This window comes from Paraburkholderia largidicola, assembly GCF_013426895.1.
In the GTDB taxonomy this organism is placed as follows: Bacteria; Pseudomonadota; Gammaproteobacteria; order Burkholderiales; family Burkholderiaceae; genus Paraburkholderia; species Paraburkholderia largidicola.
The window spans coordinates 1,722,634-1,837,976 of the sequence record NZ_AP023174.1; the positions used below are offsets into that span (position 1 = coordinate 1,722,634).

A 115,343-nucleotide genomic window follows, 5' to 3' on the forward strand; every position below is an offset into this window, starting at 1 on the left:
CCCTGACAGTCAACATGTATGCGCTTGATGGCGCTCCTCGCATCACGCACATCTGGCCGTGGGAAAGTCTCGATGAGCGCATCGCGATCCGCGCGAAGTCTTACGCTGACGGCGTCTGGCCGCCCAAGGGAGGACCAGATCAGTTTTTTGACGCGACATCGACGATCTGGATCCCGACAGATAATTCGCCACTTAGCTGAATCTCGTATGCTGGTCTCGGCGGGGAGCGAGCATGCTTGCGTTGAGTTCCGCCTTTTGACCGAGATTGGCCGGCTGCCGTGAGTCGATCGTCGACAACTCAAAGCCGTTTGCGACGCTTGCGTCACTCACGCAATTCACAAGCGTGCTAGGCGGGAAGTAGTCCGGTAGCGCGATAGCCGTCGATCAGTGTGTCGTAGATGGAGACATCCGAACGGCTCCTCGCAATGAGCTGTGCGCCAGCTACGGCGGCGAAGATAGCGCGGGTCCATGGATCACTCCCTTTTGAATCAACAACCCCTGCCGCTGAGAGAACCTTGCTCAGCCAGGCGATATGCACCTCAGCGAAGGTTTGGACTTCCTGCATCATTTCACCGGGGAGGTCATCGCTTTCGGCAGCCATGAAGCTGCACAAGCAGATGCGATTTGCGTTTTCCAGCGCCTTGCGAAACGTTTCGGGATAGCGGTGCAGGCAGTGCAACGGGTCCGGGGATTCTTCCTGAAGACTTTCAAGAACCGCTGCCGAGTCCTCCCAATACCGCCGTGCCACCGTGCCACCGTGGCACCGAGGTCGGCCTTGTTCGTGAAGTGGTGATAGATGCTAGCGGGTCTGATACCGATGTCTTCCGCGAGATTCCGAAAATTCAATCCGCTGTAGCCGTGGGCCTGAGCAGTCTTCGTGGCCGCCGCCAGGATCCGCTCCCTGGAGCCGGAGTTCGATTCGTTCCGCATTTGTGCGGTTTTCCGCACAACTACTCAGTGTTGACAACCAAGACTGTTAACGCATATTGTTAAACTAACAAACGATAGGTAGGTAGAATTGCTGTTCGCCCGGACACCATTTCGAAGGGAAAGCCAAATGAGTGCTACTGCAACGAGTATCAATGACAATCAGTTGTCGACGATGACGGTTTATGACTTTCCGCAAGGGCCGTATCCGACGCGTGTGCGCATTGCGTTGGCGGAAAAAAATCTGCACTCGCGAGTGCGGTTCGTGCTGGTCGATCTGTACGCGGGCGAGCACAAGAAGCCCGAATTCATGGCAAGCAAGAACTACTCGGGCACGCTGCCGGTGCTCGAACTCGAGGACGGGACCTGTATTGCCGAGTGCACAGCCATAACGGAGTACCTTGACGGACTCGATGGCGTGCCGACTCTGACTGGCAGGGCGCCGCTCGAAAAAGGGTTGATCCACATGATGAGCAAGCGTGCCGAACTGGAACTGCTCGACGCCATAAGCGTTTATTTCCATCATGGAACGCCGGGATTGGGGCCGCACGTTGAGCTGTACCAGAACGCCGAATGGGGATTCAAGCAGCGTGACAAGGCCCTGCGCGGAATGTATTACTTCGATGCAGTTCTTCGAAACCAGCCATATGTCGCCGGCAAAGAATTTTCAATGGCCGACATCACGGTAATCGGCGGCCTGGTCTTCGCAGCTATCGTCAAGCTGCCAGTGCCGGCTGAGTGCACCGCGCTCCTGGCGTGGTACGAAAGAATGCAGGAGCGGCCCAGTGTAAGCACGCAGCCGGCGTTCTCCGTACCAGAGGCTGCATGAAAAATTTCATTTTCTGAAGATAAGTATTCCTACCAGGTGACGAAGAACCCGCCGATTTGTTGCGGGATTCGCGACTGCAGCACTTCAGCCCTCCATACCTCGGAGAACAATTCATGTCTGCATTACCTCGAGCAGTTCAGTCCGGTGGTATTTTCCACGGCCCGTATTACCTCAGCATCGCTGGTAATCTTTTGCCGTCGCTCGATAGCTTTGGCGTAATCAACCCGGCTACTGGTGAAGTATTCGCCAAGACTCCGATCGCGCCAATAACAGCCCGTTTGGCCTCGGCGGTTCGGTCTGGGGCCGCGATACTCAAGCCGTGGTTGCGGTAGCGAACCGTCTGGAAACGGGAATGGTCTGGGTGAACGAGATCCATACCCAAGGCGTCGACATTCCGTTCGGCGGGCACAAGCAATCAGGCCTCGGTACGGAACACGGTGCGGAAGGTCGTCAACTCTTTACCAATCCGAAGACGGTGCTGATAAGGAAATCCGTCAGGCAGCCACGAGTGGCTGCTAGTGAAGGGGGCGAGAGCGTGACTGATCAGGTGGAAATAAATAGCTACGCCTGGTCCCGACCGCTCTCAGGAACCCGCCACTTTGAGGTCTGACAATCTACGGCCTGCTGGAAGGAGCGTTGATGAATCGCCGCTAACGGCCGGGCCATCCGAGTTGCTGTGCCCGGTCGAGCGAGGCTCGCACTACGAGGCGATGGAAAGGAGCGATAAGGCCAAGATAGGCCCGACCCAGCAGACGATTGTAGAAGACAAGCGTAGTGACTATCAGGCGCTGGGGGCAGTCCTCGGATGCAGGCTGCACGAGAACCGACACGCGGAAATCAAGATGCCTGTCGTCCTCGCCTAGAATGATCTCGTCTTTATGCCGTTCGAACACGCGAAAAATGCTTAGCCGGTCGCCCCTCGCGACTTTCAGATCGACTGTTCTTTTAAGTCCGAACGGCCATACGGCAATGTCGCGAACTCCCTGTAGCATCGCGATCCACTTGGGTTGCTCGGCAAAGATGTATCGAGCGAGAGACTCTGCGTCGTTGCAGGCAGTCGCTGGCAAGTCCACCGAAAATGCGTCGACAAAATCAGCCCTGCCGTACGACCGGCTCAGCCGTGAGGTCGCCGGCAGGCCGACCTGTTCGGCTTTCTTCGAATTCGTCTGCATGCCCACTCTCCATGCGTTAGGATTTCCTTGCTGCCCCCGTGCGACTCAAGCGAACGCAGTCGAGAGAAATAGCGTGACAGATTCCTGCTAAAGCCGAGGTCAAACCGATTGTGGCGGTCCAGCAATGGACAAATGCCAAGACATTCATCCGGCGGCTGCGCGTCTGCGAGCAGACATTGGCGAAAGACGGACGGTCTTCAAATGAGGATCGGTGCCGATTTCGTCCGACCGAGAACATTGGACAGGATCACCCCCCTGGGGCAGCCCACCTCTTGATGCTAACCTCTGCCAGCACCTCGAATATAGCCGGCGTGCGTTCAAGGCGGGCGACCGTCCGTGTCCCTTCGAGGGCTGCAACCAATGCGGCCGCGGTAGTGAACGCGCGCTCGGGAGCGAAACCGCACCCCCTAAAATGCTCCGCAATAAGCTCGGTCGACTCAACAATCTGCGCGCTACCGTTTGGTCAGCTCAGCGTCGAGCGCGAGCAGCTCATTCGCCAGATTTTGCATTAGACATTCGTACTGGAAATCGGAGTCGACCATTTCGGCCGCGAATGCCCTGAAAATCTGAAGAACAAAATTCAGCGCATCACCCGACGTACTCGCCGAGAAGTGCAGCGCCATCAGCCGGCTGGTGGCGTCATCGACATACACCAGCAGCGTGCAGGCCGGCGCCCGGTCCTCGAACCAGCGGTGATCGCTGCCGTCGATCTGGATCAGTTCGCCCAGGCAGGCGCGCCGCGCCCGTGGCTGGTAGATCTTCGGCGGACGCTGCCGGCGCGGAATCCACAGTCCGGCCTCGGTCATCAGCTGCCTGACCGTCTCCTTAGTCAGCCGTGACATTCATCGAGCTTCTCGCGCGCCAGCGTCGGCCCAAAATCGGCATAGCGCTCGCGGATGATCGTCAGGGCCTGCAATGCCAGTCCTGCGTCGAGCTTGCGGTTGCCCGGTCGGCCACGTCTGCCGGACGCGACGCCAGATGGCCCGTGCTCGCGATACCGGGTCACCAGACGTTCGACCTGGCGCACGCTCAGGCCCAGCCGTTCGGCGGCACGGCCGGGCTTCAGACCGATCTCAACGATCGCCTGGATGACCTTCAGCCTGTCCAGTTCGCGCATGCTCAGACTCACCAGTGTCGTGTCCGGCTTCATGGCTGGCTCCTGCAAGATGCAGCACGGTGCCAGCTTGCCAGCGTTCAGAAACCCGACATCTGTAAATAGCCAGAACACGACATTCTCACATTGCTGCTACAGACAGTGTCAAAGCCAGATCCAGATGTCCGGGTTTGGACTTTTTAGAGATGTCCGGTTCTGAGGTTCAGAAATATCTACTTTTAAGGGGCTTTAAAGCACCGAGCCTGCCCGCGCTCCGGCAGTTCCCAGGATCGCCTCATTCAGGTCCTCACGCGTCAGTTCACGCTGCGTGCGAGTGCCCACCTTGCGCTGCTTCGGACGCGGCGCTTGCCCCTGATTGGTCCTCAATGGCGAGCCTGACGCACGCCGTTCATCGCGCTGCGCCTGGATCACCTGCGCCATCTGCAACGTGTGTCCCAGCCGCTTGTTGTCGACCACCGCGGCCCGGTCAATCTCCGAGAGCCGGTCGTAGCGGACACAGGGCAGGGCAGCGCCATTGGCCCGGATCTCGATGCGCCCGTCCGGATACTCGAACACATCCAGATAACGGTGAACGAGGCTGCGGTTCGCCACCGTATCCTCCAGCAGATAGATCACGCGGTCGTACTGCACCGTCAGTACCTTCGATACGCGCCGCGGCACGCGGACCGTCAGGATCAGGTCGAGATCGTCGTCAGCGCGCAGCGGCCGGTGTGCATCGAATGTGCTCCTGGGCACCTTGCCGAACCGGCCGTTGAAGTCAGCGATGAAGTGGGGCGCATAAGCGTTGGCCGCCTCCCTGGTACTGATCCCGCGTAGCCGCAGTTCCTTCACGAGACGATCCTGCAACGTCAGATTCGCGCGCTCGATCCGACCCTTCGCCTGACTGCTGTTGGCGCAGAACGTATCGACATTGAGCTCGTACAGCGCGCGCCCAAACTGCGTCACGCCCTTGCCAGGCGTCACCGAATGGCTGTTGCAATGAAAGACGCTGGCCCTGTCGCTATACAGCGCAACCGGCTTGCCATGCTGTTCAAGGTACATCCGCATCGCCTCGAAGTAGCTGAAGGTCGATTCGGTCGCCGTAAAATGCAGCGCCATCAGCCGGCCCGTTGCATCGTCGATGAACACCAGCAGCGTGCACGCCGGTGCGCGCTCCTCGAACCAGCGATGATCGCTGCCATCGATCTGCACCAGCTCGCCCAGACACGCGCGGCGGTTTCTCGGCTGATGGAGCTTCGGCGGACGCTGCCGGCGTGGAATCCACAGCCCGGCGTCACGCATCCAGCGCCGCACCGTTTCCTTCGCCAGCACCACGCCGTGACACTCCCGCAGCTTCTCGCAGGCCAGTGTCGGCCCAAAATCGGCATAACGCTCACGCACCAGCGCCATCGTGCGTGCACGGACATCGACCGGCAGTTCGCGGTTACTGGGCTGACCCCGTCGCGCCGAGATGAGCCCGGCCGGTCCCGCGGCTTCATAGCGGCGCACCAGCCGGCTGACCTGACGCTCGCACAGCTGCAGCCGTCCTGCTGCCAGCACAATCGTCAGCCGGTGCTGGACGACCGCCTCAATGATCTTGACCCGCTCGAGCTCGTGCATGCTGATCGTGATGAATCCACGTGCATTCATGTCCGGCTCCCAGGGCGATCACCATGGCGCAGCATGCGCGCAGCGCGTGGCCCAGGGGCGCCAAACCGGACATTTCTAATGAGCCAGAACCGGACATTACTAAAAAGCTCTGACAGACAGTATGTTGATAATTAAGATTATGTCAAATCATAAACAGGCAGCAGCAAACCAGCCACCGCTCCCTACAGCCTCAATCCTCAACAACCCGTCTGACCGACCTGCAATCGATCAACCCTGCGCCTGATCCGCAGCCGGCGCATTTCCTTCACCGTCCGTCTGCGCCGCAGCCGCATCATCCGCAGGCTTCGCAGCCACAGCCGCACCCGCATCTTCACCCGTCTTCGCAGCAGGCTTGTTGCGTCCACCCGAACGGCGTCGCGCGAACGCGGATTCCGATGCGGTGACCTTACCCGTTTCCGCGCCATTCAGATCCACGCGCGACGCGCCTTCCGTCAGGCTTGCCCAATAGCGGCTGCCACGGCACCAGGTGCTCACGGCATCGCGGACTTCCTGCTCGGTCAGTTTCAGTTCGCCGGCCTGCTTGAGCAGATCGTCGAGAATGCCGATTTTGAGTGCCACCTTCGGCGCAGGATTCTTCGGAAACGCCAACGGGAAACGCTTCTGCAGCTTGCCGATCGTATGCACGACGGGATCGACGGGATTCTGCTGCGGTTTTGCCGCCGGACGCGCCGAGGCTGGCTTGCCGTGCGCCTTCGCGTCCGCAGGCCTGGGCGCGCGCCGAGCGTCCCGAGGCTTCGCGTCGCGCGGAGCGTCCTTCGCCTTCTGATCCTTGCCGCCCGCGTGAGGAGCCGGCTTGTCCGCAGCCTGCTGTTCCTTGCGCTGCGCTTTTGCCTGCTTGGCGAGTTCGTCCCTCAGCTTCGCCAGTTGTTCAAAGCCCATGTGTTCACCTTCATTGCAATGACGCAGGATTGTAGCAGCCGCTGAGCACCTTCATGCCCGGCGACTTCTCGCTGCCGTCCGCCAATCTTGCACCCGCAGATGACCGTTTCCTGTCATCGGGTCATCTGGACGCAACAGGCAACCGAATCCGCCAGCCGAAGCGAGCAGCAAGCGACGGCCCCGCATCGAATGCGCGCGCAGCGCACGTCGCCACGCATCAAACGAAAACAAGACAAAAAAAGCGCCGCAAGCGCGGCGCCCTGTCTTGCCTGAAAAACTTCGAACAGCGTCAGAACCGGTGCACCATGCCGACGCCGACACCAACCATGCTGCGCGATGACGAAGGCGTCGAATTGAAGCCGTCGCCGATCGTCGCCGTCGCGTTGATGATGCTGCGGCCGTTCGTGCCGAGCGTCTGGCCGTTCGCGCGCTGATACGCCTGCAACGCATACAGACCGGTACGCTTGGACAGCGAGTAATACTCGGACAGGTTGACCTGCGAATACGACGCGTTGCTCGAGATGCCATTGGCCTTCGTCGCGCGCGTGTATGCGTAGCCCGTCGCGAAGTCCCATGCGGCCGTCGGCTTCCAGTGCAGCACGACGCCGCCCGAATTCCAGATAGACAGGTCGTGGAAAGCCGAACCGATGCCGGGAATGTACTGCACGTTCGAATACGTCGCCGTGATGTCGAACTGGCTGTTGAACGTGTAGCCCGCGCCGACCGCGAAGCGCTGCTGCGCGCGCGCCGACTGGTAGCCATTGGTCACGGCCGACACGCCTGCCTGCGCGCCTGCGTTCGAGGTCGTCGTATCGGTGCCGAACGTGCCGCCATTGACGTTCGAGTTGTTGATCTTCGAGAAGCCCACCGCAATGCCGATCGGGCCTTGCGCATACTGGACCGCCGTGCTCCACGTCGAGCCCTGATACGCACTGCCCGGCACGCCGCCGAACGAATACGAGCCGCTGAACTTGAAGCCGTAGATCTGCGGCGACATGTACAGCAGCGTGTTGTTCGCGCGATAGATCGTATCGAGACCGTCGACGTCGCCTGCGTGCGCGCCGTAGAAGCCGGTGAGCCACGTGGTCGGGCTATACGGCGACAGCAGCTGGTAGTACGACGCGTACTGGCGGCCAGCCGTCAGCGAGCCGTAGGTGGCGTTCGACACGCCCACAAACGCCTGGCGGCTGAACATCAGGTTGTTCGTCGACATTGCGCCGTTGTTCGCGCTGAAGCCCTCTTCTAGTGTGAAGATCGCCTTCGTACCGCCGCCGAGGTCTTCCGCGCCCTTCAGGCCGAAGCGGCTGCCCGCCCACACGCCCGTCACCATCTTGAAGGCCGAGTGACCATTCGCGGTCGAACCAAGCGTCGTCGAACTCGACTGATAACCGATGCCGTTATCGATGATGCCGTACAGCGTCACGCTGCTCTGCGCGAACGCAGGCAGCGTGGCCAGCATGGCTGCGCCAGCCAGGGCCGCTTTGACTTCGGGGTAACGTCGTTTCATCTCCTGATCCTTTGTCTTTGAGTGTTATCACGATGCGTCGCATCGTTTTGTCGGCGGCGGGACAAACGCGTGCCGTCGCCGCCGGTGCTGCGGGTAGTACGAAAAGCTGAAGTAATGCGGGAAAATCCGGATGCCGTGAGGATTACTACGGGTAACTACCACTATCGTCCCGCGCGATCCTTCACTGCATGCCGTTGCGCCTAGCCGTGCTTGCGCTGAGCCTGCGCTGCGAGTCTCACAGGCGCATTGACCGCGCCGTATCCGTCGTAACCGCCCTTGCGCTGCACGACCTCCAGAAAGAAGCGGCCATCCATCTGCTCGGTGTACACATGGAAGAACTCGCCGCCCTGCGCGTCCCTGTCGTAAAGGACGTGGGCTTCTTTCATCCTCGTCACCACGCCGTCGGCGAAATCGTAACGCGCTTCAAGGTCATCGTAATAGTTCGACGGGATTCGCAATAGCTGAACGTCGCGTGCGCGCAACTGTTCGACCGCCGAGAAAATATTGTCGGTGTCGAATGCGACGTGATTGAGGCCCGATCCGCGATACGTGTGCAACGATTGCGCCGTCGACGTCCGGCCGTCCACCGATGCATTGAGAACGATCCGCACCGATCCGTCGGCGCTACGTACCGCGCGGCTGCGCACCAGTCCATACGGATCGGGAAGCAGCCAGGCGGGCTCCGCGTCGAAACCGAACACGGCCTTGAAGTACAGAATCCACGTGTCGAGTGTGTCGGCGGGCAGATCGAGGCATACGTGATCGATGCGCTTCAACTCGCCCTGCACTGCCTGAGTGCGTTCGCCCCCTTGCTCGCTCAGCACGAAGTCGGCTTCGTAGAGCGTCGGCTCGTCGGGGCGCGCATCGACGAAGTAATGCAGGCTGCCATCGGGCGCGCGCACGCCCGGCACGACGCGCTCGTTCGGACCGACGCGGCCCGAAAACGGTGCATAACCGAACGACGTCGCGCGCTCGAACACGCGCTCGGCATCGTCGACCTGAAACGCCGACGCGCACAGCGACAGCCCGTGCCGATGGAAGAACTCGCTGGCGAACGAATCGGTCTCCGCGTTCAGCACGATCGACGCCCCACCCTGCTGATACAGCGTCACGTCCTTCGAGCGATGCTTGCCCGCCGCATGGAAGCCCGCTTCGGCAAAGCGCTGCGCAAGGCGCGGCGCGCCGCTCGAATCGACGGCGAACTCGATGAACTGGAAGCCCGAATGCGCGGGCGGCGCAGGCGGCGTGAAAAGCGGCTGACCATCTTTCGAGCGGGCGCCCTTCAGCACGGCCTGCTCTTCGAGATACAGCAGCGATCGATAGCCATCGGCGGCCGTCGCGGCCGTCGGTGCGGCGCGAAAACCGTCGTTGAAAATTTCGAGTGAGAACGGGCCTTGGTAGCCCGTCGCGAGCACGCGGTCCGCGAAGCCCGCGACATCCAGATCGCCTTGCCCCGGGAAGCATCGATAATGTCGGCTCCATTCGAGCACGTCCATCTTCTGCAGCGGTGCATCGGCGATCTGCACGAAGGCGATGCGATCACCCGGAATATCGGCGATGGGTTCGATCGGGTCGTCGATCGACAGCGTATGGAAGCTGTCGAGTATCAGGCCGAGCGCCGGATGATCGACGGCATCGACGAGCCGCCACGCGTGACGATACGAGTTCACGTACTTGCCCCACGCCAGCGCTTCGAAGCCCACCCGCACGCCTTCGCGTTCGGCGAGCAACGCAAGCTGGCCGAGCTGATCGACGATCAGCGCATCGTCCGCGATCACGTTGGGATTGACGTTGCTGCACACGAGCACGAGATCGGTGCCGAGTTCGTGCATCAGTTCGAACTTGCGTTGCGCGCGATTCAGATTTTGCGTGAGCCGCTCCTTCGACACCCCCTCGAAATCGCGGAACGGCTGGAACAGCGTGATCTGCAGGCCGAGATCGGCGCAACGCTTGCGAATGTCGGCGGGCGAGCCGTCGAAGTACAGCAGATCGTTTTCAAAGATCTCGACGCCGTCGAAACCCGCCGCGCGTATCGCAGCGAGTTTCTCGACGAGCGTGCCGCTAACCGACACAGTGGCAATGGAGCGAAGCATGATAGGGCTTGGGTTCGGAATCGTGTTTATGCAGCGGGCTTGAGCGCCAGCAGCTCGCGCGCCTGCTTCGCCGTCGCGACAGGACGGCCGTATTCGCCGCACAGTTTCGCGACGCGCTCGACCAGTTGCGCATTGCTTTTTGCGAGCGTGTCCTTGTCCCAACGCACGTTGTCTTCGAGTCCCGTGCGGCAATGGCCGCCCATTTCGAGCGTCCAGTAGTTCACTTCCAGTTGATGCCGGCCGATGCCCGCTGCCGTCCACGTCGCGCTCGGCAGCAGCTTCTGCAATTGCGCCACTTCGAATTCGAGAATCTCGCGGCGCGCGGGCAAGGCGTTCTTCACGCCCATCACGAACTGCACATGCACGGGCTCTTTCAACAGGCCTTGCTGCACGAGATCGACGGTGCTGTACAGCATCGCCAGATCGAAAATTTCGATTTCGGGTTTGACGTCGTGATCGAGCATCGTCTGCGCGAGCGTGCGCACGAAATCAGGCGGGTTCTCGTAGACGGTGGTCGGGAAGTTCACCGAGCCCGTGGCCAGCGACGCCATGTCGGGCCGCAAATCGAGCATCGCGCCGCGTTGCTCGAACGACCGTCCGCGCCCGCCCGTCGAAAACTGGATGATGATGTCCGGGCAATGCTTGCGGATGCCTTCCTGCAGCACCGCGAAGCTGTTGCGGTCCGAACTCGAGCGCTCCTCTTCGTCGCGCACGTGCAGATGCACGAGGGTCGCACCGGCTTCATAGGCTTCATGCGTGCTCTCGACCTGCTCGGGTATCGAGATCGGCACTGCCGGGTTGTCCTTCTTGCGCGGCACGGAACCCGTGATCGCGACGGAGATGATGCAGGGCTGATTCGTGGCGTGACTCATGGCAGAACCTTTCTCGATGAAACGCGTGATGCCGCTGCGCGACGCATCCGATGTACCCATCCGGTGCGGCGCGGCCTGAAGCGCTGAGGTGGCTCAAGAATAGGCAAGCGGCATGAGGCGGGCAATGCTCCTGGTACCCGAAACGTGCGTTAATCGCACGTTTCTGTGCGATTAACGCGCGCTTCGCGGGTTAGCACCAGGCCGGGTGTCGTGTGGCGCATACAGTGTCGGCAAGGTTTTCCGGCCGATCCGCGAGCGATCGAGGCGGCGTTCCGCCCCACGCCCGGCGCTATCAACAAACGCGGCATGGTGAGCGATAATCGCGCGTACCGATACGTTAGCCGCGCAATATCAGGGGACGATTGCCATGAACCGACCGCCATTGGACAAACGCGACTGGATCGCCGGCCTCGAAAAAGGCCTCGCGATCCTGGAGTCGTTCGACAGCGAACACGCGCGCCTCACACCGAGTCAGGCCGCGCAACTGACGGGCATGACGCGCACCGCAGCACGCCGCTATCTGCTGACGCTCGAACACCTCGGTTATGTGCAGGGCGACGGCAAGCTATATGGGTTGACGCCGCGCGTGCTGCGCGTCGGCTGGTCGTATTTCGACTCGGCGCGGCTGCCGAAGACCGTGCAGCCGTACCTGCAGCAACTGAGCGCGACGATCAACGAATCCGTCTACGTGAGCGTGCTCGACGACTGGGAACTCGTGTTCATCGCGCGCAACGGCACGTCGCGCGTGATGACGACGGGCTTCGTGCTGGGCGCGCGCGTGCCCGCCCCGCTCACCTCCCCCGGCGTCGTGCTGCTCGCGTATCACCGCGATCAGGAAGCGATGCAGACGTGGCTCAACGACGCCGAACTCATGCCCTTCACGCCGCACACGGTCACCAACAAGACGGGGCTGCTCGAAAAGGTCCGTCGCGCGCAGGCCGACGGTTTCGCGGTGATCGAGCAGCAGCTGGATATCGGCGTGCGCGGCGTGGCCGTGCCGATGAAGAACCGTCATGGCGAAGTCGTCGCGGCGCTCAGCACGAACATGCCGATGGGCAAGGAAAGCTCGGAAGCCGCGCTCAACCGCGTATTGCGCGCGCTGCAGGAATCGGCACTCTCGATGCTCAACGTCCTATAGTGAATGACGTAGAGGTAGCGGACGTGGGAGCGAATCATGCACCGTCGATTTGCGGATCGCGCCGACGCGGGCCGTGCGCTCGCCGATCAACTGAAGCATTACGCGCAACGCGACGATGTCGTCGTGCTCGGGCTGCCGCGCGGTGGCGTGCCCGTTGCGTATGAAGTGGCGCGCGCGCTCGGCGCGCCACTCGACGTACTCGTGGTTCGCAAGCTCGGCGTGCCGTGGCAATGCGAGCTCGCAATGGGCGCGATCGCATCGGGCGATGCACTGTATGTGGATGAAGAATTGATGCGCGAGACGGGCGTTTCGCAGCCCGAATTCGAACGCGTGCTGGCAGACGAGAAAGCGCAACTGGCGCGGCGCGAGGCCATGTTTTGCGACCCGCAGCGCGCGAGTGCCGACGTGGCGGGCCGCGTCGCGATCATCGTCGACGACGGGCTTGCAACGGGCGCTTCAATGAAGGTGGCCGCGCGCGCATTGCGCGCACGCGCGCCGGCGAAGATCGTTGCCGCGCTGCCCGTCGCGCCGTACGACGCGGCTGGCCGCATTGGCGACGACGTCGACGAATATGTCTGCGTCGTCGCGCCGGAACTCTTCTTCAGCGTCAGCCAGTTTTATTCGGACTTCAGCGAAACCACCGACGACGATGTGTGCGCAATACTCGCACGCGCATCGTCGGCCAACGGGCCCGCGTCGTGCGGATGACGCGCGCGCTTGCACCGACTGACCTGCAGCAAGACGGCCGGTAGACGCGCCGTCGCTGCCGCAGGCGGGCCTTTCAGGCAGCGGCGGCCGTCAGATGCAGCGGCAGATAGCTTTGCAGATAGTCCTCGAACTCGCCGCGCACTTCCGGGTGACGCAGCGCGAACTCGACGGTCGCCTTCAGATAGCCGATCTTGCTGCCGCAATCGAAGCGCGTGCCGAAGTAGCGATACGCGAGCACCTGCTCTTCCGTCAGCAGCGATTGCAGCGCGTCCGTCAGTTGCAGTTCGCCGCCCGCGCCCGGCTTCAACGCGCGAATGTGCTTGAAGATGGTCGGCATCAGCACGTAGCGGCCGACCACGCCGAGATTCGACGGTGCCTTGTCGGGCGCCGGCTTCTCGACGATGCCCGACAGCTTGATGACGTCCTCTTCCCACTCTTTGCCGTCGACCACGCCATACGAACGGCTTGCTTCGCGGGCGATGGTTTCGACGCCGACCACGGAGCTGTGATAGTGGTTGAACACGTCGACCAGTTGCTTCATCACGGGCTGTTCGCTGTGCAGCAGGTCGTCGGCGAGAATCACGGCGAACGGGCTGTCGCCGACCAGCTTTTCGGCGCACATCACGGCATGGCCGAGGCCTAGCGCTTCTGCCTGACGCACGTAGAAACAATCGACGTTCGCCGGCTTGATGCTGCGCACGAGATCGAGCAGTTGCTCCTTGCCGCGCGCTTCGAGTTCCGCCTCGATTTCATAGGACTTGTCGAAGTGATCTTCGATCGCGCGCTTGCTGCGGCCAGTGACGAAGATCATTTCGGTGATGCCTGCTGCGATCGCTTCTTCGACCGCGTACTGGATCAGCGGTTTATCGACGATGGGCAGCATCTCCTTCGGGCTCGCCTTCGTGGCGGGCAGAAAACGTGTGCCGAGGCCCGCTACAGGAAAGACGGCTTTGGTGACTTTCAGCATGGTATGCATTTCCACTCGGTTGATTGAATGTATGCAATCGCCGTGAGAGGCGGCGCATTGTCGTGCCGGAAAAGACTAGCGCAAAATTATTTGAAAGAACGGATGGCGCCCCGTTGAAATTAATTCAAATTGTTCTTTTGCCGATCAGCTGTTCCGGTATTTGAAAATCGTGCGGAAAGAATGACATCGACAATTTGAATTGATATACGGCGTCGCGTAAATTTTGCCAATCACGCCTGGGCGGCGGGTGCCGCCCGCGCGTTCAGTCGTTCTCTTCGAACTGCGGCATCTTTTCCGGATTCATGCGGATACGGCTGATCGGCTCGTTGCGCAGTGCTTCGCGATACGCGGACACGGCGACGAGTAGCAGCAACACGGCGATGCCGGCGATCAAATGCAGGTTCATGACCCCACCCCTGTCAGAAGTTTTCCCCGCATGAACGTAACATGAAAAAAACATCAAATAATTCAGAGGTCTATTTGAATTTGGATTTGCTTCGGCTATGCATTGGCAATATGACAACCTGAATAATTCCAATCATTTCTTGTCGATTTTTTTGCACGCCCTTTCACCTAGGATACGCAAGCGGGCGTGCTGCGCGTTGGATGCTGCGCGTCAATTTATTCATCAACGATCAAGGACCGCGAATGAGTGACACAGCACTGGACGCCACCGGCTCGTCCCTGTCCTTGCCGGCGGCGCGCAGCGATGCGAAGGTCGCCGGGAAGGAACATGTCATCGACGCGATGCGGGGTTTTGCCGCGTTGCTGGTGGCGTATTTTCATTGCCGCCAGGTGGAATGGGTGGGCATGCAGAGCTTTCACCATGTGGCGGGCAAGTCGCTCGATCTGAATACGATCGTTGCGTACCTGACGCTGCCTATTGCGTGGGGCTCGGCAGGGGTGCCGATTTTCTTCGTCATTAGCGGGTATTGCATTCATCGTGGCGCGGCGCAGCGTCTTGCGAAGAATCCGGCTTATCGGCTGGATGCGATGAATTTTTGGGCGCGGCGGTTTGCGCGCATTTACCCTGTGCTGTTTGCTGCGCTGCTGCTCACGCTGGCGCTCGACTGGACTAGCCTGCACTTTCCGCCTGTCAATCACAAGATTCTCGATATCGGGCCGCAGGCGTTTCTCGTCAATCTGTTTTCACTGCAAGGCGTGGGTGGCAAGACGTATGGATCGAATGGCGCGTTGTGGACGCTGTCGCTGGAAGTGCAGTTTTATGCGGTTTATCCGCTGGTTTTTGCTTTGCGGCGCCGGCTTGGGATGATGCCTGTGCTCGCGATTGTTGCGCTCGTTAATGTCGCTTCGGTTTTTGTTTTCGAGCGGCATGACTTGCAGTTTTTTACGTCGTTCTGGTTCTCGTGGATGCTTGGGGCGTGGATCGCTGAATTGCAGCTGGAGCGTGGTGATGGGTCTTCTTCGCGTCAGCGCATGCCCTGGCTGATGTATGGGGCGGCCGTCCTCCTGACAGTTCTAGGGTGTGTTGCGTTTCGCTTTGGGCAGTATCTGGCGTTTCAGTTCTGGGCTGTTGGGTTTGCGTGCTATCTGAATGAGGCTCTCAAGAGCCGGCGGCAGAACGATACTGGAGTGATTCGGGTGCTGTCTCGCTTTGGTGACTTTAGCTTCTCGCTTTATTCGATTCATCTGCCTATTTTTGTGCTGCTGTCGTCGGTGCTCTATCGTTCGGCGTTGCAGATGTCGATCTTGCCGAGTTTTGGTTTTATGCTCGTCGCGGTTGGCGTTGCTTGGGTGTTTTATCGGTGTGTTGAACTGCCGGCTATGAAATGGTCTGGTAGTTTGAAATCTACTCCGCGGTGAGTTGCTGCGCAGGCTTTTGGGTTGTGTGCCTGGTTTATTCGCTTGCATCCGCGATTTGTTATCTAGCTTCACGCGTCGCCCCTGTGCGGGGCGGCACCTACTTTTCTTTGCCGCCGCAAAGAAAAGTAGGCAAAAGAAAGCGGCTCACACCGCCAGTTCTAGTATTTGCCTGAGGGCCCCCGAAGGTTCTTACGCTTCACACGGCAACCACGTGACCCACGTTCGTTGCCAGCGTTCTCTCTGTACGCCTCACCCACTTCATGTGCCCGCGTCGCGGCACGCGCTACGAGATAGTCCACCGCCGCCCAGGTGGCAAACTGTGTGCAGGCTTTTGTGCCCTACACGCATCACTCCGGACTGGGTAGCAAGACTGGTGTTTCTGGTAAGAGCACTACCCTGTACGGTACGTCAGCCTACACACAGTTTGCCACCTGGGCGGCAGAGACCATTCGCTGTCGCTAGCTCTTGTTCGGGTGTTTGAGGCGGGTGAGGCGTAGATTCGAGGCGTTGGCAACGGGCACAACCACGGCAGTGCCGTGTGAAGGGCGGGGACGTTGGGGGCCCGTGGATAAGAACATGGGCTGGCGGTGTGAGCCGCTTTCTTTTGCCTACTTTTCTTTGCGGCGGCAAAGAAAAGTAGGTGCCGCCCCGCACAGGGGCAACGCTTGAAGCACGAAGGCAAATCGCGGATGCCAGCGCAGAGGCAAAACTACCGCACACAGCGACGCCCACACCACGAAGGCAAAACCAAACCACCACCCCGCGTCGCAGACAAAAAAAACTCAAACCCCACTCGCTACAGAAGCAAGAATCCTCTCCACTCCTTCGACATACGCCTGCGTCCCAAACTTCCGCACAGCGGTTTGATACCCATGCGCAACAAGCCGGTCGCGCAGCGCCTGATCCGACCTCAACTCAGCAAGCGTGTCAGCCAGCGCATGCGCGTCACCTGGCGTACACATCACCCCATTCACACCATCGTCGATAATCTCGACCACACCGCCCGCGCGCGCGGCCACGACCGGCCGTCGGGCCAACATCCCCTCAACGATCACGCGACCAAACGGCTCCGGCGTAATCGACGTATGCGCAACAACGTCGACCGCACACATGCACGCAGCCACATCGTCCTGAAACCCAAGAAAATGCACGCGCCCTTCGAGCCCGTTCGACGCAACGAACTCACGCAACCGGGCCTCGTAAGCATCTTCACCAAACAGCGGCGCCCCGACCAGAACCGCATGCATCTGCGGATTCAGCACCATCGCCTCCAGCAACACATGCTGCCCCTTCCACTGCGCGAGACGACTGAACGAGCCGACCAGAAACGCATCCTGCGGCAGCTTCAGCCGCGCACGCAGCACGCTCTGCGGCGTATCCCGCAACGCACTGAACGGCGCAGCAGATATCCCGTTGAACACCACATCGATACGCTTGTCGCCAAAATTGGTCAGCTCGGCAAACGCGCGCGCCGAAGCCGCCGAATTCGCAATCACATGCGCCAGACCGAATTTCGCACACCATTTGATGATCGCCAGCTGCCGGCTGCCGAAATGCTCGGGGCTGACGATATCGCGCAGATGCCAGACCACAGGACGCCGTGCAAAGCGCCCCGCTATCGCGCCAATCACCATCGCGCGCTGCGTGTTCGCATAGATCACGTCGCTCTGCCGGGCCCGCGCCACCGTCGCGCGCACCAGCGATGCCACGCCCTTCACCGCCTTGGCGATCGGCGGCGTGCCGCCCTGCTTGCGGATATCGCGCGTCGCGCCGGGATCGAGCACATCGACGGCCACGCCTTCGCGATGCAGCGCCATGCGAAACGGACCGTCGTCGAACAGCACGACCTGCACGCGCGCCTTGAGCGCCTTCACGATTTCCAGCAGCGACAGTTCGGCGCCGCCCAGCACGCCGCTCTGATCGATCGCCAGCACGCGCAAGTCGCTCGATGCCGGCTTCGCTTCGCTCACCTTCGCGGGCGGTTCATCCACAGGCAGCGTCGCGCCCTGCAACGCCGGGACCGTTTCGCGTACGAAGCCGAAGAAGCGCTCGCGGAAATGCCGGATCGAAAAACGCTCCGCATTCGCGCGGCAGTCGGCGGGCCGGAAGCGCGTGGGATCGTCGGCGAAATCCTCGATCGCGCCGATGATCGAATCGGCCGTCTGCTCGTTGAAGAAAATCCCCGTCGGATGCGATTCGTACTGATCGCGCACGGTTTCGAGCGCCCCGCCCTTGCCGTACGCAATCACGGGCGTGCCACACGCCTGCGCTTCCACCACGGAAATACCGAAGTCTTCTTCCGCCGCGAACACGAACGCCTTCGCGCGGCGCATGTGATCGCGCAACACGTTGAACGGCTGATAGCCCATGATCTGCACGTTCGGCGTCGCCTTCGCGCGCACCTTCTGCATGTCGGGGCCGTCGCCGATCACCACCAGCTTGCGCTCCGGCATCTGCGCGAATGCCTCGACGATCAGGTCGATCTTCTTGTACGGCACCATGCGCGAGGCCGTCAGATAAAAATCGTCCTTCTCCTCGCATAGCGAGAACGACTCGACGTCGACGGGCGGAAAGATCACTTCGGAATCGCGCTGATACACCTTGTGGATGCGTCGCGAGATGAACTCGGAGTTCGCAACGAACGCATCGACGGAATTCGACGTGCGGATATCCCAGTTGCGCATGTAATGCAGGATCATCCGCGCCAACGCGGACTTCGGTCCGCTCGTCAGCTTCGACTGCTGCAGGTACTGATGCTGCAGATCCCACGCGTAGCGGATCGGCGAATGCACGTAGCTGATATGCACCTGGTCCGGACCCGTCAGCACGCCCTTCGCGACGGCATGACTGCTCGAGATCACGACGTCGTACGCGGACACGTCGAGCTGCTCGATCGCTAGCGGCATCAACGGCAGATAGCTACGGTACTTGGTGCGCGCCTTCGGCAGCTTCTGGATGAAGGACGTCGTCACGGACTTGCCGCGCAGGAACGTGCGGTCATCGAGAAAGTCGACGAGGCTGAAGATGTCCGCGTCCGGAAAGCACGCGACGATCTGTTCGAGCACGCGCTCGGCGCCCGCATAGGTGACGAGCCAGTCGTGAATGATCGCGACACGCACCGGGCCGACGCTGCGTGCGCCACGCCGTGTCGCGGGTGGCCTGGCAACGGGCGTGATCGCGATGAGATCGTGACCCGCATCGCGCGTCACGGCAGTGGGACGCAGGAGGTCTTCTTCAACGATATCGTGGTTCATGCGCTATTCCTCGGATTGAGTCGCAACTTCAGACGCACAAGCAGCGAACGCGCAAGATCGCGCAATGCAGGGGTCATCGTGAGCGACCACGCGACGTTCGCGCTCACGATGAGCGCGCCCGCGGCAATGGCCATCGGCAGGCTGGTAAGCAAGGTGGCGAGCCACAAGGTGCCCACCAGAAAAGCGAGGTGCGCGAACATGTCGAGCACGATCGGACGCGCGTGAATGGCCGACAGTTTCAGCAGCGCGACGTAGTCGAACAGTCCGCGCGCGGCCACGACGACGGCGGCGCCCGTCAGCCCGAAATGCGCGATGCCGAACCACAGCGCACCCGCAAAGAAAGGCAGCTCGAACAGGCCGAGGCGCGCGGCGGTCGCCGGATGCACCTGCGATTGAATGAGAATGCGCGCGAGGTTGGCCTGGCCGACGAGCCACACGGAGATGATCAGGATGCGTCCCACAGGGCCGCCCGCGTCCGCGACTTCGTTGCCCACCCACGCATGCAGGAACGGTTCGAGCACGATGATCGCGACGAGCGCGATGGGCGTGAACACGCCGTTCAGGAATTCGAGCGACTGCCGCATGATGACGTCGGCGTCGTCGCGGCCCACGGCCGACAGTCGCGGAAACAGCGTGCGCTGCAGCGCGGTCGGCACGATGTTCAGGCGCGTGACGAGGTTCTGCGGCACCGTGTAGTACGTGACGAAACGCGCGCCGAGACTCGTGCCGAGCATCACGCGGTCCAGCGACTCCGCGACCATCCCCGAGATGCTCGCAATCAGCATCCAGCCGCCGAAGTTGAAGAGCCCCTTCGCGACCTTGAACTGCGGCGCGCGGATATGGCGGATGCCGAGCACATTGAGCGCCGAGCGTCCGAGCAGAATCGCCGCGAGCAGACGCGCGACCACGGCCGCGGCCAGCACGTTCTGCAAGGTCGGTCCCATCATCCATGCAGCGGCGAGCGGCAGCAGCTGGAACAGGAACGTGCCGAGCGTCTGGTTCGTGTTGTAGATGCCGAAGCGTTCCGCGCCGTTGATCGCGCCAGCGAACACCCACGACACGTTGGCGAGCGGAATCGCTACCGCGAGCCACGGCAACGCCATATAGACCTCGTGCTGCAACTCGGGCGACACTTTCGAGAAATACGCGGTATAGAGCGCCGCGCCGAAGTAGATGACGAGCCCGCCGACGATGCCCGTCGCCAGGTTCAGCCACGTCGCGCTCCAGAACACCTGCTCGCAGGCCTGCTCATCGTTAGACGCCCGCGCCTTCGAGATGTGGTTCTGCGCGGCCATGCTCATGCCGAGATCGAGAATGCTGAAGTAGCCGATCAGCGTCCAGACGAGGCTGATCACGCCGTAGCGCTCGACGCCCAGCAGCTTGATGTACGACGGCACCGTAACGAGCGATACAAACGTCGGCAACACCAGCCCGATCAGGTTGATCACTACGTTTCTGAGGATGCCTTTATCCATCGGATGCCTTTCTGGTCAGTCATAGGTTTGGGTAGCGTGTGGGTGGAGAAGCGTCGTATTTATGTGTTCGATGCGGGTTTCCAGCGGTACATCAGGACCTTGCCGCGTGCGTCTTCCTCGACGAATACGAGGTACTCGCCGTCGTCGCGGCGATAGGCGCTGATGCCGTTGGGCACGTCGACCCAGCCCGATGCATGGCCCACTTCGGGCCCCGGCTGCATCGTGCCGACGGGCGTGCCCGTGTCCTTGCTGTAGACATGCACGGTGCCGACGGGCTCGACGGCGAATACGTATTTGCCTTCGACGGTGAGGCCGATCAGCGTCGAGACGGGCTTCGCCTTCGTGTCCCACGGCAGCGGCAGCGTGTAGCGCGCAACGGGGTTGCCGCTCGACCACTTGTCGTAGCGCACCAGCACGCGGCCCACTTCCTTCCAGAAGCCGCGGTCGAACGGCGCTTCGGCTGTGTAGCCCGTCACGTACATCGAATCGGTTTGCGGGTCGTAGATCGCGCGTTTGACTTCGCTGAACGGCGGCGGCACCGGGTATGACGTCATGTCCGCGTACGAGTAGACGGGGTTGCCCTTCGCATCGAGACCACCGAACCTGAAGCGGTTGATGCCCTTCGAATCGCGAGCGCGCCAGATGTCGCCGTTGGTATCGACCCACCAGCCCCAGCCGCCCGCGAGGTGCGTGCCTGTGGTATTCGGCGTGAACTCGTCGGCGTCGAACTGACCGTTGCCGTTGCTGTCGCGCCAGATCCAGTCGCCGCCCTTCGGTGCGTTCGGCACCTTCAGCACGGCGCGCTCGCGGCCCGCGATAAAGCCCGAAGGCGTCGCCGTCTCGCCGTCGCGGCCGCCGTCGAAGCGATAGATCTTCAGATGGTCCGCATACATGTCCGTGAGGAACAGGAACGTGCGGCCCTTCAGCTTGCGGGCGATGGGCAGGCCCGGCCACTGGTCGGTGTTGAATACGGGATCGTCGGGATACCTGAAGCGGTTGGTCAGGAAGCCCGCGTAGGTCCACTGCTGGCCCGCCGGCTTCGACAGATCGAGCGTGAAGCGCTTGTTGCCCGTATAGACGCTGTCGGGCCGCGATGGGTCCATCCACGCGCCGTCGACGAACAGCAGTCCTTCGACCTGCCACACGCGCTTGCCATCGGGCGCGTAGCTTTCGAGCGTCGCGCCGAGCCCCGCGCCCGTCGGTTCGAAGCGCGGGCCGATGCCGTTGGTCGACACATAGACATTGCCGCGCGCATCGACACCCACGCCGGTGAGTCCGTTGAAGCGCTGCGGTCCGGGCTTGCCCGCGACGCCGGAGAAGATGCCGCCGCGTTCGCCGAGGGTCGAGCTGAGCGCATAGCCGCCGTCGCGCTTGCTGAAGAACAGCACCTGCTGACGCGGGCCGTTGTCGGCGATCAGCACGCGGCCTTGTGGGTCGACGGCGATATCGATGGCGACCGTGTCGGCAGGCAGCGGCAATCCGTCTTTGAGGCGCTGACCGCTCGCATCCAGGTGCGCGACTGTCGGCTTGTCGCCGAGCGTGTCCGTGAGCACCCATAGCGAGCCGTCGCCCGCGCGCGCGATGCGGCCCGGTGCCGGCACGCTCCATTGCGCCTTGCGCTGCATCGATTCGGCGTCGTACACCTCGATGCGGTTCTGCGATGTGTTCGATGCGTAGAGCGTCGTATCGCTGGCGGCAAGCCCGTTGATGTCGCCGCGCGTGCCCGTGGGTACGTCGTTGACCATCGCGAACGCGGCGGCCGCTTTCGCATGCGGATCGATGCTGCTCACGGCAGCCTGGAAAGCCGCGACGCGCTTCGTATCGCCGATCTCGCGCCGTGAGATGCCGTACCACTGGCGGCCCTTGTCCGGCCACACGCCCTGACCGACGAGATGCCCCTTCTCGTTGCCGACGCCCACGGCCACATACGCATAGCGTTTGTTGATCGCAATCGCGTTGCCGCCGCTATTGCCCCAGCCATGCGTGCCGCCCGCAAAACCGAGCATCTTGCCGTTCTGATAGACGCTCGCTTCCGCGCCGCTTTCGTCCCACGGCGAGTTCGTATAGACCTTGCCATCAGGCGATACCGCGAGCGCCGTGATGTTGATCTGCGTCCACGCACCGTCGCCGAAACCGAACGTATTGCCGATCCATGACGTCTGCACGTTCAGCGCAGGTTCGGCGAACGCATGCAGTGTCGCGAGAAGGGCAAACGCGCACATCGCGCGGGCAAGCGTGAGTCGGGACAACGCGGATTCTCCAGTCGAGGCGAAACGAAGGCAGGCGATGACGATGCGTTTTCGCCGGATGCCATGCGGAAATTCGAAAGGCAGCGCAATGCGCGCAGTGGCGTTAATGCGCATTGATCCAATCAGCGCTTAACGGTAAGTGCAAAGAATGAAGGACGAAATTCGCAAATAATTCAAAATTATTCGTCGGTTGAAACGCACCAAAAGAAAACGGAAAAAAATTGCCTCGCGAATTTTTCAGGCAATTTTGCGTGCGAAAGACGCCTTAATTTACCGATTCCGTCATCCGGACTGAAATTCTTACCTGCTGCGTGCGCGAGTCTGTATCGAGGTGTAACCGGGCGTATGCAGATATAAAAACGCGCTTTTTATTATTCAAATCAATTCGTTTATTTCATTCGTGTTTTTTAGGGTTTTTATTTACCTAGAATCAAACCCGCTTTACGTCTTCATGGTGATCGCCTCGCGACACCGTGCATGGCCCATTGACTGCCGCATCAGGCGCATACACGGACGCTCATGACAGCCAGCACTCTGCCCGCCACGCCTATTCATCACCGACGCATCGTCCAGCTCGACGGCTTGCGCGCGATCGCCGTGCTCGCGGTGTTCGCACAGCACGCGCTGAAAGCGCCGCTGTGGATGGGCGTCGACCTGTTCTTCGTGCTGAGCGGCTTTCTGATCACGGGCATCCTGCTGGATCGCAAGGCGCGTCAGCAGTCGTATTTCAGCTACTTCTATGCGCGCCGCGCGCGACGCATCCTGCCCCCGTATCTGCTGCTGATGGTGGTGTCGTCGTTGCTGTTCGGGTTCGGCTGGGCGCAGCACTGGGAGTGGTATGCGTTCTTCGCGACGAACATCGGCGATGCGCTCAACCAGAGCGGCCATGACAGCCTCAATGTGCTGTGGTCGCTCGCCGTCGAAGAGCAGTTCTATATTGTCTGGCCGTTCGTGATCCTGCTGGTGCCCGAGCGGGCGCTCGGCTATGTCGCGGGCGCGCTGATCGTGCTCGTTCCCGTGCTGCGCGCCGTCGCGACGCCGTGGTTCGATTCGTTCTGGCCGATCTATTACCTCACGCCGTTCCGCATGGATCTGCTCGCAGCGGGCGCACTGCTCGCCGTCGCCGTGCGGCGCGATGCGAACGCGCTCGCGCCGTTCAGGCTGCTGGCCGTGCTCGGCGTGTTCGTCGCGCTGGCCGTGCTCGCGTGGCTGCATCTGCACTATCCGCGTTTTCGTGCGGCCAATACGCCGCTGTCGAACGCGGGCCTGTATAGCGTGTCGCTGTTGCTGTGCACGTCGGTCGTCGTGATTGCGCTGCAGAGCAAAGGCATCGTCAAGCGGGTGCTGTGCAATCCCGTGCTCGTCTATATCGGCACGATCAGCTACACGATCTATCTGATCCACCTGACCGTTCTCTATGCGCTCTGGCCGCTGCATTACAACCGCTACGTGACGGCCGCGCTAGCGCTCGCGATCACGCTGGTCTATGCGAGCGCATCGTGGTTCGGCTTCGAGCGCCGCCTGATTCATGGCAGCGCGTCGCGTGGCCAACAGTCCGACGCCGCGTTGCATGCGGCACGCGAAACATCGAGGACGAGCGCATGACGCGCGCGCCGATGTTGCGTGCCGCGCGGTCTGCGCTCGTATGCGTGCTCGTAAGCGCAGGCATGCTCGCGCACGCGCAGGAGCGCGCGCAGCCGCAAGTGCTGATCGAGGCCTACGGCGACTCGACCACGCTCGGCATTTCGTGCAGCGACGGCCGCTGCGGGCCGCGCGCCGATAACGCAGTGACCTATCTGCAAGATGCATTGCGCGCGAAATACGGCGTGCGCGTGTCGGTCGTCAATGACGGCATCGGCGGCACGATGGCGACGCAATTGCGCGACGGCATGGGCCCCGGCCGCAACGGCCCGTGGAAAGACCGCCTGGCGTCATCCAGTGCGCAGATCGTCACGATCAACTACGGCATCAACGAAGTGATGCACAACCAGACGCCCGAGCAGTTTTATCAGGCCGAAACCGATCTCGTGAAAACGGCGCAAGCGCTCGGCAAGCTGCCCGTGCTGCAGACCTCGAACCCGATGCCCGATGGGCGTCTGAATGCAAGGCTCGCGGAAATGGCCGCCATGACGCGGCGAGTCGCGGCCGAGCAGCAGATCCCGCTCGTCGACCATTACGCGGAAATCTCCGCCATGGCCGACTGGAAAACCCACATGTCCGACGGCGCGCATCCGAAGCCCGAACTGTATCGCGTGAAGGCGCAGCAGGATTTTCAGGTGATCGATCCGCTCGTGCGGCGTCTGTTCGGCGTTGCAGCCGACTCGCCACGCCAGCCGTCACGCGCAGCATCCCCGCTTCACTCCACTTCCGACAACCCGACGAGAGGCAACTCATGACCACACAACGCAAAGCTATCATCACGGGCGTATCCGGCCAGGACGGCGCCTATCTGACGAAACTGTTGCTCGGCAAGGGCTATCAGGTCACAGGCACGTATCGCCGCACCAGTTCCGTCAACTTCTGGCGGATGGAAGAACTCGGCGTGATGGACAATCCGAATCTGCAACTCGTCGAGCACGATCTCACCGACGCCGGCTCGACGCTGCGTCTGCTCGACACCGTGCAGGCCGACGAGCTGTACAACCTCGCGGCCCAGAGCTTCGTCGGCGTGTCGTTCGACCAGCCTTCGACGACGGCGCAGGTCACGGGCGTGGGCGTGCTGAACCTGCTCGAAGGCATCCGCACGGTGAACCCGAAGATGCGCTTCTATCAGGCGTCGACGTCGGAGATGTTCGGCAAGGTGCAGGCCGTGCCGCAACGCGAAGAGACACCGTTCTACCCGCGCAGCCCGTATGGTGTGGCCAAGCTGTTCGCGCACTGGTCGACGATCAACTATCGCGAGTCGTACGGCATGTTCGCGACGAGCGGCATTCTGTTCAATCACGAGTCGCCGCTGCGTGGCCGCGAGTTCGTAACGCGCAAGATCACCGACACCGTCGCGAAGATCAAGCTCGGCAAAGCCGACGTGCTCGAACTCGGCAATCTCGATGCGAAGCGCGACTGGGGCTTCGCGCTCGAGTACGTTGAAGGCATGTGGCGCATGCTGCAGGCTGACGAACCCGACACCTACGTGCTGGCGACGAACCGCACGGAGACCGTGCGCGATTTCGTGAAAATGGCCTTTGCCGCTGCGGGCTACCAGCTCGAATGGTCGGGCCGCAACGAGAACGAAAAAGGTATCGACGTGAGGACGGGCAAGACGCTGATCCGCGTGAACCCGAAGTTCTACCGCCCTGCCGAAGTCGATCTGCTGATCGGCTGCGCGGACAAGGCACGCGACAAGCTCGGCTGGAAGCCGGAGACCACCCTCGAGCATCTGTGCAAGATGATGGTCGAGGCGGATATCGCGCGCAACCAGAACGGCTTGTCGTGCTGATAGCGGCGTCGAACCGCTGACACAACAAAGGGCGCGTGAAGCGCCCTTTTGTTTTTCTAAAGCAGCTTGCGGTTGACCTGAGGCACCATCGGCGCGAAATGCAGCAGGCGTTCGGCCTGCACGCCGATGAAGTCCGAGATCATCTGCACCAGCGCACGTTCGTCGCCGACATAGACCTCCGAGCGCGCCAGCTCCGGCGCGAGCGCCTTCGCGGCCTGCGCCATGCGCGTCATTTCACGGCCAAGAAAGCGCGGCAGCGTGCCCGTGCGCTGCGCGAAGTCCGCCAGCGCGAACGGCGTGATTTCCTCGAGCCGGAAGACGTCGCCATACCCCATCGCCATGTCCTGCTCGACACGCTCGCCATAGGCATTGACCGACACGAGGTCGTAAAGCGGTGCGGGGTCGAGGCCGCCGCCATGCATGAAAAAGGACAGGTTTTTCCCATGCGCGTCGCTGTTGCCGATCAGCAGTTGAAACAGCGCCCAGCGGATCATGAAGGTGCGCGCGGCAGCGGGATTGTCGAGATGCCGCTGAAGCGCAAACAGCTTCTGGAAGCTCACGCCCTCGCGTATGTTGCGCACGTCGGGCGTATTGCCGAAATTCCGCTCGTATTTGAACGTGACGGGCAAATCGAGCGCCTGGCAGCCGTCGATCACATGCCGGCGGCGCACCGCCTGAACGGATTCGCCGTCCGCCGGGTCGAGTTCGACGGTCCGGTCGAAGCGCCCGATCAGCAGGATCGGCTCGGGAATGCGCCGGATCGCGACCGGTGCCGCGGGCAAACCCATGCGCGATGCGAGCGTCATGCAGTAGTGCTCGTTGGCGACCATGCACGGCGTGACGGGGCTGCGGGATTCGGGTTTCAGGATGTGCGTCGAACTGAGCGGCCCATCCGCGAGCGCGATGCGCTCACCTTCCACCAGCACTTGCAGCTTGTCCTGATAGCCCGCCACCGACAACCGGACTTTGCCGTCCCATACAGGGAACGGAATCACGTCGCGCTCGCGGATGCGCTGGCTCAGTTCATCGGTTGAAATCTCCCGGCGCGCGGGCGGCCGTTCTTCCGCGTGAATGGGCCTGCCGTCATCGTCCGCGGCAAGAAAGCTCAATGCGCCGACGGGCTCCTTGCCGAGCATCCGGATAAGCCCATACGTGTTGTCCTTCGACACCTGATAAACGACCGACGCGACATCGAGCGCCCGCCCCTCCGGCAACAGATTGGCGATGAACCGATGCACGGCGCCCGCTGGCGGTTCGTCGCCAGACAGGGGGATATGCGGAGACAGCGGAAAAGCATGCCGGCGTCCAGGCCAGTTTGCGTCGTACGCGAAGCGGTACAGGCTGTGTTGCCCGTCGAAGTCCAGACGGCCGACGGCGCCTTGGTGAGCCGTTACATGGAGGGCGTGAGCCATCAGGACGGCTCCGACGGGCTGCCGGACGCCTGCGCGTTGAGCGTCCCGACGGAATCGAGCACCGCGCTGGTTTCCTGGTTCGTGAACACCAGCATGTTGAGGCCGAGGCCGTTCAACACCTTGAACAGCTTGTCGAGACTGACCGACCGGCCGTTTTCCAGACGCGATAGCACGTCTTTGGAGATGCCGAGCATGTCGGCGGCGTCGTCGATACGAAGCTCGCTTTGCGCGCGCCGGTTGCGCACGAGCCGGCCCAAGGCTGCCATGTCGCCAGCCAATGGATTGACGGAGGTGGGTCGAGGCAAGGTGCGGGCCATAGTTCCGGAATTTCAGGAATAAACCGTCCTACGGAAGCGCGAGACGGATAATTACGAGAATATCAGAATTATGTGAGAAAAAGCGAGTGTGTGTCAATAGTTCTGATATTGTCGTAATTATAGCTGTCCGGCGCTGTCAAACGGCTATAGTTCCTGAAATGACGGAATTATCATGCGTGTACGGCTTACAAGTCACCTCCGTTGGGCAACGCAAAAGCAAAGGGACGGCTCATGGCCGTCCCTTTCCCTGGCTGCGTGACCCGCCCTACGCCGCCGCTTGAATGGCCTCGTTGTACACGGCCGCGACCCGCTTCGCGATTACCGGGTTATCGAAATTGGCCCGCGCGTAGGCCCGGCACGCATCCGAATCCGGCAGCCGGATCGTTCCATCCAGTGCCTTGCCGAGACCATCGGCGATCGCGTCCGCGCCCGTCGAAGGCAGCACGAGATCCTGCGACAGCCCCGCCACCGCTTCCGGCAGACCGCCCACGGGCGTCACCAGCACGGGCGTTCCCGACGCCAGCGATTCGACGGTGATCAAACCGAACCCTTCGAGCGCCACGGTCGGCACGACGCTGATCGTGGCCGCGCGATACAGCGACGCCAGATGCTCGTCCGGCACGAAGCCGAGCAGTTTCACGTTGTCGCCGAGACCGGCGTCGTCGATGCGCTGCTGCAATTCCACCTGCAAGCGCCCCTTCCCTGCGATCAGCAGCAGCACGTCCGGATTGCGACGCTTGACGATCTTCACGGCATCGATCAGATCTTCGAGACCCATGCGCCGCACGAGACGCCGCACGGCCAGCACGATCGGCCGGCCCAGCGGCAGCTGCAGACGCAAGCGGGCTTCGTTTTGCGTCAGCGGCAGATTGAACTGATCGACGTTCACGCAGCCCGGCACGACGCGCACGCGGTCGGCGGGAATGCCGTAGCGCGACGTCAGAATGCGGCCGAACGCGTCGGACAGCACGATCAGCCGCGACGAGCGCGCATACACCGTCTGCTCCAGATAGCGCTTGGCGCGCTGGCCGAGCGAGTCCGCGCCTTCGACGTGACTCTCGTCGGCCCACGGTCCCTGAAAATGCGACACCTGCGGAATGCCGCGCATCGCGTCGAGGCCCGGAAACGTGTACAGCGCGAAGTGCGACGAGATCACGTCGGGACGCTGCTCGCGAATCTCGCGGCGCAGCGCGCGGCGCGCGGCCATCAGGCGCAGCGGCAGCGATTGCGCCGCGGAGCCGAAGCCCTGGATCGCGCCGTTGGTGTCCTGCGCGACGCGCTCCGAGCCCGCGACGACGCCGCGCACTTCGACGCCTGCGCCGGGCAGCGCGCCGATCAGCGAGTAGTACATGCGGTCGAGACCGCCCGCGCGCTCGGGAAACCAGTGCATGCCGATCTGCAGCGATTTGATGGAACGAGTGGTCATGGTGTGTGCTTTCCTTGTCGTTGTCGATGTGCGCTTCAGCCGCGAGGCGTCACGCGTGTCACGCGCGATCCGCGCCTTGAGGGCCTGCGAGCACGTTCGCCGCCAGCGGTTCGGCGTCGTTGTCATTGAGGTTGTTCGCGCGGCGGCGGTCTTCGCGCTGCCCCGCAATCTGCCGGTACAGCGCGATGTACTGCTGCGCCATGCGCGCCCAGCCGAAGCCCGTCGCGAGTTCGTTGGCCGCGCGGCCCATCGCGAGCCGTTGCGCGTCGTCCGATGCGAGACGTCCGACGGCTTGCGCGAGCGCCTGCGGATCGTCGGGATCGTCGAGCACGATGCCGCATTCGGGCGTGATGATCTCCGCTCCGCCCGCCGTGTGCGCCGTGACGACGGGCAGACCCGCCGCCATCGCTTCGAGCAGCGACAGGCTCATCGCTTCGTAGCGCGACGGAAACACGTACGCATCGACGGAATGCATCAGCACGGGCATCTCCTTGACGAGGCCGAGAAAGTGCACGCGATCCGCGATGCCGAGTGCTTTCGCTTCTTCCGGGTACGGACTGCCCGGCAGGTAACCGGCCACCGCCATATGCACGTGCTCGGGCAGATGCTTCAATGCCTTCAACACCGTGCCGAGGTTCTTGCGCGGCGTGCGCAGATCGCCGACGAACAGCAGCAGGAACTTGTCTTCGGGCAGCTTGAAACGCGCACGGTCGCCATGCGCAGCCGCGAAGCCCTGCGTATCGACGCCGTTATAGATCACGTCGAGCCGGTTGCGCGGCGTGAGACCGATCGCCGCGATCTCGGTCGCGACCTTCTGCGAGACGGCCGTGATCACACGCGAACGTCGATACGCCCAGCCTTCGAGCACGGCATTCACGCGCGTATAGACGAACTGATACGCGGACCACAAACCCTTGCTCAAACCGAACGGGTAGTACTTGCTGTTGAACCAGCCGCTATGGACGAAGTGTGCGGTGTTCACGTCGGCGGGCATCCACGTGATGAAGCCGTTGACGTGCAGCACGTCGTATTCGGCGCGGTGCTTGCGCAGCCACCACGCGCTCTTCAGCGCGAACACCTGCTGGCGCAACAGATTGGTCGGCCAGAAGCGGCCGATTTTCACGGGCGCCCAGCGCACCAGCGGATGTTCGAGCAGCTCGGGCGCGACATGCGAGGCGACCAGCGTGACCTCGATGTTCTCGTCGAGCGCCGCGCGCGCGATCTCGTGATTGACGCGGCCCTGCCCGTCGTTATGACGCACTACGTGCGTGACGATGGCGACTCTCAATCAGTGGCCTCCAGGAAAGAATGATTGGCGGCGCCGGTTCAGCTTCTGCCAGTGCGCCGCGGAAATAATCGAAAACACGCCCATGAAGAGCAGCAGGCCGCCCGTACCGACGAGCGAATTGGTGAAGACGAGCATCGCGAAGATCGCCAGCGCAAGCGACAGCGAAGCGGAGGCGAATTTGTCGTCGCGCAGCTTGAACGACGCGCGCAGCGCGCGCAGCAGCAGCCAGATCACGCCCGACATGTACAGCAGCGTGCCCGGCCAGCCGAGCACGAACGGAATGTTCATCACGCCGCTGTCGAAATTGCCGTACTGGCCGAGCTGGCCGCCGTCGTTCGAGAGCTTGGTCGAGGTGCCCGTCGCGCCGAGCCCTTCGCCCGTCACGTCGGTGAACGCGGTTTTCGCGAAAGTTGCGTAGAACTCGTTACGCGCCGCGTAGCTCTGGTCGTCGTGCAGATTGACGATCGTGTCGAGGCGCGCCTGCATCCGTTCAGCGACCGGGCCGATGGCGAGCAGCGGCACGCACAGGCCAACCAGCAGCACCGCGCTTGCGACGATGCGGATGCGCACCTTGTTGTTCGACTTGGCGAGCTGGATCAGCATCGCGATGACCCAGCCGCCCCACGTAGAGCGCACCAGCGAGAGACAGAACGACAGGAAGCCGAGCGCGCCCGCGACCCAGCGCACGCGATGGTTCGCGGCCATCACGTAGACCATCGCGCCCATCATCGCGAGCGCGAACGGGCCCGACGAATTCATCGTGCTGAATACGCGCACGCCGAACGGCACGGGGTCGCCCTGCGAGTTCATCTGCGAGCCGAGCATCCACAGCGCGTCCCACTGCGGCATGATGAAGAACTGCACGAGGCCGTAGCCGCCCATCAGCAGCATGCCCCAGATGAAGGTGTTGATGATGGTCTCGCGGAACTCCGGGTACTGCCGCGAGTGCGCCATGATGTGAAAGCCGATCAGGATCGGATAGACCCAGTTCGCGAGGTCGTACAGGGCCGCCAGCGGGCCGCTGGAGACGACGCCGATCATGAAGGCATACCCGAGCCCTGCCAGCACCAGCAGGACGGGCAGGCCGCGTCTCTGTGCGAGCACGGGGTAGAAGCGGATCAGCGACAGCCCGCTGATCATCGTCACGGCGAGCGGCGCGACCTGAATCAGGCTGGTCGGCGTGAACGCGCCCTTCGACCAGTCGGCGAGACGCCGCACTTCCGGGCTCAGAAACCACAGCCACCACATGTAGCCGACGTACTTCGCGGGCGCCTTGAAATACAGCCAGAAACCGACGGCGATCGACAGCACCGGGAACGCGAGCGTCAGCACCGTGCCCTGGTGCGCGACGATCAGCATGACCGTGACGAGCCACAGCAACGCGGGCGGCAGCCATTCGCGACGGTCGCTCTTGACGACGCGCGTGGCGCTCTCGATTCCGGCTCGTGCAATCGACGACATCGCCTACATCCCTCCCCGGCTCTGCGACGCCACGCGGGCGTTGGCATTCTCTGGCCGTGCCGTCGTCGCGTGCTGCGCTCGCCGGCGCAGCAGATCGCGCGTGATCTTCACGTGCTGCTGCGCATAGTGCTGGGTCGTGTGGTCGCGCGACACGAGCTGCATCGACGCCGCCTGCGCCTGTTGCAGCGCCTGGTCGGGCGATGCGATGAGACCGAGCAGCGCCTCGCGCAGTGCGTCGGCGTCGAACGGCGGCACATACGCTGCCGCGCGTGCCGAAAAATAGTCTTCCAGCCCGCCGACATTCGTCACGACCATCGGCTTGCCGACGGCCGCCGCCTCCAGCATCACCGTGATACCGGACGCATGCGTGTTGGGACGCAGCGGCACGACGACCACGTCGGCCCAGTCGTACAGTTCGCGCTGCTTTTTCAGGCCCGCTGCGGGCGCGACCTGCACGTTCAGCGAGCGCAGTGCGCGCGGAATGCGACGCCGCGTCGCGAGACGCACCGCGAAGCGCGGATCGTTACCGACGGCTTTGATCAGCGTTTCCCAGTCGCGGTCGCGATCGTTGCCGATGGCCGCGATGCGCAGCGGCGTATTCGGTTGCCATGCCTTCGGCTGCTGCACGGGGAAATCGCGCGTGTTGAGGCCGTAGAAAAGCTGCGTCGCCTCACGGCCGAAGTACTCGCGGCACAACTCGGCGTTATCGCGCGCGAGCGTCGTCAACAGATCGGCGCGCCCAATCAGCTTGCGATAAAACCAGCGGCGCAGAACCCCATAGTTCGGCCACTTGTCGATCAGCCACACGCTTTGCGCGAGCAACAGCGGTTGGGTGTCCCGCTTGCCGTTCATCAGCAGCATCAGCGCGGCGGACAGCCATTCCTGTTCGGTGTGCGTCCAGATCACGTCCGAGCGCAACATCTCGTCGCGGTTGCGCAGCGTGTGGATCAGGTCGAAGCCGAGCAGCGTCTTCAGCGCGCGGCGCACGAGGCGTACCGGCTTGCTCTCCTTCGCGTCCTGCGAATAGCTCAGCTGGAACTCGTCGGACTCGGCATGGTGATAGCCGTACAGGCAGCCGATGTTCTCGCCCGGGCGATAGAAACGCGGATCAGCGCCGTAAAACAGATGCACGTGGACCTTTGTCGTCATGCGTGCACCCCCGTGCCGGTACCCGTGCCCGTGCCGGGCTGTTGCGCGAACGCGCGGCGCGCTTCACGTGCGCCCGTGCGCACGGCATGCCAGCGCGCGAGCTTCGTGCGTGCGCCCTTCGACGTCAGCGCAAGCAGCGCATGCACCGCGCCCGGATAGACGCGCGTGCCGACCAGCGCATACCACCACCATGCGATTTCGCGCTGCCCGGCGGGCAGCTGCTCGCGCAGGATCAGATGCAGGTTGTACGCGGCATTGCGCACGGCCGTCAGCGACTGCGCATCGCGGCGGTCTTCGTCGAAACGTTCGGCGGGGTAATGGTCGACGGCAACGCGCGGATCGTAGACCAGCTTCCAGCCCGCGTTCTTCACGCTCATGCTGAACGCCATGTCGTTGTGGACCTGCGCGCCCGCGCCGCGCAAGCGACCGTCGAAGCGGATCGTGCGCACGGCATCGCGCCGGTAGCTCATGTTCGCGCCCTTGAGCAGATCGACTTCGCGCGCTTCGCCGACACCCAGATGGTGATTGCCGATGATCTTGCCCGACTTCATCATCTTGCCGACCAGAAAGCGCGAGCCGTCGAGCACGCCGCCCTTCTGATGCACCCAGTCGCGCCCGCCGAGCGCGCCGAGGCGCGCATCGCTTTCGAATGCGGCGCCGATGCGGCGCACCCAGTCGGCGTGCGGCGCGGCGTCGTCGTCGGTGATGGCGATCACGTCGCCCGTCGCGGCATCAAGGCCGCGATTGAGCGCGGCCACCTGGCCCGGCAGTTCGACGGCGGCGACGTTCAGCGGCAACGCGCCGACCACGAGGGGATCGGCGAGGCACGCGTGCGTCGCTTCATCATCGGGACGCGCGACCACGACGACTTCGTCGGGCACGCGCTCCTGCTTCTGCAAGGCCGCGAGACAGCGCGCGAGATCCTGCGGGCGGCGATACGTCGGCACCAGTACCGTTATCTTCATCCTGTACTCTCCGTGGCTTGTTGACGGCGCATGGGCCTCGCCTCACGGCAAGACCCAACGCGCGCATCAGGTGCTCAGGTATTCCTGCACGGCCGCATAGCTGCGGTCGTAATTGCCGCGCGCGCGCGGCGGCATCGCGTTGAAAATCGCGCCCTGCACGTGCACGCCGGCCGAATGCAGACGCTTCAACGCATCGGCGATCTCGCCTTCGCTGTGCATGCCCGAGCGCACGACGAAGAACGTCGAGCCCGCATAGCCGCCGATGATCGATGCGTCGGTCACGGCCAGCACGGGTGGCGTGTCGATCAGGATCACGTCGTAGCGCTTGCCCAGCCCTTCGAGGTACTGCGGCAGACGCGGCGACATCAGCAGTTCGGACGGGTTCGGCGGACGGCGGCCGCACGAGATGAACGACAGGTTGTCGATTTCCGTCGCGCGCACCGCTTCTTCCAGCGAAATCTGCCCGCTCAGCAACTCCGACAGGCCGTTGTCCTGCGAGCCGCCCAGGTGCTTTTCGAGCGCGCCGCGCCGCATGTCGCCGTCGATCATCAGCACACGCTTGCCCGAATGCGCGAGCAGCACGGCAAGGTTGATCGTCAGGAAGCTCTTGCCGACGCCGGGCAGCGGGCCCGTGAACATCACGATGTGGTTGCGCGAATCCTGCAGCGTGAACTGCATCGACGTGCGCAGGCTGCGCAGGCTTTCGATGCACACGTCCTTCGGCTTCGCGTTCGCGAGCACCGCGCGCTGGCGCGTGCCGCCACGCACGGCGGCGTTCTCCAGCAGCGCCTGTTCGGACGACAGCGGCACGAGGCCGTAGACAGGCAGATGGAACGTGCGCTCAACCGTTTCGGGGTCGTCGATGCCCTTGAACATATTGCGGCGCAGGAACACGAAGCCCGTGCCGATGATCAGCCCGAGAATCGTCGCCGCCGACAGGATCAGCGCCTTCTTCGGCTTGATGGGCGAACCGGGACGCAGCGCGGCGTCGACGATATGCACGTTGCCGCCCGTGCCCGCTTTCTGCACGGACAGTTCCTGCACGCGGTTGAGCAGCAGCACGTAGATGTCTTCCGCCACTTTCGCGTCGCGCTGCAACTGCACGGCCTTCACTTCCGTAGCAGGCAGATCGCGGAAACGGTCCGCGTATTTCGTGCGCTGCGCCTGGAGTTCAGCCATCTGCTGCTGTGCGGCCTTGATCATCGGGTGATCGTCGCCGTAGCGCTGTTCCAGCTGCGAGATCTGCAGACGCAAGGCCGAGATCTGCTGCTCGTACTGCACGCTGCCTTCCAGATAGACCTTCGCCTCGTCGCTTGCGTTGATCGAGCCGCTCTTGCTCTGATACGCGGTCAGCGCGGCTTCCGCGCGTTCGAGATCGGACTTCAGGCGCGGTTCCTCGCTCTTCAGGAAGTCGAGCATGCGGCTCGCGTCGGCCTGCTTGGTGCGGATGTGCTCCAGCAGATACGACTGCGCGAGCGCATTGGCGACGGCGGCCGCGTGCTCGGGGCTCTGGTCTTCCAGCGAGATCGAGATCACACCCGTCTGCTTGCCCTGCTCCTGCACGTTGATGGCCGACTGGAACGCAGCGATCGCATCGAGGTCGTTCGCGCGCATCACCGTGAACTGCGTGCCGGGCCGCGCGACGAGCTTGTTGACCGTCATCGTGACACCGCCGCCCTGCGCCGGCTCGCCGGCCTGGCCGCGCAACAGCAACTGGCCGTCGGGCGTCATCAGTGTGTAGTGTTCGTTGTCGAGCGCCGTGAGAATCAGCTTCTGGCCTTCGAGCGCGGGCGTCACGTTCAGTGAATCGACATCGGCCACTTCGCCGCCCCACGCATACGAGCCGAGGCCGAGCCACGGCTTGGCGGGCTGGCCCGGCGTCGCGAGACGCGCAGCGAGGCTGCCGAGCACGGGAATCGTCTTCGGCGCGATCGAGAAGTTCAGCTTCATGTCGTGAACCACGGGCGCAACCACGCCGCGGCTCTTGATCATTTCGATCTCGGCGTCGGTGGGGATCGTCGATTGGCCCGTCGAAATCGTTGCGCCCGTTTGCGTCTGCGTGAGCGCTTGCGACGTGTTGTCCGACGTTTCCACGCGCACGTGCGCATCGGCCGAATACACTGGCTTCGCGACATAGCAGTAGAAGCCGGCAATCGCAACGATGGTCGCGGCGATGCCGATCAGCCACCAGATGTCGTCGATGATCACCTGCAGCAGTTGGCCGAGGACCACGTCCTCTTCTTCGGTTCTGGCCTGCATGGCCAGATGGGGATTGGCTTGAGTGCTCACTTGGATACTCGCTTGAGTGCTCAGGGTTGACCCGGGTCGGGTCGCCGGCGGCATCCGGTGCGTTGCATCCGTTCGTGTTCCGGATGCGAAGCGCCGGGATGCCGGCAGCGGTTCAGGCATTGCAACTGCAATGAGACGTCAGGACATCAGCGCGTCAGCTGCTTCAGGTAGAACAGCGTCTGTACCGTCGGCAGGACCTGCTGCAACACGCGGTTGAACGTCGTCGAGGCGGCCGTGCCCACGTACACCACGTCCATCGGCTGCAACTGGAATTGCGACGACAGCATGATCGCATCGGGCTGCGTCATGTCGAGGCGATACACGTCGGGCGTGGTCGGCTTGTCCTTCATGCCGCGCATCACGTAGATCTGGCGCGGGTTCGCGTCGGTGTCGAGAATGCCGCCTGCCTGCGTGAGCGCATCGGCGATGGTCAGCTCGCCCTTGTTCATCGGCACGGGGATCGGCGTCTTCACTTCGCCCATCACGAAGATGCGGGTGTCGCTGCGGTCCGGCACGTTGACGATGTCGCCGGGTTCGAGCATCACGTTCTGCGTGGTGTCGCCCTTGTCGAGCATGCGGTTCGCGTCGAGCACATAGAGCTTGCCCTTGCGCGTGAGGCGCACGCGCTGCAGATCGGCGTTGTCGGACGAACCGCCCGAGCGCGTGATGGCGTCGACCAGCGTGAGCGGCACGTCGGACAGCGCGAGCGGTCCCGGCGTCTTCACGTCGCCCGTCACCTGCACCTTCTGGCTGCGGTACGACAGCACGCGTACGTCGACCTGCGGATCGCGGATATACGGAATCAGCTTCTTGCCGAGTTCGTCGCGGATCTGCGCCGTGGTCCGGCCCGCCGCGCGGATGCGGCCGACAAACGGGAAATAGATCGTGCCGTCGGGCGCGACCGTCTGTCCGTACGGATCGGCCTGGCCCGGCAGCGCCTGCGTGTAGGGCTGCTGCAATGCGCCGCCGATCGACTGCGTCGTGTTGCCGCCCGAGGACAGCGTGCTGCCGTTCGGCGTCGTCAGTTCCGGGTGGTCCCACACGGTGATGCCGAGAATGTCCTGCGGCGCGACGTGATAGACGTACTGCGTCGGATCGGCGAACGGGCCCGGCGGTGGCAGGACCTGCTTCGCAATCGTCTCCGCCGTTTGCGCCTGCTGCTTCTGGATCACCTGGGCATCGATCAGCGTCACCGGATACGTCTCAGCCGGCTTGTTTTGCGAGTCTTCCTTCAGGCGCGACGTGTCGAGATAATTCCCCGGTGCGGTCGCGCACGCCGACAGAAAAGTCGTCAGCAGAATAGATAACGTGATATTTCGTTTCAGCATATTTTGTCCAGCCATCCCATGACGAGGTGTTCGATGTGCGCGAGGCTGTCGCGATACGCGCCTTCGTCGCGTCCATGCGGATCGACGACGTCGGCGCTTCCCCACTTGTTCCACTTGCCGAGCGGATAGACCTTGCCGCGCGAGGTGGGATCGAGCGCTTCCACGTCCTTCACTTGCCGCTGTTCGGTCACGAGGATCAGGTCGGCATCGCGCACGAGCTTGCCGTCGAGCCGCCGTGCGCGATGCGTGCCGCTTTCCACGCCGCGTTCTTCGAGCAGACGCCGCATCACCGGGTCCATGCCGTAGCCGTCGATCGCGCGCAGGCCCGCCGAGCGAAACGCGATGGGCTGCGCGCCGCGCGCGTCCTGACGCGACTTGAACAGTCGCTCGGCGGCGGGCGAGCGACACACGTTGGCGTGGCAGACGATCAGGACGTTCGCGAACATGGGCGGCCTCTTTGCAGTCGATGACGCCAGGGGTTACAGCGCGGCAGCCGTGGCAAGCGAAGCGACAGCGGCTTCGGATTGCGCCGGTTGACGGCCGATCGCGTGGTACTCGATGCCGAGTTCGCGCATCGTGTCCGGCTCGTACAGATTGCGGCCGTCGAAGATCAGCGGCGTTTTCAGCAGCGTCTTGAGGCTGTCGAAATCCGGGCTCTTGAAGACCTTCCACTCGGTGAGGATCACCAGCGCGTCGGCCTGCGCGGCTGCCTGCATTTCTTCGTCCGCGAACGTGAGGCGCGCGAGATGCTGCGGCTTGCCTTGCAGATCGAGCGCAAACACGCGCTTCGACTCGTCGATCGCGACCGGGTCATAGGCCACGACCTTCGCGCCGCGCGCCAGCAGTTCGGCGATCAGCGCGCGGCTCGGCGCTTCGCGCATATCGTCGGTGTTGGGCTTGAATGCGAGACCCCAGACGGCGAACGTGCGGTCCGACAGGTCCTCGCCCAGACGCGCGACGATCTTGTGCGCGAGGATCTTCTTCTGCGTTTCGTTGACGGCTTCGACGGCTTCGAGAATGCGCAGGTTGTGACCCATTTCGCTGCCCGTGCGGATCAGCGCCTGCACGTCCTTCGGGAAGCACGAGCCGCCATAGCCGCAGCCCGCGTACAGGAAGTCGTAGCCGATGCGCGGGTCCGAGCCCATGCCGCGGCGCACCGCTTCGATATCGGCGCCGACGCGGTCGGCGAGATTCGCGAGGTCGTTCATGAACGAGATGCGCGTCGCGAGCATCGCGTTGGCCGCGTATTTCGTGAACTCGGCGGAACGCACGTCCATGTAGAGCGTGCGCTCGTGATTGCGGTTGAACGGCGCATACAGGCGCTTCATCAGTTCGCGCGCCTTTTCGCCGGGCACGTCGTCGTCGCAGCCGAGGATGATGCGGTCCGGGCGCGTGAAATCGTCGACGGCGGCGCCTTCTTTCAGGAACTCCGGGTTCGAGACGACGGAGAACATCTGCTTCAGGCCGCGCTGGTTCAGTTCGTCCTGCACGGCCTGCGCGACGCGGCGCGCGGTGCCGACGGGCACCGTCGACTTGTCGACGATCACCTTGAAGCCCTTCATATGGCGGCCGATATTGCGCGCCGCGGCCAGCACGTATTGCAGGTCGGCCGAGCCGTCTTCGTCGGGCGGCGTACCGACGGCGATGAACTGGATGTCGCCATGCGCGACGGCCGCTTCGATATCCGTCGAAAACTTCAGGCGCCCCGCCTTGCGGTTGCGCGCGATGATCTCCAGCAGACCCGGCTCATGGATCGGCACGCCGCCGTTGTTCAGCACGTCGATCTTGCGCTGATCGACGTCGAGGCAGAATACGTCGTGCCCGATGTCTGCCAGACAGGCACCCGTCACGAGGCCCACGTATCCGGTTCCAACGATCGTCAGGTTCATGAATTACACCTCGGAGATTGAATGATTCAGTGAATGAAGAACGCCTGGCGTTCTATCCGATGGACGCCACGCGCGTCAGTACGCGTTGCTGCCCACGAAGCCCTTCCAGAAAGTCAGGCCCACGATCTTGATGTCGAGCCAGAAGCTCCAGTGCTGCATGTAGTACAGATCGAGCTTCACGCGGCCCATCATCTTTTCGATGCGGTCGGTTTCGCCGCGATAGCCGTTGATCTGCGCCCAGCCGGTGATGCCGGGCTTGATCCGGTAGCGGTGCATGTAGCCCTTCACCAGATCCTTGTAGATGTCGTCGTGTTCGAGCGCATGCGGACGCGGACCGACCACCGACATCTCGCCGCGCAGCACGTTGATGAACTGCGGCAGTTCGTCGAGGCTCGTGCGGCGCAGGAACGCGCCGACGGGCGTAATGCGCGGATCGCGGCGCGTCGCCTGGGTGATCCTGCCCGACTCTTCCTTGTGGACCTTCATCGAACGGAATTTGAAGATCTCGAATTCGCGTCCGTCGATGCCCTTGCGCCGTTGCCGGAAAAACACCGGGCCCGGCGACGACACCTTCACGGCCACGGCGATCGCGAGCAGCAGCGGCGCGAGCGCGGTGAGCGCGGCGAGCGCGAACAGGCGGTCGAAGATCCGCTTGGGCAGAACGCGCAGATCGGTGATCGGCGACGCGGCGAGATTGATCGCGGGCACCCCGAGCAGATCGACCATCGGCTGGTTGAGCAGTGTCAGGCTGCGTACATCCGGGATGAAGCGGATGTTCACGAAGTCGTTGCGGAACTCCATCACGAAACGATGGATGATCTTCTCTTTCGACATCGGCAGCGCCATCCACAGCTCGCGCACCGAGCGGCGGCGCATCTCGTCGATCATCGCCGCGTAGTCGCGCTGCACGGGCACGCCTTCGATCGTTTCCGGCTCGTCGATGTCTTCGTAGTGGCTGCGGTTATCGTTTTCGTCATAGACGAGCACGGGGCTGAAGCCGGCTTCGGGACGGCTGCGCATCTGCTCGATCAGAAACTTGCCGTAGGGCGCGCCACCGACGATCGCCACCCTCTTCTGGTTGTAGCCCTCGCGGCGCAGGCCACGCAGCACGGCGTGCACGAGCGCCTTCGTGACGATCAGCAGCACCACGCTCGCGCCGGCCCAGTATGCGAGCCACAGGCGCGACAGCATGTCCGAACGGTGCAGGCTGAAGCTCATCAGGATGCCCGTCACCTCGACCATCATCCAGCCCATCGACACGCGCCACAACAGGTCGTACAGCGGCTTGCCGCGCCACGACTGATAGATGCCGAGGGCCGGAAAGAACAGGATCACGAGCAGGCAGTCGAACGCCAGCGACACGCTTTGCATGTCGTCGAGCCATACGAAACGCCCTGCGTGCATGGCAGCCGCAATCAGCGCGCCGAGCGCGACCATGCCGATGTCGATGATTCTCGATAGAACGCTCAGCATCTGCTGCCCCTCGCCTTGTCTGTCAGTTCAATCAAGTTCTATCCGCGATCCGTTGAAAAGCGCGCTGCGTGAATCGCGCGCCGGGTTGTCGGGAAATTCACAAACGGCTTCGCGTTTTGCAAATGGAAAAGCAATTCGCTTCGCATTCGGTGCATTGCGGTTTTGCTAGCGATCCGAATGCGGATGAATTGAGCCGGTGAGTGAATACCCTTGTACAAGGCTAGATAAAGCGGCATTAAAATTCGCGGTGCAAGACGGCAAAAAATCTCAAAATGTATCGGCACGATTTACGCTATTTTTTCTGCTTTTATTCGGTAACTTTTCCCGAATTATGCGTATTCAGCCCACACTTGGCGCCACCCACACCTCCTTTGCCGTGCTTTTTTTCGTCTGCACTGTCAGTTGATGCCGTACGCGTGCCGGTCAGGCTCCGCATTTCGACGGCGCGAATTGTGTCGTGTCAATTTTTACATAATTTATTTTCTATTTTTATGTTATTGCGAAATTATTCGTTAATGCATGCCGAGCATTTTGCATTGGAATTATTCGCCAGAAATTCAATGTCGATTTATTGACGCATTACGACGTGATAAAAACGAAGGCATTCACCCCGCTTCGAGGAGTTATCACCATGACTGCTACGGCGTCAGCCGTCGACAATCGACAGGCGAATCAAACCCGGCTCAACGTCAAGCTCAAGGTTCATCCCGTGATACTGGCTGGCGGCTCGGGCACACGGCTGTGGCCGATGTCGCGCGAACAGCATCCGAAACAGCTGATCGGCCTGCTAGGCGCAGACTCGCTGCTGCAATCGACGACGCAACGGCTCGATGGGCTCGATGCCGGTTATCCCGTCGCCGAGCAACTGGTCGTTGTCTGCAATGAAGAACATCGCTTCACGACGGCCGAGCAATTGCGCGTGAGCGGCAAGCAGAGCCGCCTGATTCTCGAGCCCTGCGCGCGCGACACTGCACCCGCCTTGACCATCGCCGCGCTTTCCGTGCTTGCGGAGGACCAGGACGGCATCATGGTCGTGATGCCCGCCGATCACGCGGTGACGGACAGCGAAGGTTTTCACGCCGCTGTTGCGGCGGGCGTGCAGCACGCGGCAAACGGCCAGATCGTGACGATGGGCATCGTGCCGTCGCGCGCCGAAACGGGCTACGGCTATATTCGCATCGGCGCTTCGCTGCCCGCAGTCGAAACGGCGAGCGAGCGTGTGATCGACGCGCATCAGCTCGACCGCTTCGTCGAAAAGCCGCATATCGAACTCGCACAGCGTTACGTCGAATCGAAAGAGTATTGGTGGAACAGCGGCATCTTCATTCTGCGTGCGTCGACGTGGATCAAGGCCGTGCGCCACTTCCAGCCGGCCATTTACGAGGCCTGCGAAGCCGCGCATGCGCAAGGCACCACCGACGGCGACTTCTTCCGCGTGCAGCGCGACGCTTTCGGCGCATGCCCGTCCAATTCGATCGACTACGCGGTGATGGAACGCCTCGGCGGCGACACGTCGGTGTGCACGGGCGTGGTCGTGCCGCTCGACGCCGGCTGGTCCGACGTCGGCTCGTGGGACGCGATCTGGGACATCCTGCCGAAAGACAGCGAAGACAACGTCGGCCGCGGCAACGTGATGTTCGAAGGCGCCGGCTCGACCTTCGCGCATTCCGAAGGCCGCCTGATCGCCTGCGTCGGCACACATGATCTCGTCGTCGTCGAAACCGACGACGCGATTCTCGTCGCCGACAAGAGCCGCGTGCAGGACGTGAAGAAGGTGGTGGGCCGCATCCGCGAAGCACACGGCGCGGAAGCCGTGAACCATCGCAAGGTGCATCGCCCGTGGGGCCATTACGATTCCGTCGACACGGGCGAGCGCTTCCAGGTGAAGCGCATCGTCGTGAAGCCGGGCGCGCAACTGTCGCTGCAGATGCACCATCATCGCGCCGAACACTGGATCGTCGTGCGCGGCACGGCGCTCGTCACGCGCGGCGAAGAGCGCTTCATCGTGTCGGAAAACGAATCGGCGTATATCCCGCTCGGCGTGACGCATCGCCTCGAAAATCCGGGCAAGATGCCGCTCGAAATCATCGAAGTGCAATCGGGCTCGTATCTCGGCGAAGACGATATCGTGCGTTTCGACGACACGTACGGCCGGCGCTAACCCACGTCGGACACGTCGATAACGAACGCGGCAGAGACGGACGCGGATGATTGCGCCCGTCTCTGCCGCTACGTGTTTGCTGATGCTTCAGATTGAATTGGCGAAGTGAAAGCGCGCGATGCGTGAAGCACCGCTCCGCACGACAACGAAGACGAAATGAACGACTAGACAGCAACGACGCGCCCGCCCGCTGCGCGCCTGCCCAGGTAACCGGTTCCAGCCGGAGTCAAACGATGGCGTACCTACGCCATCGTCGTCATCCTGCGTGCGAAAGCAGATTCAACGGCAACGGGTAGCGTTCGCCCGTTTTGTCCTTGGCGACTTCGGACGGATAACGGCGCAGCGGCATCAGACGCGGATTCAGATGCTGCGGCAGATGCGGATTGCCCGCTGCGCCGCCAACGTTTGCGGCGGCGAGCGCAGGCGTCGGCGTGAGCTCGGGCATGGTGCGCGTGACCGGCCGTACGGCGACCTTCGGCGTGTGCAGACCCACGCTCGACGGACTCGCGTGCACGCCTGCCGCCACTTCCTGCGTACGGCATTCGCGGTCGATCCATTGCCGCGCCCAGTCGAGCGCAAAACGGTGCGCCGCGTCGACATCGGCGAAACGCGGACCGATCAGGCCGGAGCGCTCGACGCGCTTGCCGTCCTTCATGATCTCGGCCCACGCACGGAATGCGTTGGGCACCTGCTCCGCCTCGACATAAATCGTATAGCCCTGGCGGTCGGCGACCTGCAGGCCGCGCGGCGCCGTGAGGCTCATCCACAGCGGCGTGTGCTGGCTATCCGCCGTGGTATCCGCCGAAGCGCTCGCGGTGGACGCGTCTTCCCTCTGCGCGTCGGCTTGCACCGACGCGACATGAGAGTCGACGATAACGGCGAGCGCATCGGCACGCGGCGCGTCGTCGAAGACGACACCGGCATCGAGCGCGCTCGCAGCGGCCAAAGCGCCCACGGCGTTTGCTCGCGGCGCCTCGACGAAGCCCGTCTCGACGGCAGCCGAGCCCGCCAGCTGACGCGTGATGTCGGCCATCGGCGCGAGCGCGCGCCAGCCGGAAGGCGCGCCGTTCGGCACGCCGGACTCAGCAGGCGACGCTTGCCACGTCTCCGGACTCTTCCAGAACACGCCGCGCGCGAGTTCGTCGCGCGGCTTCGGCGCTTCGACCACGGGCGCCGGCTTCGGCGCAGCGGGCGGCGTCGGTTCGGGAATGTACGCGAACGCGCGGCCATTCAACGACAACAGACGGATCACTTCTGCCAGCGTGCCATCGGCTTGCCACTCCTCGAAGCGGCGGCGGCACGTAGGGCCTGACGGATAGCGGCCGGGAAGCTTCGACCACGGTTCACCCGTCGTCAATATCCACAGAACGGCATTGGCCACGATACGGGGTTCGGCGCGGGGCCGTCCGCGTCGGTTCAGGCGGACGGCTGGCTCGTCGGAAACAAGCGCGGATACCTGCGCCCATTCGTCATTGCTTAGCTCATCGAAAAACATTGAGTTCTCCACGCAGCCTGGCCCGGCTGCGGCGTTGGGCTCGCACGAACTTCATTCTGGCGGTTCGCGTCGGGTCCTCGGTTGCACAATATGCTTATACGTTCGTGCGCCGGGATTGAGAAAAGCACATCGATAGTGCGCTGATTCACCGGGACGACGCACAAAACGTGGTCTCACTCGTGCATGGGAGAATTTGTGCACGAAGCATACCATTGCTAGGGTTTGTCTGAATATGACGGAGACAAGTGTTACGGATAGAAACAAACTTGTCCTTTTTGCTGCGTCGTTTAGTTCATGACTGTCACAGAAATGACGTCGGTTGCAACGCGTCGAACATTGCGCGAGCAGCGGGACACAGCGCGCCCATGCCCGCGTCGTTGCGATGACGAACGCGTGTCGCGTGAACGGCGCACAACAGAATTGACGCGGTTACATTCGCGTTGATGTGCGACGCATAAGGTGTGGGCGTGCAGCGGCGTTTTTATTTGTGATGCATCGTTGCCGCTGCATGCAACAGATAGTGCAATGTGTCGATGTGGGGTTCAGCGCACGGGAGTCGCCGCACGTTCGCCGACCACAGTGGTCCACGGCCGCACGCGCCATTTCGTGACGAGTCCGTTGAGCACATACGGGTCGGCTTGCGCGAACGATTCGGCGACGGCGGGCGAATCGCCTTCGAAGAGCAGCACGGCTGTATCGACGGGATCGGCGAGTGCACCGCCGAGATGCAGTTCGCCGCGTTCGGCGGCCGCCCAGGCGAGCTTCAGATGCGCGCCGCGAAACTCCGCGCGACGCTCAAGATAGTCCGGCGACACATCGTAGATCAGTAGATAGTGCATGGCGAAAACTCCTGGATGGCGATGACAGTAACGACTCAAGCATAACGTTTCGGGCGTTCAGGGTAAGCGATCTTAGGGAAAGACCTGTGCAGTCTTAACGCGGCGTGCGTCAACCATTTGTATTGTCCGCTCGTTCTGACAGCACCATGCCTAGCAATGGTGACGGCGATCACAGCGAAAGCTATCTGCCCGAGGCTGCCCGCCCCGGCTGGATGCCCGTCTCGCGATAACCAACAACATTCACAACCCGTGATGGAGTGTCCCATGAAGATCCAAGCCGCTCTCGCTGCCCTCGCCCTGACGGGTCTGCTCGCGTCGCCTGCTTTCGCCGCGAACAGCCAGCAATCGAAAATGACCGACTGCAACAAGCAGGCAGGCGACAAGAAGGGAGACGAACGCAAGGCGTTCATGAAGAGCTGTCTGTCGGCAGCGCCGGCGGCGGCCGCGTCGGGACCGATGACGCAGCAGGACAAGATGAAGATGTGCAACAAGCAGGCAGCCGACAAGAAAGGCGACGACCGCAAGGCATTCATGAGCACCTGCCTGAGCAACAAGGGCTGAGATCCGGCTTGCGTTTGACTGCGCGGCGCGTCATGCAAGTTCGCGCGGCGCGGGATGCGGTATCGACGGGCGGCGTCCAGTGCGGACGCCGCTTTTCTTTTGGGCGTCGTGATCGTGCAGCGGCCGGGTCGTGTCGAAGCTGAAGCATCGCGCATGCGCTTTCCATCCCGCCTGCGACATGGCACACACAAGCCGTGCATTCGCGTCATCACACCCTGCACTTCTCCGGCCGTTTTCTTCTATGATGGCGGCACAGACGGCCCATGCCCCACACAAAACAAGTCCCACGGGCCGCCAGCTTGTCGTTGATGCCGCAAGCGCATCGCACGGAGGCAAGGATGGTTGGGAGACACAAGAATCGCTGGTTGCGTCGCTGGCTGGTGGTGATCGTATTCTGGGCCGTGCCCGTGGCGATCGTCGCCGTGCGCGAGATTCAGGAGGAGATGGCCTATAACCGGGTCGACCTGAACAACGCGCTGACCACCTGGCAGCTGACCGACGCGCAACGCGCCGCAGGCGCTGCTGCGCGCTGCCACGGCACGCCCGACGTCGCGCGCGAGGCTGGATGCCCCGCCGACGTGCTGAGCGCGAACGCGCCGCGTCAGCAGGACGCGATCAACGAGTACGCGATCCGCAAAAGCACCTTGGCCGGTTATCTGTGGCATGCGTTCGTCGGCTACTGGGTCGTGCCCGCCGCAACTATTTTCGCGATCGGCTTCATCATCGGCATGGTGCGCCGCGCGTTGAGGCGGCCGCCCGTCAACAAGAGTCCGGCGAATCATTAGCGCTCGGCGAGTGTGCTCGCGCTGCCAGGCGTCGCCCGCGAGTTCGCGTACGGCATACGTGTCCGGCCGATGCGCCGCTGCAGCTTTCCCGCAACACTTTCCGTTCGCTTACAGCGAGTTTTGACGCAACGCAAAACCGGTAAATACGACTGCTTTCCGCGGAGGCTCAGGCGGCTCGAATCCGGCCGGACGACGCGCATTGCCATCTCCGCGCGCGCGCGCCGGACAGCACCCGGACAGGCTTCCCATCCGCGCAACCGACCGGCCAGAATTACCCAACAGATCGCTGACGATCGGCGGAGCGCCCGTCACACAAGGGTTTGCGCGGTGTCCCCAGAACCCTTGCATTACGGGTTGGTGTGATATAACTAAACAGGCAACCCGCGTGAACTGAGGCTGCACCCCGGAACCACGATGGAGAAAAACGATGCAAAGACGAAACTTCATGCTGAAGAGTACCGCCGCGCTTGCTTTCGGAACCCTTGCACTGGCCGGCTGCACCACCACCAAGAGCAGCGGGGAGTCTGCCGCTACGGACATGTCGAAGCGACAGTCGATCGACGCTAGCGTCGACGGCACCATGTCCCGTCTGTACACGACGGTTCAAGGCTCGCGCGAGCTGGTTGCGAAGGCGCGCGGCATCCTCGTTTTCCCGTCGGTGCTGCAGGTCGGCTTCGTGGTCGGCGGGCAGTATGGCGAAGGCTCGCTGCGCGTAGGCGGCGCCACGGCCGGCTACTACAGCACGATCTCGGGATCGTTCGGTCTGCAGGCCGGCGCGCAGTCGAAGGCGATCATCTTCCTGTTCATGACGCAGGACGCGCTCGACAAATTCCGCAGCTCCGACGGCTGGTCGGTCGGCGCCGATGCGTCCGTCGCGCTCGTCAAGATGGGCGCGAACGGCGCCGTCGATACGACCACGGCTACCGCGCCCGTCGAGGTGTTCATCCTGACGAACGCTGGCCTGATGGCCGATGTGTCGCTGGCGGGCACGAAGGTGTCGAAGCTCAAGATCTGACGGCATGGCGGCCTCGATGCAGGCCACCGCGCCGCAGCGCTACGGGACGCGGACGCGAGTCCGCCTTGCGGTTCCGGCAGGTCGTCGATGGCGGGGGCGCGGCAACGCCGCCCTCGCCCATTGACGGCAGATATGACGAACACGCTGAATGACGGGTGAATGACCAAGGGCGACGCAATCGTCAGATTGCGTCGCCCTTTCTTTATACAGTTTTGCCGCGTGGCTTCAGGTGGACGAAGACGCGTCGATCACCTTGAAACGCGAACGCTTCTGCGCGCGGATCACCGACTGATACGCGTCCACGTATTGCTGCGCCATCCGGTGCGATGTGAAGCGCTCTTCGAAACGCTGACGCACGCCCGCGCGCGGCAGCTTGTGCAGACGGTTGACGGCGGCCACCGCGCCGATCTCGTCCTCGACGATGAAACCCGACACGCCGTCGTCGATCACTTCGGGCACCGAGCCGCGATTGAATGCGATGACAGGTGTGCCGCATGCCATCGCTTCGATCATCACGAGGCCGAACGGCTCCGGCCAGTCGATCGGAAACAGCAGCGCATGCGCGCCCGACAGAAACTCGGCCTTCTGATGATCGGCGATCTCGCCGATGTACTCGACGTACGGCAGATCCAGCAAGGGCTTGATGTCGCGCTCGAAGTATTCGGCGTCGGCGGAATCGACCTTCGCGGCGATGCGGATGGGGATGCCACAGCGGCCCGCGATGCGGATCGCCGTATCGACGCGTTTTTCCGGCGAAATGCGGCCAAGAAACGCAAGGTACTTCTGTTCGACGGGCTGCGGCGTGTAGAGCGTTTCGGGCAGGCCGTGATAGACGGTGCTGAGCCAGCGCGCCTGCGGCAGCGGATGACGCTGCGAGTTCGAGATGGAGATCACGGGCGCGGTGTTGAACGTGTCGAACACCGGCTGCTGCTCGGGCAGATCGAGACGGCCGTGCAAGGTCGTGACGAACGGCGTGTCCTGGCGCTTGAACACCGAAAACGAGTAGTAGTCCATGTGAAAATGAAGCACGTCGAATTCTTCGGCCTGACGGCGCACCAGTTCCATCAGCAGCATGTGCGGCGCAATGCGGTCGCGAATGCCAGGGTCGAGCCGCAGCGCGCGCGGCCATACGGGCTCGAGCTTCGCGCGCGTGACGGAATCCCCGCTTGCGAAGAGCGTCACGTCATGGCCCAGGTCGACCAGCGCCTCGGTGATGTACGACACGACGCGCTCGGTCCCGCCATACAGCTTCGGCGGCACCGATTCGGTCAAAGGAGCGATCTGCGCAATTCTCATCTGTGTCTCCAGGGGCCGCATGGAAGCGGCTGCAGCGAGCGGTGGCGAACGAGTATGACAGCAGGCAGGCACCCGATCAAACGTGCTTCGGCGATTTCATGCGCGTTGTGGTGCAATCTCGGGTTTATCCGTACGCGGCGTCTGGACGACATCCGAACGACGGCTGCGCAACGCTTCTGGGCTCCGTAAAAGACATGCGCGCCCGACCGTCGGGCCGCTCGTGTCCTATGCAACGATTATTGCCCGGTGTCCGCCGAAACGCCGCAGGTATTTCAATTGCATTACGCTGTTACAGTCGGGAAACACTCGCTGAGGGCAATCCCTTCTTGCCCTTTCTCGCGATTTGCTGCGGCATACGAAGCGCTTCGCCTTGCTGGTGGCTGAGCTTCGCGTCACATTGCGCTAGCGGGCGGGCCACTTCCACGCGGGCAGATCCCGCGAGTCGGCGTCGCCAATGCGCGTCGCGCCCAACTGCTTTTCGAGCACGACGGATTCGCTGCCGTCCTCGCGTTCCAACGCCGCGATGAGGCGCGCCGCATGCGACACGACAATGACCTGCGAACGCAATGACGCCCGCGCGATCAGCCGGGCGAGCGCCGGCAGCAGATCGGGATGCAGGCTGGTCTCCGGCTCGTTCAGCACCAGCAGCGCAGGCGGCCGCGGCGTGAGCAGCGCGGCGACGAGCAACAGGTAGCGCAGCGTGCCGTCCGACAATTCGGCGCCCTTCAGCGCGCGCAGCAGGCCCTGCTGCTGCATCGTCACCTCGAAGCGTCCCTCGATATTCGTGATCGCCACGCGCGAGCCGGGAAAAGCGTCGTCGATCGCGGCATCGAGCGCGGCCGCGTCGCCGATTTCGCGGATCGTCTGCAGCGCGGCGGCCAGGTCCGCGCCGTCGTCGCCGAGCACGGGCGTATGCGTGCCGATTTGTGGCAGCCGCACGGGCGACTCGGCATCCGTTCTGAAATGATCGTAGAAGCGCCAGGAACGGATCTGCTCTCGCACCGAAATCATCTCCGGGGCGCTACGCGGGTCGGAAAACTCCGTCATCATGCTGTCGAAACTGGCGACGGTGTGCGGAATGGTCTGCCATTCGCCGTCGTCGTCACGCGTGCGGATCGCCGCGCCATGCCGGTCGACCAGCAGCGCCGACGGACGCAACACGGGACCGCTCCAGATGCATTCGCGCTTGATGACAGGGTCGAGTCCGAACTGCGTTTCGCCTGGAATGGGCAGACCGAGATCGATTGCATAGCCGAATTCGTCGCCCGCAAAACCGAGCCGCAGATTGACGGGCTCGCTACGGCGCGTGCCCTGCACAGGGGTGTCGCCCGCCAGCATCGCGCGGGAAAAGCGCTCGGGGCCTGCCCATAGCGTGGATTGCAGTCCGCCCTCGCGCGCCAGCGACGGGATGACGCCGCCGCGCGCCGTCACGGCCAGCAGCCGCAACGCGCGATACACGCTCGACTTGCCGCTGCCGTTCGCGCCCGTAATCACATTCAGACGCGCGAGCGGCACGATCAGATCGCGCAGCGAGCGATAGTTGGCGATGGCGAGCGTCGTCAGCATTCGGGCTCCGCGCGTAGACCGGATAAATCGGACAAGACAGGATTGTTCTGGATTTCGAAGGAACGCCCACGCCGCATCAGCCGCGCCCCGCCTTCTTTGCCGGTGCCCGCCCTTCGGACACGCTATCCGGCAACGGCGCAGGTGTGGGAACGCTGCGCAGATCGCGCAGGAACGAATCGCGCCACACGCCGAGATCATTTTTGCGCAGTGCCTGCATATCTATCTCGTGACGCCGCTTGCGCTCGTCGAGCGGCATCGCGAGCGCGCGCTGCAACGCGTCGCACATGCCGAGCGAATCATGAGGATTCACAATCAACGCGCCTTCCAGTTCGGCCGCCGCGCCCGCGAACATCGACAGCACCAGCACGCCGGGATCGTCCGGATTCTGGGCCGCGACATATTCCTTTGCGACGAGGTTCATCCCATCGTGCAAAGGCGTGACGAACCCGACCTGCGATTCGCGGAACAGCGACATCAGCTTCCAGCGGTCGTACTGCTGGTTCAGATAGCGGATTGGTGTGTAGTCGAGACCTGAGTACTTTCCGTTGATGCGCCCTGCTTCGTATTCGAGCTGCTGGCGGATATCCTGGTAGGTCGTGACGTCGGAGCGCGTGGGCGGCGCGATCTGCACGAGCGTGACGTTGCCGCGCCATTCAGGCGAACGCTCCAGCAATGCTTCGAACGCGCGAAAGCGCTCGACCAGCCCTTTCGAATAATCGAGCCGGTCGACGCTCATGATCAGCTTGCGCCCTTCGAGACTCTGCTTCAGATCGAGCACATGCTGACGGCTCTCGTACCGCTTCGCCTGTTCGGCGATGTCGTCGGGAAACACGCCGATCCGGTAAACGCCCGTGCGCAGTTGCCGCCCGAATGCCTCCGCGTGGCCATCGCTCGACACCGTACCGCGCGCGTGGCGGCGCAGATAGTCGTGAAAAGCCAGTTCGTCGTTGTCGGTCTGAAAACCAATCAGGTCATAGCAGCAGAGCGACTTCACCAACTCTTCGTGCGGTGGGATGTTCAGCAGAATCTGTGGCGACGGAAACGGAATGTGCAGGAAGAAGCCGATGCGGTTCTTGACGCCCTCCGAGCGCAACGCCTCGGCGAACGGAATCAGGTGATAGTCATGCACCCAGATGATGTCGTCCGGCTTCAGCAGCTTGATCAGCTTGTGCGCCAGCCACGCGTTGACGCGGCGATAGCCCGCGTATTCTTCGCGCTCGTAACGCGCGAGGTCGTTGCGATAGTGGAACACGGGCCACAGCGTCGCGTTCGAGAAGCCGCGGTAGTACTGGTCGTAGTCCTTGCGCGTGAGGCCCGTGGTCGCGAAGGTCACGGTGCCGTCCACGTCGAGCGTCGGCCCGGCGTTCGCAACCGTTTCGCTGACGACGTCGCCGCTCCATCCGAACCACACGCCGCCTGCGTCCTTCAGCGCGCCGAATACACCGACCGCGAGCCCGCCCGCGGAGCCTTTGGTCTCCGTGGGTGTTGCCACGCGATTCGACACGACGATCAGTCGGCCCATGTTGCTGTCCCTCCGCTCTGGTTTCGCGCGGCCGGTCTGACGTGGCCGGCGCGCATTGTTCAGTGCTGGTTCGACCGCGGTTGCACCGGATCAGTTGCACATTTGTGCGGGTCCGGACGGCATAGGCCAAACGACCGGTCTGGAACCGTGTCTACAACGCGTCTAAAGCGGGAAAAAGCAGAAAACGCGCGCGGTGCAGCGAGCACGGCGCGCGTCGACATGAACCGCAACGAACGAGCCGAAGCGCCGCTCAGCTACCCGACTTGCAGGGGAATGCCTTGCCGAGTCCCAGCGAGACGGCCGTGCTGGCGTTGTAACCCGCCACGTTCGGATTGTCGGCGATGTACTTGCGCACGGCGTCCGTCAGCTGTTGCGAGCGCGCTTCGGGCGGCAGGCAAAAATACTGGCCGACGCGCGGGCCCGTCGTCCCGCCGATCGCGTCGATCGTGTTGAACACGCCGTCCGCGGCGCCTTCGATATAGGCTGCACACGCGCTACGCGACGCAACGTCGGTCTTCGTGCACAGCTTGTTGAGGTCGCCCCCCGTAAACGCGGCAGCCGTCAACGGCACAGCGAGCGCGCTGGCGCAAATCAAAACCCGCAGCATGTTTTTTCCTTCCTGGTGTGAGCCCGGTACTAAACGGTGTCCGGCGGTCTGTGCCGCGCGGTTTTGGCCACCCGTCCCGGCTGCAATTCGGGCGCGTGGTGACCCGCGCCCAAGCTACTATTTTGCACTGTTTTGCGGCGTTACTGGGGCGCCTGCGGGGTCTGTTTCTGCATTTGCTGGAGGCGTGCCGTCAGCCCTTCGACGACATCGGGCTCCTTGTACTGCTTCGCGAAATCGAGCGCCGTCAGGCCGAGCTGGTTTTTCACGTTGAGGTCCGCGCCGCTGTCGAGCAGCAGCTTCACAGTCGAAACATGTCCGCCGCGCGCGGCCATCATCAGCGGCGTGGTGCCGTTCGGCGAGCCGGCGTCGATGTACGCGTCATGATCGAGCAGCAGCTTGACGATGTCGTCGTTGCCGTTCGCCGCCGCGTAGTGCAACGGCGCCCAGCCCTTCTTGTTGACTTCCGCGTCCTTGGCGATCAGCTGTTTCACGATGTCGATGTCGCCGTTCAGTGCGGCCATCATCATCGCGTTTTCGCCTGCCTTGTCGAGAATCTCGATGTCCGTCTTCGGATTCTCGATGAGCGCGGCGACCACCTTGTCCGACTTTTCGCGGGCCGCGATCACGAGCAGCGGGATGCCCTGGTTGTCGGCCATGTTCGGGTCCATGCCGTTCGCCAGCTGCTTCTTCACTTCCTTTACGTCGTCGAACTTGACGGCCTTGATCATCGTGTCGGCGGGTGCGGCGTGCGCAGGCAGCGCGCCGAGCGTCGCGAGCGCGACCCCCGCTGCCAGCGTCAGTTTCGCCAGGCCACGGCGCAGGCCAACTGCGCGGGCGGGAACGGCGCCATGGTAGCTCTCAGTCAGATAATTTTTCATGTATTGCTTTAGGAGAATTTCCTATCCTATTGATACTACTTATTTTTCACTTCAAACGCCTGCCGGCGCCGGAATCTTGAACAGCCGGAAAAAGTTCTCGCTGGTCGCTGCTGCGAGTGCTTCGTCAGGCATCTCGCGCTGCTGCGCGATGAAGCGTCCGACATAACTGACGTACGCAGGTTCATTCGGCTTGCCGCGATACGGCACGGGCGCGAGGTACGGCGAGTCGGTTTCGATCAGCAGACGCTCGAGCGGCACGCGGCGCGCGACGTCCTGAACGTCCGTCGCACTCTTGAACGTGACGATACCCGACAGCGAAATGTAGAAATTCTGCGCGAGCGCCTGCTCGGCGACGGCCCAAGGCTCCGTGAAGCAGTGCATCACGCCGCCCGGCACGTTTGCGCGCTCCTCGGCCATGATCCGCAGCGTGTCGGCCGACGACGCCCGCGTATGCACGATCAGCGGCTTGCCTGTCTGGTGCGCGGCGCGGATATGCACGCGAAAGCGCTCGCGCTGCCACTCCATGTCGTCGATCGAACGGCCTTCGAGGCGGTAATAGTCGAGCCCCGTCTCGCCGATTGCGACCACCTTCGGATGCTGCGCCAGTTCGACCAGTTCGGCGACCGTCGGCTCCTGCGCATCCTCGTGGTCCGGGTGGACGCCCACCGACGCATACACGTTGTCGTACGAACGCGCGATGTCCAGCACGGACGGCAGCGTTTCGAAGTCGACGGACACGCACAGCGCGTGCGTGACCGAATGCGAGCGCATGTTTTCCAGCACTTGCGGCAGACGGTCGCCGAGTCCTTCGAAGTTGATATGGCAGTGGGAGTCGACAAACATGGTGAAGTCCTGCGAAAAATCCGGTGATGATTGAGGCGTGGCCTGTTGGGCGGCTTACTGCGCGCCGTCCAGACGCTTGCCGAGGATGACCAGATCGCGCTCGACGCCATCCAGCACCGCGACGCGCGGCAACGTGCCCCATGCCGCGAAGCCGAATGCCTGGAACAGTCGCACGCTGGGCTCATTGTGGCCGAATACAAAGCCGAGCACCGTGTCGATACCCAGTTTCGGCGCGGCTTCCAGCGCCGCTGCCAGCAGTTTCTTGCCCAGACCCTTGCCGCGCGCGGCTTCATCCAGATAAATGCTGACTTCGGACGTGCGCTGATAGGCCGGGCGCCCGTAGAAATCAGAAAAACTCAGCCACGCGATCACCCGACCCTGATCCTCGACCACCCATAACGGACGCTTCTCAGGACCGTGCGCCTCGAACCACGCGCGGCGGCTGTCGATGCTTACCGGCTCCAGATCGGCCGTAACCTGCCGAGACGGCACGGTCGAGTTGTAGATGGCGACGATGGCGGGCAGATCGTCGAGCGTAGCGTCGCGGTATTGAAGAGTCATGTCGATGTCGTTGATAGGAATGAACTAAAGACGGGTGTGCTTCGCGCGCTGCGAACGGATTGGGGCTACTGGACGAACAGGTCGCGGTAGCCGAGAAACAGTTCTTCGAACACGAGTCGCGCGTTGAGCGGATGGTTTTCGACCGCGCGTTGCCGCGTAACCGTCCGCATGAAGCGCGCGAAGCCGTTCGCGTCGGCCTGCGACGCGCAACGCGAGAGCGCCGCCGACGCCGCCGGGAAGTAGCGCGGCGTGCCCGCTGCGCCCACGGTGGACTGGGCGAGCAGATCGTACATCCAGCGCTGCAGCCAGCCGAGCACGAGCGGCACAGGCAGCTTCTGCAAGGTTTCGCCGCACGCGAACGCGTCGCAGTTGGCGCCGGCCGCCAGTTGCTTCAGCGTCCAGTCGCGCAGCGGGCGGTTTTCGTCGCTGGCGAGCGCCAGCGCGGCGAGCGGCGCGCCGCCTGCTTCCGCGAGCAGGCCCGGCGCATCCGCCACGCCTTGTTGCGCGAGCCACGCGGTAGCAGCCTGAGGAGACGGCGTCGTCATCGGCCACTGGCGACAGCGGCTGATGATGGTCGGCAGCAACCGGTCGATCCGCGCCGACACCATCAGGAACACGACGCCCGCAGGCGGTTCCTCGAGCGTTTTCAGCAGCGCATTGGCTGCCGCGACGTTCAGCGCCTCGGCGGGATACAGCACGACGACGCGCACGCCGCCGCGATGCGAGCCGACGCCGCAAAAGTCCAGCAGCGCCCGCACCTGTTCGATCTTGATTTCCTTGCTGGGCGTGCGCGTCTTCTTGCCGCCATCGTCGGCATCGGCGCTCGCTTTTTCGGCCTTTTCATCGGTGGCCGCGCTGGTGAAACCCGCTTCAGCGGCGAGCGCCTCCGGCAGCACGATCCGGTAGTCGGGATGATTGCCCTGTTTGAACCACGTGCACGCGGCGCAGGTGTCGCACGGCTGGCCGTCCGGCAGCGCCGATTCGCACAGCAGGCCCTGCGCCAGATGCTGGGCAAAGCGCAGCTTGCCGATGCCGGCCTGCCCATGAAGCAGCAGCGCATGCGGCCAGTGGGCGCGCAACTGCTGCAGGCGGTTCCAGTCGTCGGTTTGCCACGGATAAATCATCGTTTGTCTTTTGATTCAATAGGTTGAAGAATTTTTTTGATGTATCGGCCGAGCATTGTCCGTTGTTATAGGGCGAGCTTATATCAACATTAATTCAAAGAGATATGATCAAATCTTCAAGGTGTTTCTGAATTTCGGCAATGCTGCGCGTCGAGTCGATGATATCGAATCGATAAGGCGCTTCCTCCGCACGGCGCAGGTATTCGGTGCGGGTGCGCGTGAAAAACGCATCCGATTCGCTCTCGAAACGGTCCGGCGCGCGCGCCGCGCTGCGCCGCTCGCTCGCCGTTTCGGGTGGCACGTCGAACAGCACGGTCATGTCCGGCTGGAAACCGCCCTGCACCCAGCGCTCGAGCGTTTCCAGCTTGTCGCGCGGCAGGCCGCGTCCGCCGCCCTGATAGGCGAAGGTCGCGTCGGTGAAACGGTCGGACAGCACCCAGTCGCCGCGCGCGAGCGCCGGCTCGATGACCTGTGCGAGATGCTCGCGGCGCGCGGCGAACATCAGCAGCGCCTCGGTTTCGAGGTCCATCGCCTGGTGCAGCAGGATGTCGCGCAGCGACTCGCCGAGCTTCGTGCCGCCCGGCTCGCGCGTCATGACGACGGAACGCCCCGTCGCCGCGAGCTTCTGCTCCAGGCGGTCACGGAACCAGCCGAGATGCGTGGTCTTGCCCGCACCGTCGATGCCCTCGAACGTGATGAATTTTCCCCGAGCCATCATTGACCTCGAATGTATTTGTCGACGGCCTTGTTGTGATCGCCGAGCGTGTCAGAAAAGATGCTGCTGCCGTCGCCGCGCGATACGAAATACAGCGCGCTGGTCTGCGCCGGATTGAGCGCGGCCTGCAGCGACGCGATGCCCGGCAGCGCGATGGGCGAAGGCGGCAGGCCCATCCGCGTGTAGGTATTGTAAGGAGTGTCCGTCTGCAGATCCTTCTTGCGCAGATGGCCCGAATAGCTCTCACCCATTCCATAGATGACGGTCGGATCGGTCTGCAGCGGCATGCCGACGCGCAGACGGTTCGCGAACACGCCCGCGACCATCGGGCGGTCGGACGCCTTGCCCGTTTCCTTTTCGATGATCGACGCCATGGTCAGCGCATCGTACGGCGTTTTGTACGGCAGCCCCGGTGCGCGTGCCGCCCATGCTTCGTCGATGCGCAGCTTCATCAGCCGGTACGCGCGTCGATAGACGTCGAGGTCGCTCGTGTCCTTGTCGAACAGGTAGGTATCCGGGAAGAACAGCCCTTCGCCATTGCCTGTCGGTGTTTCGGGCGCGCCGATCGCCTTCAGGATATCCGCGTCCGACATGCCCGCCGTATCGTGTTTGAGCGCCGGGTTCGAATCGAGTTCGGCGCGCATGTGCCGGAAAGTCCAGCCTTCGATGATCGTCGCCACGTACTCGTTGACGTCGCCGCGCGCGATCTTCTGCAGCACGTCGTACGGCGTGATGCCCTGCTTGAATTCATAGTTGCCCGACTTCAGCGCCGACTGCAGTCCGAGTACGCGCGTCATCATCACGAACAGTTCCGGCTCGACGGGCACGCCGCCACGGTTCAGTTGCGTCGTGACGCTGCGCAGGCTGCTGTGCGGCTTGATCGTGACATCGAGTTGCGGGGTGGCGAGTTGAACGGGCGTGGTGGCCCAGTGGTACGCGCCGTACGCCGCGGCGGCGAGCAGCATCGCGAGCACGACGCAGGCGATGAGGCATTTCTTCAGGAGGGACATGGAAACGTGGTTCGGGTGAAGCCAATATAATACTTGCTTGCCTCCGCCAAAGTCAGAATTGACTGTTCCCCGAATCCATGAACGCACCGCTTGCTACCGCTCCTGGCACTGCTGTCCCCACTCCTGCTGCTTCTGCTGCTGTTTCTGCCGCACTTCCCGCGTTTCCGCGTCCCGCACGCGACGAGTTCGACGCCGTGCTGTCGGGCGGCGCATTCATGCCGCTGCCGCAGTTCGGCGTGATCGACGCGACGGGCGATGACGCAGCCGCCTTCCTGCATTCGCAGCTCACCAGCGACACGCAGCACCTCGACGCCGCGACGGCACGCCTTGCCGGCTACTGCTCGCCGAAAGGCCGGCTGCTGGCGTCGTTCCTCGTATGGTGCAGCGGCGAGTCGATCCGGATGCTGGTGTCGAAGGACGTGCAGGCCGCCGTGCAGAAACGCCTGTCGATGTTCGTGCTGCGAGCGAAAGCGAAACTCAGCGACGCATCGGCTGACACGCTCGCCATCGGTCTCGCCGGTGACGTGCGAGGCGCGCTGTCTGGCGTGTTCGACGCGATCCCCGACGGTGTGCACGTCAAGGTGGACGGGCCGGCGGGATCGCTGGTACGCGTGCCCGATGCGGCAGGCCGCCTGCGTTACGTGTGGGTCGGCCCGAAAGCGGAAGTCGAAGCGCGCCTGCCCGTGCTCGAAGCCAAACTGCGCCGCGTGTCGCCCGCCGTGTGGGACTGGCTCGACATCCGCGCCGGCGAACCGCGCATCACGCAGCGTGTGGTCGAGCAATTCGTGCCGCAGATGATCAACTTCGACGTGCTCGGCGGCGTCAATTTCCGCAAAGGCTGTTATCCGGGCCAGGAAGTGGTCGCGCGCAGCCAGTATCGCGGCACGATCAAGCGGCGCATGTCGCTCGCGAACGTCGCGGGCGAAACGGAGAGCGTCGTGCCGGGCGCGGAGCTGTTTCGTTCGGACGATCCGGGCCAGCCGTGCGGGATGCTCGTCAACACGGCGGCCGCGCCTGACGGCGGCGTCGATGCCCTCGTCGAGATCAAGCTGGCCGCGCTCGAAAACGGCAGCGTGCATCTGGGCGCCGCCGATGGCCCCGCGCTGACCTTCCTGCCGCTGCCTTACGCGCTGCCCACGGAAGTCTGACGCGCCAGCCACATCCGCGCCGCGCCTTTGTTTTCTGATTTCCGGCGCGGCGTGTTCCTGCCGTATCCACGCCTTCTCGTTACCAAGACTTCTGCCGATGTGTCTGATCGTGTTCGACTGGCGCCCCGAAGCGTCTGACGGCCTGCTGTTCACGCTCGCAGCGAATCGCGACGAATTCCTCAAGCGCACGGCCGAACCGATGCATTGGTGGGACGACGCGCCCGGCTTGCTCGCGGGCCGCGATCTGGTCGGCGGTGGCACCTGGCTCGGCATGACGCGCGACGGGCGCTTTGCCGCGCTGACCAACTATCGCGCGCCAAAAGAGATGCGCGCCGATGCGCCGACGCGCGGCACGCTGGTCAGCAACTGGCTGTCGGGCGATCACGGTATCGAAAGCGGCGCGCCGCTCGACTATCTGTTGCAGGTCGCGCAGGACGGCGACATGTACAACGGCTTCAATCTGCTCGTCGGTGACTGGACGCGGCGCGAACTCGCGTGGTACTGCAACCGCTCGCCCGCCGAGCCCACGTTGCTTGCGCCGGGCACGCACGGCATCTCGAACGCGGTGCTCGACACGCCCTGGCCGAAACTCGTGCGCAAGCGCGCCGAGCTTGCCCAGGCGCTCGCCGGCGAAGCCCGTCCGCCGCTCGCGACGCTGATCGGCCTGATGCGCGACCCGCATGTCGCGCGCGACGACGAACTGCCGGCGACGGGCATTTCGCTAGAACGCGAACGCGCGCTGTCGGCGGCCTTTATCGATACGCCCGATTACGGCACGCGCGGCACCACGGCCGTGCAGGTGTTGGCGCAGAACGGACGGCTGAGCGTCTCGGCACTCGAACGCAGCGACGACAACGGCTCGCATCGTGTCGTGCGTCCCGGGGATTTCGAGCGCAGTTTTGCGTTCGATATCGCCTGACAGCGAAGCGTCTTTACATCCCGCTCATTCGACGCCGAACGCGGCGCGCAATGCCGCCGCCGCGTCCGCATGCGCGATGGCTACATCCGGCACGTAGCCGCCCATCTTGAAGAACTCGTGGATCATGCCCGCGTAGCATTTGAACGCGACAGCATTGCCCGCCTCCCGCAACTTGTGCGCATACGCTTCGCCTTCATCGCTCAACGGGTCGTACTCGGCCGTCGCGATCCATGCGGGTGCCACGCCGTGAAACCCCGGCGCGCCGCGCGTGCCGTCGAGCGGCGCGAAACGCCAGTCGTGACGATCGTCGGCATCGCGCACGTACTGCTCGAAGAACCATTGAATCGTGTCACCAGACAGCAGATAACCATCCGACAGACGTTCGTGCGAGTCTGTCTGCTGATGGCCTGTGGTGCCCGGATAGATCAGCAGTTGCAGCACGAGCGCAATGCCGGCGTCGCGCGCGAGCACGGCGCACACGGTGGCGAGCGTGCCGCCCGCGCTATCGCCGCCGACGGCGATCCGGCTCGCGTCGATGCCGTAAAGCGGCGCGTTGTCGTGCAACCACTCGAGCGCGTCGAACGCATCGTCGACGGCGGTGGGAAATGTGTGCTCCGGCGCGAGCCGGTAGTCGACCGACATCACGACGCACTGCGCGTCGCGCGCCAACATCCGGCAAAGCGCGTCGTGCGTGTTCACGCTGCCGACCGTGAAACCGCCGCCGTGATAGTAGACGAGCGCGGGTGCGGGATTCGCCCATTGCGGCTCGGCGGGATGATAGAGACGCACGCGTATGGACGCGCTGTCGCGCATCGGCACATCGATGTCCTCGACGGAAAACATCGGCGCCGAGGGCACTTCGAGAATCGGCGCGCTCTTCTCATACGATGCGCGCGCCGCTTGCGGCGTCAGATCGTGATACGCAGGGCGCTTTGCGCGCGCGATCATGTCGAGCACCTGCTCGATCTTCGGATTCAGCGGCATGGTCGGACGACGGCGCCCATGCGCCGCACGGTTGAATGAGCGCGCCATGATGCCACGAACGCGCGTCGAAACGCTTGCGTCGGCGCGCTAGCGCGCTTCCTTGACCTCCGGCTTGAGCGACAGCGGATCAGTGGGATTGCGCTGCTGTTCGATGTCCTCGTGCCGCAGCCGCACCGTTGCAAGAATGGCGGGATGCGTGAGGATATAGAAACGCCGCGCGGCGATGGCTTCGAACGTTAACGCCGCGACCTCCACCGCGCCCAGCTTGCCGGAACGCACCGCGCGCTGCAGTTGCTTGTCGGCGGCGAGTTGCGAGCGCGTGGGCCCGGCGCTATTGCGCAGCGATTCCGGACGCGCGCGCTCGGCATCCGCGATGCCCGTCGGCACGAACGCCGGACACAACAGCGAGCAACCAACCTCTCCGCCCGCGTTCTGCAGATCGTGATACAGCGTCTCCGTCAGCGAGACGACTGCGTGCTTCGACGCGTTATAGATGCCCATCGACGGAGGCGACAGGAGCCCCGCCACCGACGCCGTATTGACGATATGCGCGGGTTCGTTCTGCTTCAGCATGATCGGCGTGAAGATACGCACGCCGTGAGCTACGCCCATCACGTTGACGCCGAACACCCACGCCCAGTCGTTCGCCGAGCTTTCCCATAGAAAGCCGCCGGAGCCGACGCCCGCATTGTTGAACAGCAGATGAACCTTGCCGAAGGCTGCGAGCGCGGCATCTGCGAGCGCCTGAACCTGCGCGGCGTCGGACACATCCGTTTTCACGCCGATCGCCTCGGCGCCCGATGCGCGCAAGTCATCGACGGTTTGCGCGAGCGCGTTCGCGTCGATATCCGCCAGCACGAGCTTCATGCCGAGCGACGCGCCCTTTTCCGCGAACGCACGGCCGAAGCCGCTCGCCGCGCCTGTGATCACGGCGACCTTGCCGTCGAACTCGAACATGCCGTTTTCCTCGTTCAGCAGTTGCGCGTGGCGCGTTGTGCTATGCGCCAACTCAGATCAGCTTGACCAGCTGCTTGCCGAAGTTGTGCCCCTTCAGCATGCCGAGAAACGCTCCGGGTGCGTTTTCCAGACCTTGCGCGATGGTCTCGCGATACTGCAGCTTTTTCTGCGCGACGAGCGTGCCGAGTTCCTTCAGCGCATCGGGCCATACATCCATATGCTCGCTGACGATGAAGCCCTGCACGAGCAGACGCTGCGTGAGCAGCAACGCCGGATGCTTGAGCGGCAAAGGCGCGCCGTCGTAACCCGCGATGAACCCGCACAACGCGATGCGGCCGTGCGCGTTCATCCGCGCGAGCGTCGCGTCGAGCCCTTCGCCGCCGACGTTCTCGAAGCAGCCGTCCACGCCGTCCGGCGTCGCCGCCTTGAGGTCCTGATAAAGATTGCCCGCCTTGTAGTCGACGCATGCGTCGAAGCCGAGTGTCTCGACAACATAGCGGCACTTGTCCGGGCCGCCTGCGATGCCGACGGCGCGCGCGCCCGCCTGCTTCGCCAGTTGCCCCACGACGCTGCCGACCGCCCCGCTCGCCGCGCTGACGACGACCGTCTCGCCAGCCTTGGGCGCGATGATCCGGTTCAGGCCGTACCACGCCGTCACGCCGGGCATGCCGACGGGTCCCAGATACGCGGAGAGGGGCACATGTGTGTCGTCGATCTTGCGCAGGTTCTTGCCGTCCGACGTGCCGAATTCCTGCCAGCCGAACATGCCGACCACCTTGTCGCCCGGCTTGAATGCCGCGTTCTTCGATTCGACCACTTCGCCCGTCGTGCCGCCGATCATCACTTCGTTCAGCGGCTGCGGTGCGGCGTACGACTTCGCGTCGCTCATGCGGCCGCGCATGTACGGATCGAGCGACAGATAGTGATTGCGCACGCGCACCTCGCCATCGGCAAGCGGCGCGAGCGGCGTTTCGACGAGCTTGAAGTTGTCGGCGGATGCCGCGCCCTGCGGACGCGACACGAGCAGAATCTGGCGATTGATCTGGCTCATGACGGGTTTGTCTCCGGAGATCTGGTGTGAAGTGTCGAAAGCGGTTGCGAGGCGACGCTCAGCCGTCGCTCGGCCCCGGCTTTGCCGATGGATCGCTGCGCAGTCGCTGCTGCCGCACTTCGCGGCCAACGGCGAGACGCCGCATGTACTTAAATGTGCCGAGCGCCTTCGCGACGAAATGGCCTTCGCTATCGCGGATCTCGCCTTCGCAATAGGCCATGGTGGTGGAGCGGTGCAGCACACGGCCCGTCGCGCGCAACTCGCCGCTGCCGGGCTGCATGAAGTTCACCTTCATTTCGACCGTGACGACGCCGACACCATCGGCAGCGAGGCTGCGCGCCGCCATCGCGAGCGCGACGTCGGCGAGCGTCATCGTGATGCCGCCGTGCGACACGGCCCATGTGTTCAGATGTTCGGGACGCAGCGGCAGCAGCATTTCGCTGGCGCCGTCCCCCGCCGAAATGAGTTGAACGCCGAGGTGATCGATAAACGGGCTTTCGATCACCAGCTGGTTGCTGGAAGAGTCGGTCATAGGCTTTCAGAGTTCGTAGTCGACGGCCTGACGCGCCTCGCGGATCGGCGCGAGAAACGCCTTCACGTCCAGATGCGTGGGATGGACCTGATACGCGTCCAGCGCTGCCTTGTCGGTGAAATCGGATACGAGCACGACGTCATACGTCGAGTCGAGGCCCGGCGTCGCGATACCGACTTCGAGATGCACGATACCCGGCACGGCATCGCGGCAGGCCTCCAGTTTTTCTTTCAGCACCGACGCGTTCTGCTCGCGCGTGCGGCCTTCCCCCTCTCTCAACTTCCACATCACGATATGACGAATCAAGACGTTCACCTTTGCTGTTGACCTTGCGCCGCGGCCCGCGCGGAACGCATGCAGGACACACATGAAACACGCTTCGCCAGATGATACCTGCACTGCGCGAGACGATAAATCGAGCTGCACGGCATAGAACAAACGCACAGGCCGCTCACGCAATCGGTTCCGTCATCGTGCGCAGCGTCGCCTATACTTTTCAGGCACTCAGCCCGGCCGTGCGCGCCAGCAGCGGTGACGCGCAACGCGAAACCGGGCACCGTCAACCTGCGGCCAATCCCTCTCCCGGGCGCGAATTCGCCACGCGCCGGCCGCCTTGTCTTCCTTCCTCTTTGCCGCCTTATGCACGCATGGAAAACGGCCCGCGCCGTGGATGCGTTCGCCCCTCTAGCCACGAGCCGCCGTATCTCGCGCGGATCATCTGCATTCACTTCACGAGGACAACATGGCCACTTACCTCATGCTGGTCAACTGGACCGATCAGGGTGTGCGCACCGCGAAAGACACCGTCAACCGGGCGCGCGCGTTTCGCGAAGCCAGCAAGGCGATGGGCGTGACGGTCGGCACGGTGAACTGGACGCTCGGCGCATACGACCTCGTGATCTCGTTCGAATCGCCCGACGACGAGACCACGACCCGGCTCGGCCTCGCGCTCGCCGCGCAAGGCAATGTGCGCACGGCGACGATGCGCGCGTTCAGCGAAGCGGAGATGGAAAAGATCGTTGGCGGCTTGAAGTAGCCGGTCGTCCCGCGCGGCGCGTCCGTAGCTTGCTGTCGCGCGCTGCAATCAGATTTGCGCGCGCGGCAGATGCCATCCATGCGTCGCCGCGGCCACGCGCAATACGAAGCACGCGACGCCGCCTGCCACGCCCGCCAGCGCCGGCGACAGGCCGAAGCGCCGCGCGACCAGCACTACGATCGCGCCGAAGCATGCCGCAGTCGCGTAGATATCGGTGACGAGCACGGACGGAATGCGCGCGAGCAACACGTCCTTGATGACGCCGCCGCCGACTCCCGTCACCGTTCCCATCAGCGCCGCGACGAACGGGCGGATCCGGTACAGCATCGCCTTTTCGACGCCCGCGACGGCGAACAACGACAGGCCCGCCGCGTCGAGCACCATCAGCCAGAACTCGGGGAAGCCTTGCGCGTTGGCGTGGAAGAGAAACATGAGCAGGCCCGCAACGAAAGTCAGCGCGGGATAGCGCCAGTCTCGGATCGCGTTGGGCGGCGTCGCGCCGATCAGCAGGTCGCGCGTGACGCCGCCGCCGAGCGCCGCGACGAACGCGATCACCATCACGCCGAGCAGGTCGAGGCCGCTGTGCATTGCGGCCACGGCCCCTTCGATCGCGAAGATGAACGTGCCCGCGAGATCAGCGCCAAGAACGATAGTTTCGATTTTCGGTTTCATGCGGAGTGTTGCGCGCTGGTTGAACGCCCGTTTGCGCCTCGGACGAGCCGAACGGTACAACGAAACGGCGCGCGCGGGCATGCGTGCGGACCATGCTTGTTCCGGCGGGAATGGGCCGCGCGCCGAGGGCGCCGCGATTGTCTCATCACCGTGGCGACGGGCAAAGCGTGCCAGGCAACCCGCGAATGCACACGCTTCCGGGCCCTGCGCCGCTATAGTTCATACGACGCGCGTCCGTTCACGCGTTCCCTTGAGAGGACCCTAACCATGATCGCCGACCGCGCCGCGCGCTTCACCCGCCTGCTGTTCTTCGTTGTCGTGCTGCTGTCGCTTGGGGGTTGCGCGAGCATGTTCGGCGGCGATCCGCTGCGCGTGACCGTCGCCGGGATCGAGCCGCTCACGGGCCAGGGGATGGAGATGCGCTTCAATCTGAAGCTGCGCGTGCAGAACCCTAACGAAACGCCGATCGACTTCAACGGCGTCTCCGTCGAACTCGACCTGAACGGAAAGCAGTTCGCGAGCGGCGTCAGCGATCAGAGCGGCACCGTGCCACGCTTCGGCGAGGCCGTGATCGGCGTCCCGTTGACGGTGCCCGCGTTCACTGTCGTCCGCCAGGCATTCGCATTCGCCGACAGCGCGCAGACGGGACAATTCCCCTACGTGCTGCGCGGCCGGCTCGCAGGTGGCATCACGGGCGGGACGCGCTTCATCGACCAGGGCACGCTAGCGCTGCCGATGGGCGATCTCAGCGGCGGCCTGTAGCGCATCAAAGCGCTACGCGATCAGTGATTCGTGCCCTCGTTGCCATGTCCTGAAGGCGCTGGCGGCCGGGCGTTGCCACCGCCGGACGGCGGTGGCCCAGACGGATGTCCTCCGCCCTGGCCGGGCGGCGGTCCTGACGGACGCTCCGCTTGCGCTCCAGCGGGTGGGCCAGCGGGACGGCCACCGCCTTGCGCGGGCGGCGGCCCGGGTGGGCGCCCTCCTTCATGCCCAGGCGGCGGGCCAGAAGGATTGCCACCCTGACCCGGCGGACGGCTGCCTTGCTGCGGAGGCGCCTGGGGCGGACGACCGCTCTCCTGCGGCTGTGCTTGTGGCGGGCGACCGCCTTGTTGCGGCGGCCCAGGCCGGTGTCCATGCCCAGCACCAGGCGGCCCGGGCGGAGGCGGCGACGCAGGCGACGTGGACGGCGGCCGGTTCCCACCGGGTGGCGGACGGTTACCGCCAGGCGGCGGCGGTGGTGGACGGTGCGGCGGCGGCGGATGATTCGCCCAGCGTCCGCGCTCGGAATACCACGGTCGCCCGCGATAGTAGTGATCCCAATACGTGCCAATCGAAAACGTAACGAGGGGCAGCCCGATCGCCGTCCCGTACGTCATGATGGGCACATTGCTGCCCTGATACGGATAGGTCAGGTAGCCGCCATACACCCACCCGCGGGCCTGCGCGATCGCCACGTCGCACCATGTGTAGCCGCTCACGCAGCCGTACACGGCCACCGGTTGCCCGGCAGGCAATTGCGCGACGACCGGGTAATCCTGCGCAGGTCCCGCGTACAGGTAGACAGGCTGATTCGTATAGGCCTGCGATTGGGCCGACACCGGACCCGATGCGACCGACAGCGCCGCCGTCCCAATGGCGGCAACGCAAGCAACCCGCATTCGCATGATTGTTCTCCTTATCGTCCTGGCGGATGTGTCCTGCGGACGTAACAGCGAATTGTGTGCCTGACAGGCATCTGTCATCCAGGCGCTGTCGCAGGAATGACGCGGCCATGGGAACAACGGATGCAGCATTCGTCCGCACTCAACTCTCGGGAGCAACGACATGAAGCATCATCTGAAACCGGGCGACCGCGTCGACTGGAACACGCCGCAGGGCATGACGACGGGCAAGATCGTCCGCGCGATCACCACGCATATGGAACTGGACGGTCATACCGTGGCCGCGTCGAAGGACGATGTGCATTACGAAGTCGAGAGCGAAAAAAGCGGCAAACGGGCGGTCCATCGCGCGGAAGCTTTGCACAAAACGCCGAAGCACTGAAGCGTGGCAAAGCCAGTGTAAGGCAACGCAGACGCAAAAAAGCCCGCGTGCTTTCGGCACGCGGGCTGTCATTTCCGCAGACAGACGGTATGCGCACTCGCGCTCAGACGACTTCGAACAAGCCCGCCGCGCCCTGCCCGCCGCCGATGCACATCGTCACCACGACGAACTTCGCGCCGCGCCGCTTGCCTTCGATCAGCGCGTGCCCCGTCAGACGCGCGCCCGACACGCCATACGGATGGCCGACGGCAATCGCCCCGCCGTTGACGTTCAGACGTTCGTTCGGAATCCCGAGCTTGTCGCGGCAATACAGCACCTGCACGGCGAACGCCTCGTTCAGTTCCCACAGATCGATATCGTCGACCTTCAGACCCGCCTGCTTCAACAGCTTCGGCACGGCGAACACGGGACCGATGCCCATTTCATCCGGTTCGCAGCCCGCGACCGCGAAGCCCCGGAAAATGCCGAGCGGTTGCAAGCCTTCGCGTTCCGCAACCTTCGCGTTCATCACGACGCACGCCGACGCGCCATCCGAGAACTGGCTCGCGTTGCCCGCCGTGATCACGCCGCCCGGCAGCGCCGTGCGGATCTTCGATACGCCTTCGAGTGTCGTGTCGGCGCGGATCCCTTCGTCGGCGGCGATCGTCACTTCCTTCGTGAACAGGCGGCCGCTTGCCTTATCGGCGACGCCGGCGAGCACCGTCATCGGCACGATCTCGTCGTTGAAGCGCCCCGCTTCCTGCGCGGCCGCCGCGCGCTGTTGCGACTGCACGCCGTATTCGTCCTGACGCTCCTTCGAAATCGAATAGCGTTTCGCGACGGTTTCGGCCGTTTGCAGCATCGGCCAGTAGATTTCCGGCTTGTGCTCCATCAGCCAGCCTTCGCGCAGCATGTGCATGTTCATCTCATTCTGCACACACGAGATCGACTCGACGCCACCCGCGACGAACACATCGCCCTCGCCGACCATCACACGTTGCGCGGCGAGTGCAATGGTTTGCAGGCCCGACGAGCAAAAGCGGTTCACCGTCATGCCCGGCACTGTCACGGGCAGTCCGCCGCGCAGCGCGATCTGCCGCGCGATATTCGAGCCCGTCGCGCCTTCGGGGTTCGCGCAGCCCATGATCACGTCCTCGACGCGCGCCGGGTCGATCTTCGCGCGTTCGACGGCGGCCTGCGTCACGTGGCCGCCGAGCGTCGCGCCGTGCGTCATGTTGAAGGCGCCGCGCCACGATTTGGCGAGACCCGTGCGGGCAGTCGATACGATTACGGCGTCAGTCATGCATGTCTCCTGCTAATTTCAAAGAGTGTGTGTGATTCGCGTCGCGTGGCTCAGACGAGCAAGTCCGCCGCCTGCACGCGTTCGACGCCCGCGGCGCGCAACTCGCGCCATGCGTTGTCGAGCGAACCGTTCAGATCGATGGCGCGGGTCGCGTCTTCGATGACGGCGACCTCGAAGCCTGCCGCGCGCGCATCGAGCGCGGACCACGCGACGCAATAGTCGGTCGCGAGCCCGCAGCACCAGACGCGCGTCACGCCCGTGTCGCGCAGATAGCCGGCCAGTCCCGTCGGCGTCGTGCGATCGGCTTCGAGAAACGCCGAATAGCTGTCGACGCCCGCGTGATGCCCCTTGCGAATCACGGCGCGCGCATGCGGAATGTCGAGCGCCGGATGCAGCGCGGCGCCTGGCGTGTTCTGCACGCAATGCGTCGGCCACAGCACCTGTTCGCCGTACGGCATCGTCATCATTTCGAACGGCTGGCGGCCCGCGTGATTCGCCGCGAACGAAACATGCGACGGCGGATGCCAGTCCTGCGTCAGCACGACGTGGCTGAAGCGCCGTGCGAGCTGGTTCACGAGCGGCACGATTTCATCGCCGCGCGCGACGGCGAGCGCGCCGTTCGGCATGAAGTCGTTCTGCACGTCGACGACGAGCAGAACTTCACTGGCATCTTTCATCACTGTTCCTGTTGGCTCGCGAAGGCGTGTCTGCGCTCAGCTATTGAAGCCGCGCCCCTGCGCCGCGCGCTCGACGATGCCCGCTGCAATCTGCCAGGCGTCGCCGTTCGGTTGCGCCGCATAACGGCGGATGGCGCGCTCGACGTTGTAGAGGCCGACGGTATCGGCGTACAGCATCGGGCCGCCGCGCCACAGCGGGAAGCCATAGCCCGTCAGATAGACCATGTCGATGTCCGACGCCTTCGTCGCGATGCCCTCTTCGAGAATCTTCGCGCCCTCGTTGACGAGCGCGAACACCAGACGCTCGACGATCTCTTCGTCGGAAATCTTGCGACGCTCGACGCCCAGTTCCTTCGAATACGCGACGATCATCTCGTCGATCTGCTTCGACGGATACGCATTACGGTCGCCCGCCTTGTAGTCGTACCAGCCGCCGCCCGTCTTTTGCCCGAAGCGCCCCGTCTCGCACAGACGGTCGGCGATCTTCGAGTAATGCAAGTCCGGTTGCTCCTGATAACGCCGCTTGCGAATCGCCCAGCCGATATCGTTGCCCGCGAGATCGCTCATGCGGAACGGGCCCATCGCGAAGCCGAACTTTTCGATCGCCTTGTCGACCTGCGCGGGCAGCGCACCTTCTTCGAGCATGAACAGCGCCTGGCGGATGTACTGCTCGATCATCCGGTTGCCGATGAACCCGTCGCAGACGCCCGACACCACGGCCGTCTTCCTGATCTTCTTCGCGACCTTCATCACGGTGGCAAGCACGTCTTTCGCCGTGTCCTTGCCGCGCACGACTTCGAGCAGCTTCATCACGTTGGCCGGGCTGAAGAAGTGCATGCCGACCACGTCCTGCGGACGCTTCGTGAACGCGGCGATCTTGTTCAGATCGAGCGTCGACGTGTTCGATGCGAGGATCGCGCCAGGCTTGGCGACTTCGTCGAGGCGCTTGAATACCTGCTCTTTGACGCCGAGTTCTTCGAACACGGCTTCGATGATGAGGTCGGCGCCTTTGAGGTCGTCGTACGAAAGCGTCGGCGTGATCGACGCCATGCGCTGCTCGAGCGCTTCCATCGTCAGCTTGCCTTTCTTGACGGTCGCCTCGTAGTTCTTGCGGATCGTCGCGAGTCCGCGATCGAGCGCGTCCTGCTTCGTTTCGAGCATCATGACGGGCAAGCCCGCGTTGATGAAGTTCATCGCGATGCCGCCGCCCATCGTGCCCGCGCCGATCACGGCGACCTGTTTGATCTCGCGCACGGGTGTATCGGACGGCACGTCGGGAATCTTGCTCGCCGCGCGCTCACCGAAGAAAGCATGGCGCAACGCCTTGCTTTCCGGCGTTTGCACGAGCGCGAGGAAGCAGTCGCGCTCCACCTTCATGCCTTGCTCGAAGCCTTTGAGCACACCCGCTTCGACTGCGTCGATGCACTTGTGCGGCGCCGGGAAGTTCTTCGCGACGGCCGCGACGCTGTTGCGCGCGAACTGGATGAAGCCCGCCGCGTTCGGATGCTCGATCTTGCGGTCGCGAATCTTCGGATGCGGGCCGCTCTGCGCGCCGACCTTGCGCGCGAACGCGAGCGCGCCTTCCATCAGATCGCCTTCGATCAGTTCATCGAAAATCGGCGTGCCCGCGAGCTTCTCGGACATCACGGGCGCGCCCGACACGATCATGTTGAGGGCAGCCTCCAGCCCCAGCGCGCGCGGCAGACGCTGCGTGCCGCCCGCGCCCGGCAGGATGCCGAGCTTCACTTCGGGCAGCGCGATCTGCGCGCCGGGCGCTGCTACGCGATAGTGCGCGCCCAATGCGAGTTCCAGCCCGCCGCCCATCGCAACGCTATGGATCGCTGCGACGACAGGCTTCGCGCTGCCTTCGACGGCCTTGATGACGGTCATCAGCGTCGGTTCCTGCAGCGCTTTCGGCGTGTTGAATTCGGTGATGTCGGCGCCGCCCGAGAAGGCTTTGCCCGCGCCCGTCAGCACGATCGCCTTGATGGCGGGATCGCCCAGCGCGCGCTCGACGCCTTCGATGATGCCCGTGCGCGTCGACAGGCCGAGGCCATTGACGGGGGGATTATTCAGCGTGATGACGGCGACGCCGTCGTGTGTCGTGTAGTCCACTGCCATCTGCCTGCCTCCATGCGATGCGGACGCGCCTCACGTGCGCGGTCCGGATGGGAACACCCGAACCATTGTCCGCTGTTTCGCTGTTCGTTTGCGATAGCAGGCAGAATACACAAAAAAGCACGCTCGTTCAAATTTAAACGATGCATGCCGGGATGGGCGTAAACCCGAGGTCTACGACAGATCGGTCTTCGCGTGCCGGGCGGCCCCTGCTTCTTCCTCGTCGAACGGACAGTTCCCGATGTCGAGCGCCGACGGCAGCACGTGATCGCGGAACCGCTCACGCAGCTTGAGCTTCTGCAACTTGCCCGTCGCGGTGTGCGGCAATTCGTCGACGAATACGACGTCGTCGGGAATCCACCATTTCGCGACCTTGCCTTCGTAGAACGCGAGCATGTCGTCGCGCGTCACGTCGGCGTCCGGACGTTTCACGACGACGAGCAGCGGCCGCTCCGTCCACTTCGGATGCGCGCACGCGATGCACGCCGCCTCCGCCACGGCCGGATGCGCGATCGCGACGTTCTCGACGTCGATCGAACTGATCCACTCGCCACCCGACTTGATCACGTCCTTGCTGCGGTCGGTGATGTTCAGGAAGCTGTCCTTGTCGATCGTCGCGACGTCGCCCGTCGGGAACCAGCCGTCGACGAGCGGCGATGCATCGCTGCGGAAGTACCGGTCGATTACCCACGGCCCGCGCACATGCAGGTCGCCGAACGCGACGCCGTCCCACGGCAGTTCGCGCCCGTCGTCGCCGACGATCTTCATATCGACGCCGTACATCACGTGGCCCTGCTTTTCGCGCAGCTTGCGCTGCTCGTCGGGCGAGCGTTGCGACTGTTCCCATGTGAGCTTGGACAGCGTGCCGAGCGGCGACATTTCCGTCATGCCCCACGCGTGAATCACCTCGACGCCATAGACCTCCTGGAACATCTTGAGCATTGCGGGCGGGCATGCGGACCCGCCGATCACCGTGCGCTGCAGCGTCGAAAACTTCACGCCCGCTTCGCGCAAGTAGTTCAGCAAGCCGAGCCACACAGTCGGTACGCCCGCCGAGTACGTGACGCGCTCCGCCTCCATCAGCTCATACAGCGACTTGCCATCGAGATCTTTGCCCGGAAACACGAGCTTCGCGCCCGTCAGCGGCGCGGCATGCGGAATGCCCCATGCGTTCACATGGAACATCGGCACGACGGGCAGCACGGAATCGCGCGCGGACAGGCCCATCGCATCGGGCAGCGACGCGCCGTACGCGTGCAACACCGTCGATCGATGCGAGTACAGCGCGCCCTTCGGATTGCCCGTGGTGCCCGACGTGTAGCAAAGGTTGGATGCGCAACGTTCGTCGATGGCCGGCCACTCGAAATCGCCGTCGTGCTGCGCGAGCAGCGCTTCATAGCTGGAAGCCGCCGTCGACATGCGCGGCATGTGCGCTTCGTCCGTCATCGCGATCCAGCCGCGCACGTTCGGACACTGCGGCGCAAGCACATCGACGAGTGCGGCGAAGGTGATGTCGAACAGCACGTAGCGGTCGTCGGCGTGATTGACGATGTAGGCGATCTGATCGGGAAAGAGGCGCGGGTTGATGGTGTGGCAGACGGCGCCGAAGCCCGTCGTGCCGTAGTACGTTTCCAGATGCCGGTAGCCGTTCCAGGCGAGCGTGCCGATCCGGTCGCCCGCTTCGACGCCGAGCGCGATCAGCGCCTGAGCGAGCTGCTTCGCGCGCTGCTCGCAATCGCGGTACGTGTAGCGATGGACGTCGCCCTCGATGCGCTTCGACACGATTTCCGTCGTGCCGAAGTGGCGTGACGCATGCGCCAGCAGCGAAGAAACCGTCAGCGGCACGTCCATCATCTGTCCATAGAGCGGCGTCGTCATACGCGGATGTCTCCCAGAGGTGTGGTTTCTTCGGGTTGTTATTCGTGTCGGTATGCGCTTCAGATGCGCGCGCTGCAGCGCGGCAGGCGCGGACTTACAATATCGGTTAATAAAGAGGCGCTCAATATGTCGTTTTCCCCATGCAATGCAGGGTTATCCGGTTCCATGTCGACGGCCGCAGGCGCTATCGACAACCAGCGTGAAGGCAGCTTCGCCGCGCTCGGGAACGTCTTTCTGACACGCCTGCCAGCGGCGCCGTTGCCGGCGCCGTATGTCGTCGGCTTCGCGCCCGATGTCGCGGCGATGCTCGGTTTCGATTCGTCGCTGGCGAACGCGCCGGGCTTCGCCGAGTTCTTTTCGGGCAATACGACGCGGGAGTGGCCGGCGGCAGCGTTGCCGTATGCGTCGGTGTATTCGGGACATCAGTTCGGCGTGTGGGCAGGCCAACTGGGCGACGGACGCGCGCTCACGCTCGGCGAAGTCGAGCACGACGGCCGTCGCTTCGAGCTTCAGCTGAAAGGCGCCGGACGCACGCCCTATTCGCGCATGGGCGACGGACGCGCGGTGCTGCGCTCGTCGATCCGCGAATATCTGTGCTCGGAGGCGATGCATCACCTCGGCATTCCGACCACGCGCGCGCTCTGCGTGACGGGCTCCGATCAACCCGTGCGCCGCGAAGAAATGGAAACGGCCGCCGTCGTCACGCGCGTGTCGCCGAGCTTCGTGCGCTTCGGGCACTTCGAGCATTTCTACGCGAACGATCGTGTCGATGCGCTGCGCGCGCTGGCCGATCAGGTGATCGACCGATTCTATCCGGCGTGCCGCGAGGCCGAAGATCCGTATCTCGCGCTGCTGAACGAAGCCGTGCTGTCGACAGCCGATCTGGTCGCACAATGGCAGGCGGTCGGTTTCTGCCATGGCGTGATGAACACGGACAACATGTCGATTCTCGGCCTGACGATCGACTACGGTCCGTTCGGCTTCATGGACGGCTTCGACGCGAATCACATCTGCAACCACTCGGACTCGCAAGGCCGTTACGCGTACCGGATGCAACCGCAGATCGCGTACTGGAACCTGTTCTGTCTCGCGCAAGGTTTGCTGCCGCTGTTCGGCGAGCGTTATGACGATGCGCAACGCAGCGAGCGCGCGGTGCAGGACGCGCAGCGCGTGCTCGAAGGCTTCAAGGCACGCTTTGCGCCCGCGCTCGAAGCGCGGATGCGGGCCAAGCTCGGTCTCGACACGCAACGCGAAGGCGACGACGCGCTCGCCAACAAGCTGTTCGAGATCATGCACGCGAACCGCGCGGACTTCACGCTGACGTTCCGCAATCTGTCGAAACTGTCGAAGCACGATGCGAGCGGTGATACCAGCGTGCGCGACCTGTTTCTGGACCGCGTCGCGTTCGACGCCTGGGCAATCGACTACCGCGCGCGGCTGTCCCACGAAACACGCGACGACGCCGCGCGCGCCGAAGCAATGAACCGCGTGAACCCGAAGTACGTGCTGCGCAATCACCTGGCCGAGGCGGCGATCCGCCAGGCGAAGGAAAAGGATTTCTCCGAAGTCGAGCGCTTGGCCACCGTGCTGCGCCGCCCGTTCGACGAGCAACCCGACTTTGAAGCGTATGCGGGATTGCCACCCGACTGGGCGTCGTCGCTGGAAGTGAGCTGTTCGTCGTGAGCCTGCGGCCCTTCGCGCGGGCCCGCGCGGACGGGCTTGTACGACTGCATCAACCCGGCTGCGCTACAATTCGAGCCCAGATAGCGTCGCGTGCGGTCTGATCGTCACGTCGGCGTGGCCAGCGCTTTTCGGACGAATCGGACTGGCTCTCGCCGCCATTCGGCCGATCTCATCCGAACCATCGCAGACAGCGCGCACGATGCGCCCAACACTCTCCGGATTCCCAACCCGACAATGAAATTCCTGTTCGATCTGTTTCCGATCATCCTGTTCTTCGTCGCGTACAAGGTGTGGGGCATTTTCACGGCGACGGCAGTCGCGATCGCCGCCACGCTGGTGCAGATTGCGTGGGTCGCGTTCCGGCACCGCAAGGTCGACCCGATGCTGTGGGTGAGCCTCGGCGTGGTCACCGTATTCGGCGGCGCGACGCTGGTGCTGCACAACGACACCTTCATCAAATGGAAGCCGACCGTGCTGTACTGGGCGTTTTCGGTGGCGCTGGTGGTGTCCGCGCTCGCGTTCAACAAGAACCTGATCGAAGCGATGATGGGCAAGCAGATCCAGTTGCCGCATCGCATCTGGGGCCAGCTGAACTACGTGTGGGCGATCTTTTTCGTGCTGCTCGGCATTCTCAATCTGTTCGTCGCGTTCAATTTCTCCACCGACGCGTGGGTCAATTTCAAGCTGTTCGGCGCGACGGGCTGTCTGGTCGTCTTTATCGTCGGACAGAGTTTGTGGCTGTCGAAGTATATGAAGGAAGAGTGACATGAGCGACGATGTTTTCCTGCAGGCCAGCCCTGCCGAGCGTATCGCGCTGATCGAAGCGCGTATCACGGCGGCGCTCGCGCCTGTCGATTCGATTACCGTGCGCGACGACAGTGCGCTGCATGCGGGTCATGCGGGCGCGTCGGCGGGCGGTCACTACGCGGTGACGATCGTGGCCGCCGCCTTTGCCGGCAAGGCTCGCGTGGCGCGGCACCGCATGGTGTATGATGCGCTGGCCGATGCCATGCAGCGCGGCATCCACGCTCTCGCCATCACGGCTTACACGCCAGAAGAATTCAATTTGCTGTCCCGTTAGGAAACTTCCGATGACCTTGAAAAACACCCGCTACTGGGTTTTGCTGGCTGCATTTGCGGCCGCACCTGCATTCGCACAGAACATCGCCGTCGTGAACGGCACGCCGATTCCGAAGTCGCGCGCCGATGCACTGGTTGCCCAACTCGTGCAACAGGGTCAACAGGATTCGCCGAAGCTGCAACAGGCCGTTCGTGAAGAACTCGTGAACCGTGAAATCCTGATGCAGGAAGCGATCCGCGAAGGGATTCCGTCGAAGCCGGACGTCAAGGCGCAGGTCGCGGTTGCGCAGCAGACTGTGGTGCTGCGTGCGCTGATCGAGAACTTCGTGAAGAAGAACCAGCCGAGCGACGCCGAAGTGAAGGCGAAGTACGACGAGCTGGTCAAGCAGATTGGCGGCAAGGAATATCACCTGCACCACATCCTCGTCGACAACGAGCAGCAGGCGAAGGATCTGATCGCGAAGATCAAGGCTGGCGCAAGCTTCGAAGACCTTGCGAAGCAGTTCTCGAAGGACCCGGGTTCGGGCAAGAATGGTGGCGACCTCGACTGGTCGGATCCGAAGGCCTATGTGCCTGAGTTTGCCGCTGCCGCGGAGAAGCTGCAGAAAGGCCAGATGACGGATACGCCGGTGCATACGCAGTTTGGCTGGCATATCATCCGCGTCGATGATGTGCGGCAGACGCCGCCGCCGCCTTTTGAGCAGGTCAAGGCTCAGATCGCGCAGCAGATGCAGCAGGAGAAACTGCAGGCGTTTGAAGAGGACCTTCGGTCCAAGGCTAAAGTGCAGTAAGGTTTTTTTGCGTGCTTTCGCACGGGAGGGCCGCCTTTGGGCGGCTTTTTGTTTTTGTGGTTTTGGTTTTTGTTTTTTTGCGCTCGCGCGCCGTTTGCATCTTCCGCCTCTGCGCTGGCATCCGCGATTTGTTAGCGTGCTTCACGCGTCGCCCCTGTGCGGGGCGGCACCTACTTTTCTTTGCCGCCGCAAAGAAAAGTAGGCAAAAGAAAGCGGCTCACACCGCCAATCCTTGTTCTTATCCACGGGCCCCCAACGTCCCCACACTTCACATGGCAACGCGCCAGTCCGCGCTCGTTGCAAACGCTTTGAATAGAAGCCTCACCCGCTTCAGACACCCGCACAAGGGCCAGCGGCACCAAATGGTTTGTGCCGCCGAGGTGGCAAACGGTGTGCAGGTTGTTGCGCCATACAGGTTAGCGCTCTTATCAGAAACACCAACCGTGCTACCCAGTCCGAAGTGATGCGTGTATGGCACGAAAGCCTGCACACAGTTTGCCACCTGGGCGGCTGTGGACTATCTGGTAGCGCGTGCTGTGACGCGGGCGCGTGAAGCGGGTGAGGCGCTCATTCAGAGCGTTGGCAACGGGCGTCGATCAGCGCGTTGCCGTGAGAAGCGTAGGACCAGTTGGGGCCCTCAGGCACGAACAAGAACTGGCGGTGTGAGCCGCTTTCTTTTGCCTACTTTTCTTTGCGGCGGCAAAGAAAAGTAGGTGCCGCCCCGCACAGGGGCAACGCGTGAAGCACGAAGGCAAAGCGCGGATGCCAGCGAAAACCAAAACCCAAAACCAAACCAAACCGCCAGCGCCCGCGCAGGGCAAAAAATCACCCTAACCACTTCCGTGCATTCTGAAACACCCGCATCCACGGGCTGCCATCCGTGGCACTTTGCTTCCACGCATCGGGATGCCAGCTCATCTGCACATTGCGATGCACACGCTCGGTATGCGGCATGAGCACCGTAAACCGCCCATCGGGCGTAGTCACAGAAGTAATCCCAGCCGGCGACCCATTCGGATTGAACGGATACTGTTCAGTCGACTGCCCACGATGATCGACATACTTCATCGCGACAGCCACACGCGCCATATCCCCTTGCTGCGAGAAGTCAGCAAAGCCCTCGCCGTGCGCCACGGCAACCGGAATCCGCGAGCCTTCCATGCCGGCAAAGAAAATCGACGGCGACGACTGCACCTCAACCAGCGAGAAGCGCGCTTCAAACTTCTCCGACTTGTTGCGCGTGAACTTCGGCCAGGCATCCGCGCCAGGAATCATCGAAGCAAGGCTGCTCATCATCTGACAGCCATTGCAGATGCCCAGCGCAAACGTGTCGTTGCGACCGAAGAACGCCGCAAACATATCGGCCAGTTGCGCATTGAAGCGAATCGTCTTCGCCCAGCCCTCGCCCGCGCCCAGCACGTCACCATACGAGAACCCGCCGCACGCGACTGCGCCCGCAAAATCAGCCAGCGTCGCGCGGCCCGACAGCAGGTCGCTCATGTGGACGTCATGCGCATCGAAGCCCGCACGATCGAATGCATACGCAGTTTCGAGGTGCGAGTTCACGCCCTGCTCACGCAGGATCGCCACACGCGGACGCGCGCCCTTGCCGATGAACGGCGCCGCCACGTCCTCCACAGGATCGAACGACAGATGCGGCTGGATGCCGGGGTCCGACGCGTCGAGCAGTGCATCGAATTCCGCATCGGCGCACGCCGGGTTGTCGCGCAGACGCGAGATTCGCCAGCTCACTTCACTCCACGTGCGATGCAGTTCGGCACGCGGTGCATCGAAAATCTTCTTCGCGTCACGGTAGATTTCGACCATGTCGCGATCATTCGGCTTGCCGATCACATGCGAGCACGCCGACAGGCCATGTTCGCGCAGTGCTGCGAGCACCGCGTCGCGATCGCCGGCACGCACCTGGACCACCGCGCCGAGTTCTTCGTTGAACAGCGCGCGGATCGTGCGGTCTTCGCGGCGGCCGCTGGTCTGCTTCGCCCAGTCCTTCGCGTCGCCGTAATCGAATTCGTGATTGGGGTCGAGCGTCAGCATGTCGACGTTCAGCGACACGCCCACATGGCCCGCGAACGCCATTTCGCAAACCGTCGCCCACAGCCCGCCGTCCGAGCGGTCGTGGTACGCGAGCAGCTTGCCGCCCGCGTTGAGCGCCTGGATCGCCGCAAAGAAGCGCTTCAGATCTTCCGGATCGTCGACGTCAGGCACCGTGTCGCCGACCTGCTGCGTCACCTGCGCGAGAATACTCCCGCCCAGACGGTGCTTGCCGCGGCCCAGGTCGATCGCAATCAGCACCGTTTCGCCTGCTTCCTTCGGGCTCAGCAGTTGCGGCGTCAGATGGCGGCGCACGTCTTCGACGGGCGCGAAAGCGGAGATGATCAGCGACACAGGCGCGACCACTTCCTTCTCGACGTTGCCGTCCGCCCACTTCGTGCGCATCGACAGCGAGTCCTTGCCGACGGGAATGCCGATACCGAGCGCCGGGCACAGTTCCATGCCGATCGCCTTCACCGTGTCGTACAGCGCTGCGTCTTCGCCGGGGCTCCCGCAGGCCGCCATCCAGTTCGCCGACAGCTTCAGTTTGTCCAGCGACGCGATCGGCGCCGCCGCGATGTTCGTCACCACTTCGCCAACGGCCATGCGTCCCGATGCGGGCGCGTCGATCACGGCGAGCGGCGTGCGCTCGGCCATCGTCATCGCTTCACCGCGGAAGCCTGCGTAATCGACCGTCGTGATCGCGCAGTCGGCGACGGGCACCTGCCACGGGCCGACCATCTGGTCCCGCGCCGTCGTGCCACCCACTGAGCGGTCGCCGATCGTGATGAGGAACGACTTGCTGGCGACGGTCGGATGACGCAGCACGTTGACGGCCGCCTCGTGCAGCGCCACGTGCGTGACGTCGACGGGTTGCAGCGGCGTCGACACGCGCGTCACATCGCGATGCATGCGCGGCGGCTTGCCGAGCAGGACCTCCATCGGCATATCGACGGGCTGATGCGCGCCCGCTTCCGTCAGATCGGCGTCGATCAGCTTCAGTTGACGCTCTTCAGTCGCCGTGCCGACCACCGCGAACGGGCAACGCTCGCGCTCGCAGATCGCCGCAAATTCTTCGAGACGCGACGGCGGAATGGCCAGCACGTAACGCTCTTGCGCTTCGTTCGACCAGATTTCGCGCGGCGACAGGCCGCTTTCTTCCAGCTGGACCTTGCGCAGCTCGAACAGCGCACCCTTGTCCGCGCCGTCGACCAGCTCAGGGAATGCATTCGACAGACCACCCGCGCCGACGTCGTGAATGCTCAGAATCGGGTTGCCCTCGCCCAGCTGCCAGCACGAGTTGATCACTTCCTGCGCGCGCCGTTCGATTTCCGGGTTGCCGCGCTGGACGGAATCGAAGTCGAGTTCGGCCGTATTGGTGCCCGTCGCCATCGAGCTCGCTGCGCCGCCGCCCATGCCGATACGCATGCCGGGGCCGCCGATCTGGATCAGCAGCGAGCCGGGCGGCAGATCGTGCTTGTGCGTGTGCTGGTCGGAGATGTTGCCGAGACCGCCCGCGATCATGATCGGCTTGTGATAGCCGCGCACGCGGCCCGCGACGTTCTGCTCGTACGTGCGGAAGTAGCCGCCGAGGTTCGGACGGCCGAATTCGTTGTTGAACGCAGCGCCGCCGAGCGGCCCGTCGATCATGATCTGCAGCGGCGACGCGATGCGGTCCGGGCGACCGTAGGTGTCGAACTGGTCGGCTGCGTTGCGATGGCCGATGGGTTGCGTGGCGTCGCGGGCGTTTTCCCACGGCTCGCGCGCATCGGGCAGATCGAGGTTCGACACGGTGAAGCCCGTCAGACCCGCCTTCGGACGCGCGCCGCGGCCCGTCGCGCCTTCGTCGCGGATTTCACCGCCCGCGCCCGTCGCGGCGCCCGGGAACGGCGAGATGGCCGTCGGGTGGTTGTGCGTCTCCACCTTCATCAGCGTGTGCGTCAACTCGGTGTGACGGCCGTAGCGCTCGCCCGGCTCGTCGGCATTCGCAGCCTTACGCGGGAACCAGCGCTCAGCCAGGCCGCCCGCCATGATCGACGAGTTGTCCGAGTACGCGACGATCGTGCCTTGCGGATTGAGCTTCTCGGTGTTGCGGATCATGTTGAACAGCGAGATGTCCTGCGCCTCGCCGTCGATCGTCCAGCTCGCGTTGAAGATCTTGTGGCGGCAGTGCTCGCTGTTGGCCTGCGCGAACATCATCAGTTCGACATCGGTCGGATTGCGGCCGAGCTTCGTGAATGCGTCGACGAGATAGTCGATTTCGTCCTCGGCGAGCGCGAGACCGAGTTCCGTGTTCGCCTTCTCCAGCGCCTTGCGGCCGTCCGTCAGCACCGCGACCGTTTGCAGCGCCTTGGCGGGCAGTTCGTCGAACAGGTGCATCGCGTGATCGCGCGACGGCGCGACGCTTTCCGTCATCCGGTCATGCAGCGCGGCGACGACAGCGGCACGCGCCTCGTCCGACAGCGCCTTCTTGCCGCCGAGCAGCCCGCTTTTCAGCACGACCGTGTACTCGATGCCGCGCTCGATGCGGCGCACATGCGTCAAGCCGCAGTGAAGCGCGATATCGGTGGCCTTGCTCGCCCACGGCGACACGGTGCCGAAGCGCGGCACCACGAGGAAAGTTTCGACGGCGCCCTTGTCCTTGCCGGCGTCGAATGGATCGCCGTAGTGCATCAGCGCTTCGATCTTCGCGCTGTCTTCCGCGGCAAGCGGCGTCTGCGAGTTCACGAAATGCAGATACTGGCCGCGCACGCCGACGATGTTGGCGTCGATGCGCGACAACGTGTCGAGCAGGCGGGTTTGACGGAAATCGGAAAGGGCCGAAGCGCCGGGGAAACACGAGAAGTGAGCCATGGACTTGACGTTGCGTCGATCGGTTGCGTCGCTGGGTGCCGCGCGCGATTGCTTTGGCAACCGCTCGGACAGTCGCGCGTGGAGGCGACGTGAGGCGTAAGGAAGTCGGAGATTATAACCCGGGAAGGCCCGGCAGACCTGCCCTGCGTGACGCGCCGCGCGCTTTGGCGGCGTGTCCCTGCTGGCCGCACGCCTCGCCGGCAGCACCACGGGCCTTTTTGGGATGCGTTTCCGGCCATTCGTGGTAGGCGAATCGCGCGATCCTGCTCGCCGCTGTTCCATCCGTGCACCACCGTCGAGCGATGCTTCCAGCGGAGAACGGCAGCGTGCCGGACGGGTCGTTTGACTGATATCATTCGGCCTTTCATCAGATCGGTGCAGCAGCGGCTGTCGCGCTGCGCCGCATGTCAAGTCATACGCCTGGCCCCACGCGTGCCGCCGGCAACACGAATTAACCATGGATGTCATTGTCATTGGCGGCGGGATCGTCGGCGTCGCTACCGCCTATCAGCTTCGCGCTGCCGGTCATCGGGTGTGCGTCGTCGAACGGCACGCCACCGTCGCACAGGGCGCCACTTACGGCCACGGCGGCACTTTGCTGCCCACGCCACTCGATGTGTGGTTCGGCCCGACCTTCATGCAGCACCGTCAGGCCGCCAAAAGCGGCGTCATCAAAAAGGCGGGCTTCAACGGGCAGGTGCGCGATTTCGTCCGCACACTCGCAGCGCTCGCCGAGCCCGAGGCGTTCAAGAGGCAGTTTTCGCTGCTGCGTCCGCTGATCGAATCGGCGCGCCAGTCGCTCGCCGACATCGAGCATCACTTCAATCTGGAATTCGAGCGGACGAACGGACAGCTGTATCTGGTGCGCAGCCAGCAGGACTGGGACCTCACGCATTCCGCGCTCGACCTGCTGCGCCAGTTCGAGGTGCCGCATCACGTGCTGAGCCCGCAGGAATGCCAGACCATCGAGCATTCGATTCCGCTCGAACCGCATTTCGCGGGCGGCGTGCTGTTCGACGACGAAGGCACGGCGAACTGTCCGCTGTTCGCGAAGCTGATCAAGCAGACGCTCGATGTGCAAGGCGGCGTGCAGTTTCAGTGCGGCCGTGAAGTGACGGGCATCCGCCTCGACAACCAGCGTGCGGCCGTCGAACTGGCGCCCGCCAACGGCGAATCGTCGCGCTCGCGCGAAGTCGATGTGATCAGCGCGGACGCCGTGGTCGTTGCGGCGGGCGTGGGCAGTCTCGCGCTGCTGGAAAAGCTCGGGCTGAATCTGCCGCTGCATCCGCTGCGTCTGCACAACCTCGTCGCGCCGATCGCGCGCGAGGAGTTCGCGCCCCATACGACGGTCATCGATGCCGTCAAACGCATCACGATCACGCGCAGCAATCACCGGCTGCGCATCGCGGGCGGCGCGGTGCTGCAAAGCGCCAGCCAGACCCGGCTGCCGCTGCCCGAGCCGCTGACGAAAGAAGCGCTCGCGCTGCTCAGCCAGGCGACGCACGACTGGGTGCCGGGTTCGGCGCGCATTTCGGCCGCATTGCCGTGGGAAGGCGTGAAACTGTTGTCGCCGGACGGCCTGCCTGTGACGGGTAATGCGCTGCATCCGCGGCTATTCGTGAACGCGGCGCATGGCCCCGTCGGCTGGGGCCTCGCATGCGGCTCGGGCAAGCTGATTGCGAGCCTCGTTTCCGGCGCGCCGTCGGAATTGCCGCCTGACACGATCGCGGCGCTTCGCCCCGAACGCTTCAACGGATAACAGCTTCCGGCACGGGACGGTCACTCGTCCTATGCCATTGCGCGTGCTGGCTACGGCACGCGCATTGCCACTACCATGGGCGTACCTCGTTGCTCTCGTACGCTGCCATGACCCAACCCTCCGCCCCTTCTCTCCACGACGGTCTCGTCAAGCCGTATGACCGGCCGTTTGCGCTTCTGAGCGTCGCCGAATTGCGCGCGCTCGAAAAGAACGCCGAGGCGACGCTGCCCGCCCACACGCTGATGGGCCGCGCCGGCCGCGCCGGCGCGCGCTTCCTGCTCGAACATATCCATCTCGACGGGACTACCGATCCGTACCAGCCGGTGTGGCTCGTAGCCGGGCCTGGCAATAACGGCGGCGACGCGCTCGTCGTTGCGGCTGAACTGCAACGCGCCGGTATCAAGGTCGAAGTCTGCATGCCCGTCGAAGTGAAGCCCGACGACGCCCTTTGGGCGCTGGCCGAAGCGCGTGCGGCGGGCGTGCCGATTTCGAACGAAGTGCCGGACTCGTTCGACGATTACAGCTGGGTTGTCGACGGCATGTTTGGTATCGGGCTGGCACGGCCGCTGGACGGCGTGTTCGCGTCGATTGCCGGGCAGTTGTCCGCGCGCGCAAAACGGCGCGGCCGCGTTCTCGCGCTCGACGTGCCGAGCGGGCTGGACAGCGATACGGGCAATGTCGTCGGAGGCGGTGGCGCCGTTCGCGCGACGCACACCGTGACGTTCATTGGCGCGAAGCCAGGTCTTTACATGGCCTCGGGACGCGACCTTGCGGGCGATGTGACCGTCGCGTCCATCGGCCTCGAATGGCCTTCCGAACCGCCCGTCCGGCTCAACGGGCCCGCCCTCTTCGTCCCCCACTTCCCGCCGCGCGATTACTCGACGCACAAAGGCACGTTCGGCAGCATGGCCGTCGTAGGCGGCGATACGGGCATGTGCGGTGCGCCGATTCTCGCCGCGCGCGCCGCGCTATACGCGGGCGCGGGCAAGGTCCATGTCGCGTTTCTCGGCGCGGGCAGCCCGCCCTACGACCCGCCACATCCTGAACTGATGTTGCATCCGCTCGACGAACTGCCGCTCGCGGAGATGGACGCGCTGTCGATCGGCTGCGGGATGGGCAAGCGCGAGCGCGCGGTCGACGTGCTGCGCACCGTGCTGCCGCTCGACGTGCCGAAACTGCTGGACGCCGACGCGCTGAATCTCATCGCCGGTCACGCCGATCTCGCCGCAACCGTGAAGCAGCGCGGCGAGTCTGCGAACGATCCGTGCGTGCTGACGCCTCATCCGCTCGAAGCAGCGCGCCTGCTCGGTACCGACGCGAAAAGCGTTCAGCGCGACCGGCTGGAAGCGGCGCGCGCACTGGCCGCGCGGTATGCGAGCGTCATCGTGCTGAAAGGCACGGGCACGGTGATCGCGGCGCCGGACGGGCGCGTCGCCGTCAACCCGACAGGCAACGCCGCGCTCGCGACGGGCGGTACGGGCGACGTGCTCGGCGGGTTGATCGGCGCATTGCTCGGACAAGGTCTGCCGCGCTACGAAGCAGCGCTTGCGGGCGTCTTTTTGCACGGTTTCGCCGCCGACGCGCTTACCGCACGCGGCAAAGGTCCAGCCGGCCTCACAGCGGGCGAGCTTGCGCCGATGGTGCGCAAGTTGTTGAACCGGCTCGTCTATCCGTTACAGGATTGACGGCACGGGCGTGCTGCCGCGAGCATCCCGCTATCTGGCGACGCGTCCCATCTATCCCGGCTGTCATCCTGGCCCGCTATACTGATTGACTGCGTCGTGCGGCCGTCCATCGGCCGAGACGCGAACCGCAGACGCCCGCTGACGGGGCACGAGACACGCCGCCGCGCATCCGGCGACCGTACCGCTCAGCCAACCGCGCGTCTGCAGATCACCCCCGGCACGCCCGATGCGCGGCCGGCCATTCGTTTTCCTTCGTTAGACGGACGGTTATGACTCTCAACTCGCTCCCCGCCTGGAACTCGCTGCAAACACACTACGAACAGATTCGCGATGCGCGCCTGCGCGACTGGTTTGCACCCGAGAACGATCCCGCGCCGACGCGCGCCGAACGGTTCACGCTTGCCGGCGGCGGTCTCGCAGCCGACTTTTCGAAGAACCGCATCACCGACGAGACACTGAAGCTGCTCGTGCAACTCGCGCGCGAAGCCAACGTCGAAAAACGCCGCGACGCGATGTTCGCGGGCGACATCGTCAATCCGACGGAAGGCCGCGCGGTGCTGCATACGGCGCTGCGCGCCAGTAATCCGAATGCGCCCTTCTACGGCAAGATCCAGGCGGAGCGCGCGAAGATGGCCGCGTTCGCCGACAAGGTTCGCAGCGGCGAATGGAAGGGCTACACGGGCAAGCGGATTCGCTATGTCGTGAACATCGGTATTGGCGGCTCGGACCTCGGGCCGAAGATGGTCGTGCACGCGTTGCACCACCTCGCTACACCGGACATCACCACGCACTTCGTATCGAACGTCGACGGCGCGGACCTGTATCGCGTGCTGACCGAAATCGATCCGGAAGAAACGCTGGCCATCATCGTCTCGAAGACGTTCACGACACTCGAAACGATGACCAATGCCAATTCGCTGCGCGACTGGTTCGTCGAGAAAGGCTGCCCGCAGAACCAACTGGCAAAACACTTTGTTGGCGTCTCGGCGAATCCCGCCGAAGTCGTCAAGTTCGGCATTGCGCAGGAAAACGTGTTCGAGATGTGGGACTGGGTTGGCGGCCGCTATTCGCTGTGGTCGGCAGTCGGCCTGTCGATCATGATCGCCGTCGGTCCGAAACAGTTCGACGAACTGCTCGCCGGCGCGAACGAAATGGACGAGCATTTCCGCAGCGCGCCGCTCGATCGCAACCTGCCCGTGCTGATGGGCATGATCGGCATCTGGTATCGCAACTTCTTCAAATCGCAAAGCTATCTGGTCGCACCGTACTCGGAAGCGCTGCATTTCCTGCCGTCGTACCTGCAGCAGCTCGAAATGGAAAGCAACGGCAAGCAGGCGTGTCTCGACGGCTCGTTCGTCACCTACGACACGTCCGCCGTCACGTGGGGCGAGCCGGGCACGAACGGCCAGCACGCATTCTTCCAGATGTTGCATCAGGGGCCGACCATCGTCCCGATCGACTTCGTCGCCGTGCTGACACCCGAGCACCCGCTCGTGTCGCATCATCCGAAGCTGCTGGCAAACTGCTTCGCGCAGAGCGAGGCGCTGATGCTTGGCCGCACGCGTGAAGAGGCCGAAAAAGTGGCCGGGCCCAAGAAGCCGGAACTCGTGCCGCACATCATGTTCCCTGGCAACCGCCCTACGACCACGCTGCTCGTGGACGCGCTCACCGCCCGTTCGCTCGGCGCGCTGATCGCGCTGTACGAACACAAGGTGCTCGTGCAAGGCACGGTCTGGAACATCAATTCGTTCGACCAGTGGGGCGTCGAACTGGGCAAGATTCTCGGTAAGGTCGTCGAGGCGGATATCACCAGCGCAAGCGTGGACGAGAAGAAGCACGACTCGTCGACGTCAGCACTGATCGCACGGGCTCGCGCGGCGTTGAAGCACTGATTCCCGTCATTCAGCCGCGCGAATGCAAACGGGCCTTCAACTTGAAGGCCCGTTTTTTTGCGTCCGACTGCGCGATCAGATCAGTCGCCCTGCTTCGATCGTCACTGTCGTATCGCAGCGGCGCGCAAGCTCGACATCGTGCGTGACGAGCACCAGCGTTGCGCCGTTCGCGCGGTTCATCTCGAACATCAGATCGATGACGGCATGGCCCGTTGCGGCATCGAGGCTGCCCGTCGGCTCGTCGGCGAACAGGATGGCGGGATGCGTGGCGAACGCGCGCGCAAGCGCCACGCGCTGCTGCTCACCGCCCGATAGCAGCTTCGGATAGTGCCGCATGCGCTCGCCGAGGCCAACCTGCGTCAGCAGCGTCCGCGCGCGCGCGTGAATGTCGCGCGCCGGCAACTCGCCCTGCAGTTCGAGTGGAAGCGTGACGTTTTCGAGCGCGGTCAGATGCGGCATCAACTGGAAGGACTGAAACACAAAGCCGACGGAACCATTGCGCAGCGCGGCGCGGCCGTCTTCGTCGAGTTCTGTCAGTTCGCGGCCAAGCAGACGAACCGACCCCGAGGTCGCGCTGTCCAATCCGGCGAGCAGTCCGAGCAGCGTAGACTTGCCTGAACCCGACGCGCCGACGATCGCCACCCGGCTGCTTGCCTGAATCGACAGGTCGATGTTGTCGAGGATCGTCAACTCACCCGTCGCATCCTTAACCCTCTTGCATAAACCCCGCACTTCGATGACCGGACCAGTTTTCTTTTGCATGGTGAAGCGTAGGTTGAAAGTGCGCGCCGTTGTGTCGTTCGCGGCGCTGGCTGCGGCGTGTTGTTCCATCGTGTTCGCCGCGACTTTTTCTGCGTCCGCCCAGGCCGCCGGCAACACCACCGCGGCCGCTGCCATGGCGAACACCACCGGCAGCAATCCACAACAATCGAAGCCGACGATCATCGTGCTCGGCGACAGCCTCTCCGCCGAGTACGGCCTGCCTCGCGATACCGGCTGGGTTTCGCTGATGCGTCAGCGTTTGTCGAGTGAGCGAATCGATTATAACGTTGCGAATGCGAGTATCAGCGGCGACACCACGAGCGGCGGGCGCGCCCGCCTGCCTGCGTTGATGCAGCGGCTCAAGCCCGCCGTCGTGATCGTTGAACTGGGCGCAAACGACGCGCTGCGCGGCGTCCCGCTGAACACGACGGAAGACAATCTCCGCACGATCATCGAACAGGCGCAGCAAGGCCACGCGAAAGTCCTGCTCGTCGGCATGTACGTGCCGCCCAATTACGGCCCTGACTACACGCAAAAGTTCCACGGCCTCTACGGGCAACTATCGAAGCAGTTGCGCGTGCCGCTTGTCCCATTTCTCCTTGCAGGAATCGAAGACAAGCCGGACATGTTCCAGTCCGATCAGATTCATCCGACCCAACAGGCACAGCCCCTGCTACTGGACAACGTGTGGTCAGCGCTGAAGCCGCTGCTCCGCACCTCGTCTCAATGAAAGTGAAAGCGCCATCGACGTGTTACAGCGCGCTAACAACTTGTTTCCGAATGATGGGAACGTGATCACCCCTGGTCGATCAGACAGGTTCGTCTGAATTCGACAACCGGCTCCATGTGAGCGATTTCTGGAAGGAGATAACGTGAAATACTTACCGATTATCGCTATGGCCGTCGCCATTTCCGCTTGTGCCGCGCAACCGCCCGCCGGTGTGCAATCGGTTGGCACCAGCCAGCAGCCGCCGAAGGTCGTCGGCCAGTGCATTGCCAAGAAGTGGGCTGACAAGACCCAGCAGCAGGTCGTCGCACAAGATACATTGGCTAACGACGCAGCGATGGACGTCTACGTCCCTGGCCAGCAGCCGCCGAACGGCGCAGCCGCCGTCGTGCGCCCGAACTATCAGGGCTCCGGCACCTGGGTCGGTTTCCGCGCTGCGGGCGGTGCCGGCAGCGACGCAACGGGCGATATCAGCGCCTGCCTGTAATCCTTCCCAACGCTTCTCGCAAAGCAAAAGCCCCGCACATGCGGGGCTTTTTTTGTGGCGCTTCAGGAAGCCGCACGCATGCGGCTCCACAGAACGGCTTATTCGCCTGACTGCGGGGTATCGAGCGAACCGTACATCTTCACCTTCGACCGCGTGCGCACCGCATCCAGATACGACTCGGCCTCAGCCTGTGCATTCACCGAAGCGATCTGCTGCTGCGCCGATGCCAGACGCTGTGCATCGGTCGACGCGGGTTGCACGACAGCGTTCACACGATAGATCGCGTAACCGTCCGCGCCGAGGTCGACGCCGACGTATGCCGGCAATTTTTGCGCATCGACCTTGTAAATTGCACTCAATGCGGCGGGCGGCACACCTTGCGCGTCGTTGCGCGACACCTTCAGCGCGGACGAGAAACCCTGCGTCGACTTCGACTTCTGCAGGTCCGCCAGCTTCGCCTCGCCTTCCTTGCGCGCGAGATCGGCTGCCTGCTGCGCGACGACCTTCTGACGCACGGCATCCTTGACGGCAGCGAGCGCGGGCACGGCGGCCGGCTTGTAGTCGGTCACGTGGGCAGCGATCAGCGTGTTGTTGCCGGCGTCGATGGCCTGGGTGTTGTTGCGGTCCTTCGCCGAATCGTTTGCAAACACGGCCGCCAGGAACTTCGGGTTGTTCAGCGGGCTATCCGGCGGCAACGCGCTGCTCGGCTGCGGCGTAACCGTCGCCGTCTGGATCTGCAGCTTGTACTTGTCCGCGGCCGGTTGCAGGCTCTTCGCCTGTTCATAGACGATCGACGTGAAACCTTCCGAATCGTCGCTGAATGCCTTGGTCGCGAGCTGCGCCTTGAGATCCTTCGCGATCGAGTCCTTCACTTCGTCGAACGGCTTCGTCACCGACGGCTTTACGTCCGTCACCTTGACGATGTGGTAGCCGAAGTCCGACTGGATCAGATCGCTGATCTCATCCTTCTTCATCTTGAAGACGGCATCGTCGAAAGCCTTGCCGCCCGCGATCATACCCGGGCTGAAGTAGCCCAGATCGCCGCCCTTCGACGCCGAACCCGGGTCCTGCGAATCCTGCTGCGCGAGCTGCGCGAACTGGTCGGGGTGCGCCTTGATCTGAGCAAGGATTTCCTGCGCCTTCTGCTTTGCCTTGTCCTTGTCGGCAGCGCTTGCATCTTTCGGCGCCGAGATCAGGATGTGGCTCGCGCGCACTTCACCCACCGTGCGGTAATGCGCGATGTTGTCGTCGTAGTACTTCTTGAGATCCGCGTCGCTCGGATTCGCCGATGCCGCGATCGTCGCGGGCGACATCACGAGATACTGGATCGTGGCCGTCGCAGGCGTCGCGAAGTCCTCGCGATGCGCATCGTAGTACGCCTGAATTTGCGCATCGGTCGGCTGCACCTTCGACTCGTACTCCTTCGAGCGGAACGCGAGACCCTGCACTTCGCGCTGTTGCTCGGCGAGTTCGGTCAGATGCTGTGCAAGCGTCTTCGGCGTGAACGAGGTCTGCGTGATGGCTGCGGGCAACTGCTGCATCGCCATGCTGTAGCGAACCTGCTCCTGGTATTGATCGGGGGTGATGCCCTGCATCGCAAGGAGTTCTTTGTATTTGTTCAGGTCGATCGAACCGTCGGGATTCTTTAGCGAGCCGATCACGGGATCGGCCATCAGCGCGCGACGCAGTGCATCGTCGGAGACCGTCAGATGCAGACGTTGCGTCTCATCCGCGAGCACACGCTGCTGGATCAGGCCGTCGAGCATTTCCTTGCGGCGCTCCGGCGTGTCGAACATCTTCGAGTCGAACTGTGCGCCAAGCATCTGACGAGCGCGGTCCATTTGCTGACGCCACGCGTTGTCATATTCGCCGCGCGTGATCTTGTGTCCGTTGACGCTCGCGACATTCGCGCTCTCGTCAAAGAAGCCACGGAAGCCTTGAATACCGACAAAACCCAAACCCGGCAGGATGACCAGGATGAGCATGAACATCATCAGACGTTGGTGATTGCGAAAGAAATCGAGCATGCTTGAGGAGGCAAAAGTCGGATGCCAAAAACGGAACGCCCGATAGTACAACAGCGGGCAATAAAAAAGGCGAACCGGAGTTCGCCTTTCTAGGATACTGGCGGAGTGGACGGGACTCGAACCCGCGACCCCCGGCGTGACAGGCCGGTATTCTAACCGACTGAACTACCACTCCTTATGCTGCAAACACTGCAGCGTGTCACTTCGATCTGGAACTGGTGGGTGCTGAGAGGCTCGAACTCCCGACCTACGCCTTGTAAGGGCGCCGCTCTACCAACTGAGCTAAGCACCCGTTCCGCGATCGCTGCTGCCTGACTGTTGATGCCGATTTGCGTCGACACATTCATCAAGCAGCGAGCCCATTAGTTTAACGCATCCTTTAGCGCTTTACCAGGCCTAAATTTAGGAACCTTGGCAGCCTTGATCTTGATTGCTGCGCCCGTGCGCGGGTTGCGGCCCGTGCGTGCCGTGCGCTTGCCAACGGCGAACGTGCCGAAGCCGACCAGCGTCACCGAACCACCTTTTTTCAACGTGCCTTTGACGCCACCGATCACGGCATCCAACGCGCGACCTGCTGCCGCTTTCGAAATGTCGGCTTGCTGCGCGATGTGATCGATCAATTCCGTTTTATTCATTCCAAGCCCCCGAGAATGTAGTTGGGCAATCATGAAAGCGCTTATGCGCCCGGTTATATACGGCACGGCAGAATTTGCCGGCCACTCATTAGAATGGGCCGAAACCCTTGTGTCAAGCGGGATTGAGCCTGATTCGAGGGGCTCGTCGAGGGTCTGTCGATGACAAGTTCTTGCAAGGCGATCGATGCGGATGCAACCAGTTTGCCGCGTATTTTCGTGCGTCCTGGATAGCAGGTGAGTTGCTTTATCGAAAGCGACCTGGTTGAACGTTTGCGTTGTTCGCGCGAGCAATAAAAAACCCGCGGACCAGGCCGCGGGTTCTTGTTCGCTGAAGACCAAGTGAGCCGTTAAGCCACTCAGTACTTTGCGTTTAGCTTAGTGCTTCACGACATCCGTCGCGCCCGAGTCTTTCGACTCACTAACGGGCGCAGCCGCCTTCGGCTCTTCTTCCGGCAAAGGAGCCGGCCCATGTTCGAGCGCCAGTTCCAGTACCTTGTCGATCCAGCGGACCGGCACGATCTCGATCGCGTTCTTCACGTTGTCCGGAATCTCCGTCAGATCCTTGACGTTTTCTTCCGGGATCAGCACGAGCTTGATGCCGCCACGATGCGCTGCCAGCAGCTTTTCCTTCAGCCCGCCGATCGGCAGCACTTCGCCGCGCAGCGTGATTTCACCCGTCATCGCGACATCCGCGCGCACGGGGATGCCCGTGAGCACCGACACCAGGGCCGTAGTCATCGCGATACCGGCGGACGGACCGTCCTTCGGCGTCGCGCCTTCCGGCACGTGGATGTGGATGTCCTGCTTCTCGAACGCTTCGTCCTTGACACCGAGACGGCGCGAACGCGAACGCACCACCGAACGCGCGGCTTCGACGGATTCCTTCATCACGTCGCCGAGCGAACCCGTGCGGATCACATTGCCCTTGCCCGGCATCACGGCCGCTTCGATCGTCAGCAGATCGCCGCCCACTTCCGTCCACGCGAGGCCCGTGACCTGACCGGTCTGGTTTTCCTTCGCGGCCAGACCGAAGTCGTACTTGCGCACGCCGAGGAACGTATCGAGGTTCTTGCCGTCGACGGTGACTGCCTTGTCCGCCTTCTTCAGCAGAAGCATCTTCACGACCTTGCGGCAGATCTTCGAAATTTCACGCTCGAGCGAACGCACACCCGCTTCACGCGTGTAGTAGCGAATGATGTCGCGGATGGCTGTTTCCGTGACTTCGATCTCACCAGGCTTCAGGCCGTTGTTCTTCTTCTGCTTCGGCAGCAGATAACGTTGCGCGATGCTGACCTTCTCGTCTTCCGTGTAGCCCGACAGACGGATCACTTCCATCCGGTCGAGCAGCGGCGGCGGGATGTTCAGCGAGTTCGACGTCGCGACGAACATCACGTCCGACAGGTCGAAGTCCACTTCGACATAGTGGTCGGCGAACGTGTGGTTCTGTTCGGGGTCGAGCACTTCGAGCAACGCCGACGACGGATCGCCGCGGAAATCCATGCCCATCTTGTCGACTTCGTCGAGCAGGAAGAGCGGATTGCGCACGCCGACCTTGGTCAGGCTTTGCAGGATCTTGCCCGGCATCGAACCGATGTACGTACGACGGTGGCCGCGAATTTCGGCTTCGTCACGCACACCACCCAGCGCCATGCGCACGAACTTGCGGTTCGTTGCGCGCGCAATCGACTGGCCCAGCGACGTCTTGCCCACGCCCGGCGGCCCGACGAGGCACAGGATCGGCGCCTTCACCTTGTCCACACGCTGTTGAACCGCGAGGTACTCGAGAATGCGTTCCTTCACCTTCTCGAGACCGAAGTGGTCTTCGTCCAGCACGCGTTCGGCATTCGAGAGGTCATTGTTGACCTTGCTCTTCTTGCGCCACGGCAGGCCGATCAGCGTGTCGATATAGTTACGCACAACCGTCGCTTCCGCCGACATCGGCGACATCAGCTTGAGCTTCTTCAGTTCGGCGTCGGCCTTCTTCTTGGCTTCCTTCGGCATGCGCGCAGCGGTGATGCGCTTCTCGAGTTCTTCGAGATCGGCACCCTCTTCGCCTTCGCCCAGTTCCTTCTGGATCGCCTTGACCTGCTCGTTCAGGTAGTACTCGCGCTGACTCTTCTCCATCTGACGCTTGACGCGTCCACGGATGCGCTTTTCGACCTGCAGAATGTCGATCTCGGCTTCGAGTTGCGCGAGCAGATGCTCGAGGCGCTCGATGACCGGGAACATTTCGAGAATCTGTTGCTTCTGGTCGAGCTTGAGCGGCAGATGCGCAGCGATCGTATCGGCAAGACGCCCGGCTTCATCGATACCCGACAGCGACGTCAGAATCTCCGGCGGGATCTTCTTGTTCAGCTTCACGTACTGATCGAACTGCGAGACGATCGCGCGACGCAGCGCTTCGGTTTCAGCGCTATCGGCGTGGTCGGGCTCGAGCGGCATCACTTCGCACGAGAATTGCGTTTCCTGCTCTTCGATCGACAGCGTCTTGGCGCGCTGCAGACCTTCGACCAGCACCTTCACGGTGCCGTCGGGCAGCTTGAGCATCTGCAGGATGTTGGCGATACAGCCAACTTCGTACATGTCCTTTTCGGTCGGCTCGTCTTTGGCCGCCGTTTTCTGGGCAACAAGCATGATGTGCTTGCCACCTTCCATTGCGGCTTCCAACGCCTTGATCGACTTCGGGCGACCCACGAAGAGCGGGATCACCATGTGTGGGAAAACGACTACGTCGCGCAGCGGGAGCAGCGGGAGTGTGACGCGTTCCGGCGGGAGGAGTTGGGTTCCTGACATTTCATTTCCCCATGAGTGGAATCAGTTTGTTCGATAGTTGAGGCCGCCAAAAAAGATTGCAAGCCTTCGCGTGTGGGAAAAGTTCAGTGACTCCAGAAAAACAGTCCATCCTGACGACACGATAAACGAAAAAAGCCGTTCACGTTGCCATGAACGGCTTTTTTTCAAAAATCGGGAAGCCGATCAATTCGAACCCGCGACCTTCGGCGCGTCTTCGTAGATCAGTAGCGGCTTTCCGTCACCATCAATAACATTGTCGTCAATAATGACTTTGCTGACGCCCTTCATTGCCGGCAATTCATACATGACGTCGAGCAATGCCTGTTCGAGGATCGAACGCAAGCCGCGTGCGCCCGTCTTGCGGCGGATCGCCTTGCGAGCGATGGCTTGCAACGCACCGGGACGGATCTCCAGCTCGACGCGTTCCATATTGAACAGCTTGTGATACTGCTTGATGAGCGCGTTCTTGGGTTCGACCAGAATCTTCATCAGCGCGGCTTCGTCCAGCTTGCCGAGCGTCGCCACGACGGGCAGACGTCCGATCAGTTCTGGAATCAGGCCGAATTTGATGAGATCTTCCGGCTCGACTTCGCGCAGCACTTCGCCTGCATCACGATCCTGCTTGCTCTTGACGCTCGCACCGAAACCGATCCCCGTTTTCTCCGTACGGTCGACGATCACCTTTTCGAGGCCATCGAACGCGCCGCCGCAGATAAACAGGATGTTGGTCGTATCGACCTGGATGAAATCCTGGTTCGGATGCTTACGACCACCTTGCGGCGGCACCGACGCCATCGTACCTTCGACCAGCTTCAGCAGCGCCTGCTGCACACCTTCGCCCGACACGTCGCGGGTAATCGACGGGTTGTCCGACTTGCGGCTGATCTTGTCGATTTCGTCGATATAGACGATGCCACGCTGCGCCTTGTCGACTTCGTAATTGCAGTTTTGCAGCAGCTTCTGAATGATGTTTTCCACATCTTCGCCGACGTAGCCGGCTTCCGTCAGCGTGGTTGCATCGGCAATCACGAACGGCACGTTCAGAAGGCGCGCAAGCGTCTGCGCGAGCAGCGTCTTGCCGGAGCCGGTCGGCCCGATCAGCAGGATGTTGCTCTTCGACAACTCGACGTCATCCTTCTTGTCGAGATGTTTGAGACGCTTGTAGTGGTTGTACACCGCAACCGCGAGAATTTTCTTCGCGCGTTCTTGCCCGATCACGTATTGATCGAGAATGTCGCGGATTTCCTGAGGACTCGGCAGGTCGGACTTGGACAGGCCCGTTTCCAGACCCGCGCCCGCTGCTTCGTCGCGAATGATTTCGTTGCACAGGTCGATACATTCATCGCAGATGAACACCGACGGGCCAGCAATCAGTTTTTTAACCTCGTGCTGGCTTTTGCCGCAGAACGAGCAATACAACAGCTTCTCGCTGTTCGAACCTTTTTTGTCCGCCATAGATGTGTGAGCCTCCGGACACTCGAATGACATGATACGCCGTTTGCCCGCCTCGTTCAGTCCGGGGCGGGACGGATGCGCAAAAGCTGTGACGGCGTTTGCCGCAGGCGTTCAGACGGGTCTTATTATTTCACAAGGTTTCGCGCCGGCGCTCTTCCCCCAATTTGAGGAAAAAGCGCTCCGGATCAGCCATGTTTCAGCGATTGTTTACGGACGCTTGTGCAGCACCTGGTCGACAAGACCGTAAGCCTGCGCATCGTCGCCCGACATGAAGTTGTCGCGGTCCGTGTCGCGCTGGATGCGCTCTACGGGTTGACCCGTGTGGTGCGACAGCAACTGGTTCAGACGCTCCTTCAGGTAGAGGATTTCGCGTGCCTGAATTTCGATGTCCGACGCCTGGCCGCGCGCACCGCCCAGCGGCTGGTGAATCATCACGCGTGCGTTCGGCAGCGCAAAACGCTTGCCCTTCGCGCCCGCCGCCAGCAGGAACGCGCCCATGCTGGCCGCGAGGCCCATGCACAGCGTCGAAACGTCCGGCTTGATGAACTGCATCGTGTCGTAAATCGCCATCCCAGCCGACACCGAGCCGCCCGGGCTGTTGATGTAGAAGCTGATGTCCTTGTCCGGATTCTCGCTTTCGAGGAACAGCAACTGTGCGATCACGAGGTTCGCAGTCTGATCGTTCACTTCGCCAACCAGGAACACCACGCGCTCCTTCAGCAGGCGCGAGTAGATGTCATACGAACGTTCACCACGGCCGCTCGTTTCGACCACGATCGGCACGAGGCCGAGCGCTTGCGCTTCGAGATCCCGATCCCGCGACGACTGCGAGGTCAACGTGTCCAGCATTTGAGCGCGAAAGGTCATGCAATGGATCCTTGTCAGGAAATGTTCTGATAATCGGTTCTGGACAAGTAGGTGCGGCCGCGCGCTTCTTCAAGAGCTAAAACGGCCGACAAGCGTTCTTTTAGCATAATCGGCCGTGCTCAGATGGAAAAACGGCGTGCGGGCCGTCGCTCGGACAGCCGGCACGCCGTTACAGCGATGCTATTACGCTTGCGCCGTTGCGCTAGCCAGCTCTTCGAAGCTCACTTCCTTGTCCGTCACCTTCGCCTTGCTCAGGACGAAATCGACGACGTTGGACTCAACGACATACGCTTCCATCTCGGCAAGACGCTGCTGGTTCGAATAATACCAGCGGACGACTTCCTTCGGGTCTTCGTAGCTCTTCGCGAACTCGTCGACTTCTGCGCGGATCTGCTCCGGCTTGGCCTGCAGTTCGTTGGCCTTGACCAGCTCGGCCAGCACGAGGCCCAGCTTGACGCGGCGCTCTGCCTGCTCGGCGAACATTTCTGCGGGGATCGGTGCGTCCTTCGCGTTCGGCACGCCGCGTTGCGTGAGGTCCTGGCGCGCCATTTCGACGAGACGCTCCTGATCCTGCTCGATCAGTGCCTTCGGCACGTCGAGTTCGGAGATCTTCAGCAGCGCGTCCATCACCTGGTTCTTCACGACAGCCTGGGTGCGGCGCTTTGCTTCGCGCTCGAGGTTGTCACGAATTTCAGCGCGCATCTTGGTCAGATCGCCGTCTTCGATACCGAGCGACTTCGCGAATTCCGCGTCGATCTCGGGCAGATGCGGCCACTCGATCGTCTTCATCGTGATCGTGAATTGCGCGGTCTTGCCGGCGACGTCCTTGCCGTGATAGTCCTCGGGGAACGCCAGGTCGAATTCCTTCGACTCGCCGACCTTCAGGCCGAGCGCGGCCTTTTCGAATTCCGGCAGCATGCGGCCTTCACCCAGGACAAACGCGAAGTCGTCCGCGCTACCGCCCTGGAATGCTTCACCGTCGATCTTGCCGACGAAGTCGACCGTCACGCGGTCGCCGTCTTTCGCAGCCGTGTCCGCGCCGCCGTCGCCGTGCTCGCCGGCTTCGCCGCGAGCGTGGTAGTGCACGCGCTGCTTGCGCAGGATGTCCAGCGTACGGTCGATTTCAGCGTCGCTGATGGTGGTCTTCGTGCGTTCGATTTCAGCCGTCGCGACGTCACCCAGCTTCACTTCCGGGTAAACCTCGAAGGTCGCGTCGAATGCGTATGCGCCTTCCGTCGCATCCGTCTTCGGGCTGAAGCTCGGCTGGCCAGCGACGCGCAGGTTTTCCGCACGGCTGATGTCGAAGAACTCCTTGCCAACCTTGTCGCTCAGCACTTCGGCTTCCACCTGACCCGCGTACTGCTGCGTCACCATCTTGAGCGGCACCTTGCCCGGGCGGAAACCCGGCATGCGCACGTTCTTCGCGAGTTGACGGATGCGCGCATCCACTTCCTTCTGCACGGTATCTTTCGGCAGGGAAATCGTCACGCGGCGTTCGAGCTTGCCGAGGTTTTCAACAACGTTAGCCATGGCTTCAATCGTCCTAAAATTATTCGAGCGAATCAGTTATCTTGTGTGTGCCGCCTGTCGATGTCCGCTTTGCGTCGTGCGTTCGACACTGCGCGTTGCATTCGCTTTTGCGCGGGTCGCCGCTACGCTTCGCTCAGTCACGTGTGACATCGATCGCGAGCCTCTCGCCGCGGGCTGTGAGGCCGCCGGCAGCACAGTTTGGGTCAGAGAGCCAAATATTTTAGCAAACTATTGGCGCGGCTAGCCGGATTCGCTGTTTCGCGATTTTTTGCGGCTTGCGAAGACCGATTCCGATCGCGTTTCGAACGATTCCAGACATGCTCTCGATGAGCCACGCGCCGCGCCAGCTGTGAATCAAAGTCAATTCTGCCTATACCTTCCGGTATATTCAGTCGCGCGCCGCATGCTGATAAGCTTCACCACATCCTGATACGCCGCTGCCGCACGCATACGCGTTCCGGGCGCTTCACCGCATCGCGGCAAACACAGCGATGCCTACTCATATCAAATCATCAGAGACACCATGCCGAATACGTCGTCCGCGCCCATCGTCGTCATCGCCCCTGACTCGTTCAAAGGTTCGCTCTCCGCGGAGCAGGTCGCGCAATCCATCGCGACGGGCATTCTGCGTGCACGGCCCGACGCGACGATCCGCGTCTGCGCCATGGCCGACGGCGGCGAAGGCACGCTCGACGCGATGCTCACCAGCGGCGGCGAACGGCGCATGCTCACGGTGCGCGGCGCAGCGGGTCCTGCGCGCGAAGGCGTGACGGGCCTGCTTGCCGACGGCAGCGCGATCATCGAGACGGCGGAGGTTGTCGGCATTACGGACCCTGTCGGCATGGGCGTTCCCGTGGAAAAGCGCAGCACGCGCGGCATGGGCGAAACCATCCGCTCGCTGCTGGACGTGGGCGTGCGGCGCTTCTTCGTCGCGCTCGGCGGCAGCAGCACGAACGACGGCGGCGCGGGTCTGCTGGCCGGTCTCGGGCTCAAGCTATTCGATGCGCAAGGACATGAGCTCGACGCGACGCCCGAGCAACTGGCTCAACTGGCGCGCGTCGATGCATCGGGCCTCGATGCGCGTCTGCGCGAGGCGACGTTCGTCGGCATGTCGGATGTCGACAACCCGTTGACGGGCGATCACGGCGCAACGGCAGTCTTCGGCCCGCAAAAAGGCGTAAAGCCGGAACAGGTCGCGACGATCGACGCCGCCCTCGCCCGCTTCGCCGATCTCGTCGAACCGGCGATGAACCGTGTCGCGCGCAACCAGCCTGGCGCGGGCGCGGCAGGTGGACTCGGTTTCGCACTGCATATGCTGGGCGCCGAATTCGAGCCGGGCGCGGAAGTCGTCGCGCGACAAATCGGCCTCGACGCAGCGCTCGAAGGCGCGAACTGGCTCATCACCGGCGAAGGCCGCTCCGACGTGCAAACGCTGCACGGCAAGGCGCCCTTTATAGCTTGTCGGCATGCACGCGCTGCGGGCGTGCCGGCCACGCTGCTCTCGGGCGCTGTCGACCCATCCGCGCTGCCGAAACTTGCCGAGCATTTCAGCGGATGCTTCTCACCGGCCCCTGGTCCCATCACACTAGAAGTCGCGATTCGCGATGCGGCGGTGTTGCTTGCGAACGAAGCCGAGCAGATGACGCGACTCAGGTTTGGCCCGCGTTGACCGCGCGAGCGGATGCAGCAACAATCACATCACCGGACTGCATCCACTCACAACGGGAAGACCATGAAGGCCTCCGATAAAGCCGGACTCGAACAGTTTCTGACGTATCGTCTGCACGTGCTGAATAAACTTTCCGAGCGGGGCATCAGCGAACGGTATATGGCCAAGCTAGACGTGACGCTGCCCGAGGCGCGCGTGATTGCATCGGTTGGATCGTTCGGACCATTCTCGATCATGGACCTCGCGCGCCACGCCAACCTCGACAAGAGTCAGGCGAGCCGCGCCGCCGAGGCGTTGATCAGGCAAGGCCTCGTGCAACGCGAAGCGAGCGCGGACGATGGCCGCGTGGTGCTCGTATCGTTGACCACGGAAGGCCGTGCGCTCTATCGCAAAGTGATGCCCATCGCGCGCAAGTGGAACACCGATCTGTTCGATTGCCTCGACGACCGCGAGAAGATCGCGCTCAGCGAAGCACTCGACAAGGTGATCGAAACCGCGATCGCGCGTAACGCAGCGTAGTCAGTCAGACGAAGTGCGGCTGCACGCTCATCGATCGGCGCTTGCGTGGCGCCGTCGGAACCGTCGTTGCGTAATTCCTTAAACACTCATTCACAAGCCAGCTCGCACGACGGCGCTCATCGTTCTAGTCGCGATACGACGGATCGATCCGATCCACCTGACGCAGCAACGCATTCAGCACATCTTCTCCTGCGCCATGCCGCGGATCGAACTGTAGTGAGTCACGCGTGCAGCGCGCGGCGATCTCGTCGCCGATCAGGCGTGCGGGCCCGAGTGTCGCCGTTGCCAATTGAATTTCGCAGGCGCGGTTGAGCGTCCAGAGCCGGGCGAAGGCTTGCGCGATCGTTTCGCCAATCGATAGCAGGCCGTGGTTGCGCAAGATCAACAAACGCTTGTCACCGAGATTCGCGACGAGGCGCGGCCCTTCGTCGACGCGCACGGTAATGCCTTCGAAGTCGTGATACGCGACCATCTCGTGCAGTTGTGCCGAATAGAAATTGTTGTTGACGAGGCCCGTCTGCGAACATGCGACGGCGAGCCCCGCCGTCGTATGTGTGTGCATCACGCAATGCGCATCGGGCAACGCGCGATGAAGCGCGGCATGTACGACGAAGCCTGCCGGATTCACGGGATGCGGCGAGCCGTCGAGCACCTTCCCGTCGACATCGATCTTCACCAGGTTCGACGCCGTCACTTCCGTGTAGTGCAGCCCGAACGGGTTGATCAGAAAGTAGCTGTGTGTGCCGGGCACACGCACGGTGATGTGGTTGTAGATCAACTCGGTCCAGCCGAGCATCGCGAACACGCGATACGTGCCCGCAAGTTGCACGCGCAACGCGTGTTCGGCGTCGGCATGCGCGCCGATGTCTGAGGGTAGTCGAACATCGGTCGATGCCATTTGCACTCTCCTCTTCTTGCGCTGTGATGCGCTAAAGGATCGAAGCTCGTTAGAGGGCAGGATAGGAGAATCTGGTTGTGCGTGCAACCAGATCAATCGGTCGCCCGCTTCGCGATCTGCACCGCATTTGACGCACAGAACGACCGCGTCCAAGCCAATCGTAAACCTGACTTGCTACGATCGCCGCTCGCTCTATCTCTCTGATTTTAAGGATCGAAAAATGAAGAAGGTTGTTCTGGCACTGGTCGCCGCTGCCGCTGGTTTCATGAGCATGTCGTCGGCATTCGCGTACGACCACCATCATGAGTGCCACAAGGTGAAAGTGCATCATCACTGGGAAAAGCGCTGCCACTAAGCAGCCGCCAATCTTCGATGTGGTGAGCCAACCCCGCCTTCGCGCGGGGTTTTTTTGTGCGCGTCGATTGATTGGGCGCGAGTCTGCGCGATCGTCGTGGCGGGGCCCAAAAACACAAAACCCCGCGCGTCGGATACGGGCGGGGTTCGTGTGTACAGCAATGAGAACAAGTGGTGCGAGGAAGGGGACTCGAACCCCTACACCCTTGCGGGCGTCAGGACCTAAACCTGGTGCGTCTACCAATTTCGCCATCCTCGCAGCCGGGCGATGCGTGAGGTGCAGCACCCGATGTCTCGCCGGCGAATGAACGCCACATTTTCATCGAATATCGTTCGCGTGGACAAATCCGAACCTGTAGGACCAGACCCGTCACCACCACGAACGAACGCGCCGAAAACGCACGTCCAAAAGCGTAAGCGCGAGATTCTAACCGATTGGTTTGCGCTTGTCTGCATCTGTCGAATAAGGTCGATGCTACAATTTTCGGTCTCTCGCGCACAGCCGTGCGCGACCGCCTCCCCACAAGTCCAATCCCAGTGAATTTCGACGAATACTGCCTGCAGAAAGCAGCGCCTCCCGGCTCGAGCACCTACTACGCACTGCGCCAGGCGCCCGTCGCGCGGCAGCCGCTGCTCACCGCGCTGTTCGCGCTGCGGCGCGAGTTCGAAGAAACCGTGAAGGAAACGACCGATCCGACGATCGGACGCACGAAGCTCGCGTGGTGGCAAAAGGAAGCGGCGGCGCTGGCAGCGGGCGAACCGACGCACCCGGTGTCGCAGGCGCTCGCTGCGCATCTGCCCGACGTGCAGGCCGAGTACCCTGCGTTGCAGGCGTTGATCGCCGGCTTTGAAATGGACCTCGACCAGGCGCGCTATCTCGACTATCCGAACCTGCGACGCTATATGGCGGGGGTCGGCGGCAACTTCGCCTCCGTCGTCGCGCGCGCGACGGCGCGCGATCCGTCGCAGGCTCAGGTGTGGGCCGCGCCGCTCGGCGAGGCCTTGATGCTTGCGCAGATCGTCGTCGAACTCGGCAACGACGCGCGGCATGGCCGCATCTATATTCCCATCGACGAGATGCAGCGCTACAACGTGACGGCGGCGGATCTGATCAACCGTAAATACACGGACGCGTTCACCGAACTGATGCGCTTCCAGACGGCGCGCGCTCGCGACGCGATCCGCAAGGCGCTCGACGCGCTACCCGTCGGCGAGCGTCACTCGCAGCGCACGCTGCGCGCGTTGGGCGCACTGGCGTTGGCGTTGCTCGACGAGATCGAGCGCGACGGCTACCACGTACTCCATCAACGCATCGCACTCACGCCGATCCGCAAGCTGTGGGTCGCGTGGCGAGCAGCGCGCAAGCACTGACATTCAGGTGTGCAGCAGCGGCAGTGGCGAGACGTCTTCCTGAAGCACGGCATTTGCGTCCAGTTTCAGGAACGGGCCAAGCGCGGTCGCGTAAAGCTGCCTGAAGTCGATCTCGACGGGCAGATTGCCGGCGCTATCAACTTGCGCGAAATCGGGCGCGCGACCGTACCTACCCCCGCGCACCCGACCGCCCATCACGAAATGCGTCGCGGCTCCGCCATGCGCGGTGCCGCGGTGAATGTTCTCGCGCGCGGATCGGCCGAATTCCGAGTACGTCATGATGAGCGTGTCGTGCCAGCGGCCACGTCGCGTGAGTTCCGCGCGAAGCGTCGCGCAGCCTTCGGCGAGTTGCCCGAGCAAAGCCGCGTGCCGCACGGGCTGGTTGCTATGCGTGTCGAAACCATCGAGCGTCAGCCGGATCGCGCCGCACGTATGCGGCCGCGTGCCGTCTACGACGGTGCGCAGCGCGGCATCGATCGAATCGCGAAGCGTCGGGGCGCTGACCTGAAGGGTCCGTGTGGCGCCGGAAACGCGATCGCCCTCGCCTTCGTCGATCGGATTGACGTGCGGCGCGGCATCGGGATCATCGACACGCGCCCATGCGCCGTCCGCCTCGACACGAGCCGTGAAGCCGGCGAACGGCCCCGGCTCCGCGCTGCCGAATGACGCCGCCGCAATCCCTTGCTGTTTCGCCGACCACTGCCCGATCGCACGCGTCACCCAGCCGTCGCGCCGATACACGTCGGCGCACGATGCCGTGTCCCAGATTTCCGTCGAGCGAAAGTGCGATGCGTGATCCTGCACGCAACCGACACCCTGCACGACAGCCAGTTGTCCATCGCGCCAGACTGGCAGTAGCGCACGCATCGCGGGATGCAGCGCCGTACGCTCGTCCAGCGGGAGCACGCGGTCGCGCGGTATCGCGATGCGCTGCCGCAGCGCGTAGTAAGTGGAATCGGCGAAAGGAATGACGGTGTTCAAGCCGTCGTTTCCGCCCTTGAGTTCGATCAGGATGAGCAGCTTGCCCGGCGCGTGACCCGTTGCGCCCGCATCCAGTTGCGTCGATATGCCGCTGCTTGCGTGTGGCGCGGCGAACACGCGCGGCATCGATAGCGAGGCGCTCGCTGCCGCCGCCATCGTCAGAAACTCGCGTCGTTTCATCGATGCCTCACTGGATGAATGGCTATGCACCGCCCGCGCTGGAAAAGCGTCGACGGCGATTGCTGCGCGCGAAACCCAGGCGTCAGCGTTTGTACAGTTCGCGAACGGCGTCTTCGATATGCTGCCGCAACAAACGCCGTTCTTCAGGCGTCATATGCCCGTCGCGCCGACGCTGGTCGAGATCGGGCGGCACGGCAGTTGCTCGCATGATCGTGTCGGATGCGGGACTATCGGCGTTGGGATTGTGCGGCTGACGGCCCGAACGCGTATGTGGACGCTGGGGCGGGCGCGTATCGGTGTTGCGTTCCGTCGAGGAATCGGCATAGGCGGGAACCGGGCTCAACGCGCTCGCGAACACGATCGCAACAGCTACAGCGATCACGCTCAGGCGCATGTTCGGCCAGACCCCTCCCTTCATCTTTTTCCCTTCGTGGCGCGGCAACCGGCAACCTCAGATACGTGTATTGACTCCGGCTTGAAACCGGGTGCGAGAGCTTTATTCGAGTGAAGTATCTACCGAACTGGCGCAAACAGTAAAGGAGTGTAAGCGCCAAGGCTTTACGTCGTGCCACAGGCCGGGTAAATTTTGTAACTGACTGTTACGTGATAATTGGTGCAAACGTGCACCTCTCTCTAATCGCGCTAAGATGCCGACCATGGAAACCAAAAACCCTTCGAAAATCCTCGTCGTCGATGACGACCCGCGTCTGCGCGATCTGCTGCGCCGCTACCTCGGCGAGCAGGGCTTCAACGTCTATGTCGCCGAGAACGCGCCCTCGATGAACAAGCTGTGGGTGCGTGAACGTTTCGACCTTCTGGTGCTCGACCTGATGCTGCCGGGCGAAGACGGCCTTTCCATCTGCCGGCGCCTGCGCGGCAGCAACGATCGCACGCCGATCATCATGCTCACCGCCAAGGGTGAGGATGTCGATCGCATCGTCGGCCTCGAAATGGGCGCCGACGACTACCTGCCCAAGCCATTCAATCCGCGCGAGCTGGTCGCACGCATTCACGCGGTGCTGCGCCGCCAGTCGCCGTCGGAACTGCCGGGCGCGCCGTCGGAGACGTCGGAAGTGTTCGAGTTCGGCGAGTTCGCGCTGAACCTCGCCACGCGCACGCTCACCAAGGCCGGCCAGGAAATCCCGTTGACCACGGGCGAGTTCTCGGTGCTGAAGGTATTCGCGCGTCATCCGCGCCAGCCGCTGTCGCGCGAAAAGCTGATGGAACTGGCGCGCGGCCGTGAATACGAAGTGTTCGATCGCAGCCTCGACGTGCAGATTTCGCGTCTTCGCAAGCTGATCGAGCCGGACCCGGGCAGCCCGCGTTTCATCCAGACGGTCTGGGGTCTGGGATACGTGTTCATCCCAGACGGCGCAGCCTGAATTTGCCGTTCCAGTTGTCTCTCTTCTTCCATAAGAAGGCCGCATGCGGATCGACCGGCGCCTCCTGACGCTCGCGTTCGGCGGCCTGTTCTGGCGAACGTTCCTGCTGATCGCGCTATTGATCGCGGTCAGCCTCGCCGCCTGGTTCCAGAGCTTCCGGGTGATCGAGCGAGAGCCGCGCGCGCAGCGCGTGGCGCTGCAGCTCGTCGCGATCGTCAAGCTCACGCGCACCGCACTCCTCTATTCCGATCCCGATCTTCGGCGCGCACTGCTGCAGGATCTGGAGAGCAATGAAGGCGTGCGCGTGTATCCGCGCGAAACCACCGACAAGTACAAGCTCCAGCCCGACGAATCGCTCAACCGTCTGATCGAGCATGACATCCGCGGACGCCTCGGCGACGACACGATCATCGCGCAATCGGTGAACGACATCCCCGGCGTGTGGATCAGCTTCAAGATCGACGACGACGATTACTGGGTCGCCCTCGATCGCGATCAGCTAGACAGTGTGACGGGCCTGCAGTGGGCCGGCTGGGGTATTTTTGCGCTCGCGCTATCGCTATTCGGCGCGGCGTTCATCACGAGTCTCGTGAACCGGCCGTTCGCGCGACTCGCGATGGCCGCGCGCAAGGTCGGTTCGGGCCAGGCGCCCGAGAAACTGCCGGAGCGCGGCATGGGCGTCGCAGCCGAAACCAACCGAAGCTTCAACCAGATGGTGCAGGACCTCGAGCAGCTCGAAGCGGACCGTGCGCTGATGCTCGCGGGCATTTCGCACGATCTGCGCACGCCGCTTGCGCGTCTGCGGCTGGAAACGGAAATGAGTCCGTCCGACCAGGCGACCAAAGACGCGATGATCGACGACATCGAGCAGATGGACATGATCATCGGACGCTTCCTCGATTACGCGCGCCCTGTCCAACGAATGCCGGAACCTGTCGATCTTTCCGTGATCGCAGGAGAACTGGCGGCGCGGATGTCGAGCGAAGACGGCATGCGGCTCGTCACGCGGCTGGCGCCGTCCGCCGTGATCGAAGCGGACGAGACGGATATCCGGCGCGTCGTCGGCAATCTGATCGAGAACGCGCGCAAGTACGGGCTGTCCGAGTCCGATGGCATCCCGCATGTGATTCTTGAGACCCGCGTGTCGCATTCGCGGGTCGAGTTGTCGGTGGTCGACGAAGGCCCGGGCATCCCCGAAGACCAGCTCCCGCTCGTCACGCGCCCGTTCTACCGGGTCAACTCGGCGCGCACGCAGGCCAACGGTACGGGGCTTGGAATGGCGATCGTGCAACGGCTCGTCGGACGCTATCGGGGCGCGTTGAGACTGCGCAATCGCACGCCGCTGCCGGGACTCGAAGTGACAATCGAGTTCCCGCTCGCCAAAAGCGTCTGAAACGGACAGAAATCCGGCTGAAGCAGCCGATGTCCATTTCAGGCTGCCGCTTTTTTGTGCAATCTTTTCCCCGATTTCGGGCAAAACCGATTATTCCCAAACTGCACTATCGCCGTATTCGAGAAAATCTATCTACCTTGTTAGAAAAAAACTATTGATCCGATTGATTAATAGAGTTATAGTGTTAGCGTGTAACGTGTTCGTTACAGCCAGCAGGTAGTTTGAGCGGGTTGTTTTGAATCTCATTTGCCAATTCTCAAGGAGTCAACGCATGAAAACTGTCGGCGATAAGCTCGAAGCCTTTACCGTCACCGCTGCGAAGCCGGGTTTCAACAACCACGAAGAGAACGGCGTGTCGGCGTTCGAAGAAATCACCGAATCGTCGTTCCCGGGCAAGTGGAAGATCATCTATTTCTACCCGAAGGACTTCACGTTCGTTTGCCCGACGGAAATCGTCGAGTTCGGCAAGCTGACGAAGGACTTCGAAGAGCGCGATGCCGTTCTGCTCGGCGGCAGCGTCGACAACGAGTTCGTCAAGCTCGCATGGCGCCGTGAACACAAGGACCTGAACAAGCTGAACCATTACGCGTTCGGCGACGTCAAGGGCGAGCTGATCGACCAGCTCGGCGTGCGCGACAAGGAAGCGGGCGTTGCACTGCGCGCCACGTTCATCGTCGATCCGGACAACACGATCCAGCACGTTTCGGTGAACAACCTGAACGTCGGCCGTAACCCGGAAGAAGTCCTGCGTATTCTGGACGGTCTGCAAACGGACGAACTGTGCCCGTGCAACCGCGCAGTCGGCGGCGCGACGCTGTAAGGATTCGCAGTTGAAAGCCCGCTAAGCTTGAAAAGGCCAGCGGGCTTTTTTATCGGCAATTTGATAGGAGATATCAATGGAATTCATCGCCGCGATTAAAGAACTTATTCCCGACTACGCGAAGGACATTCGCCTGAATCTGGACGGCACGATTGCGCGCTCGTCGCTGCAAGGCACCGATGCCGTTGGCGTCGCGCTGGCCGCCGCGTTCGCTGCGAAGAGCCCGAAGATCATCGCCGCGATCCGCGAAGCGGGCGTGCTGTCGCCGGAAGAAGTCAATGGCGCGCTGACGGCCGCCGCGCTGATGGGCATGAACAACGTCTGGTATCCGTACGTCGAGATGACGGAGAACGCCGATCTGAAATCGCAGCCGGCCGGCTTGCGGATGAACGCGTACGCGTCGCACGGCGGCGTCGACAAGCGCCGCTTCGAAATGTACGCGCTGGCGGCGTCGATCATCGGCAAGTGCCATTTCTGCGTGAAATCGCACTTCGATACGCTAGTCAACGAGGGCATGAGCTCGACGCAATTGCGCGACGTCGGCCGTATCGCGGCTGTCGTCAATGCGGCAGCGCAAGTGATCGTGGCTGAAGGGAAATAAGCCGTTCGCACTTCGTGCCTGAAACAAAACGCCACGCAATGCGTGGCGTTTTGCTTTCGTGACGCACGAGTCAGCGCGCTTGCGTTTGGGTGCGCAGACGGCGCGCCGGCAAGCGGCGCCCGATCGCCGTCTCGAAAGGTTTCTTCAGTTCGAGCAGCCGCTTCTCGATCAGATGCCACGAAAGATGCGCGAGCAGCACAGCAAGCGCGAATTGCAGCGCCAGAGCGCACAGTGTGTGAATCCATGTCGGCGCGGCGAACCATGTCGGCACGAAGCCGAGTTTCGACGGAATGAGGTTGTGGAACAGATAGAAGCCGTAGCTGATCGTGCCGAGATAGTCGAGCGGTTTGAATTCGAGCGCCGACACGACGATGCTGCCCGGGCGGTTCACGATCCACTCGAACAGCACGCACAGCGAGAGCGCGAGGCCGATGTCGATCCACGCAGAATCGACGGCTGAAAACGGCAATACCCAGTTGCTCCAAACTGGCTGCGTCGCAAACACCAGCACGCCGAGCGCGCCGGCCATGCCAGTCGAGAGCCGCCCCGCAGCGCGCGCAAGGCCACTCTCCTGCCCCAACATCCCGCACAGCCCACCGAGCGCGAGCAGCGAGAAATTCAGCGGCGATAACGCGTAGATCAAGGGTTCGCTGGCGCCTGCGACATGCATCGCAAGATGGCCGGCGACGCCCACGAGCACCACGAACGCGCACACCATCCGATGCCGCGACGCCGGCGTCAGCACGAGCAGAAACGGCGCGACGAGGTAGAACTGCTGCTCGACGGCGAGACTCCAGAAATGCGACACCGTGCCGGGCCAGCCGTCCTTCACCACGCCGATCCAGTAGTCCGACAGAAAAAAGTAATGCCACGCCAGCCCGAGATCGACCTCGCGCTGATAGAACAACGCATGCGCGATCGTCAGCGCGAACAGCAGCAAATAGTAGATCGGGAAGATGCGCAAGGCGCGCTTCACGAAGAACACGCACATCACGGCTTCGCGACGCGCGCTGCCCGCTTCGATGCGCACACGATTGCGATGCAGTTCCCCGATGATCAGAAAACCGCTGATCAGAAAGAAGATCCAGACGCCGAGCTTGCCGACGTCCACGGTCTCGACGTGCGCTTTGTGCGACAGGAACACCAGCACGACGGCCAGCGCTCTCAGCCCGTTGAGACCTCGCACGTGGCCCTTCGCCTGCCCCGCCTGATTGACCGGCGTATCGACCGCCGTCGTTGTCCGTCCGCTTGACTTCATGCGGACCACTTTAAGCGGACAAATATCGACAAAAATGCGCAACGCCGCCTGTCGATTTTTTTAATGCACGTTAGCGGGTGAAAGCGGCAAATGATGCACGTTCACGCAAACGCGCACACGCGAATCAGGCAAATCTGACCCGCTCTGTACAACAAACGCAGCGAACGTCAGGCGCGCAGCAACAGCGCAGCCGCTTGCGCCTCGATGCCCTCGCCACGACCCAGATAGCCGAGCTTTTCGTTGGTCTTCGCCTTCACGTTGACGCGGTCGATGGGCAGATTCAGGTCTTCGGCGATATTCGCGCGCATCCCGTCGATATGCGGCGCGAGCTTCGGCGCCTGCGCAATCACGGTGCTGTCGATGTTCTGAATCGTGAAGCCCGCCCTGGCGATACGCGCGGCGCATTCGCGCAGCAGCACGCGGCTGTTCGCGCCTTTGAACTCGGTCGCGGTATCGGGGAAATGACGGCCGATATCGCCGAGCGCGGCAGCGCCGAACAGCGCGTCGGTGATCGCGTGCAGCAGCACGTCGGCATCCGAGTGGCCGAGCAGCCCGCGTTCGTACGGAATCGTCACGCCGCCGATGATGAGCGGGCGTCCTGGCACCAGTGCGTGAACGTCGTAGCCTTGTCCGATTCTCAAATCCATATGCGTGGGGTTCCGTTGTTTCGTGAAAGCGTTGTGATGATTCTTAAGCGATGACGACGAGGCGCCCGTCAGCCGGCCGTGCCGCGCCCGAGTATCGCTTCGGCCAGATCGAAATCTTCCGGATACGTGACCTTGAAATTGCGCAGGCTGCCTTGAACCAGTTTAGGTGCATGACCGGACCATTCGATCGCGCTCGCCTCGTCGGTGAGATCGTGGCCGTCGCCCTGCGCACGCAGAATCGCGTCGCGCAACATGCCGATGCGGAACATCTGCGGCGTCTGCGCCTGCCACAGGCCGTCGCGCGGTTCCGTGTGGTCGATGCGGTTGTCGGTATGGGGCGTCACGCGCTTGAGCGTGTCCGCGACGGGCAGCGCCATGATGCCGCCCACCGCGTCGTCTTTCAGCGTGCCGACCAGCGCGCGGATCAGGGCGGGCGTGATGCCGGGGCGCGCAGCGTCGTGCACCAGCACCCAGTCGTCGTCGCGCGCGCCGAACTCGGCGAGCGCATGCAGCCCGTTGAGCACGGAAGCCTGCCGCGATGCTCCGCCGCAGCGCCGCACGGCGAAGCGCAGGCCCGCGAAGCGGCGCGCGTCGAAGTGCTGGTCGTCCGGCGCGATCACGACGAGCGTCTGCGCGAACTCGCTGCATGCGTCGAACGCGGCGAGCGAGTAATACAGCATGTCGCGTCCCGCGACGGTTCGATATTGCTTGGGCATCGGCGCGCCCGAACGGCTGCCGGTGCCGGCGCAAGGAATCAGTGCAAAGAGGCGGGAAGTCACGGAACGGACGGGTTGCAGGTGAAAGTGAAGGACGGATTTTATAATAGGTCTCCGGCACGCATGCCCCGGCACGCGTAAACTTGCCGCTCACGCACACCAGCGACGCGCCCACGAGGCGTCCGCTGGCGGTTTTCATTGGTGCGTGTCTCGCGAGCCGATGGTGTTTTAGCCGTTTGCCGTCATCCGTTTGCAGTCGATCGTTGAACCGTTGTTCATTGGCGTCACCCAAAGGCCGTTTCCCTTTTATGCCCGACATCGCCGCATCCACGCAGTCTTCCTCCTCAACGCCCCTCGCGCTGGTCAAGGCCGGCCAGCGTTTCGTGTTCGACGGCACGCACGGTTCGTCCGATGCGCTGCTGATCGCGCGCTATCACCTCGCGTACAAGGCGCAGGTGCCCTTGCTGGCCGTCGTCTGCGCGAGCGCCGTCGATGCGCAGCGGCTCACGCAGGAACTCGCGTTCTTCGCGCCGGAGGCGCGCGTGCGCCTGCTGCCCGACTGGGAAACGCTGCCCTACGACTCGTTCTCGCCGCACCAGGATCTGGTCTCCGAGCGTCTCGCCACGCTGCACGACCTCGGCGAAGGCCGCTGCGACATCCTGCTCGTGCCCGCGACGACTGCCCTCTACCGGATGCCGCCCGCCTCCTTCATGGCGGCGTACACGTTTTCGTTCTCGCAGGGCGAGCGTCTCGACGAAGCGAAGCTGAAGGCACAGTTGACGCTGGCCGGTTACGAGCACGTGAGCCAGGTCGTGCGTCCCGGCGAATACTGCGTGCGCGGCTCGCTGATCGACCTGTTTCCGATGGGTTCGCCGCTGCCGTACCGGATCGACCTGTTCGACGACCAGGTCGATTCGATCCGCGCATTCGATCCCGATTCGCAGCGCAGCCTCTACCCTGTGAAAGACGTGCGCCTGCTGCCCGGCCGCGAGTTTCCGTTCGACGAAGCCGCGCGCACCGCGTTTCGCAGCCGCTGGCGCGAAGTGTTCGAGGGCGACCCGAGCCGTGCGTCGATCTACAAGGACATCGGCAACGGCGTGCCGTCGGCGGGTATCGAATACTATCTGCCGCTGTTCTTCGAAGAAACGGCGACGCTCTTTCGCTACCTGCCTGAGGGCGCGCAGCTTGCGTTCGTCGGCGATCTGGACGCGGCCATCCGGCGCTTCACCGCAGATACGAAGCAGCGCTACAACTTCCTGTCGCACGACCGCGACCGGCCGATTCTCGAGCCGCAGCGCCTGTTCCTGTCGGACGACGATTTCTTCACGTTCGCCAAGCCGTTCGCGCGCCTGTCGCTGCCCGGCAATGCGGGTGGCGGCTGGGCCGTGCCGCTGCCCAATCTCGCCATCGACCGCCACGCCGACGATCCCGTCGCCGGCTTGCGCGCCTGGCTCGCCACTACGCCGAACCGCGTGCTGTTCGCCGCGGAATCGGCGGGTCGCCGCGAGACGATCGCGCAACTGCTCGCGGACAACGCGCTGCGCCCCGCTTCCGCCGACAGTTACGGCGACTGGCTGACCTCCGACGCACGCTTCGCGCTCGGCGTCGCGCCGCTCGCCAACGGCTTCGCGATTCCGGGCGAAGGCGTCGCGATTCTCACCGAAACGGAACTGTACGGGCCGCTCGCACGCCGCGCGGGACGCCGCCGCCAGGAACAGGCGAGCAACGTCGATTCGATGGTGCGCGACCTGTCGGAGCTGAAGGTCGGCGACCCGGTCGTGCATTCGCAGCACGGCATCGGCCGCTACATGGGCCTCGTGACGATGGATCTCGGCGAAGGCGAAACCGAGTTCCTGCACCTCGAATACCAGGGCGACAGCAAGCTCTACGTGCCCGTCGCGCAACTGCACGTAATCTCGCGCTACAGCGGCGCGGACCCCGAAAGCGCGCCGCTGCACGCGCTCGGCTCGGGCCAGTGGGAAAAGGCCAAGCGCAAGGCCGCGCAGCAGATCCGCGACACGGCGGCCGAACTGCTGAATCTCTACGCGCGCCGCGCCGCGCGCGAAGGCCACGCGTTCGCGCTCGAACCGCGCGATTACGTGAAGTTCGCCGAGAGCTTCGGCTTCGAGGAAACACCCGACCAGGCGGCTGCGATTGCCGCCGTGATCGGCGACATGACGAGCGGCAAGCCGATGGATCGCCTCGTGTGCGGCGACGTCGGCTTCGGCAAGACGGAAGTCGCGTTGCGCGCGGCCTTCATCGCGGTGATGGGCGGCAAACAGGTAGCACTGCTCTCGCCTACCACGCTGCTCGCCGAACAGCACACGCAGACCTTCACCGACCGCTTCTCCGACTGGCCCGTGCGCATCGCCGAACTGTCGCGCTTCAAGAGCACGAAGGAAGTCAGCGCGTCGATCCAGCAGATCAACGAAGGCACCGTCGACATCGTGATCGGCACGCACAAGCTGTTGTCGTCGGATGTGCAGTTCAAGCGGCTGGGGCTCGTCATCATCGACGAGGAACACCGCTTCGGCGTGCGCCAGAAGGAAGCGCTGAAAGCGCTGCGCGCCGAAGTCGACGTGCTCACGCTCACCGCGACGCCTATCCCCCGCACGCTCGGCATGGCACTCGAAGGCTTGCGCGATTTCTCGGTGATCGCGACCGCGCCGCAAAAGCGCCTCGCGATCAAGACCTTCGTGCGCCGCGAGGAAGACGGTGTGATTCGCGAAGCCATGCTGCGCGAACTGAAGCGCGGCGGCCAGGTGTACTTCCTGCACAACGAAGTCGAGACGATCGAAAACCGCCGGCAGATGCTCGAAGCGCTCGTGCCGGAAGCGCGTATCGCCGTGGCGCACGGACAGATGCACGAGCGCGAACTGGAGCGCGTGATGCGCGATTTCGTCGCGCAACGCGCCAACGTGCTGCTCTGTACGACGATCATCGAAACAGGTATCGACGTGCCGAGCGCAAACACGATCCTGATTCACCGCTCCGATAAATTCGGTCTCGCGCAGTTGCACCAGTTGCGCGGACGCGTCGGCCGCTCGCATCACCAGGCGTATTCGTATCTGCTCGTGCACGATCCGCAGGGGCTCACGAAGCAGGCGCAACGGCGGCTCGAAGCCATTCAGCAGATGGAAGAACTCGGCGCGGGCTTCTATCTCGCGATGCACGACCTCGAAATTCGCGGCACGGGCGAAGTGCTCGGCGACAAGCAGTCGGGCGAGATTCACGAAATCGGCTTCCAGCTCTACACCGACATGCTGAACGACGCCGTCAAGGCGCTGAAGAACGGCAAGGAGCCGGACCTCACCGCGCCGCTGGCGGCGACGACCGAGATCAACCTGCACACGCCTGCCATTCTGCCCGCCGACTATTGCGGCGACGTTCAGGAGCGCTTGTCGCTGTACAAGCGGCTGGCGAACTGCGAGCACAGCGATGCCATCGACGGCATTCAGGAAGAGCTGATCGACCGCTTCGGCAAGATGCCGCCGCAGGCGCATGCGCTCGTCGAAACGCACCGCTTGCGCCTCGCCGCGAAACCGCTCGGCATCTCGAAGATCGATGCAGGCGAAGCGGTGATCGGCCTGCAGTTCATTCCGAATCCGCCCATCGACGCGATGCGGATCATCGAGATGGTGCAGAAGCACAAGCACATCAAGCTCGCGGGCCAGGACAAGCTGCGTATCGAAAGCCGCAGTCCCGATTTCACCGTGCGCGTCGCGACCGTGAAAGAAACGTTGCGTGCGCTCGGTACGCCGACGAAGGGCGCGGCGGACCGGCGCGTCGCTTCGTAAGGCCGGCGGATGACGGGCGCTGTCGACACGGCATCGATCGTCGAACTGTTGACGGCGCTCGTGCGCGTGCCGAGCCGGGGTGGTATCGATACGCGCGCGCCCGTGCTCGAATGCATCGAAGCCTGGTTCAGCGCGCACCACGTGCACACGCGCCGCCTCGTTTCCGCCGATGGAGCGCCGCTCGCCCTTCACATCGAAATACGCGGCGCGAGCGCTGGCCCGCATTACGTGCTCAACGCGTCGCTCGATACCGCCAGCTTCGGCGACGAATCGATGTGGGCGTATCCGCCGCTCGCCGCGCACATTGAAAACG

General features: G+C 63.1%; 98 protein-coding genes, 3 tRNA genes and 2 pseudogenes (2 of these 103 only partly in view). 37 read left to right on the top strand and 66 right to left on the bottom strand.

What is annotated here, in order from left to right; all coding sequences use genetic code 11:
* Positions 1-200 carry the final stretch of an NIPSNAP family protein gene (locus PPGU16_RS07695; RefSeq protein ID WP_180722390.1) on the top strand. The gene continues 412 nt to the left of window position 1, outside the view, so only the last 200 of its 612 coding nucleotides appear in the window; its start codon lies beyond the left edge, outside the window; the stop codon is at positions 198-200.
* Between the two features lie 146 nt (positions 201-346).
* Here the strand turns inward: PPGU16_RS07695 and PPGU16_RS07700 are convergent.
* Positions 347-930: pseudogene (locus PPGU16_RS07700) on the bottom strand (TetR/AcrR family transcriptional regulator).
* Between the two features lie 127 nt (positions 931-1,057).
* On the opposite strand from PPGU16_RS07700, the gene PPGU16_RS07705 reads away from it, so the two are divergent.
* Positions 1,058-1,756 (top strand): glutathione S-transferase, encoded by a 699-nt coding sequence (locus PPGU16_RS07705; RefSeq protein ID WP_180722391.1) that lies wholly within the window; start codon positions 1,058-1,060, stop codon positions 1,754-1,756.
* 241 nt (positions 1,757-1,997) lie between these two features.
* Positions 1,998-2,366 (top strand): aldehyde dehydrogenase family protein, encoded by a 369-nt coding sequence (locus PPGU16_RS42620; RefSeq protein WP_274599977.1) that lies wholly within the window; start codon positions 1,998-2,000, stop codon positions 2,364-2,366.
* A 40-nt stretch (positions 2,367-2,406) separates the two neighbouring features.
* Here PPGU16_RS42620 and PPGU16_RS07715 read toward each other — a convergent pair whose 3' ends face one another.
* The 8 genes and pseudogenes from PPGU16_RS07715 to PPGU16_RS07750 form a co-directional block, all read right to left on the bottom strand.
* Entirely contained in the window at positions 2,407-2,928 is a 522-nt protein-coding gene (locus PPGU16_RS07715; RefSeq protein ID WP_180722392.1) for a DUF2867 domain-containing protein, read from the bottom strand.
* 247 nt (positions 2,929-3,175) lie between these two features.
* Complete coding sequence (locus tag PPGU16_RS43365; protein ID WP_434064419.1) at positions 3,176-3,373, bottom strand: LmrA/YxaF family transcription factor; 198 nt, start codon at positions 3,371-3,373, stop codon at positions 3,176-3,178.
* A 148-nt stretch (positions 3,374-3,521) separates the two neighbouring features.
* Positions 3,522-4,045: pseudogene (locus PPGU16_RS07725) on the bottom strand (helix-turn-helix domain-containing protein); the annotation flags it as partial.
* 225 nt (positions 4,046-4,270) lie between these two features.
* Positions 4,271-5,671 carry an ISNCY family transposase gene (locus PPGU16_RS07730; protein WP_180722393.1) on the bottom strand — a complete coding sequence of 467 codons (1,401 nt, stop codon included), beginning with the start codon at positions 5,669-5,671 and terminating at the stop codon, positions 4,271-4,273.
* A gap of 228 nt (positions 5,672-5,899) precedes the next feature.
* On the bottom strand, positions 5,900-6,571 hold the full coding sequence (locus PPGU16_RS07735) for a ProQ/FinO family protein (protein WP_180722394.1): 672 nt from the start codon (positions 6,569-6,571) through the stop codon (positions 5,900-5,902).
* A 289-nt stretch (positions 6,572-6,860) separates the two neighbouring features.
* Positions 6,861-8,078, bottom strand: a complete 1,218-nt coding sequence (locus tag PPGU16_RS07740; RefSeq protein WP_180722395.1) for a porin — start codon at positions 8,076-8,078, stop codon at positions 6,861-6,863.
* A gap of 200 nt (positions 8,079-8,278) precedes the next feature.
* On the bottom strand, positions 8,279-10,171 hold the full coding sequence (locus PPGU16_RS07745) for a bifunctional sugar phosphate isomerase/epimerase/4-hydroxyphenylpyruvate dioxygenase family protein (protein WP_180722396.1): 1,893 nt from the start codon (positions 10,169-10,171) through the stop codon (positions 8,279-8,281).
* Positions 10,172-10,197: 26 nt separating this feature from the next.
* A complete protein-coding gene (locus PPGU16_RS07750; RefSeq protein WP_180722397.1) occupies positions 10,198-11,043 on the bottom strand; it encodes a 3-oxoadipate:acetyl-CoA acetyltransferase in 846 nt (281 codons plus the stop codon).
* Positions 11,044-11,410: 367 nt separating this feature from the next.
* On the opposite strand from PPGU16_RS07750, the gene PPGU16_RS07755 reads away from it, so the two are divergent.
* Both PPGU16_RS07755 and PPGU16_RS07760 read left to right on the top strand, forming a co-directional pair.
* Positions 11,411-12,181: an IclR family transcriptional regulator domain-containing protein gene (locus tag PPGU16_RS07755; RefSeq protein WP_180722398.1), complete on the top strand. Its 771-nt coding sequence runs from the start codon at positions 11,411-11,413 to the stop codon at positions 12,179-12,181.
* 36 nt (positions 12,182-12,217) lie between these two features.
* A complete protein-coding gene (locus tag PPGU16_RS07760; protein ID WP_180722399.1) occupies positions 12,218-12,889 on the top strand; it encodes a phosphoribosyltransferase in 672 nt (223 codons plus the stop codon).
* Positions 12,890-12,962: 73 nt separating this feature from the next.
* On the opposite strand, the gene galU is transcribed toward PPGU16_RS07760, so the two are convergent.
* Entirely contained in the window at positions 12,963-13,856 is an 894-nt protein-coding gene (galU, locus tag PPGU16_RS07765; protein WP_036005763.1) for a UTP--glucose-1-phosphate uridylyltransferase GalU, read from the bottom strand.
* 262 nt (positions 13,857-14,118) lie between these two features.
* Entirely contained in the window at positions 14,119-14,262 is a 144-nt protein-coding gene (locus PPGU16_RS07770; RefSeq protein WP_180722400.1) for a hypothetical protein, read from the bottom strand.
* 242 nt (positions 14,263-14,504) lie between these two features.
* Between PPGU16_RS07770 and PPGU16_RS07775 the strand changes: the two genes are divergently transcribed.
* Entirely contained in the window at positions 14,505-15,680 is a 1,176-nt protein-coding gene (locus tag PPGU16_RS07775; RefSeq protein WP_180722401.1) for an acyltransferase family protein, read from the top strand.
* Positions 15,681-16,462: 782 nt separating this feature from the next.
* Here the strand turns inward: PPGU16_RS07775 and PPGU16_RS07780 are convergent.
* From PPGU16_RS07780 to PPGU16_RS07790, 3 genes are read right to left on the bottom strand one after another with little or no spacing between them, the layout of a single operon-like run.
* A complete protein-coding gene (locus PPGU16_RS07780; RefSeq protein ID WP_180722402.1) occupies positions 16,463-18,934 on the bottom strand; it encodes a glycosyltransferase family 4 protein in 2,472 nt (823 codons plus the stop codon).
* Entirely contained in the window at positions 18,931-20,409 is a 1,479-nt protein-coding gene (locus tag PPGU16_RS07785; RefSeq protein WP_180722403.1) for an oligosaccharide flippase family protein, read from the bottom strand. Before PPGU16_RS07785 ends, PPGU16_RS07780 begins: the two co-directional genes overlap by 4 nt.
* A 59-nt stretch (positions 20,410-20,468) precedes the next feature.
* Positions 20,469-22,658: an NHL repeat-containing protein gene (locus PPGU16_RS07790; protein WP_180722404.1), complete on the bottom strand. Its 2,190-nt coding sequence runs from the start codon at positions 22,656-22,658 to the stop codon at positions 20,469-20,471.
* A gap of 519 nt (positions 22,659-23,177) precedes the next feature.
* On the opposite strand from PPGU16_RS07790, the gene PPGU16_RS07795 reads away from it, so the two are divergent.
* Genes PPGU16_RS07795 through gmd form a run of 3 tightly spaced genes read left to right on the top strand, consistent with a single transcriptional unit; the run spans position 23,178 to position 26,094 of the window.
* Entirely contained in the window at positions 23,178-24,263 is a 1,086-nt protein-coding gene (locus PPGU16_RS07795) for an acyltransferase family protein (protein ID WP_180722405.1), read from the top strand.
* Complete coding sequence (locus tag PPGU16_RS07800; protein ID WP_180722406.1) at positions 24,260-25,054, top strand: SGNH/GDSL hydrolase family protein; 795 nt, start codon at positions 24,260-24,262, stop codon at positions 25,052-25,054. The genes PPGU16_RS07795 and PPGU16_RS07800 overlap by 4 nt, the downstream gene beginning before the upstream one ends.
* Positions 25,051-26,094 carry a GDP-mannose 4,6-dehydratase gene (gmd, locus tag PPGU16_RS07805; RefSeq protein ID WP_079485633.1) on the top strand — a complete coding sequence of 348 codons (1,044 nt, stop codon included), beginning with the start codon at positions 25,051-25,053 and terminating at the stop codon, positions 26,092-26,094. The genes PPGU16_RS07800 and gmd overlap by 4 nt, the downstream gene beginning before the upstream one ends.
* Before the next feature lie 56 nt (positions 26,095-26,150).
* On the opposite strand, the gene PPGU16_RS07810 is transcribed toward gmd, so the two are convergent.
* The 12 genes from PPGU16_RS07810 to PPGU16_RS07865 all read right to left on the bottom strand — a co-directional run bounded on the left by PPGU16_RS07810 (position 26,151) and on the right by PPGU16_RS07865 (position 41,091).
* Entirely contained in the window at positions 26,151-27,506 is a 1,356-nt protein-coding gene (locus PPGU16_RS07810) for a HipA domain-containing protein (RefSeq protein ID WP_180722407.1), read from the bottom strand.
* Positions 27,506-27,772 carry a helix-turn-helix domain-containing protein gene (locus tag PPGU16_RS07815; RefSeq protein ID WP_180722575.1) on the bottom strand — a complete coding sequence of 89 codons (267 nt, stop codon included), beginning with the start codon at positions 27,770-27,772 and terminating at the stop codon, positions 27,506-27,508. The genes PPGU16_RS07810 and PPGU16_RS07815 overlap by 1 nt, the downstream gene beginning before the upstream one ends.
* A 316-nt stretch (positions 27,773-28,088) precedes the next feature.
* Positions 28,089-29,249, bottom strand: a complete 1,161-nt coding sequence (locus PPGU16_RS07820) for a glycosyltransferase family 4 protein (RefSeq protein ID WP_180722408.1) — start codon at positions 29,247-29,249, stop codon at positions 28,089-28,091.
* Between the two features lie 58 nt (positions 29,250-29,307).
* Positions 29,308-30,537: a glycosyltransferase family 4 protein gene (locus PPGU16_RS07825; RefSeq protein ID WP_180722409.1), complete on the bottom strand. Its 1,230-nt coding sequence runs from the start codon at positions 30,535-30,537 to the stop codon at positions 29,308-29,310.
* Positions 30,538-31,998 (bottom strand): glucose-6-phosphate isomerase, encoded by a 1,461-nt coding sequence (locus PPGU16_RS07830; protein WP_180722410.1) that lies wholly within the window; start codon positions 31,996-31,998, stop codon positions 30,538-30,540.
* Positions 31,999-32,001: 3 nt separating this feature from the next.
* Positions 32,002-33,147: a glycosyltransferase family 4 protein gene (locus PPGU16_RS07835; RefSeq protein ID WP_180722411.1), complete on the bottom strand. Its 1,146-nt coding sequence runs from the start codon at positions 33,145-33,147 to the stop codon at positions 32,002-32,004.
* Complete coding sequence (locus PPGU16_RS07840; RefSeq protein WP_180722412.1) at positions 33,144-34,112, bottom strand: glycosyltransferase family 2 protein; 969 nt, start codon at positions 34,110-34,112, stop codon at positions 33,144-33,146. Before PPGU16_RS07840 ends, PPGU16_RS07835 begins: the two co-directional genes overlap by 4 nt.
* A 66-nt stretch (positions 34,113-34,178) precedes the next feature.
* Positions 34,179-36,371, bottom strand: coding sequence for a polysaccharide biosynthesis tyrosine autokinase (locus PPGU16_RS07845; RefSeq protein ID WP_180722576.1), 2,193 nt, complete (start codon positions 36,369-36,371; stop codon positions 34,179-34,181).
* 176 nt (positions 36,372-36,547) lie between these two features.
* Positions 36,548-37,729, bottom strand: coding sequence for a polysaccharide biosynthesis/export family protein (locus PPGU16_RS07850; RefSeq protein WP_180722413.1), 1,182 nt, complete (start codon positions 37,727-37,729; stop codon positions 36,548-36,550).
* Positions 37,723-38,175, bottom strand: a complete 453-nt coding sequence (locus PPGU16_RS07855) for a low molecular weight protein-tyrosine-phosphatase (protein ID WP_180722414.1) — start codon at positions 38,173-38,175, stop codon at positions 37,723-37,725. The genes PPGU16_RS07850 and PPGU16_RS07855 overlap by 7 nt, the downstream gene beginning before the upstream one ends.
* Before the next feature lie 33 nt (positions 38,176-38,208).
* A complete protein-coding gene (locus tag PPGU16_RS07860; protein ID WP_180722415.1) occupies positions 38,209-39,618 on the bottom strand; it encodes a UDP-glucose dehydrogenase family protein in 1,410 nt (469 codons plus the stop codon).
* 75 nt (positions 39,619-39,693) lie between these two features.
* Positions 39,694-41,091 carry an undecaprenyl-phosphate glucose phosphotransferase gene (locus PPGU16_RS07865; protein ID WP_180722416.1) on the bottom strand — a complete coding sequence of 466 codons (1,398 nt, stop codon included), beginning with the start codon at positions 41,089-41,091 and terminating at the stop codon, positions 39,694-39,696.
* A gap of 631 nt (positions 41,092-41,722) precedes the next feature.
* Here PPGU16_RS07865 and PPGU16_RS07870 point away from each other — a divergent pair.
* Entirely contained in the window at positions 41,723-43,252 is a 1,530-nt protein-coding gene (locus PPGU16_RS07870; RefSeq protein ID WP_180722417.1) for a mannose-1-phosphate guanylyltransferase/mannose-6-phosphate isomerase, read from the top strand.
* A gap of 256 nt (positions 43,253-43,508) precedes the next feature.
* On the opposite strand, the gene PPGU16_RS43370 is transcribed toward PPGU16_RS07870, so the two are convergent.
* Together PPGU16_RS43370 and PPGU16_RS07880 are read right to left on the bottom strand one after the other, a co-directional pair.
* Positions 43,509-44,747, bottom strand: a complete 1,239-nt coding sequence (locus PPGU16_RS43370; protein ID WP_180722418.1) for a DUF6566 family protein — start codon at positions 44,745-44,747, stop codon at positions 43,509-43,511.
* A 542-nt stretch (positions 44,748-45,289) separates the two neighbouring features.
* Complete coding sequence (locus tag PPGU16_RS07880) at positions 45,290-45,586, bottom strand: YciI-like protein (protein ID WP_180722419.1); 297 nt, start codon at positions 45,584-45,586, stop codon at positions 45,290-45,292.
* Positions 45,587-45,850: 264 nt separating this feature from the next.
* Between PPGU16_RS07880 and PPGU16_RS07885 the strand changes: the two genes are divergently transcribed.
* The 3 genes from PPGU16_RS07885 (at position 45,851) to PPGU16_RS07895 (ending at position 47,947) form a co-directional block, all read left to right on the top strand.
* On the top strand, positions 45,851-46,147 hold the full coding sequence (locus PPGU16_RS07885) for a PsiF family protein (protein WP_180722420.1): 297 nt from the start codon (positions 45,851-45,853) through the stop codon (positions 46,145-46,147).
* A 338-nt stretch (positions 46,148-46,485) separates the two neighbouring features.
* Entirely contained in the window at positions 46,486-46,932 is a 447-nt protein-coding gene (locus PPGU16_RS07890; RefSeq protein ID WP_180722421.1) for a hypothetical protein, read from the top strand.
* Between the two features lie 427 nt (positions 46,933-47,359).
* Complete coding sequence (locus PPGU16_RS07895; RefSeq protein WP_180722422.1) at positions 47,360-47,947, top strand: BPSL1445 family SYLF domain-containing lipoprotein; 588 nt, start codon at positions 47,360-47,362, stop codon at positions 47,945-47,947.
* A gap of 225 nt (positions 47,948-48,172) precedes the next feature.
* On the opposite strand, the gene PPGU16_RS07900 is transcribed toward PPGU16_RS07895, so the two are convergent.
* From PPGU16_RS07900 to mltG, 10 genes are all read right to left on the bottom strand, one after another.
* On the bottom strand, positions 48,173-49,243 hold the full coding sequence (locus PPGU16_RS07900) for a glycosyltransferase family 4 protein (protein WP_180722423.1): 1,071 nt from the start codon (positions 49,241-49,243) through the stop codon (positions 48,173-48,175).
* Positions 49,244-49,645: 402 nt separating this feature from the next.
* Positions 49,646-50,809, bottom strand: coding sequence for an AAA family ATPase (locus tag PPGU16_RS07905; protein ID WP_180722424.1), 1,164 nt, complete (start codon positions 50,807-50,809; stop codon positions 49,646-49,648).
* Positions 50,810-50,885: 76 nt separating this feature from the next.
* The gene (gene otsA / locus PPGU16_RS07910) at positions 50,886-52,331 is read right to left on the bottom strand and encodes an alpha,alpha-trehalose-phosphate synthase (UDP-forming) (protein WP_180722425.1); all 1,446 of its coding nucleotides are present in this window, start codon (positions 52,329-52,331) and stop codon (positions 50,886-50,888) included.
* 250 nt (positions 52,332-52,581) lie between these two features.
* Positions 52,582-52,938, bottom strand: coding sequence for a Rap1a/Tai family immunity protein (locus PPGU16_RS07915; protein WP_180722426.1), 357 nt, complete (start codon positions 52,936-52,938; stop codon positions 52,582-52,584).
* A gap of 140 nt (positions 52,939-53,078) precedes the next feature.
* Positions 53,079-53,816: an ankyrin repeat domain-containing protein gene (locus PPGU16_RS07920; protein WP_180722427.1), complete on the bottom strand. Its 738-nt coding sequence runs from the start codon at positions 53,814-53,816 to the stop codon at positions 53,079-53,081.
* A 51-nt stretch (positions 53,817-53,867) separates the two neighbouring features.
* Complete coding sequence (locus tag PPGU16_RS07925) at positions 53,868-54,659, bottom strand: TatD family hydrolase (protein WP_180722428.1); 792 nt, start codon at positions 54,657-54,659, stop codon at positions 53,868-53,870.
* Positions 54,660-54,713: 54 nt separating this feature from the next.
* Entirely contained in the window at positions 54,714-55,220 is a 507-nt protein-coding gene (locus PPGU16_RS07930) for a GNAT family N-acetyltransferase (protein WP_042314184.1), read from the bottom strand.
* Positions 55,221-55,285: 65 nt separating this feature from the next.
* On the bottom strand, positions 55,286-56,344 hold the full coding sequence (locus tag PPGU16_RS07935; protein ID WP_180722429.1) for a DNA polymerase III subunit delta': 1,059 nt from the start codon (positions 56,342-56,344) through the stop codon (positions 55,286-55,288).
* Between the two features lie 94 nt (positions 56,345-56,438).
* Positions 56,439-57,059, bottom strand: coding sequence for a dTMP kinase (gene tmk, locus PPGU16_RS07940; RefSeq protein ID WP_180722430.1), 621 nt, complete (start codon positions 57,057-57,059; stop codon positions 56,439-56,441).
* On the bottom strand, positions 57,059-58,069 hold the full coding sequence (mltG, locus tag PPGU16_RS07945) for an endolytic transglycosylase MltG (protein ID WP_180722431.1): 1,011 nt from the start codon (positions 58,067-58,069) through the stop codon (positions 57,059-57,061). The genes tmk and mltG overlap by 1 nt, the downstream gene beginning before the upstream one ends.
* Positions 58,070-58,146: 77 nt before the next feature.
* Here mltG and ygfZ point away from each other — a divergent pair, with 77 nt between their 5' ends.
* Positions 58,147-59,217, top strand: a complete 1,071-nt coding sequence (ygfZ, locus tag PPGU16_RS07950) for a CAF17-like 4Fe-4S cluster assembly/insertion protein YgfZ (RefSeq protein ID WP_180722432.1) — start codon at positions 58,147-58,149, stop codon at positions 59,215-59,217.
* Positions 59,218-59,314: 97 nt separating this feature from the next.
* Positions 59,315-60,136 carry an NRDE family protein gene (locus tag PPGU16_RS07955; protein ID WP_180722433.1) on the top strand — a complete coding sequence of 274 codons (822 nt, stop codon included), beginning with the start codon at positions 59,315-59,317 and terminating at the stop codon, positions 60,134-60,136.
* 24 nt (positions 60,137-60,160) lie between these two features.
* Here the strand turns inward: PPGU16_RS07955 and PPGU16_RS07960 are convergent, their stop codons facing one another.
* The 5 genes from PPGU16_RS07960 to PPGU16_RS07980 form a co-directional block, all read right to left on the bottom strand.
* The gene (locus tag PPGU16_RS07960) at positions 60,161-61,120 is read right to left on the bottom strand and encodes an alpha/beta hydrolase (RefSeq protein WP_180722577.1); all 960 of its coding nucleotides are present in this window, start codon (positions 61,118-61,120) and stop codon (positions 60,161-60,163) included.
* A gap of 87 nt (positions 61,121-61,207) precedes the next feature.
* Positions 61,208-62,077, bottom strand: coding sequence for an SDR family oxidoreductase (locus PPGU16_RS07965; RefSeq protein ID WP_180722434.1), 870 nt, complete (start codon positions 62,075-62,077; stop codon positions 61,208-61,210).
* A gap of 52 nt (positions 62,078-62,129) precedes the next feature.
* Positions 62,130-63,128: an NADP-dependent oxidoreductase gene (locus tag PPGU16_RS07970; protein WP_180722435.1), complete on the bottom strand. Its 999-nt coding sequence runs from the start codon at positions 63,126-63,128 to the stop codon at positions 62,130-62,132.
* A 58-nt stretch (positions 63,129-63,186) separates the two neighbouring features.
* Complete coding sequence (locus PPGU16_RS07975) at positions 63,187-63,660, bottom strand: PaaI family thioesterase (RefSeq protein WP_180722436.1); 474 nt, start codon at positions 63,658-63,660, stop codon at positions 63,187-63,189.
* Between the two features lie 6 nt (positions 63,661-63,666).
* Complete coding sequence (locus PPGU16_RS07980; protein ID WP_180722437.1) at positions 63,667-63,966, bottom strand: Dabb family protein; 300 nt, start codon at positions 63,964-63,966, stop codon at positions 63,667-63,669.
* Between the two features lie 436 nt (positions 63,967-64,402).
* Here PPGU16_RS07980 and PPGU16_RS07985 point away from each other — a divergent pair, with 436 nt between their 5' ends.
* Positions 64,403-64,696 carry a GYD domain-containing protein gene (locus tag PPGU16_RS07985; protein WP_180722438.1) on the top strand — a complete coding sequence of 98 codons (294 nt, stop codon included), beginning with the start codon at positions 64,403-64,405 and terminating at the stop codon, positions 64,694-64,696.
* A gap of 48 nt (positions 64,697-64,744) precedes the next feature.
* Here PPGU16_RS07985 and PPGU16_RS07990 read toward each other — a convergent pair whose 3' ends face one another.
* Positions 64,745-65,368, bottom strand: coding sequence for a trimeric intracellular cation channel family protein (locus PPGU16_RS07990; protein ID WP_180722439.1), 624 nt, complete (start codon positions 65,366-65,368; stop codon positions 64,745-64,747).
* 267 nt (positions 65,369-65,635) lie between these two features.
* Between PPGU16_RS07990 and PPGU16_RS07995 the strand changes: the two genes are divergently transcribed.
* The gene (locus PPGU16_RS07995; RefSeq protein WP_180722440.1) at positions 65,636-66,130 is read left to right on the top strand and encodes an LEA/WHy family protein; all 495 of its coding nucleotides are present in this window, start codon (positions 65,636-65,638) and stop codon (positions 66,128-66,130) included.
* Positions 66,131-66,150: 20 nt separating this feature from the next.
* Here PPGU16_RS07995 and PPGU16_RS08000 read toward each other — a convergent pair whose 3' ends face one another.
* Positions 66,151-67,032 carry an SH3 domain-containing protein gene (locus tag PPGU16_RS08000; protein WP_180722441.1) on the bottom strand — a complete coding sequence of 294 codons (882 nt, stop codon included), beginning with the start codon at positions 67,030-67,032 and terminating at the stop codon, positions 66,151-66,153.
* Positions 67,033-67,192: 160 nt separating this feature from the next.
* Between PPGU16_RS08000 and PPGU16_RS08005 the strand changes: the two genes are divergently transcribed.
* Positions 67,193-67,411 carry a hypervirulence associated TUDOR domain-containing protein gene (locus PPGU16_RS08005; protein ID WP_180722442.1) on the top strand — a complete coding sequence of 73 codons (219 nt, stop codon included), beginning with the start codon at positions 67,193-67,195 and terminating at the stop codon, positions 67,409-67,411.
* Positions 67,412-67,514: 103 nt separating this feature from the next.
* Here the strand turns inward: PPGU16_RS08005 and PPGU16_RS08010 are convergent, their stop codons facing one another.
* From PPGU16_RS08010 to PPGU16_RS08025, 4 genes are all read right to left on the bottom strand, one after another.
* The gene (locus PPGU16_RS08010; RefSeq protein ID WP_180722443.1) at positions 67,515-68,693 is read right to left on the bottom strand and encodes an acetyl-CoA C-acyltransferase; all 1,179 of its coding nucleotides are present in this window, start codon (positions 68,691-68,693) and stop codon (positions 67,515-67,517) included.
* Positions 68,694-68,743: 50 nt separating this feature from the next.
* Positions 68,744-69,370 (bottom strand): bifunctional nicotinamidase/pyrazinamidase, encoded by a 627-nt coding sequence (gene pncA, locus PPGU16_RS08015; RefSeq protein ID WP_180722444.1) that lies wholly within the window; start codon positions 69,368-69,370, stop codon positions 68,744-68,746.
* Between the two features lie 36 nt (positions 69,371-69,406).
* Positions 69,407-71,491 (bottom strand): 3-hydroxyacyl-CoA dehydrogenase NAD-binding domain-containing protein, encoded by a 2,085-nt coding sequence (locus tag PPGU16_RS08020; protein ID WP_180722445.1) that lies wholly within the window; start codon positions 71,489-71,491, stop codon positions 69,407-69,409.
* Positions 71,492-71,662: 171 nt separating this feature from the next.
* Positions 71,663-73,366 carry a 3-(methylthio)propionyl-CoA ligase gene (locus PPGU16_RS08025; protein ID WP_180722446.1) on the bottom strand — a complete coding sequence of 568 codons (1,704 nt, stop codon included), beginning with the start codon at positions 73,364-73,366 and terminating at the stop codon, positions 71,663-71,665.
* A 126-nt stretch (positions 73,367-73,492) separates the two neighbouring features.
* On the opposite strand from PPGU16_RS08025, the gene PPGU16_RS08030 reads away from it, so the two are divergent.
* The 4 genes from PPGU16_RS08030 to PPGU16_RS08045 all read left to right on the top strand — a co-directional run bounded on the left by PPGU16_RS08030 (position 73,493) and on the right by PPGU16_RS08045 (position 76,920).
* Positions 73,493-75,049 carry a protein adenylyltransferase SelO gene (locus tag PPGU16_RS08030; RefSeq protein ID WP_180722447.1) on the top strand — a complete coding sequence of 519 codons (1,557 nt, stop codon included), beginning with the start codon at positions 73,493-73,495 and terminating at the stop codon, positions 75,047-75,049.
* 234 nt (positions 75,050-75,283) lie between these two features.
* Positions 75,284-75,814, top strand: a complete 531-nt coding sequence (locus PPGU16_RS08035) for a septation protein A (RefSeq protein ID WP_007585925.1) — start codon at positions 75,284-75,286, stop codon at positions 75,812-75,814.
* Position 75,815: 1 nt separating this feature from the next.
* The gene (locus PPGU16_RS08040) at positions 75,816-76,130 is read left to right on the top strand and encodes a BolA family protein (protein ID WP_036005228.1); all 315 of its coding nucleotides are present in this window, start codon (positions 75,816-75,818) and stop codon (positions 76,128-76,130) included.
* 10 nt (positions 76,131-76,140) lie between these two features.
* The gene (locus PPGU16_RS08045; protein WP_180722448.1) at positions 76,141-76,920 is read left to right on the top strand and encodes a peptidylprolyl isomerase; all 780 of its coding nucleotides are present in this window, start codon (positions 76,141-76,143) and stop codon (positions 76,918-76,920) included.
* A gap of 825 nt (positions 76,921-77,745) precedes the next feature.
* Here PPGU16_RS08045 and purL read toward each other — a convergent pair.
* The gene (gene purL, locus PPGU16_RS08050; RefSeq protein ID WP_180722449.1) at positions 77,746-81,825 is read right to left on the bottom strand and encodes a phosphoribosylformylglycinamidine synthase; all 4,080 of its coding nucleotides are present in this window, start codon (positions 81,823-81,825) and stop codon (positions 77,746-77,748) included.
* Between the two features lie 457 nt (positions 81,826-82,282).
* On the opposite strand from purL, the gene PPGU16_RS08055 reads away from it, so the two are divergent.
* From PPGU16_RS08055 to pgi, 3 genes are all read left to right on the top strand, one after another.
* A complete protein-coding gene (locus PPGU16_RS08055) occupies positions 82,283-83,584 on the top strand; it encodes an FAD-dependent oxidoreductase (protein ID WP_180722450.1) in 1,302 nt (433 codons plus the stop codon).
* A gap of 107 nt (positions 83,585-83,691) precedes the next feature.
* A complete protein-coding gene (locus PPGU16_RS08060; RefSeq protein WP_180722451.1) occupies positions 83,692-85,269 on the top strand; it encodes an NAD(P)H-hydrate dehydratase in 1,578 nt (525 codons plus the stop codon).
* Positions 85,270-85,538: 269 nt separating this feature from the next.
* On the top strand, positions 85,539-87,161 hold the full coding sequence (gene pgi / locus PPGU16_RS08065; RefSeq protein ID WP_180722452.1) for a glucose-6-phosphate isomerase: 1,623 nt from the start codon (positions 85,539-85,541) through the stop codon (positions 87,159-87,161).
* A 75-nt stretch (positions 87,162-87,236) separates the two neighbouring features.
* On the opposite strand, the gene PPGU16_RS08070 is transcribed toward pgi, so the two are convergent.
* Positions 87,237-87,923, bottom strand: coding sequence for an ABC transporter ATP-binding protein (locus PPGU16_RS08070; RefSeq protein ID WP_180722453.1), 687 nt, complete (start codon positions 87,921-87,923; stop codon positions 87,237-87,239).
* On the opposite strand from PPGU16_RS08070, the gene PPGU16_RS08075 reads away from it, so the two are divergent.
* Together PPGU16_RS08075 and PPGU16_RS08080 are read left to right on the top strand one after the other, a co-directional pair.
* Entirely contained in the window at positions 87,922-88,653 is a 732-nt protein-coding gene (locus tag PPGU16_RS08075; RefSeq protein WP_180722454.1) for an arylesterase, read from the top strand. The genes PPGU16_RS08070 and PPGU16_RS08075 overlap by 2 nt on opposite strands.
* Before the next feature lie 142 nt (positions 88,654-88,795).
* Positions 88,796-89,137, top strand: coding sequence for a hypothetical protein (locus PPGU16_RS08080; protein WP_007585909.1), 342 nt, complete (start codon positions 88,796-88,798; stop codon positions 89,135-89,137).
* Positions 89,138-89,235: 98 nt separating this feature from the next.
* Here the strand turns inward: PPGU16_RS08080 and PPGU16_RS08085 are convergent, their stop codons facing one another.
* The 8 genes from PPGU16_RS08085 to tig form a co-directional block, all read right to left on the bottom strand.
* Entirely contained in the window at positions 89,236-91,164 is a 1,929-nt protein-coding gene (locus PPGU16_RS08085) for a SurA N-terminal domain-containing protein (RefSeq protein ID WP_180722455.1), read from the bottom strand.
* Between the two features lie 98 nt (positions 91,165-91,262).
* A tRNA-Asp gene (locus PPGU16_RS08090) sits at positions 91,263-91,339 on the bottom strand.
* Positions 91,340-91,380: 41 nt separating this feature from the next.
* A tRNA-Val gene (locus PPGU16_RS08095) sits at positions 91,381-91,456 on the bottom strand.
* A gap of 70 nt (positions 91,457-91,526) precedes the next feature.
* The gene (locus tag PPGU16_RS08100) at positions 91,527-91,799 is read right to left on the bottom strand and encodes an HU family DNA-binding protein (protein WP_007585907.1); all 273 of its coding nucleotides are present in this window, start codon (positions 91,797-91,799) and stop codon (positions 91,527-91,529) included.
* Positions 91,800-92,174: 375 nt separating this feature from the next.
* A complete protein-coding gene (lon, locus tag PPGU16_RS08105) occupies positions 92,175-94,592 on the bottom strand; it encodes an endopeptidase La (protein WP_180722456.1) in 2,418 nt (805 codons plus the stop codon).
* Positions 94,593-94,775: 183 nt separating this feature from the next.
* Entirely contained in the window at positions 94,776-96,047 is a 1,272-nt protein-coding gene (clpX, locus tag PPGU16_RS08110; RefSeq protein WP_180722457.1) for an ATP-dependent Clp protease ATP-binding subunit ClpX, read from the bottom strand.
* A gap of 207 nt (positions 96,048-96,254) precedes the next feature.
* On the bottom strand, positions 96,255-96,914 hold the full coding sequence (clpP, locus tag PPGU16_RS08115; protein WP_007585897.1) for an ATP-dependent Clp endopeptidase proteolytic subunit ClpP: 660 nt from the start codon (positions 96,912-96,914) through the stop codon (positions 96,255-96,257).
* 183 nt (positions 96,915-97,097) lie between these two features.
* Positions 97,098-98,444 carry a trigger factor gene (tig, locus tag PPGU16_RS08120; RefSeq protein ID WP_180722458.1) on the bottom strand — a complete coding sequence of 449 codons (1,347 nt, stop codon included), beginning with the start codon at positions 98,442-98,444 and terminating at the stop codon, positions 97,098-97,100.
* 523 nt (positions 98,445-98,967) lie between these two features.
* On the opposite strand from tig, the gene PPGU16_RS08125 reads away from it, so the two are divergent.
* Both PPGU16_RS08125 and PPGU16_RS08130 read left to right on the top strand, forming a co-directional pair.
* Positions 98,968-100,113: a glycerate kinase gene (locus PPGU16_RS08125; RefSeq protein WP_180722459.1), complete on the top strand. Its 1,146-nt coding sequence runs from the start codon at positions 98,968-98,970 to the stop codon at positions 100,111-100,113.
* 63 nt (positions 100,114-100,176) lie between these two features.
* Positions 100,177-100,632, top strand: a complete 456-nt coding sequence (locus PPGU16_RS08130; protein WP_180722460.1) for a MarR family winged helix-turn-helix transcriptional regulator — start codon at positions 100,177-100,179, stop codon at positions 100,630-100,632.
* Positions 100,633-100,756: 124 nt separating this feature from the next.
* Here the strand turns inward: PPGU16_RS08130 and PPGU16_RS08135 are convergent, their stop codons facing one another.
* Entirely contained in the window at positions 100,757-101,530 is a 774-nt protein-coding gene (locus tag PPGU16_RS08135; protein ID WP_180722461.1) for a class II aldolase/adducin family protein, read from the bottom strand.
* 220 nt (positions 101,531-101,750) lie between these two features.
* Here PPGU16_RS08135 and PPGU16_RS43040 point away from each other — a divergent pair, with 220 nt between their 5' ends.
* A complete protein-coding gene (locus PPGU16_RS43040) occupies positions 101,751-101,885 on the top strand; it encodes a hypothetical protein (RefSeq protein ID WP_274599976.1) in 135 nt (44 codons plus the stop codon).
* A gap of 171 nt (positions 101,886-102,056) precedes the next feature.
* Here the strand turns inward: PPGU16_RS43040 and PPGU16_RS08140 are convergent.
* Positions 102,057-102,143 (bottom strand) — tRNA-Leu (locus PPGU16_RS08140).
* A 278-nt stretch (positions 102,144-102,421) separates the two neighbouring features.
* Between PPGU16_RS08140 and PPGU16_RS08145 the strand changes: the two genes are divergently transcribed.
* Positions 102,422-103,255, top strand: a complete 834-nt coding sequence (locus PPGU16_RS08145) for a squalene/phytoene synthase family protein (protein WP_180722462.1) — start codon at positions 102,422-102,424, stop codon at positions 103,253-103,255.
* 3 nt (positions 103,256-103,258) lie between these two features.
* On the opposite strand, the gene PPGU16_RS08150 is transcribed toward PPGU16_RS08145, so the two are convergent.
* Entirely contained in the window at positions 103,259-104,416 is a 1,158-nt protein-coding gene (locus tag PPGU16_RS08150; protein WP_180722463.1) for a DUF1501 domain-containing protein, read from the bottom strand.
* Positions 104,417-104,498: 82 nt separating this feature from the next.
* A complete protein-coding gene (locus tag PPGU16_RS08155) occupies positions 104,499-104,834 on the bottom strand; it encodes a hypothetical protein (RefSeq protein ID WP_180722464.1) in 336 nt (111 codons plus the stop codon).
* Between the two features lie 229 nt (positions 104,835-105,063).
* On the opposite strand from PPGU16_RS08155, the gene ompR reads away from it, so the two are divergent.
* The 4 genes from ompR to PPGU16_RS08175 all read left to right on the top strand — a co-directional run bounded on the left by ompR (position 105,064) and on the right by PPGU16_RS08175 (position 108,612).
* Entirely contained in the window at positions 105,064-105,798 is a 735-nt protein-coding gene (ompR, locus tag PPGU16_RS08160; RefSeq protein WP_007585880.1) for an osmolarity response regulator transcription factor OmpR, read from the top strand.
* Positions 105,799-105,841: 43 nt separating this feature from the next.
* Entirely contained in the window at positions 105,842-107,191 is a 1,350-nt protein-coding gene (locus PPGU16_RS08165; RefSeq protein ID WP_036005186.1) for an ATP-binding protein, read from the top strand.
* A 271-nt stretch (positions 107,192-107,462) separates the two neighbouring features.
* On the top strand, positions 107,463-108,011 hold the full coding sequence (locus PPGU16_RS08170; protein WP_180722465.1) for a peroxiredoxin: 549 nt from the start codon (positions 107,463-107,465) through the stop codon (positions 108,009-108,011).
* 76 nt (positions 108,012-108,087) lie between these two features.
* Positions 108,088-108,612, top strand: coding sequence for a carboxymuconolactone decarboxylase family protein (locus tag PPGU16_RS08175; RefSeq protein ID WP_180722466.1), 525 nt, complete (start codon positions 108,088-108,090; stop codon positions 108,610-108,612).
* A gap of 70 nt (positions 108,613-108,682) precedes the next feature.
* On the opposite strand, the gene PPGU16_RS08180 is transcribed toward PPGU16_RS08175, so the two are convergent.
* The 3 genes from PPGU16_RS08180 to ispD all read right to left on the bottom strand — a co-directional run bounded on the left by PPGU16_RS08180 (position 108,683) and on the right by ispD (position 111,296).
* The gene (locus PPGU16_RS08180; protein ID WP_180722467.1) at positions 108,683-109,870 is read right to left on the bottom strand and encodes an acyltransferase family protein; all 1,188 of its coding nucleotides are present in this window, start codon (positions 109,868-109,870) and stop codon (positions 108,683-108,685) included.
* Positions 109,871-110,037: 167 nt separating this feature from the next.
* The gene (gene ispF, locus PPGU16_RS08185; RefSeq protein ID WP_180722468.1) at positions 110,038-110,517 is read right to left on the bottom strand and encodes a 2-C-methyl-D-erythritol 2,4-cyclodiphosphate synthase; all 480 of its coding nucleotides are present in this window, start codon (positions 110,515-110,517) and stop codon (positions 110,038-110,040) included.
* 68 nt (positions 110,518-110,585) lie between these two features.
* Entirely contained in the window at positions 110,586-111,296 is a 711-nt protein-coding gene (ispD, locus tag PPGU16_RS08190; RefSeq protein WP_180722469.1) for a 2-C-methyl-D-erythritol 4-phosphate cytidylyltransferase, read from the bottom strand.
* A 245-nt stretch (positions 111,297-111,541) separates the two neighbouring features.
* Between ispD and mfd the strand changes: the two genes are divergently transcribed.
* Complete coding sequence (mfd, locus tag PPGU16_RS08195; RefSeq protein WP_180722470.1) at positions 111,542-115,030, top strand: transcription-repair coupling factor; 3,489 nt, start codon at positions 111,542-111,544, stop codon at positions 115,028-115,030.
* Between the two features lie 9 nt (positions 115,031-115,039).
* Positions 115,040-115,343 carry the start of a M20 family metallopeptidase gene (locus tag PPGU16_RS08200; protein WP_180722471.1) on the top strand. 884 nt of this gene lie beyond the right edge of the window, so the window shows 304 of its 1,188 coding nt (coding positions 1-304); its start codon is at positions 115,040-115,042; its stop codon lies off the right edge, out of view.

Excerpts from the sequence above, each read along its gene's own strand:
- otsA (WP_180722425.1), bottom strand. The coding sequence starts at position 52,331 with ATGGGCCGACTGATCGTCGTGTCGAATCGCGTGGCAACACCCACGGAG.
- PPGU16_RS07830 (WP_180722410.1), bottom strand. The coding sequence starts at position 31,998 with ATGTCGTCGATTGCACGAGCCGGAATCGAGAGCGCCACGCGCGTCGTC.
- PPGU16_RS07955 (WP_180722433.1), top strand. The coding sequence starts at position 59,315 with ATGTGTCTGATCGTGTTCGACTGGCGCCCCGAAGCGTCTGACGGCCTG.
- PPGU16_RS08070 (WP_180722453.1), bottom strand. The coding sequence starts at position 87,923 with ATGCAAAAGAAAACTGGTCCGGTCATCGAAGTGCGGGGTTTATGCAAG.
- PPGU16_RS08060 (WP_180722451.1), top strand. The coding sequence starts at position 83,692 with ATGACCCAACCCTCCGCCCCTTCTCTCCACGACGGTCTCGTCAAGCCG.
- PPGU16_RS07890 (WP_180722421.1), top strand. The coding sequence starts at position 46,486 with ATGGTTGGGAGACACAAGAATCGCTGGTTGCGTCGCTGGCTGGTGGTG.
- PPGU16_RS07755 (WP_180722398.1), top strand. The coding sequence starts at position 11,411 with ATGAACCGACCGCCATTGGACAAACGCGACTGGATCGCCGGCCTCGAA.
- PPGU16_RS07905 (WP_180722424.1), bottom strand. The coding sequence starts at position 50,809 with ATGCTGACGACGCTCGCCATCGCCAACTATCGCTCGCTGCGCGATCTG.
- PPGU16_RS08030 (WP_180722447.1), top strand. The coding sequence starts at position 73,493 with ATGTCGTTTTCCCCATGCAATGCAGGGTTATCCGGTTCCATGTCGACG.
- ygfZ (WP_180722432.1), top strand. The coding sequence starts at position 58,147 with ATGAACGCACCGCTTGCTACCGCTCCTGGCACTGCTGTCCCCACTCCT.
- PPGU16_RS07800 (WP_180722406.1), top strand. The coding sequence starts at position 24,260 with ATGACGCGCGCGCCGATGTTGCGTGCCGCGCGGTCTGCGCTCGTATGC.
- PPGU16_RS07745 (WP_180722396.1), bottom strand. The coding sequence starts at position 10,171 with ATGCTTCGCTCCATTGCCACTGTGTCGGTTAGCGGCACGCTCGTCGAG.
- PPGU16_RS07935 (WP_180722429.1), bottom strand. The coding sequence starts at position 56,344 with ATGATTTATCCGTGGCAAACCGACGACTGGAACCGCCTGCAGCAGTTG.
- PPGU16_RS07815 (WP_180722575.1), bottom strand. The coding sequence starts at position 27,772 with ATGGCAGCCTTGGGCCGGCTCGTGCGCAACCGGCGCGCGCAAAGCGAG.
- ispF (WP_180722468.1), bottom strand. The coding sequence starts at position 110,517 with ATGGATTTGAGAATCGGACAAGGCTACGACGTTCACGCACTGGTGCCA.
- PPGU16_RS07865 (WP_180722416.1), bottom strand. The coding sequence starts at position 41,091 with ATGCTGAGCGTTCTATCGAGAATCATCGACATCGGCATGGTCGCGCTC.
- PPGU16_RS07870 (WP_180722417.1), top strand. The coding sequence starts at position 41,723 with ATGACTGCTACGGCGTCAGCCGTCGACAATCGACAGGCGAATCAAACC.
- tmk (WP_180722430.1), bottom strand. The coding sequence starts at position 57,059 with ATGGCTCGGGGAAAATTCATCACGTTCGAGGGCATCGACGGTGCGGGC.
- PPGU16_RS07925 (WP_180722428.1), bottom strand. The coding sequence starts at position 54,659 with ATGTTTGTCGACTCCCACTGCCATATCAACTTCGAAGGACTCGGCGAC.
- mltG (WP_180722431.1), bottom strand. The coding sequence starts at position 58,069 with ATGTCCCTCCTGAAGAAATGCCTCATCGCCTGCGTCGTGCTCGCGATG.
- PPGU16_RS43370 (WP_180722418.1), bottom strand. The coding sequence starts at position 44,747 with ATGTTTTTCGATGAGCTAAGCAATGACGAATGGGCGCAGGTATCCGCG.
- PPGU16_RS07860 (WP_180722415.1), bottom strand. The coding sequence starts at position 39,618 with ATGAACCTGACGATCGTTGGAACCGGATACGTGGGCCTCGTGACGGGT.
- PPGU16_RS07845 (WP_180722576.1), bottom strand. The coding sequence starts at position 36,371 with ATGCAGGCCAGAACCGAAGAAGAGGACGTGGTCCTCGGCCAACTGCTG.
- PPGU16_RS07850 (WP_180722413.1), bottom strand. The coding sequence starts at position 37,729 with ATGCTGAAACGAAATATCACGTTATCTATTCTGCTGACGACTTTTCTG.
- PPGU16_RS07895 (WP_180722422.1), top strand. The coding sequence starts at position 47,360 with ATGCAAAGACGAAACTTCATGCTGAAGAGTACCGCCGCGCTTGCTTTC.
- PPGU16_RS08025 (WP_180722446.1), bottom strand. The coding sequence starts at position 73,366 with ATGACGACGCCGCTCTATGGACAGATGATGGACGTGCCGCTGACGGTT.
- lon (WP_180722456.1), bottom strand. The coding sequence starts at position 94,592 with ATGTCAGGAACCCAACTCCTCCCGCCGGAACGCGTCACACTCCCGCTG.
- PPGU16_RS08035 (WP_007585925.1), top strand. The coding sequence starts at position 75,284 with ATGAAATTCCTGTTCGATCTGTTTCCGATCATCCTGTTCTTCGTCGCG.
- PPGU16_RS07995 (WP_180722440.1), top strand. The coding sequence starts at position 65,636 with ATGATCGCCGACCGCGCCGCGCGCTTCACCCGCCTGCTGTTCTTCGTT.
- PPGU16_RS08165 (WP_036005186.1), top strand. The coding sequence starts at position 105,842 with ATGCGGATCGACCGGCGCCTCCTGACGCTCGCGTTCGGCGGCCTGTTC.
- PPGU16_RS08010 (WP_180722443.1), bottom strand. The coding sequence starts at position 68,693 with ATGACTGACGCCGTAATCGTATCGACTGCCCGCACGGGTCTCGCCAAA.
- PPGU16_RS07985 (WP_180722438.1), top strand. The coding sequence starts at position 64,403 with ATGGCCACTTACCTCATGCTGGTCAACTGGACCGATCAGGGTGTGCGC.
- PPGU16_RS08155 (WP_180722464.1), bottom strand. The coding sequence starts at position 104,834 with ATGAAGGGAGGGGTCTGGCCGAACATGCGCCTGAGCGTGATCGCTGTA.
- PPGU16_RS43040 (WP_274599976.1), top strand. The coding sequence starts at position 101,751 with ATGAAGAAGGTTGTTCTGGCACTGGTCGCCGCTGCCGCTGGTTTCATG.
- PPGU16_RS08100 (WP_007585907.1), bottom strand. The coding sequence starts at position 91,799 with ATGAATAAAACGGAATTGATCGATCACATCGCGCAGCAAGCCGACATT.
- PPGU16_RS07920 (WP_180722427.1), bottom strand. The coding sequence starts at position 53,816 with ATGAAAAATTATCTGACTGAGAGCTACCATGGCGCCGTTCCCGCCCGC.
- pgi (WP_180722452.1), top strand. The coding sequence starts at position 85,539 with ATGACTCTCAACTCGCTCCCCGCCTGGAACTCGCTGCAAACACACTAC.
- PPGU16_RS08000 (WP_180722441.1), bottom strand. The coding sequence starts at position 67,032 with ATGCGAATGCGGGTTGCTTGCGTTGCCGCCATTGGGACGGCGGCGCTG.
- PPGU16_RS07970 (WP_180722435.1), bottom strand. The coding sequence starts at position 63,128 with ATGAGCCAGATCAATCGCCAGATTCTGCTCGTGTCGCGTCCGCAGGGC.
- tig (WP_180722458.1), bottom strand. The coding sequence starts at position 98,444 with ATGGCTAACGTTGTTGAAAACCTCGGCAAGCTCGAACGCCGCGTGACG.
- PPGU16_RS07715 (WP_180722392.1), bottom strand. The coding sequence starts at position 2,928 with ATGCAGACGAATTCGAAGAAAGCCGAACAGGTCGGCCTGCCGGCGACC.
- PPGU16_RS08055 (WP_180722450.1), top strand. The coding sequence starts at position 82,283 with ATGGATGTCATTGTCATTGGCGGCGGGATCGTCGGCGTCGCTACCGCC.
- PPGU16_RS07835 (WP_180722411.1), bottom strand. The coding sequence starts at position 33,147 with ATGACGACAAAGGTCCACGTGCATCTGTTTTACGGCGCTGATCCGCGT.
- clpP (WP_007585897.1), bottom strand. The coding sequence starts at position 96,914 with ATGACCTTTCGCGCTCAAATGCTGGACACGTTGACCTCGCAGTCGTCG.
- PPGU16_RS07965 (WP_180722434.1), bottom strand. The coding sequence starts at position 62,077 with ATGTTCGAGTTCGACGGCAAGGTCGCCGTGATCACAGGCGCGGCGAGC.
- PPGU16_RS07795 (WP_180722405.1), top strand. The coding sequence starts at position 23,178 with ATGACAGCCAGCACTCTGCCCGCCACGCCTATTCATCACCGACGCATC.
- PPGU16_RS08045 (WP_180722448.1), top strand. The coding sequence starts at position 76,141 with ATGACCTTGAAAAACACCCGCTACTGGGTTTTGCTGGCTGCATTTGCG.
- PPGU16_RS07840 (WP_180722412.1), bottom strand. The coding sequence starts at position 34,112 with ATGAAGATAACGGTACTGGTGCCGACGTATCGCCGCCCGCAGGATCTC.
- PPGU16_RS08150 (WP_180722463.1), bottom strand. The coding sequence starts at position 104,416 with ATGAAACGACGCGAGTTTCTGACGATGGCGGCGGCAGCGAGCGCCTCG.
- PPGU16_RS07820 (WP_180722408.1), bottom strand. The coding sequence starts at position 29,249 with ATGACCACTCGTTCCATCAAATCGCTGCAGATCGGCATGCACTGGTTT.
- PPGU16_RS07855 (WP_180722414.1), bottom strand. The coding sequence starts at position 38,175 with ATGTTCGCGAACGTCCTGATCGTCTGCCACGCCAACGTGTGTCGCTCG.
- PPGU16_RS08125 (WP_180722459.1), top strand. The coding sequence starts at position 98,968 with ATGCCGAATACGTCGTCCGCGCCCATCGTCGTCATCGCCCCTGACTCG.
- PPGU16_RS07915 (WP_180722426.1), bottom strand. The coding sequence starts at position 52,938 with ATGCTGCGGGTTTTGATTTGCGCCAGCGCGCTCGCTGTGCCGTTGACG.
- PPGU16_RS07760 (WP_180722399.1), top strand. The coding sequence starts at position 12,218 with ATGCACCGTCGATTTGCGGATCGCGCCGACGCGGGCCGTGCGCTCGCC.
- PPGU16_RS07810 (WP_180722407.1), bottom strand. The coding sequence starts at position 27,506 with ATGGCTCACGCCCTCCATGTAACGGCTCACCAAGGCGCCGTCGGCCGT.
- PPGU16_RS08180 (WP_180722467.1), bottom strand. The coding sequence starts at position 109,870 with ATGAAGTCAAGCGGACGGACAACGACGGCGGTCGATACGCCGGTCAAT.
- clpX (WP_180722457.1), bottom strand. The coding sequence starts at position 96,047 with ATGGCGGACAAAAAAGGTTCGAACAGCGAGAAGCTGTTGTATTGCTCG.
- galU (WP_036005763.1), bottom strand. The coding sequence starts at position 13,856 with ATGCTGAAAGTCACCAAAGCCGTCTTTCCTGTAGCGGGCCTCGGCACA.
- gmd (WP_079485633.1), top strand. The coding sequence starts at position 25,051 with ATGACCACACAACGCAAAGCTATCATCACGGGCGTATCCGGCCAGGAC.
- PPGU16_RS07930 (WP_042314184.1), bottom strand. The coding sequence starts at position 55,220 with ATGACTCTTCAATACCGCGACGCTACGCTCGACGATCTGCCCGCCATC.
- PPGU16_RS08135 (WP_180722461.1), bottom strand. The coding sequence starts at position 101,530 with ATGGCATCGACCGATGTTCGACTACCCTCAGACATCGGCGCGCATGCC.
- PPGU16_RS07975 (WP_180722436.1), bottom strand. The coding sequence starts at position 63,660 with ATGACCGACTCTTCCAGCAACCAGCTGGTGATCGAAAGCCCGTTTATC.
- PPGU16_RS07735 (WP_180722394.1), bottom strand. The coding sequence starts at position 6,571 with ATGGGCTTTGAACAACTGGCGAAGCTGAGGGACGAACTCGCCAAGCAG.
- ompR (WP_007585880.1), top strand. The coding sequence starts at position 105,064 with ATGCCGACCATGGAAACCAAAAACCCTTCGAAAATCCTCGTCGTCGAT.
- PPGU16_RS08075 (WP_180722454.1), top strand. The coding sequence starts at position 87,922 with ATGGTGAAGCGTAGGTTGAAAGTGCGCGCCGTTGTGTCGTTCGCGGCG.
- PPGU16_RS07990 (WP_180722439.1), bottom strand. The coding sequence starts at position 65,368 with ATGAAACCGAAAATCGAAACTATCGTTCTTGGCGCTGATCTCGCGGGC.
- PPGU16_RS08085 (WP_180722455.1), bottom strand. The coding sequence starts at position 91,164 with ATGCTCGATTTCTTTCGCAATCACCAACGTCTGATGATGTTCATGCTC.
- PPGU16_RS07770 (WP_180722400.1), bottom strand. The coding sequence starts at position 14,262 with ATGAACCTGCATTTGATCGCCGGCATCGCCGTGTTGCTGCTACTCGTC.
- PPGU16_RS08005 (WP_180722442.1), top strand. The coding sequence starts at position 67,193 with ATGAAGCATCATCTGAAACCGGGCGACCGCGTCGACTGGAACACGCCG.
- PPGU16_RS07740 (WP_180722395.1), bottom strand. The coding sequence starts at position 8,078 with ATGAAACGACGTTACCCCGAAGTCAAAGCGGCCCTGGCTGGCGCAGCC.
- PPGU16_RS07705 (WP_180722391.1), top strand. The coding sequence starts at position 1,058 with ATGAGTGCTACTGCAACGAGTATCAATGACAATCAGTTGTCGACGATG.
- PPGU16_RS07960 (WP_180722577.1), bottom strand. The coding sequence starts at position 61,120 with ATGCCGCTGAATCCGAAGATCGAGCAGGTGCTCGACATGATCGCGCGC.
- PPGU16_RS07900 (WP_180722423.1), bottom strand. The coding sequence starts at position 49,243 with ATGAGAATTGCGCAGATCGCTCCTTTGACCGAATCGGTGCCGCCGAAG.
- PPGU16_RS07775 (WP_180722401.1), top strand. The coding sequence starts at position 14,505 with ATGAGTGACACAGCACTGGACGCCACCGGCTCGTCCCTGTCCTTGCCG.
- PPGU16_RS07730 (WP_180722393.1), bottom strand. The coding sequence starts at position 5,671 with ATGAATGCACGTGGATTCATCACGATCAGCATGCACGAGCTCGAGCGG.
- PPGU16_RS08175 (WP_180722466.1), top strand. The coding sequence starts at position 108,088 with ATGGAATTCATCGCCGCGATTAAAGAACTTATTCCCGACTACGCGAAG.
- purL (WP_180722449.1), bottom strand. The coding sequence starts at position 81,825 with ATGGCTCACTTCTCGTGTTTCCCCGGCGCTTCGGCCCTTTCCGATTTC.
- PPGU16_RS07885 (WP_180722420.1), top strand. The coding sequence starts at position 45,851 with ATGAAGATCCAAGCCGCTCTCGCTGCCCTCGCCCTGACGGGTCTGCTC.
- PPGU16_RS08020 (WP_180722445.1), bottom strand. The coding sequence starts at position 71,491 with ATGGCAGTGGACTACACGACACACGACGGCGTCGCCGTCATCACGCTG.
- mfd (WP_180722470.1), top strand. The coding sequence starts at position 111,542 with ATGCCCGACATCGCCGCATCCACGCAGTCTTCCTCCTCAACGCCCCTC.
- PPGU16_RS07880 (WP_180722419.1), bottom strand. The coding sequence starts at position 45,586 with ATGCACTATCTACTGATCTACGATGTGTCGCCGGACTATCTTGAGCGT.
- PPGU16_RS08130 (WP_180722460.1), top strand. The coding sequence starts at position 100,177 with ATGAAGGCCTCCGATAAAGCCGGACTCGAACAGTTTCTGACGTATCGT.
- PPGU16_RS08170 (WP_180722465.1), top strand. The coding sequence starts at position 107,463 with ATGAAAACTGTCGGCGATAAGCTCGAAGCCTTTACCGTCACCGCTGCG.
- PPGU16_RS08040 (WP_036005228.1), top strand. The coding sequence starts at position 75,816 with ATGAGCGACGATGTTTTCCTGCAGGCCAGCCCTGCCGAGCGTATCGCG.
- PPGU16_RS07750 (WP_180722397.1), bottom strand. The coding sequence starts at position 11,043 with ATGAGTCACGCCACGAATCAGCCCTGCATCATCTCCGTCGCGATCACG.
- pncA (WP_180722444.1), bottom strand. The coding sequence starts at position 69,370 with ATGAAAGATGCCAGTGAAGTTCTGCTCGTCGTCGACGTGCAGAACGAC.
- PPGU16_RS07785 (WP_180722403.1), bottom strand. The coding sequence starts at position 20,409 with ATGGATAAAGGCATCCTCAGAAACGTAGTGATCAACCTGATCGGGCTG.
- PPGU16_RS07780 (WP_180722402.1), bottom strand. The coding sequence starts at position 18,934 with ATGAACCACGATATCGTTGAAGAAGACCTCCTGCGTCCCACTGCCGTG.